General features: G+C 39.3%; 85 protein-coding genes, 7 tRNA genes and 3 pseudogenes. 68 read left to right on the top strand and 27 right to left on the bottom strand.

Annotated elements, in window-relative coordinates; genetic code table 11:
• The 7 genes from HYG93_RS11905 to HYG93_RS11875 form a co-directional block, all read left to right on the top strand.
• A partial coding sequence (locus tag HYG93_RS11905) for a phage tail protein (protein WP_178962506.1) occupies positions 1-1,877 on the top strand: 1,877 nt, incomplete at its 5' end.
• Complete coding sequence (locus HYG93_RS11900; protein ID WP_178962505.1) at positions 1,870-2,751, top strand: hypothetical protein; 882 nt, start codon at positions 1,870-1,872, stop codon at positions 2,749-2,751. The genes HYG93_RS11905 and HYG93_RS11900, both read left to right, overlap by 8 nt.
• 47 nt (positions 2,752-2,798) lie before the next feature.
• Entirely contained in the window at positions 2,799-3,185 is a 387-nt protein-coding gene (locus tag HYG93_RS11895; protein ID WP_178962504.1) for a hypothetical protein, read from the top strand.
• A gap of 97 nt (positions 3,186-3,282) precedes the next feature.
• The gene (locus tag HYG93_RS11890; RefSeq protein WP_121523713.1) at positions 3,283-3,480 is read left to right on the top strand and encodes a hypothetical protein; all 198 of its coding nucleotides are present in this window, start codon (positions 3,283-3,285) and stop codon (positions 3,478-3,480) included.
• Positions 3,481-3,556: 76 nt separating this feature from the next.
• The gene (locus HYG93_RS11885) at positions 3,557-4,144 is read left to right on the top strand and encodes an N-acetylmuramidase family protein (protein ID WP_178962503.1); all 588 of its coding nucleotides are present in this window, start codon (positions 3,557-3,559) and stop codon (positions 4,142-4,144) included.
• Positions 4,141-4,581, top strand: a complete 441-nt coding sequence (locus HYG93_RS11880; protein WP_178962502.1) for a hypothetical protein — start codon at positions 4,141-4,143, stop codon at positions 4,579-4,581. The genes HYG93_RS11885 and HYG93_RS11880 overlap by 4 nt, the downstream gene beginning before the upstream one ends.
• A gap of 1 nt (position 4,582) precedes the next feature.
• Complete coding sequence (locus HYG93_RS11875; protein WP_178962501.1) at positions 4,583-4,756, top strand: hypothetical protein; 174 nt, start codon at positions 4,583-4,585, stop codon at positions 4,754-4,756.
• A 13-nt stretch (positions 4,757-4,769) separates the two neighbouring features.
• Here HYG93_RS11875 and HYG93_RS19435 read toward each other — a convergent pair whose 3' ends face one another.
• The 3 genes from HYG93_RS19435 to HYG93_RS11865 form a co-directional block, all read right to left on the bottom strand.
• Entirely contained in the window at positions 4,770-4,904 is a 135-nt protein-coding gene (locus HYG93_RS19435; RefSeq protein WP_256733465.1) for a hypothetical protein, read from the bottom strand.
• A gap of 71 nt (positions 4,905-4,975) precedes the next feature.
• Positions 4,976-6,271, bottom strand: coding sequence for a Y-family DNA polymerase (locus HYG93_RS11870; protein ID WP_178962500.1), 1,296 nt, complete (start codon positions 6,269-6,271; stop codon positions 4,976-4,978).
• Positions 6,268-6,831, bottom strand: coding sequence for a LexA family transcriptional regulator (locus tag HYG93_RS11865; protein ID WP_178962499.1), 564 nt, complete (start codon positions 6,829-6,831; stop codon positions 6,268-6,270). Before HYG93_RS11865 ends, HYG93_RS11870 begins: the two co-directional genes overlap by 4 nt.
• Positions 6,832-7,309: 478 nt before the next feature.
• Here HYG93_RS11865 and HYG93_RS19680 point away from each other — a divergent pair.
• Together HYG93_RS19680 and HYG93_RS11860 are read left to right on the top strand one after the other, a co-directional pair.
• Positions 7,310-7,430: pseudogene (locus tag HYG93_RS19680) on the top strand (site-specific integrase); the annotation flags it as partial.
• 17 nt (positions 7,431-7,447) lie between these two features.
• The gene (locus HYG93_RS11860) at positions 7,448-8,065 is read left to right on the top strand and encodes a hypothetical protein (protein ID WP_120366473.1); all 618 of its coding nucleotides are present in this window, start codon (positions 7,448-7,450) and stop codon (positions 8,063-8,065) included.
• Positions 8,066-8,112: 47 nt separating this feature from the next.
• Here HYG93_RS11860 and HYG93_RS19430 read toward each other — a convergent pair.
• Both HYG93_RS19430 and HYG93_RS11855 read right to left on the bottom strand, forming a co-directional pair.
• A pseudogene (locus HYG93_RS19430) lies at positions 8,113-8,418 on the bottom strand (ATP-dependent helicase); the annotation flags it as partial.
• 133 nt (positions 8,419-8,551) lie between these two features.
• Entirely contained in the window at positions 8,552-8,980 is a 429-nt protein-coding gene (locus HYG93_RS11855) for an OsmC family protein (protein ID WP_106986726.1), read from the bottom strand.
• Positions 8,981-9,127: 147 nt separating this feature from the next.
• Between HYG93_RS11855 and crp the strand changes: the two genes are divergently transcribed.
• The 8 genes from crp (at position 9,128) to HYG93_RS11815 (ending at position 19,989) form a co-directional block, all read left to right on the top strand.
• The gene (gene crp / locus HYG93_RS11850; RefSeq protein ID WP_106986727.1) at positions 9,128-9,838 is read left to right on the top strand and encodes a cAMP-activated global transcriptional regulator CRP; all 711 of its coding nucleotides are present in this window, start codon (positions 9,128-9,130) and stop codon (positions 9,836-9,838) included.
• Between the two features lie 229 nt (positions 9,839-10,067).
• Positions 10,068-11,117 carry an NADP(H)-dependent aldo-keto reductase gene (locus HYG93_RS11845; protein WP_117007029.1) on the top strand — a complete coding sequence of 350 codons (1,050 nt, stop codon included), beginning with the start codon at positions 10,068-10,070 and terminating at the stop codon, positions 11,115-11,117.
• A gap of 427 nt (positions 11,118-11,544) precedes the next feature.
• Positions 11,545-14,124, top strand: a complete 2,580-nt coding sequence (gene clpB / locus HYG93_RS11840) for an ATP-dependent chaperone ClpB (protein WP_106986728.1) — start codon at positions 11,545-11,547, stop codon at positions 14,122-14,124.
• 216 nt (positions 14,125-14,340) lie between these two features.
• A complete protein-coding gene (locus HYG93_RS11835) occupies positions 14,341-15,171 on the top strand; it encodes a hypothetical protein (protein ID WP_106986729.1) in 831 nt (276 codons plus the stop codon).
• 3 nt (positions 15,172-15,174) lie between these two features.
• On the top strand, positions 15,175-16,719 hold the full coding sequence (locus HYG93_RS11830; protein WP_178962498.1) for a GH3 auxin-responsive promoter family protein: 1,545 nt from the start codon (positions 15,175-15,177) through the stop codon (positions 16,717-16,719).
• A gap of 8 nt (positions 16,720-16,727) precedes the next feature.
• On the top strand, positions 16,728-17,894 hold the full coding sequence (locus tag HYG93_RS11825) for an N-acetyltransferase (protein ID WP_106986731.1): 1,167 nt from the start codon (positions 16,728-16,730) through the stop codon (positions 17,892-17,894).
• Positions 17,895-18,037: 143 nt separating this feature from the next.
• Positions 18,038-18,430, top strand: coding sequence for a hypothetical protein (locus HYG93_RS11820; protein ID WP_106986066.1), 393 nt, complete (start codon positions 18,038-18,040; stop codon positions 18,428-18,430).
• Between the two features lie 50 nt (positions 18,431-18,480).
• The gene (locus HYG93_RS11815; protein WP_171406345.1) at positions 18,481-19,989 is read left to right on the top strand and encodes a nuclease-related domain-containing protein; all 1,509 of its coding nucleotides are present in this window, start codon (positions 18,481-18,483) and stop codon (positions 19,987-19,989) included.
• Between the two features lie 153 nt (positions 19,990-20,142).
• On the opposite strand, the gene rlmKL is transcribed toward HYG93_RS11815, so the two are convergent.
• Complete coding sequence (rlmKL, locus tag HYG93_RS11810) at positions 20,143-22,347, bottom strand: bifunctional 23S rRNA (guanine(2069)-N(7))-methyltransferase RlmK/23S rRNA (guanine(2445)-N(2))-methyltransferase RlmL (RefSeq protein WP_106986063.1); 2,205 nt, start codon at positions 22,345-22,347, stop codon at positions 20,143-20,145.
• Positions 22,348-22,595: 248 nt separating this feature from the next.
• On the opposite strand from rlmKL, the gene HYG93_RS11805 reads away from it, so the two are divergent.
• From HYG93_RS11805 to HYG93_RS11765, 9 genes are all read left to right on the top strand, one after another.
• Positions 22,596-22,964: a hypothetical protein gene (locus HYG93_RS11805; protein WP_106986062.1), complete on the top strand. Its 369-nt coding sequence runs from the start codon at positions 22,596-22,598 to the stop codon at positions 22,962-22,964.
• Between the two features lie 287 nt (positions 22,965-23,251).
• The gene (locus tag HYG93_RS11800; protein ID WP_106986061.1) at positions 23,252-24,268 is read left to right on the top strand and encodes an aspartate carbamoyltransferase catalytic subunit; all 1,017 of its coding nucleotides are present in this window, start codon (positions 23,252-23,254) and stop codon (positions 24,266-24,268) included.
• A 10-nt stretch (positions 24,269-24,278) separates the two neighbouring features.
• Positions 24,279-25,514, top strand: coding sequence for a dihydroorotase (locus HYG93_RS11795; protein ID WP_106986060.1), 1,236 nt, complete (start codon positions 24,279-24,281; stop codon positions 25,512-25,514).
• 188 nt (positions 25,515-25,702) lie between these two features.
• Entirely contained in the window at positions 25,703-27,160 is a 1,458-nt protein-coding gene (locus tag HYG93_RS11790; RefSeq protein WP_117007020.1) for an OmpA family protein, read from the top strand.
• Between the two features lie 105 nt (positions 27,161-27,265).
• Positions 27,266-28,309 carry a hypothetical protein gene (locus HYG93_RS11785; RefSeq protein WP_106986058.1) on the top strand — a complete coding sequence of 348 codons (1,044 nt, stop codon included), beginning with the start codon at positions 27,266-27,268 and terminating at the stop codon, positions 28,307-28,309.
• A 345-nt stretch (positions 28,310-28,654) separates the two neighbouring features.
• The gene (locus HYG93_RS11780; protein WP_256733462.1) at positions 28,655-29,452 is read left to right on the top strand and encodes a Rossmann-like and DUF2520 domain-containing protein; all 798 of its coding nucleotides are present in this window, start codon (positions 28,655-28,657) and stop codon (positions 29,450-29,452) included.
• 35 nt (positions 29,453-29,487) lie between these two features.
• Positions 29,488-30,159 carry a class I SAM-dependent methyltransferase gene (locus HYG93_RS11775; RefSeq protein WP_106986057.1) on the top strand — a complete coding sequence of 224 codons (672 nt, stop codon included), beginning with the start codon at positions 29,488-29,490 and terminating at the stop codon, positions 30,157-30,159.
• Positions 30,160-30,294: 135 nt separating this feature from the next.
• Positions 30,295-31,908 carry a GMC family oxidoreductase gene (locus HYG93_RS11770; RefSeq protein ID WP_117007018.1) on the top strand — a complete coding sequence of 538 codons (1,614 nt, stop codon included), beginning with the start codon at positions 30,295-30,297 and terminating at the stop codon, positions 31,906-31,908.
• 95 nt (positions 31,909-32,003) lie between these two features.
• The gene (locus HYG93_RS11765; protein ID WP_178962496.1) at positions 32,004-33,464 is read left to right on the top strand and encodes a coniferyl aldehyde dehydrogenase; all 1,461 of its coding nucleotides are present in this window, start codon (positions 32,004-32,006) and stop codon (positions 33,462-33,464) included.
• Positions 33,465-33,521: 57 nt separating this feature from the next.
• Here HYG93_RS11765 and trmB read toward each other — a convergent pair whose 3' ends face one another.
• Positions 33,522-34,238, bottom strand: a complete 717-nt coding sequence (gene trmB / locus HYG93_RS11760; RefSeq protein WP_106986054.1) for a tRNA (guanosine(46)-N7)-methyltransferase TrmB — start codon at positions 34,236-34,238, stop codon at positions 33,522-33,524.
• A gap of 284 nt (positions 34,239-34,522) precedes the next feature.
• Between trmB and HYG93_RS11755 the strand changes: the two genes are divergently transcribed.
• Positions 34,523-36,934 carry an ExeM/NucH family extracellular endonuclease gene (locus HYG93_RS11755; protein WP_228198921.1) on the top strand — a complete coding sequence of 804 codons (2,412 nt, stop codon included), beginning with the start codon at positions 34,523-34,525 and terminating at the stop codon, positions 36,932-36,934.
• Between the two features lie 102 nt (positions 36,935-37,036).
• Here HYG93_RS11755 and HYG93_RS11750 read toward each other — a convergent pair whose 3' ends face one another.
• Positions 37,037-38,980: an ATP-binding protein gene (locus tag HYG93_RS11750; RefSeq protein ID WP_120365887.1), complete on the bottom strand. Its 1,944-nt coding sequence runs from the start codon at positions 38,978-38,980 to the stop codon at positions 37,037-37,039.
• Between the two features lie 154 nt (positions 38,981-39,134).
• Positions 39,135-40,577 (bottom strand): SulP family inorganic anion transporter, encoded by a 1,443-nt coding sequence (locus HYG93_RS11745; protein ID WP_117007027.1) that lies wholly within the window; start codon positions 40,575-40,577, stop codon positions 39,135-39,137.
• A 215-nt stretch (positions 40,578-40,792) separates the two neighbouring features.
• Here HYG93_RS11745 and HYG93_RS11740 point away from each other — a divergent pair, with 215 nt between their 5' ends.
• Positions 40,793-41,404, top strand: a complete 612-nt coding sequence (locus HYG93_RS11740; protein WP_106986051.1) for a glutathione binding-like protein — start codon at positions 40,793-40,795, stop codon at positions 41,402-41,404.
• A gap of 90 nt (positions 41,405-41,494) precedes the next feature.
• On the opposite strand, the gene HYG93_RS11735 is transcribed toward HYG93_RS11740, so the two are convergent.
• From HYG93_RS11735 to HYG93_RS11705, 7 genes are all read right to left on the bottom strand, one after another.
• On the bottom strand, positions 41,495-42,139 hold the full coding sequence (locus HYG93_RS11735) for a hypothetical protein (protein WP_147396021.1): 645 nt from the start codon (positions 42,137-42,139) through the stop codon (positions 41,495-41,497).
• Between the two features lie 129 nt (positions 42,140-42,268).
• Positions 42,269-43,051 (bottom strand): thiazole synthase, encoded by a 783-nt coding sequence (locus HYG93_RS11730; protein ID WP_106986049.1) that lies wholly within the window; start codon positions 43,049-43,051, stop codon positions 42,269-42,271.
• Between the two features lie 11 nt (positions 43,052-43,062).
• Positions 43,063-43,260 carry a sulfur carrier protein ThiS gene (gene thiS / locus HYG93_RS11725; RefSeq protein WP_106986048.1) on the bottom strand — a complete coding sequence of 66 codons (198 nt, stop codon included), beginning with the start codon at positions 43,258-43,260 and terminating at the stop codon, positions 43,063-43,065.
• Between the two features lie 27 nt (positions 43,261-43,287).
• Positions 43,288-43,653 (bottom strand): DUF423 domain-containing protein, encoded by a 366-nt coding sequence (locus HYG93_RS11720; RefSeq protein WP_106986070.1) that lies wholly within the window; start codon positions 43,651-43,653, stop codon positions 43,288-43,290.
• A gap of 153 nt (positions 43,654-43,806) precedes the next feature.
• A complete protein-coding gene (locus HYG93_RS11715; RefSeq protein WP_120365889.1) occupies positions 43,807-44,319 on the bottom strand; it encodes a hypothetical protein in 513 nt (170 codons plus the stop codon).
• A 123-nt stretch (positions 44,320-44,442) separates the two neighbouring features.
• On the bottom strand, positions 44,443-45,312 hold the full coding sequence (rpoH, locus tag HYG93_RS11710; protein WP_106986046.1) for an RNA polymerase sigma factor RpoH: 870 nt from the start codon (positions 45,310-45,312) through the stop codon (positions 44,443-44,445).
• 141 nt (positions 45,313-45,453) lie between these two features.
• Positions 45,454-45,690: a sulfurtransferase TusA family protein gene (locus tag HYG93_RS11705; protein WP_106986045.1), complete on the bottom strand. Its 237-nt coding sequence runs from the start codon at positions 45,688-45,690 to the stop codon at positions 45,454-45,456.
• Between the two features lie 386 nt (positions 45,691-46,076).
• Between HYG93_RS11705 and HYG93_RS11700 the strand changes: the two genes are divergently transcribed.
• Both HYG93_RS11700 and rhlB read left to right on the top strand, forming a co-directional pair.
• Entirely contained in the window at positions 46,077-46,289 is a 213-nt protein-coding gene (locus HYG93_RS11700) for a cold-shock protein (RefSeq protein WP_005177104.1), read from the top strand.
• Positions 46,290-46,385: 96 nt separating this feature from the next.
• A complete protein-coding gene (rhlB, locus tag HYG93_RS11695) occupies positions 46,386-47,537 on the top strand; it encodes an ATP-dependent RNA helicase RhlB (RefSeq protein WP_106986069.1) in 1,152 nt (383 codons plus the stop codon).
• Between the two features lie 64 nt (positions 47,538-47,601).
• On the opposite strand, the gene HYG93_RS11690 is transcribed toward rhlB, so the two are convergent.
• Complete coding sequence (locus tag HYG93_RS11690; protein WP_120365890.1) at positions 47,602-47,991, bottom strand: hypothetical protein; 390 nt, start codon at positions 47,989-47,991, stop codon at positions 47,602-47,604.
• Positions 47,992-48,199: 208 nt separating this feature from the next.
• Here HYG93_RS11690 and HYG93_RS11685 point away from each other — a divergent pair, with 208 nt between their 5' ends.
• The 14 genes from HYG93_RS11685 to HYG93_RS11620 all read left to right on the top strand — a co-directional run bounded on the left by HYG93_RS11685 (position 48,200) and on the right by HYG93_RS11620 (position 61,464).
• Positions 48,200-48,775 (top strand): nitroreductase, encoded by a 576-nt coding sequence (locus HYG93_RS11685; RefSeq protein ID WP_106986043.1) that lies wholly within the window; start codon positions 48,200-48,202, stop codon positions 48,773-48,775.
• A gap of 32 nt (positions 48,776-48,807) precedes the next feature.
• A complete protein-coding gene (locus HYG93_RS11680; protein WP_106986042.1) occupies positions 48,808-49,881 on the top strand; it encodes an NAD(P)H-dependent glycerol-3-phosphate dehydrogenase in 1,074 nt (357 codons plus the stop codon).
• A 72-nt stretch (positions 49,882-49,953) separates the two neighbouring features.
• Positions 49,954-50,409: a phosphoglycerate mutase family protein gene (locus HYG93_RS11675; protein WP_106986041.1), complete on the top strand. Its 456-nt coding sequence runs from the start codon at positions 49,954-49,956 to the stop codon at positions 50,407-50,409.
• Between the two features lie 30 nt (positions 50,410-50,439).
• Positions 50,440-51,585 carry a type II secretion system protein GspL gene (gene gspL / locus HYG93_RS11670; RefSeq protein WP_106986040.1) on the top strand — a complete coding sequence of 382 codons (1,146 nt, stop codon included), beginning with the start codon at positions 50,440-50,442 and terminating at the stop codon, positions 51,583-51,585.
• On the top strand, positions 51,585-52,064 hold the full coding sequence (gene gspM, locus HYG93_RS11665) for a type II secretion system protein GspM (protein ID WP_106986039.1): 480 nt from the start codon (positions 51,585-51,587) through the stop codon (positions 52,062-52,064). The genes gspL and gspM overlap by 1 nt, the downstream gene beginning before the upstream one ends.
• Positions 52,065-52,153: 89 nt before the next feature.
• Positions 52,154-53,155, top strand: coding sequence for a quinone-dependent dihydroorotate dehydrogenase (locus tag HYG93_RS11660; protein WP_120365891.1), 1,002 nt, complete (start codon positions 52,154-52,156; stop codon positions 53,153-53,155).
• 4 nt (positions 53,156-53,159) lie between these two features.
• Positions 53,160-53,750: a CvpA family protein gene (locus tag HYG93_RS11655; protein WP_106986037.1), complete on the top strand. Its 591-nt coding sequence runs from the start codon at positions 53,160-53,162 to the stop codon at positions 53,748-53,750.
• 24 nt (positions 53,751-53,774) lie between these two features.
• Complete coding sequence (gene purF / locus HYG93_RS11650) at positions 53,775-55,316, top strand: amidophosphoribosyltransferase (protein ID WP_120364286.1); 1,542 nt, start codon at positions 53,775-53,777, stop codon at positions 55,314-55,316.
• A 92-nt stretch (positions 55,317-55,408) separates the two neighbouring features.
• The gene (locus HYG93_RS11645; RefSeq protein ID WP_213072352.1) at positions 55,409-57,298 is read left to right on the top strand and encodes a M48 family metalloprotease; all 1,890 of its coding nucleotides are present in this window, start codon (positions 55,409-55,411) and stop codon (positions 57,296-57,298) included.
• 175 nt (positions 57,299-57,473) lie between these two features.
• On the top strand, positions 57,474-58,139 hold the full coding sequence (locus HYG93_RS11640) for a hypothetical protein (protein ID WP_178962495.1): 666 nt from the start codon (positions 57,474-57,476) through the stop codon (positions 58,137-58,139).
• Complete coding sequence (locus tag HYG93_RS11635) at positions 58,136-59,104, top strand: D-glycerate dehydrogenase (protein ID WP_121594253.1); 969 nt, start codon at positions 58,136-58,138, stop codon at positions 59,102-59,104. The genes HYG93_RS11640 and HYG93_RS11635 overlap by 4 nt, the downstream gene beginning before the upstream one ends.
• Before the next feature lie 82 nt (positions 59,105-59,186).
• Positions 59,187-60,626: a M48 family metalloprotease gene (locus HYG93_RS11630; protein ID WP_372658931.1), complete on the top strand. Its 1,440-nt coding sequence runs from the start codon at positions 59,187-59,189 to the stop codon at positions 60,624-60,626.
• A 98-nt stretch (positions 60,627-60,724) separates the two neighbouring features.
• Positions 60,725-61,036 (top strand): GFA family protein, encoded by a 312-nt coding sequence (locus HYG93_RS11625; protein WP_256733466.1) that lies wholly within the window; start codon positions 60,725-60,727, stop codon positions 61,034-61,036.
• Positions 61,037-61,101: 65 nt separating this feature from the next.
• Positions 61,102-61,464, top strand: a complete 363-nt coding sequence (locus tag HYG93_RS11620; protein WP_178962494.1) for a hypothetical protein — start codon at positions 61,102-61,104, stop codon at positions 61,462-61,464.
• Between the two features lie 185 nt (positions 61,465-61,649).
• Here the strand turns inward: HYG93_RS11620 and HYG93_RS11615 are convergent, their stop codons facing one another.
• Both HYG93_RS11615 and rpsU read right to left on the bottom strand, forming a co-directional pair.
• Complete coding sequence (locus tag HYG93_RS11615; RefSeq protein WP_106986031.1) at positions 61,650-62,096, bottom strand: GatB/YqeY domain-containing protein; 447 nt, start codon at positions 62,094-62,096, stop codon at positions 61,650-61,652.
• Between the two features lie 39 nt (positions 62,097-62,135).
• Positions 62,136-62,351 carry a 30S ribosomal protein S21 gene (gene rpsU / locus HYG93_RS11610; RefSeq protein WP_001136722.1) on the bottom strand — a complete coding sequence of 72 codons (216 nt, stop codon included), beginning with the start codon at positions 62,349-62,351 and terminating at the stop codon, positions 62,136-62,138.
• 146 nt (positions 62,352-62,497) lie between these two features.
• Between rpsU and tsaD the strand changes: the two genes are divergently transcribed.
• The 3 genes from tsaD to HYG93_RS11595 all read left to right on the top strand — a co-directional run bounded on the left by tsaD (position 62,498) and on the right by HYG93_RS11595 (position 66,519).
• The gene (gene tsaD / locus HYG93_RS11605) at positions 62,498-63,514 is read left to right on the top strand and encodes a tRNA (adenosine(37)-N6)-threonylcarbamoyltransferase complex transferase subunit TsaD (protein WP_106986030.1); all 1,017 of its coding nucleotides are present in this window, start codon (positions 62,498-62,500) and stop codon (positions 63,512-63,514) included.
• A gap of 195 nt (positions 63,515-63,709) precedes the next feature.
• Positions 63,710-64,798, top strand: a complete 1,089-nt coding sequence (locus tag HYG93_RS11600) for a calcium:proton antiporter (RefSeq protein WP_202981938.1) — start codon at positions 63,710-63,712, stop codon at positions 64,796-64,798.
• A 197-nt stretch (positions 64,799-64,995) separates the two neighbouring features.
• Entirely contained in the window at positions 64,996-66,519 is a 1,524-nt protein-coding gene (locus HYG93_RS11595; RefSeq protein ID WP_120365892.1) for an esterase-like activity of phytase family protein, read from the top strand.
• Positions 66,520-66,706: 187 nt separating this feature from the next.
• On the opposite strand, the gene HYG93_RS11590 is transcribed toward HYG93_RS11595, so the two are convergent.
• Positions 66,707-67,579: an ATP-binding protein gene (locus tag HYG93_RS11590; RefSeq protein WP_120365893.1), complete on the bottom strand. Its 873-nt coding sequence runs from the start codon at positions 67,577-67,579 to the stop codon at positions 66,707-66,709.
• 180 nt (positions 67,580-67,759) lie between these two features.
• On the opposite strand from HYG93_RS11590, the gene HYG93_RS11585 reads away from it, so the two are divergent.
• The 12 genes from HYG93_RS11585 (at position 67,760) to HYG93_RS19425 (ending at position 73,625) form a co-directional block, all read left to right on the top strand.
• Positions 67,760-69,280 (top strand): DUF3336 domain-containing protein, encoded by a 1,521-nt coding sequence (locus tag HYG93_RS11585; RefSeq protein WP_106986026.1) that lies wholly within the window; start codon positions 67,760-67,762, stop codon positions 69,278-69,280.
• Entirely contained in the window at positions 69,243-70,082 is an 840-nt protein-coding gene (locus tag HYG93_RS11580; protein ID WP_171356320.1) for a protein kinase, read from the top strand. The genes HYG93_RS11585 and HYG93_RS11580 overlap by 38 nt, the downstream gene beginning before the upstream one ends.
• 107 nt (positions 70,083-70,189) lie before the next feature.
• Positions 70,190-70,274: transfer RNA gene (locus HYG93_RS11575), tRNA-Leu, on the top strand.
• Positions 70,275-70,310: 36 nt separating this feature from the next.
• Positions 70,311-70,384: transfer RNA gene (locus HYG93_RS11570), tRNA-Trp, on the top strand.
• Positions 70,385-70,423: 39 nt separating this feature from the next.
• Positions 70,424-70,508, top strand: a tRNA-Leu gene (locus tag HYG93_RS11565).
• 193 nt (positions 70,509-70,701) lie between these two features.
• Positions 70,702-70,786: transfer RNA gene (locus HYG93_RS11560), tRNA-Leu, on the top strand.
• A gap of 36 nt (positions 70,787-70,822) precedes the next feature.
• A tRNA-Trp gene (locus HYG93_RS11555) sits at positions 70,823-70,896 on the top strand.
• A gap of 39 nt (positions 70,897-70,935) precedes the next feature.
• Positions 70,936-71,020 (top strand) — tRNA-Leu (locus HYG93_RS11550).
• Between the two features lie 193 nt (positions 71,021-71,213).
• Positions 71,214-71,298 (top strand) — tRNA-Leu (locus HYG93_RS11545).
• 513 nt (positions 71,299-71,811) lie between these two features.
• The gene (locus HYG93_RS11540; RefSeq protein WP_106986634.1) at positions 71,812-72,738 is read left to right on the top strand and encodes a phosphotransferase family protein; all 927 of its coding nucleotides are present in this window, start codon (positions 71,812-71,814) and stop codon (positions 72,736-72,738) included.
• A gap of 111 nt (positions 72,739-72,849) precedes the next feature.
• Entirely contained in the window at positions 72,850-73,311 is a 462-nt protein-coding gene (locus HYG93_RS11535; RefSeq protein WP_120364381.1) for an NUDIX hydrolase, read from the top strand.
• A 185-nt stretch (positions 73,312-73,496) separates the two neighbouring features.
• Complete coding sequence (locus tag HYG93_RS19425) at positions 73,497-73,625, top strand: hypothetical protein (RefSeq protein ID WP_256733458.1); 129 nt, start codon at positions 73,497-73,499, stop codon at positions 73,623-73,625.
• A gap of 94 nt (positions 73,626-73,719) precedes the next feature.
• Here the strand turns inward: HYG93_RS19425 and HYG93_RS11530 are convergent, their stop codons facing one another.
• Positions 73,720-73,923 (bottom strand): hypothetical protein, encoded by a 204-nt coding sequence (locus HYG93_RS11530; RefSeq protein ID WP_106986633.1) that lies wholly within the window; start codon positions 73,921-73,923, stop codon positions 73,720-73,722.
• 493 nt (positions 73,924-74,416) lie between these two features.
• On the opposite strand from HYG93_RS11530, the gene HYG93_RS11525 reads away from it, so the two are divergent.
• Positions 74,417-74,689 (top strand): hypothetical protein, encoded by a 273-nt coding sequence (locus HYG93_RS11525; RefSeq protein WP_106986632.1) that lies wholly within the window; start codon positions 74,417-74,419, stop codon positions 74,687-74,689.
• A gap of 114 nt (positions 74,690-74,803) precedes the next feature.
• Here the strand turns inward: HYG93_RS11525 and gloB are convergent, their stop codons facing one another.
• Entirely contained in the window at positions 74,804-75,535 is a 732-nt protein-coding gene (gloB, locus tag HYG93_RS11520; protein WP_120365894.1) for a hydroxyacylglutathione hydrolase, read from the bottom strand.
• A gap of 161 nt (positions 75,536-75,696) precedes the next feature.
• Here gloB and HYG93_RS11515 point away from each other — a divergent pair, with 161 nt between their 5' ends.
• On the top strand, positions 75,697-77,664 hold the full coding sequence (locus HYG93_RS11515; protein ID WP_120365895.1) for an acyltransferase family protein: 1,968 nt from the start codon (positions 75,697-75,699) through the stop codon (positions 77,662-77,664).
• A gap of 120 nt (positions 77,665-77,784) precedes the next feature.
• On the opposite strand, the gene HYG93_RS11510 is transcribed toward HYG93_RS11515, so the two are convergent.
• Positions 77,785-78,372: a flavin reductase family protein gene (locus tag HYG93_RS11510; RefSeq protein WP_117006996.1), complete on the bottom strand. Its 588-nt coding sequence runs from the start codon at positions 78,370-78,372 to the stop codon at positions 77,785-77,787.
• A gap of 117 nt (positions 78,373-78,489) precedes the next feature.
• Between HYG93_RS11510 and HYG93_RS11505 the strand changes: the two genes are divergently transcribed.
• Positions 78,490-79,326 carry a PhzF family phenazine biosynthesis protein gene (locus HYG93_RS11505; protein WP_106986628.1) on the top strand — a complete coding sequence of 279 codons (837 nt, stop codon included), beginning with the start codon at positions 78,490-78,492 and terminating at the stop codon, positions 79,324-79,326.
• Between the two features lie 223 nt (positions 79,327-79,549).
• Positions 79,550-82,333, top strand: a complete 2,784-nt coding sequence (locus HYG93_RS11500) for a pitrilysin family protein (protein WP_218646819.1) — start codon at positions 79,550-79,552, stop codon at positions 82,331-82,333.
• A gap of 122 nt (positions 82,334-82,455) precedes the next feature.
• On the opposite strand, the gene HYG93_RS11495 is transcribed toward HYG93_RS11500, so the two are convergent.
• Positions 82,456-83,520: an amidohydrolase gene (locus tag HYG93_RS11495; RefSeq protein ID WP_106986626.1), complete on the bottom strand. Its 1,065-nt coding sequence runs from the start codon at positions 83,518-83,520 to the stop codon at positions 82,456-82,458.
• 156 nt (positions 83,521-83,676) lie between these two features.
• Complete coding sequence (locus tag HYG93_RS11490) at positions 83,677-84,072, bottom strand: DUF3144 domain-containing protein (RefSeq protein ID WP_106986625.1); 396 nt, start codon at positions 84,070-84,072, stop codon at positions 83,677-83,679.
• A 110-nt stretch (positions 84,073-84,182) separates the two neighbouring features.
• Here HYG93_RS11490 and HYG93_RS11485 point away from each other — a divergent pair, with 110 nt between their 5' ends.
• Positions 84,183-84,815 carry a hypothetical protein gene (locus tag HYG93_RS11485; protein ID WP_106986624.1) on the top strand — a complete coding sequence of 211 codons (633 nt, stop codon included), beginning with the start codon at positions 84,183-84,185 and terminating at the stop codon, positions 84,813-84,815.
• A gap of 117 nt (positions 84,816-84,932) precedes the next feature.
• Here the strand turns inward: HYG93_RS11485 and HYG93_RS11480 are convergent, their stop codons facing one another.
• Entirely contained in the window at positions 84,933-86,393 is a 1,461-nt protein-coding gene (locus HYG93_RS11480; RefSeq protein WP_178962493.1) for an inorganic triphosphatase, read from the bottom strand.
• A 314-nt stretch (positions 86,394-86,707) separates the two neighbouring features.
• Between HYG93_RS11480 and HYG93_RS11475 the strand changes: the two genes are divergently transcribed.
• The 4 genes from HYG93_RS11475 to HYG93_RS11460 all read left to right on the top strand — a co-directional run bounded on the left by HYG93_RS11475 (position 86,708) and on the right by HYG93_RS11460 (position 90,214).
• Positions 86,708-87,085, top strand: coding sequence for a DUF962 domain-containing protein (locus HYG93_RS11475; RefSeq protein ID WP_106986622.1), 378 nt, complete (start codon positions 86,708-86,710; stop codon positions 87,083-87,085).
• Between the two features lie 626 nt (positions 87,086-87,711).
• On the top strand, positions 87,712-88,332 hold the full coding sequence (thiE, locus tag HYG93_RS11470) for a thiamine phosphate synthase (RefSeq protein WP_106986621.1): 621 nt from the start codon (positions 87,712-87,714) through the stop codon (positions 88,330-88,332).
• A gap of 41 nt (positions 88,333-88,373) precedes the next feature.
• Entirely contained in the window at positions 88,374-89,672 is a 1,299-nt protein-coding gene (hemL, locus tag HYG93_RS11465) for a glutamate-1-semialdehyde 2,1-aminomutase (protein ID WP_106986620.1), read from the top strand.
• 101 nt (positions 89,673-89,773) lie between these two features.
• Entirely contained in the window at positions 89,774-90,214 is a 441-nt protein-coding gene (locus HYG93_RS11460) for a heme-binding protein (protein WP_106986619.1), read from the top strand.
• A gap of 22 nt (positions 90,215-90,236) precedes the next feature.
• Here HYG93_RS11460 and HYG93_RS11455 read toward each other — a convergent pair.
• Positions 90,237-90,346: pseudogene (locus tag HYG93_RS11455) on the bottom strand (IS5/IS1182 family transposase); the annotation flags it as partial.

The raw sequence follows: 90,346 nt of genomic DNA, 5'->3' as shown, positions 1-90,346 counted from the left end.
AAGATGGAGAAAATATTCTGTTTTGCGCAGCAGTCGATGCGGTCCCTGGTGGTTCGGCTGCGGGTATTTATTTGTATGTACGGTATGACAGTGAAGGCATTAAAGCGAAAGAGGCTGATATAAATCCAGCTCACATCATCCGCGAGTGTCTTACAAATCCGCTCTGGGGTATTGGTGTTTTAGAAGCTGACATTGATGATATGTCATTCAGAAAATCAGCGGATACGCTTTATACAGAAAAAATGGGCATGTCGATTAAATGGGATGACTCAACTTCGATTGAAGAATTTATCGAAATTATCAAAACCCACATTAATGCTGAGCTGTATTTTGATAAGTCAGATGCAAAGTGGAAGCTGTATTTAATTCGTGCTGACTACAATGTTGATGACTTAGATCATTTAAATGAAAGCCATGTGCAGAATTTGGAATTTGAACGCCGGACGCTGGCTGAATGCATCAACTCAGTCACGCTGACGTACTGGGATTGTGAGCGCTCAAAAGATTCAACTGTGACAGTTCAAGACATTGCCCGCATTGCCCAGCAAGGCGGTGTTGTGTCCAAGAGTGTTGACTACAAAGGGTTTACAAATAGTGAGCTTGCAAGCCGTATTGCTTATCGTGAACTGCAGACCTTATCTGCAAATCTAGCCAGCGTGTCTTTTGATGTCACAGAAAGTCAGGTTCAAAACTGGCATCTTGGCAAGCCATTTAAGTTATCAGATATCAGTTATGGTCTAAGTGGCGCAATTTTTCGAGTCAAAGAAATGCGCTTTGGTGACGGCATTAACAACACTGTTTCAATAGATGCTGTTGAAGATTCATTTAGCAGTCCGATGCAAGCTGTTGTTGAGTATGTACCGCCAATCAAGACAATTTATGGTGCTAAAGATGCCACCGCAATCGCATTTGAAGTGCCTTATATCGAACTTGTGGAACAATATGGTCAAGATGAAATCGACGTTAAGCTCGAAAATAATCCTGATCTAAGTTACGTCGGTATGGCTGCAATTCGGCCAAACAACTCGCATATCAATGCTGCATTATTTAGTGATGCAGGTGCCGGCTATGACGAAGTTTCAATTCTTGATTTCTGTCCATGTGCTGAACTGAAAACTGCAATTTCTTATTCAGATTCTTTTCTTCAACTTAACAATGTTCGTGAGTTTAATTTAGTCAAAGCGAGCAATCGATTTCAGATTGGATCTGAACTCATGAGCGTTGTCAGTTTTGATACTGAAGCAAAAACACTGACAGTGAAGCGCGGTGTATTCGATACAGTACCAACTCAGCATTTAGCAGGAGCGATGCTGTTTGTTTGGGATAATTATTCAGGCTTAGATAGCACAGATTATTTAAGTGGTGAAGCTGTATCACTCAAAGCTTTAACGCAGACAAATGCTGATCAGTTAAGTATTGCTGAAGCAACGGCACATGAGGTCACGTGTTCTGCGCGTGCTATCCGTCCATATCCACCAGCCCACGTCAAAATCAACGGTGAATATTATCCTGCAGAAATTGAAACTGATTTGATTCTGACGTGGGCTGACCGCAACCGCTTGCAGCAAACTGGCGGTGATCCGCTAAGTTATTTCGATGGCGGGCTTACAGCTGAGACAGGCACACTCTATCAACTTGTTCTGATTGAGCGTGATGAGAATGCAAGTGTCCTGCGGACACAAAATCTTAGCATTGGAGCTGTGAATACATTCACTTTTGCTACGTCTGCGATGCACGTAAACACGCGCACAATACAAATTATTTTGAGCTCATTGCGAGATGGTTTTGAAAGTTATCAAGCTTTTGATTATACAGTTGAATTGTCTCAATTCTTCAGTGCACCCTATGACTTAACAGTTGAGTTTAAAAATGATTAATCGTTTAGAGCTAAATTGGAAACTGGACGGCTTTGTCGATGAGCAGCGTTATTACTGCTCTGAAATAGCTATTGATCCACTTAATCCGCCACTTCCCAAGGCAATATTGGCTAGTGATGTGCGGACATATACAGATACGGCAATAGATACTGGTAAAACATATTATGTTGCAGTTGGATCTGTGAAAAATGGCGTTGAGAAAATTAGTGATGAAATAACCGTGTCCACAGGCGATGCTTATTTTAATGATGTTGATTTACTGATTGTTGCCGATACTGAAGCGAATTCATATATTGATCACTCAAATAATGCTCGCACGATCACAAAACGTGGGTCGATGTGGTTAGAAATGCATGATGGGAAAAAATGCATAAAATTCAACGGTTCAAGCTATGTCTCAGGTAACACAACAAACGGAAGCCTTATTTCTGCAATTAGTGCGCTAAGTACAGGCGATTACACAATTGAAATTATTGCAGCATATCCAGCAGCACAGACTGGTGGTGCTCGATTGTGGGAAATTGGCACTGAAGATGCAAATAGGACAGCTATATTACCAGCTGGTTCTGGCTTTGGCGGTGAATTGCTTTTAAATAACTCTGTAAAAGCAACTTACAGCAATATCTACTTTGATTCTGTGCTAAGAAACCACACTCTCATGAGAAAAGATGGCATCACTGCTTATTATGTAGACGGCATCAAAATTGCTCAAACTACTGATGCTATCAATATATCAGCAGATCGCATCACAATCGGCGCTGCGCTGGTTTTCAATGGTCCATTGTTGGGATGGATGCACGCTTTACGCATCACAAATGCAGCTCGATACAGTGAAACTGGTTTTACGCCAGACTCAGAGTTTCAAAAGTTCTAAGCACCCGAAGGTGCTTTTTTATTGCCAAAAATTTAGGGGGAAAATAAATGGAACCAGTGTCCACAAGCGGTTTCGCAGCTTTTTTAAAATTTTACGGTGTTGCAGTCGCGGTGACTTTAGCCATCTGCTTGGTTGCAACGGTTGTCATCATGATGCGCTTGCCACGCTCACCACAAGAGTGGGCCGTGGGTTTGATTTGTACCGTTGTATCCAGCCTTACTGGAGGTGCTTTCATCATCGTGAAATGGGGCCTACATGAGTGGGTAACTGATATCTGGGGAATGATTGCCTTAGGCGGTTTCTTTTTCGTATGTGGTTTACCTGGTTGGGCAGTTGTACGGTGGACTTTTAATTTTATTAACAAACAAGAAGGCAAAACGATAGTTGAAGTTGTGAAATATTTGAAAGAAGCAAAGGATGATCTTAAGAAATAATTGTTAATTATTGATAAGTAAGTCACATTTATTTCTTGTATGGTTGTTTTGTTGTCACTATAATCCGCACAATTAGATTAAATTGTGAGTCTTTTCCATGCATACAATTTTGTGGGATGAAGAAAGTGTTTTTCCAGAGAAGATTCAATCTTTTAAGAAGTTCTTAAAAAAATATCTAACATCACTGAATTGCACTGAACTTTTGCAGAACAAACCATTTAACTATGACTCAGAAAATGATGAATTTTTGAACCCAGATATCCAAGAATATTATGAGCTTTGGTCTATGGCTTAATGCTGACTAAAGCTGAATACTAAATTGTAATTTATACCGCCTTAGGGCGGTTTTTTTATGTCTAAAGGAAAGTGAAATGAGTAAAAAATTAACGGATTCGCAAATTCTATCGCAAGCTAAAGCACTTGGAGTTGAAGCTACAGCGCTTAAGGCTGTGATCGAAGTGGAATGCAAGAGCTCTGGTTTTAATGCCAACAATACACCAGTCATTTTGTTTGAACGCCATGTGATGCGACAACGTTTAATAGCTAATGGCCAATCTAAAATTGCTGATCAAATGATGATTAAGCGACCAGATCTATGCAGCAAAACTGATGGTGGTTATGGCTTATATTCAGCACAACATGGTCGTTTGAATGCTGCTGCTCAGTATCATCGTGCATCAGCTTTAGAGTCTGCTAGCTGGGGTATTGGGCAAGTGATGGGCTACCATTGGAAGTCATTAGGTTATGAATCTTTGCAGGCATTCATTAATGCCATGTATAAAGATGAAGCCTCACAATTAGATGCTATGTGCCGATACATCAAGGTGAATAGCCTGGTCAATTCATTAAAAAATAAAGACTGGAAAGCCTTTGCTCATGGATATAACGGTAGTGCTTATGCAAAGAATAGTTATGACGTGAAGTTGGCCAATGCGTATAAGAAGTGGGGTGGTCAGTGATTAAAACAACAATCCAAACATTTTTAGCCAAATTTTATGAAGCCGTCATTATCACACAGACGGCTTTTTTATTGGCCGTAGTTTTGTTTGCAGGCTTTAAGACCTGGCAGGCAGATCACTACAAAACAAAATTTGAAGGTGCAGAAGCGGGCTATCAAGTCAAACTCAGCGAAGAAAAACAGCAACACATAAATGATCTAGCAAAAATTCAAGCAGAGCAGATCAAGGCCTTGGGAGATGTTCAAAATGCAGTTAATGCAGCAGGAATCAACTTTGAAACAATGCGCATCGAATACAGCAAGTTCACAGAGCAAATTAATCGTGAATTGCAAACGGTCATTGCTGACCCTAGTTATCGCAACAATTGCTTTAACGCTAACGGGGTGCAACTCGCTAATAAAGCCAAAAACGATAGTGGTAACGCAAAGCCTCCCTGATTTGCCAGCAAATCTTGCTTCATCATGCGCTGAATCTCAAGACTTGAAAACTGGCCGTGGTGACGAAGTACTGACATTAATGGTCGATGATCGGCGTAAGCTTGTTGAATGCTATTTGAAACATGAAAGTATTGTGGAGCTGTGGAAAGAGACGCAACAAAAAGCCCTCAAGTGAGGGCTTTTTTTGTTTAGCAAACAATGATCGTGCAACGCTCAATAAACTCACCATCAGTTTTATATAGATCAATAAACTCGCCAGGCTTACCATCTGATTCATGCAAAGCAACAAGGGTTCGGGTGGATTTGATAAATATTGCGGTCATTTTCAACTCAAGAAATACGAAAAAAAATTATTGTTAAACAGCATTTGAAAACTTTCAAACCCTACACAGGTTTATTCACCAACCTTTAACATCCCATCTACAGAAAAATAGTTTTGAGTCAAACGATTACGACTCATCGACCAACCTCGATTTGGTAGTTTACATGGTCCAATAGCAAGGAACTTATCACCGAATTTCTCTTTCACATAATCTAAAGCGGACTGTAACTTTTCATCGACTTCAATAGCATCAGTATCTGCCAACAAGTCGTGAATATAAGTTGCTTTAGACTCAATGCCTGTCAATATCACACCACATTTCTTAAATTCAATTCCTTCCTTATAAATCTCATTCATTTGCTTCATTATTGCTTTAATCATTACTGCGGCTGAGTCAGTCGGTTCAGCCAAACCTATGTTTACAGACTTATTATAAAAAGGGCGATCCTTATCGAATGGATTTGATTGTGCAAATGCAATAACACATCCGCAGAGGCTTCCATCTTCACGCAGTCTTTTAACTGCAGATTGCAAATAAGCACTCATTGCTTCTTTTAAAGAATCCAAGTCAGTCACGCGTTGGCCAAACGATTTTGAGCTGATGATTTGCTTTTTGCTTGGTGGTGTTTGCTCTAGTTCAATACATGCGGTACCAGTCAGTTCTAGAACCGTTCTTTTCATGACAACAGAAAATTGTTGCTCAATATGTTGAGGGTTCGAGAGTGCTAAATCTAGAACAGATTTAATACCCATCGATTCCAATTTTTTTGTGTGCTTACGACCAACACCCCATACTTCAGACACTTCAATATCATTAAGCACATACTCTTTAATGCATGGATCCATCTCTACAAAATTGCAAATGCCGTTAAAGTGCTTGTTTTTCTTAGCTACATGGTTCGCCATTTTAGCTTCAGTTTTGGATCGTCCAATTCCTATGCAAACTGGCAGGGCAAGCCATTTCCATAAAGCATCTTTAATATTTTGAGCAATCTGATTTACATTTTGATTTGAATAAGATGTGAGATCAGCAAATGTCTCATCAATTGAATATTGCTCAACATCCTTTTCGCTGACGAAGCATTTAATTGTGTTTACGAATCTCCGGCTCATTTCAGCATACACAGCGTAATTGCTAGAAAGCACCTGGACATTATGCTGTTCAACAATATCTTTGATCTTAAATAAAGGAACGCCCATTTTTATGCCAAGGTCTTTAGCTTCTTGGGAACGTGCAACAGCACAGCCATCATTGTTACTAAGTACGATGACAGGGCGATTTCTTAGTTTAGGCTGAAATAAACGCTCACAGCTGACATAGCAGTTATTGATGTCAATGAGCGCGATAATTCGATCTTGTGAACTCATCTAAAGCTCTTGATTACTCGAGTAACAACACCCCAAATCTCTAGAGTCTGCCCTTCATTGAAGTGAATATCTGGGAAGTCAGGACTTTCTGCTTTCAACCAACGCTCATTTCCTTCAATCATTAAGCGTTTTACAGTGAAGTCGTTATCAATGCATGCAATCACAATATCTCGATGTTTCGGTTCAAGACTACGATCGACGATCAGCTCATCATTAATATCTAGGCCAATATTAAGCATGGAGAGAGAATTTACACGGACCATGAATGTTGCGTTGGCATTACGAATTAAGTGTTCGTTAAGATCGACTTTTTGATCAATATAATCTTGAGCTGGTGATGGAAAGCCAGCTTGTACACGCTCAACTGCGAGAGGAATCTCGAGGTGTGTAATAGGATCGATTTGGCGAACATCTGAAATTTCTACTTCTTTTTTAGGCTTATTGAGGTAGTCTTTTATTTCCAAAATGCGAGATGCAGGTACGCGAATAACCTTAGTTGCTTCCAGTTTTTTACGACCAGCGCCAATTCTAAAGCCACCGTGTGTTATGATTTCAGACATAGGATTTTGATAGTTGTAACAGTTATCAAGATTCTAATTATTGCTTAAATTAAATTCAAATCTATTAAATCAAGTAAAATCAATAGGAAGTCAGAATCAGTCGCGCAGTGTTTTGGTTTTAGATAAACGGTTTAATATTTTGTATGTTGAACGACAAATTTGCGTCATTTTTTTGTTAAGTGACTGTTATTAATTAAATAAGCTTGTCTTTGACATCGTAGAGGTCTCCAGTTCGAGTCTGGATATACCTACCAAGATTCAAACTATATGTTATAAGGGTTTTAAGCTAAAACAATAGCTTAAAGCCCTTTTTTTATGCCCACAAAAAAATTATAGCTTAACCGCACTTACTGCAAAATCACTATTTATGCCGATTATGTGGTTAGATTTACGTCAAGAATTTTTAGAATTTACGTCATGAAATTACCAAAGCCTCGCAAACGCGATGCAACGTTTTATATTGAAATTATGATCAATGGTTCCCGTGGAAATACTGGTAAAGGTCACTGGGCATAAAACCATAGATATATTGGTGAATACGTATTACAACCCGACGGCTATCTATGATAGCCAAAATGTTGAATAATAGTTCCCATTGAATGGGGCTTTTTTAATAATGAAGAAAATACATATTGCTATTTTGATTGTGACAGGGATTTTTTTAGTCTGTTTAGCAATTTCAATTTTGATAAAAAAATTCTTTTCTGTGGATGGGGATTATCTTTCTGCTTCAGCTACTTTGGTTGCCGCATTAGTAGCGGCTTATCTCTATAGCGATTGGCGCCACCAATACAAAGTTGAACTTTTCGAACGAACAAAAAACAAGATTCATGATTTGTTTATTAATGCAGAAGGAGTATTCAATAGATTGCATTTATTATTCGTTAATTCAGAACCTAATAAAATCGATATTAAAGAACTGGTCCAGCTACAAATAGAATATCAAGGGGCTATAGATATCTTAACTTCTGAACTTGATTTTTATGAACAATTACTTTCCAAGTATCAACCTAACGATTTTACAATAAATTGTTTGCCAACTAACGCAAAAAAAATGCTGATGACAAATACACGAAAGTTGCACCCTAAGCTTGAAAAAAATAAGGATTATGAGTGCTTTACAGAAATTCAAAAGCAGTTATCAAATAATGATATTTATGAAGAAAATTTAAAGCTTAAAGTTTTTACTAATAGTGATTTGCAAAGATTAATCATTAAACTCCTAGATAAATAAAAAGGGCATTAAGCCCTTTTTAATGTTTCCGTCTAGCGCCACACTAGTACACGGAAGCCTTTTAGCTTTGTATTTTCATCAGAAACCACTTTGCTGAATTTCCAATTGCTGCCAAGGCATTCAACGAGCCATGGCAAGTTTTCATAATTGATTGTGTACACTTGGGCTTTCTGGCGAAGTGCTTTTTCACGTTCTTTAGGCGTTCCAATAATTGCAATGACCTTAAGCTTGCACTTTTCTAAGTGCTACTATTTCTTTGCTTCATCAGGCCAAGTGCTCGCCGTAATTCGTAAAGGAGCAATTACCAAAGCAGGGCCCAGTTCAAGCACTTCGAGAATTTCTAAAGCGGTTATCGGCAGCTTAGAAATATCACAAAGGTACTGCCCACAACTCCCAATCAAATTCTTCACAAATTAGTAAATTCTCAAACATAAAAAAGCCCTAACACGAATTAGGGCCAATTTATGCAAGCTTTGGGTTTAAGTTTTAAACCGCTTCAGCTTCTAAAATTTCAAAATCATGGGTAATTTCTACGCCACCGTCCATGAGCATTTTGCTCGCAGAACAATATTTTTCAGCAGAAAGCTCAACCGCTTTCGCCACTTGCTTTTCTTTTACACCTTTACCTGTAACTACAAAGTGCAAATGAATTTTGGTAAATACAGCAGGAATTGTGTCTGCACGTTCAGCGCTTAAGTCACAACGAACAGCTGTAATATCTTGGCGTGCTTTCTTTAAAATGGTCACAATATCAAAAGAAGCGCAACCACCAAGGCCATTCAAAATCAATTCCATTGGACGCGGACCGCGATTTTCACCGCCGTATTCTGCCGAACCATCCATGATTATGCTATGACCGCTCTGAGTTTTTGCCTCAAATGCAACATTCTCTAGCCAATGAACACTTGTTTGCATTGCAAGTCCCTAAAAAAAGCTATAAATTTACGAAGTACCTGTACACTAACATAAATTGAGCTGATAAGGAATTTCATCTCTTGCGTGTGACACGTTCATTTTAGGTCTTGTGCGATCTATAAATTATCCATATTCGGAACTGTTAGCATGACTTCAAACTTTTCACAACTTAGCACAGATGCACTGTCACCTGGCCAACTACCAGACTCAGTGAAAGCATTATTAAAACGTGCATATATCAACCGTTACCCAAAACGTACAACGATCGTTGATGCAGGGTCAGAATCTAAATCTTTGTATTTAATTCTGAAGGGGTCTGTATCCATCATTCTTCGTGAAGACGATGAGCGTGAAATTGTCGTAGCATATTTAAATGCGGGTGACTTTTTTGGGGAAATGGGTCTATTCGAAACGAATGCACAACGTACTGCGGAAGTCCGTACGCGCGATGTGTGTGAAATTGCCGAAGTGACTTATGAAAACTTCCACGAACTCAGCAAGCAATATCCAGACTTGAGCTATGCTGTATTTGCACAGTTGGTCCGTCGTTTGAAAAATACGACACGTAAAGTGACTGACTTAGCATTTATTGACGTGTCAGGCCGTATCGCGCGCTGTTTGATCGATCTATCTTCGCAGCCAGAAGCGATGATTCTTCCAAATGGCCGTCAAATCCGTATTACACGTCAAGAAATTGGCCGTATTGTGGGTTGTTCGCGTGAAATGGTTGGCCGTGTTCTAAAAACGCTTGAAGAACAAGGCATGATCGAAACAGATGGTAAAGCAATTCTTATTTTTGATGCTTCATTAGAACAAAATAATGACTTCACATCTGAAGAATTTGATGACGAAGAATAAGTTCTTCTGAATTACTAAAAAAGCAAATCTTCGGATTTGCTTTTTTTATATCTGGCATTTTTAAATGTTGAAAAAGTCAACGACATCACATGTGTAGATTTCTGCAAAACTTGGATAAAAATATGATTTTTGCCAAAGGCATAATTAGAGTAGTCTTAAATTGGATTGAACAAGACCTTATTTAAAGTTCAGGCTCATTGAATTGAGTACGAACATGGAAGTAAACAATATGCAATATAAAGCACTGGGCCAATCTGGCATTCTGGTTCCTGAAATTTGTTTAGGCACAATGACCTTTGGCGAACAAAACACTCAAGCCGAAGGTTTTGCACAATTAGACTATGCCTTAGCGCATGGCATAAATTTTTGGGATACGGCTGAAATGTATCCAGTACCACCCAAGCCTGAAACGCAAGGTTCAACCGAACAAGTCATAGGCAATTGGTTGGCACAGCATGGTGGCCGAGACAAAATTATTTTAGCCAGCAAAATTGCAGGACCTTCACAGGGCGGTAGTCAAATTCGAAATGGTCAAACCCGCTTTATTGCCAGTGAAATTGAATCTGCGCTTGATGGTTCTTTAAAACGCTTACAAACAGACTATATCGATTTATACCAATTGCACTGGCCACAGCGCCCAGCCAATTTCTTTGGCACATTGGGTTATGGCAATGCAGAAGCCAATGATCCACGAGAAGTCACAGCACTTGAAGAAACCCTAGTTGCATTGAGTGACGAAGTTAAAAAAGGCCGTATCCGTCATATAGGCTTATCTAATGAAACGCCGTGGGGCACTTTAAAGTTTTTACATCTGGCAGAAAAGCTTGGCCTTGAAAAAATAGTCAGTGTACAAAATCCATATAGCTTGCTTAATCGTAGTTATGAAATTGGTATGTCTGAAATTGCTAAGTATGAGGGCGTAGGCTTATTGGCTTATTCACCCTTGGCATTTGGTTATTTAACGGGTAAATTCCGCCATGGCGCGCGTCCAGCCAATGCACGTGTGACTTTGTACTCACGCTTTAGTCGTTATAGCAACCCAGAGAGTGAATGGGCGACCGAGCAGTATGCGCAACTTGCTGAACAACATGGTCTCAGCCTGACTCAATTGGCATTGGCTTTTATTAAACAGCAGTTCTTTGTCAGCAGTACCATTATTGGCGCAACCAATTTAGATCAACTCAAAGAAAATATTGATGCCTTCACCATAGATCTGTCAGCAGAGCAATTACAAGGGATTGAAGCAATTCATCGCCAACAGCCAAACCCAGCACCTTAATTATAGGTAGATGTCTACCGCTAAAATGCCTTCCAATTGAGAAGGCATTTTAAATTTTGATTTTCATTTTTATCAATGAAGCATAAGTGAGTGCCATGTTCATTACAGTGCAATAAAAAAATGCCATAAGATTGTACTGAAATGCCAATGTCGTCTAGCGGATATAAGCGCATATTAAGCGAATACGATCTCGTCTTTTATACAGTGCGATACAGATTTTGATGTGCCAATCTAAGGTTTAGGGCTGAGCTAAGATTTTTTTAAATCCACTGCTTGAAATTATGATCAATTGTACCAATATTAATATTGAGTTATATCTAAAATATAAATTAAGTTTTTAAAAAATATAATAAAAATAATCTTGAAATACCCAATTTCACACCCATATATGTATCAAGTTAAAAATTTGTTGTGAGGAATAACAAGAATGCGTTTTGAAAAATTCACAAACCGCCTACAGCAAGCATTATCTGATGCACAATCATTGGCTGCGGGCAAAGATCATACGGCAATTGAAGGCATTCATATTTTATCGGTACTACTTGAAGAGCCGTCAAATCAAAGCCTACTTCAGCAAGCAGGTGCGAATTTAATTGAGCTTAAAGCCAAGCTACAGCAAGCGATGAAAGATGCAGCTACGCTGGCAAATCCAACAGGGGATATTAATCTAAACCCAGATGCAGTAAAGGCACTCAACCTCGCGGATAGTTTTGCCCAAAAAGCGGGTGATGAGTTTCTTTCTACGGATTGGGTGCTATTGGCCTTAGTAGAAACAGGTAAAACAAAAAGTATTTTAAATAGTGTGGGCGTAACAGCAGACAAGTTACGTACATCAATCGAACACATTCGAGGTGGCGAAGCAGTGATGAGTAATAACCACGAAGATCAACGTGATTCACTCAATAAATATACCCTAGACTTAAATGCACGCGCATTAGAAGGGAAACTCGATCCAGTTATCGGGCGTGACGAAGAAATTCGCCGTACCATTCAGGTGTTATCACGTCGTAGCAAAAATAACCCTGTGCTGATTGGTGAGCCAGGTGTGGGTAAAACCGCAATTGTTGAGGGGTTAGCGCAACGCATTGTGAATGGTGAAGTGCCTGAAAGCCTCAAAGGTAAGCGTGTATTATCTCTTGACCTTGGTGCGTTGTTAGCAGGTGCAAAATACCGTGGTGAGTTTGAAGAACGTCTTAAAGCCGTTTTGAAAGACTTAGCTAAATACGATGGTGAAATCATTTTGTTCATCGACGAATTACACACGCTGGTAGGCGCAGGCAAGGGCGATGGCGCAATGGATGCAGGCAACATGCTTAAACCTGCTCTTGCGCGCGGTGAGCTCCGTTGTGTCGGTGCAACTACCTTAGATGAATACCGTCAATTTATCGAAAAAGATGCAGCTTTAGAACGTCGTTTCCAAAAGGTGTTGGTCGATGAGCCAAGCGTAGAAGATACGATTGCCATTTTACGTGGTTTGAAAGATAAATACGCGACGCATCATGGTGTGCAAATTCTAGACTCAGCAATTATCGCTGCGGCAAAAATGTCACACCGTTATATTACAGATCGTCAATTGCCAGACAAAGCTATTGATTTGATTGATGAAGCGGCATCGCGGATTAAAATGGAAATTGACTCAAAACCTGAGCCATTGGACCGTTTAGACCGTCGTTTAATTCAGTTAAAAATGCAACTTGAGGCGGTGAAAAAAGATGCAGACTCTGTATCTAAAGTAGAAGTTGAACACCTTGAAAAGCAAATTGCTGAAGTTCAAAAAGAATATAGCGATTTAGAAGAGGTTTGGATTGCTGAAAAACGCTTAGTTGATGGGACCAATCAAGCTCAAATTGAGTTAGATAAAGCCCGTACAGCATTTGAAAAAGCACAACGTGAAGGTGATTTAGCCGAAGCAAGTCGTTTGCAATATGGTGTGATTCCAGAGCTACAAAAACGCCTGAATGAAGAGGAAGTCGCAGAAGTGAATGAGGAACCTAAACTCATTCGTACCAAAGTGACTGAAAATGAAATTGCAGAAGTCGTTAGTGCTGCTACAGGTATACCCGTGGCAAAAATGCTTCAAGGTGAACGTGAGAAGTTACTCCAAATGGAAACATTCTTGCATAACCGTGTGGTAGGTCAGGACGAAGCTGTGGTTGCTGTGTCTAATGCAGTACGACGTTCACGTGCAGGTTTATCCGATCCAAACCGTCCAAGCGGTTCATTTTTATTCCTTGGGCCAACGGGTGTAGGTAAAACTGAATTAACCAAAGCTTTGGGTAATTTCCTATTCGATAGTGACGATTCGATTATTCGAATTGATATGTCAGAATTTATGGAAAAACATTCGGTGAGTCGTCTCGTTGGTGCACCTCCGGGCTATGTTGGTTATGAAGAAGGCGGTGTGTTGACTGAAGCTGTGCGCCGTAAACCATATAGTATTGTGTTGTTTGATGAAGTTGAAAAAGCGCATCCAGATGTATTTAACATCTTATTGCAAGTCTTGGATGATGGTCGTTTGACTGACTCACAAGGGCGCTTAATCGACTTTAAAAATACGGTGATTGTCATGACTTCGAACCTAGGTTCAAGTGATGTACGAGAACTGGGCGACAATGCAAGCGATGACGAAGTCAGAGCTGTGGTGATGGCTGCAGTGAGTGAACATTTCCGTCCGGAGTTTATTAACCGTATTGATGAGTTGGTGGTGTTCCACTCACTGAAAAAAGCACAAATACGTGGTATTGCCGACATTCAATTGAATCGTTTACGTGCTCGATTAAGTGATAAAGATATGAGTTTATCCGTAGATGACAGCGCATTTGATCAATTGATTGAGGCAGGTTTTGATCCATTATATGGTGCTCGACCATTGAAACGTGCGATTCAACAACAAGTGGAAAATAGCTTGGCGCAAAAAATATTATCGGGTGAATTTGTTCCTGGTGATACGATTTTGATCCAAGGTATAGATGGTGAACTTCAATTTTCAAAAATGAAATTAAGTTAAATAAATCACACTTTTAATAATAATCATGAAACCAATCTATTTTAACTAGGTTGGTTTTTTTACATTCATCGCATTTATTGTTGAAATACGTAAAGCAGATTGCATTTCAATATTTGAACGCTCTAATATGATTCGCGGTCGTCGAGACCACATGAGCCAAAGATAAAAAACAAAAAATAAAACCTGCTGGATAGCAGATAAAAAGGAAGTTGAAAAATGATGGAATTTAAACTCTGGCGTCAGCTGAAACGCGAGCCATATAGTGAATACCGCAATTCAGATTCAATTACAGTGAAAGAGCTCAAACGAATGTATGGCATATATAAAAAATATTATGCCAATACACGCTACGAAATTTTTGAAAAGGACTTTCTCGAAAAAACTGGTGTATTTTTAATTATTGAGCCTGTTAATAAGCAAATTGTGGGCTTTTCTACAGTAACCGAGCGTGATTTTGTTGTGAATGGTAAAGCGCGACATGCCTTTTTTAGTGGTGATACCATTATTGAAAAAGAGTATTGGGGCAATCGTGCGCTGACACGTGCAATGTATCGCTATATTGTGAGCTTTAAATTACGTTATCCATTGGTACCTGTGTACTGGATTCTCATTTCCAAAGGCTTTAAAACCTATCTGCTGTTGGCCAATAACTATTACAGCTACTATCCACACTATGGTGCTAAAAATAGTCATCTTAAAGATTTTGTAGAGTCTTATTGCAAAGAATATTTTGCAGAATACTATAATGGTGAAACAGGGCTACTGAATTTTGGTGAAGATTACCAACCCCTAAAAGCCGATGTCGCACCAATTTCCAATGAGATGCGTCAAAACAACACAAAAATTGCTTTCTTTGAAGAGAAAAATCCAACATGGGTTCAAGGTACGGAATTACCATGTGTTGGGGAGTTACGCTGGAGTGACTTGTATCGCTACGTCAGTCGATTTATGACCAAAACAGTGAGCGCGAGTAAGCATGACAGTAAATTTATACCTAAGCGAATGCTACGAGTTGAAACCATGAGTTCAGATTCGAAGGTGGCATAAGTTATGGGAATGATACTTGCGGCCTCGCATCGGGTTTTGGAGCTTGCCTGTCGTAAAGCGTATTTACGTTACCGCTTACAGGCTGATCAATTAGAAAAAGTACAGCGCAAAAAGCTCAAACAGTTTCTAAAAGAAAATTATTCGCAAAATTTAAGTTATGAAGATTTTGCGAAAAAGTTTCCATTAACGCGATATACAGATTGGAAAGATAAAATTGAACAGTCGCGCCAAAGTGGAAAAAACCATTTGGCAGCCAGTAAGGTGATTCGTTTTCAGCCTACAAGTGGTTCTAGCGAGGCACTCAAGTTCATTCCTTATACGCAAAATTTTTTAAATGAACTCGATGAAGCCATAGGTCTATGGCTCACTAGTTTATATCGACAACATCCACAACTCAAAAATTCGACACATTATTGGTCGGTGTCTTGGTTGCCAGAAAGTCAGCGCCAGTTACTCGAAAACAGTAACTTAAATGATGATAGTGCATTGCTAAATGTGACAAAGCGTTTTTTAAGTAAAGTAACTCAAGCTGTGCCTGTAGAAATTGCGATGGCGGAAACAGCAGATGATGCCATGTTTGCAACGGTGACCTATTTGGTTGCTGATAAAAACTTGGGCATGATTTCGGTATGGAGTCCAACCTTTGCCTTGCAATTACTTGATATGGTACAGGAGCACCAAGAGGAAATATCTGCTGTGCTTCGAAGTGGACAATGGCAACGCAAAGGTTTAAATTTTTTACAGGCACCAAAATCATGTGAGCAAAGTTATAAGCTCAACTTGATGGATTTTTCCAACCCCAAGTGCTGGAAAAAGTTATGGTCAAAGCTTAGTTTGATTTCTAGCTGGGATACTGCGAGTGCACAGCAATGGGCATTACAACTGCAACAACGCATTGCAGATGTTGCTTTTGAAGGCAAAGGCCTATGGGCAACTGAAGGCGTGGTGACAATTCCATTTGCAGACAAATTTCCACTCAGTTATCAGTCGCATTTTTATGAGTTTTTATTACAAGATACGGTGCAAGCCATTCCTGCATGGCGCTTAAAAAAAGGCGATATTGTAAGTCCAGTGATTACGACGGGTTCTGGCCTGACCCGCTATGTGATTGACGATGAATTAGAGGTGATCGACTTTTATCATGATGTACCATGCTTCCGTTTTTTAGGGCGCAAAATGACCGTCGATTTGGTTGGTGAAAAGCTTGATCATAGTGCTGCAATCAAAGTACTGGCCGAATTTAAACAAGATGACTATTTGCCAATTAGTATTTTAGGTATTGAAAACTGTACACAAAAAAAACCGCACTACGTCATGCTCAGTGAGGGTGATCAGGCTAAAGTGCCGAGTGTGCAGGCGCTAGACCAGCTGTTAAAACAAAATTTTCATTATGAATTGGCGCGTGATTTGGGCCAATTAGATGAGCCTGAAATTAAACATGTAGCAGATGCTTGGGATTATTACAAAACCCTAGCCATGAAAAATGGCATGATTGAAGGCAATATTAAGCCTGAGCCGTTAAAGAAAATGAAAACAAAAATAATTTGAGAATACCGATGAGTATAGATGTATTAGAAGATCCAGTAGAAGAACGCTTATTTTACCGCTCGAACAATGAACCTAACTTCATGGTTCGCTCTGCAACACCAGCAGATGATCAACAGTTGATGCGTTTGATTGCTGAAACAGTTCCTAGCAATGGGATTACATTGTCTTATGAACGGGCACCAAGCTATATCAATGCAAGTCAGGCGCAGTACAATCGACCTGATATTAAACTTGTGGTTCCTGTTGATGATCCTGATTTGGTGATTGGGATGATGAACTTAGGTTGGCGTTACTGTTATATCAATGGCCAACCTGATTTAATGCGCTATGTGGCAGACCTGCGTATGCACCAAGAGTATCGAGGGGCGAAGGTCATGCGTTTATTGATGGATTATGTCTATGATGAAATCCCATTAGATACGATTTTCCAAAGTGTGGTTTTAGAAGACAATAAATTGGCATCGGGTATTTTGCATAACGAACGTAAAGGTTTTCCTTTACCCTATTATTATGATGATATTCGGACCTTTACGGTGTCACAGGCACAAAAACCAGAGCAATATCACCAGTTTCAATTTCGTGTATTAACCCGTGACCAAATTGATCATGCAAATGCATTTATGATTGAAATGAAAGAGCATTTTAATTTTCTTCCAAATTATGATTTTAATGCTTTGGCCGAAGGCCATCATCCTTATTGGAAAGGTATGCAATTAGATGATTTTTATTTGATGCGTGATCAAAACAATAAATTGGTAGGTATTTATGGTTTGTGGGATCAGAAAAGTTTTAAGCAAACTCGTGTGTTAGATTATTCACGCCCGCTTAAAATGATGAAGCCTTTTTATAATGCCTATGCAAAATTTCGTGGCGTGCTTTCTTTGCCTAAAATTAACGGCACCTTTGACTATTTAATGTTGCACAGTCCTTTATGCCATCCAGAGCATACGGACGTGTTTGCAAGCTTAGTATTTCATGCCAAAGAGCAGACTAAACGCCGTGGTAAAGAAACCTATTGTATTACTTTGGCACAAAATGACCCGCGTATTGCATGGATGAAAAATACCACATCACATATTTTAAAAGCTAAGCATTATTTACATAGCTTTAAAGCGAAACCCTATGACAAATTAGATCGTAGTCGAATCACATATTTTGATGTAGGCCGTATTTAAACGAACTTATGTAAAATTCAGTTTGAGCAAAAACTACCGTTAGGTGGTTTTTGTATTTATGCTGGATCAATGTTTTTGATTTATTTACATATAATTAATAAGAAAATAGAATTAAAAACAGGGATTAAAAAAGTGTAATTAGAATGAAAGTTGTATTAATTATGGTGTTGTATAGCCTTTTGCTGACTTGGGGTACAGGAAAGGTATTGGATGCAATGTCTCCTGCATTGGATACTTTTGGACTAATCTTTGGGTTTATTGTTATTTATTTCATTTTAAATTTTTACTATTCGCAGTTAAAACAAAACTATGATCAAAAAGTACAACAACATTATCTTAAGCTTCAAAACTTTGATTGGTACTGCCAAAAATTCCCAGACTCGCATAATGGTAAAGGTGGAAATATTTGTTGCAATCGTTGTAAGAGCCGATCGATTCAAACAGAAAGTATTTATAACGACGGATCATACTTGATGTTTAATTGTCGAAATTGTGGCAATACCTTGTTTTACACAAAACAGGGAATCACATCATGAGTATACATTGCTACTTTGGAGATTTCAGTTCGCATACGCAAGAGCTGCGAATGTTAGATTCATTTTTGAATCAATTACAACTCGATTGGGCGACCGAAAATAAATGGATATATATCATTTATAATGCCATTTGGGATGGTCAAGAAATTGACATGGTTTGTTTTACTGAACATGCGATTGTGGTTGCCGATTTCAAAAATTACACAGGCAAGTTGGGTGGCAAAGAAAATGGCCCTTGGACAATGCTTACACCCAGTGATGAAATGATAGAAGTAAAAGGAGGGAATCAACTCAATCCTTTTGTGCAAATCCGAAAAAATAAATACGTGGTCATGGAGTGGTTAAATGCACAGCAGTTTTTTAGCCAAGATAATTTAGGCTTTATTTCTGGCGCGATTTTTTTTACCGAACTTATAGAGGTTAATCTCGCGCTTTCTAATTCGGTACAGAAGTGGTTGCATGTATCGGACATTCCGCATGCTAGCGAGTTGTTCTCTCATATTCATTCTCCGCAAATCGCATTGACTGAAGTTGAAGTGTTGGCGCTGATTGAGCGTTTAAATGTGACACCACATGAGTGGAAACATCAAGCACCGCAAGAGATTCGTTACCAACCGTTTAAACACCCTGTACAGGAAGATCCACTTAACACTTTGACCTATGTCACTGCAACACACGACCTCACTCAAGAAATTGAAGCAACAAAGCCCGTGTTTGTTACTCAAGTGATTTTGCCTTTGGTGATGGCACTCGTTTTATCTTTTGTGATTAGTGGTTTATATCGTCAAGGTGCGTTTAATGGTGTACAGGACTTTATGTTGCAAGCAGTATGGCAAGCTTTTTCTAAGCCAAAAAATCACACGACAGATGTAGAGGATGCAGAGCCAGAAACGACACAATTAGTGACTCAAGCTACGCAGTCCAAATTAAAGCAGGCAAAGCTTGATCAACAAACAGTTTCAGAGAGTCCAGCATCGAATAAGGTTCAGTCTATTGAGAGTGATCAAGCAGCGCATAAGGCTTTACCAATCTCTGAATTATCCCAATTTATAAACGCAGACTCTAAGCAAAATACAATATTTGGCTTTGTACTCGGTCAGAGTCGTTATGCAGAGGTCAGTCAGCAATTAACTGAGTTAAAAAATGTGCAAGCCAATAGTTTTGAGGGAACTGTGATTGCCAGTGCTATTAACCCGAAGCAAATTTTGATCAATGGCCCAGCCATAGAATTTGAGCGCTTAAAGCAAGTACATTTCTTTTTTGATCAACAACATGTATTAAGTGCAGTACGCTTTAGTCTAAATAGTGCATTTGAAGACCAATATAAAGATACGTTTTATGCGCAAACTCAGACCTTGAAGCGGCTCAAGTTTGAAAAACTCAAAGGCGAACTTCCACACGTGGGGGACATGTATGCAACGTTCAAGCGTAAGCAAGATTATGTCCACATGGTGCAATATCACATGGGCGGTTTTCAAGTGCATGTGACATTTATGACGCCATCGGTATATCAGAAACATATTGTTGGGCAAGAGCTTCAAGCATCTGCGCTGTTTTAATTAGGTTTTAAAGAATGATGTAAAAAGCCTTTTAAAAGATGTGTTCACTCATATTTTGAATGGTATTTGCAAATCGTTTTAAGCAATTGCATTCCATTCCATAAAAAAAGAGGCCTTTATAGGCCTCTTTTTTAGATCTAAAGACGATCTAAATTACACTGGCGGATGAGTGATTTTCCATGCGCGGTGAATTTTGGTATTACGTTTGAAGTCAAGACCAATAGTTTCGTTGCTGATTTCTTTCACATCAAACATCGCTTCGATTTCTTCGTTCATCTCAAAACCACGGTAGTTATTTGAGAAGTATAAAGTACCTTCAGTGGTTAAGCGGTTCATGGCACGTTTAATCAATGAAATGTGGTCACGTTGTACGTCAAAGGTACCGTAGAATTTCTTTGAGTTTGAGAATGTTGGTGGATCAATAAAGATCAAGTCATATTGTTCATGACCTTCTTTTAACCATTCAAAACAATCGCTAGCAAAGAATTGATGTTGTTCATCTGCATGGTCAACAGTTAAACCATTGAGCACGAAGTTTTCTTTAGACCAGTTTAGGTAGGTATTTGAAAGATCGACACTTGTTGTGCTGGCAGCACCACCTAAGGCAGCATGTAAACTCGCTGTAGATGTGTAGCTATACAAGTTTAAGAAATGCTTACCGCGTGCTTCTGCAGCAATACGTAAACGCATTTGACGGTGATCAAGGAACAAACCTGTATCTAAATAGTCGGTGAGGTTAACTAAAATTTTAGCTTTACCTTCTTGAACGATAAAACGTTTCGATGCAGTACTTTGTTTTGTATACTGAGTTTTACCTTCTTGGCGTGCACGGGTCTTAATAAAGATCGCATCGCGTGGTAAACCTGTAACAGCACGAATAGATGCCAATGCCAAGTTAAAGCGTTTTTTTGCTTTTTCAGGGTCGATTGTTTTTGGTGGCGCATATTCTTGTACATGCAGGCGATCACCGTATAAATCGACAGCGACATTAAAGTCTGGTAAGTCAGCATCATAAAGGCGTAAGCAGAAGACATTTTCTTTCACAGCCCATTTTTTCAGGTTCTGCATGTTCTTTTGCAAGCGGTTGGTAAAATCTTGCGCACCTTCAATGGCTTCAAACTGTTGCGGTTGCCAAGTTGCCAAGAAAGGCTGTGCAACTGCAGTAGGTTTGATTACACCAAAGCGGATATAAATAGGTAATTTACCATTCATTAAGCGCAAAATTTGTGGCTCATCAAAAGCCAGAACATCGGCCTGTTCAACGGCAGCTGCAATAACTGCTGCATATTGATTTGGGAAATTCTTTTGCAAGAGTGCAGAAAGGCCCAAATACAATGCACGGTTAGATGCTTTGTCACCTAAACGTTCGCCGTATGGCGGGTTGGTTACGACGAATGAACGCTTACCAACAGCTTGGAAGTCTGGCCAGTCAGCCAAAGTACGTTCTTCAATTTTGATTTGATCGAGTACAGATTCAAAACCAGCAGCAATAATGTTTTGTTTGGTGGCTTTTACGGCTTCCCAATCTGCATCATAAGCATAAAACTGAGGTAATGGTTGTGCTAAAGCTTGAGCATGACGCTCAGCAGCTTCCGCTTTAATGCTCATCCAAAGTTCATGGTCATGACCGTTCCAACCATTAAAACCAAAACGACGCACTAAACCAGGCGCACGATCAGTCAAAATCATCAGTGATTCAATAATAAACGTACCAGAACCACACATTGGATCTAGGATAATTTCAGGATTACGTTCTTTTAGTTTTGCTTTTTGCAGAATAGCGGCTGCTAAGTTTTCTTTGATTGGCGCATCCGTCATATAACGACGGTAACCGCGTTTATGTAATGAGTCACCTGATAAGTCTAGGCAGTAGGTGTGTTCTTTTTTGCCCGCCAATACATAAAGTGTGATTTCAGGTTGCTTAATATCGATGCTTGGACGTTTGCCAACCGCTTCCATGAATGAGTCAACAACACCATCTTTCACACGTAAAGTTGCAAATTGGCTGTTAACTTTAATATCACGCTCAATATGTAGGCGTACAGCAAAGGTACTTTGTGGTGCAAAAATAAGCGACCAGTCAAAGTTAATTGCACCCTCATAGAGCTCTTCGGCAACATCACGCGCATCGTGAGTGAAATCAAGTTCATGTGTATGGATTGGTGTTAATACACGTGATGCAAGACGTGACCACATACAAATGCGGTAAGCATCTTCAAGTGTGCCTTTGAAAACCAAACGACCCGGGAATTGTTCAATATTTTGAACACCTAAACCTTCAATTTCCTCGCGGAGTAAGGTTTCAAGTCCATCTGCACAGGTGACCCAATATGTAGAAAGACGCGGTTTCGAATTCATGTAAATTTCCAAAAGCAAAAAAAGCAATCGACTATTTTAACGTATTTTCGACTATTTGGGCGCTTCATCTGCATAGGATCATTAAGAAATATTCAACTTTTAGCACAATCGCTGAAATTAGATATTGGTATTAATCAAGTGAGAATTTATGTGATTGGTATGTGTTTTGCTTAGTTACTGCTCGCGCCTGAGTATCTTCAGATATTCAGAGTTTTGCGCTTTTGAGATCATTTATTAAAAGGGGGAATATGATGCAACATGTCGAACAAGCCAGTAGTTCAGAAATATTTTCAGTTGCAACACTTTTATATGCACGAATGCGCCGTTTAGGTGTTCGTGTCATTGATGTGATGTATATGGTCGAGAATAAACAATATGCATATCACGTGATTAAGTTGGCTTTACAAGCACATGATACAGAACTTGATCGTTTAAGTGTTCGTTTACAGTTGATGATGGAGTTGGATGTAGAAGATGAAACACAAGTTGAATTGCCTGTCGCTGATACGCTTGTGGCTGAAATGAAAGAGGATCAAGAAGATCCATACTGCGAAGCAACAGAGGATGAGATTTATAAGGCGCAAGTTTCACACCATTATATTGGCGCTTTACGCTAGAGCATGATGCAGATATAAAGGCTGTTTTGCTCGCTGATGCGTATAATTTTAATACGTTTAGCTCTTACTTTAGAGAGTGAGGGCTAGATCGTTAAGTCGCGATCAGACAATACAGCAAAGGACTCATTATAATGATTTTGTTTAAATTATCTAATTGAATTTATACATAGGAATATAGAATTCTATTTTTTATTTCGGCTGAGCTTTGGTGCGATTGCTGAAAACTTCAACTGCCAATTTGCTAGATTCTCTGTATAATGCGTTAACTTAACGATAAGGAATCTCTCATGCACTTGGCGGCATTGCATACACCGAGCCAGATTCAACTCAACCAAGATGGTCACTTAAAACATTTCCTTACCATCGAAGGTCTTTCTAAAGAAACTCTCACAAAAATATTGGACACTGCACAGTCCTTTTTTAATGACCAAAATCAGCTTATTACCAATAATCTTCTTGAAGGCCGTACGGTAATGAACCTGTTTTTTGAAAATTCAACACGTACGCGTACCACATTTGAAGCTGCTGCAAAGCGCTTATCTGCCAATGTACTCAACATTGATATTGCACGTTCAAGTACATCAAAAGGCGAAACACTGCGTGATACGCTGTGGAATTTAGAAGCAATGGCGACGGATATTTTCGTAGTTCGTCATTCCTCTTCAGGTGCTGCTCACTTTATTGCAAAAGACGTTTGTCCAAACATTGCCATTATTAATGCAGGTGATGGTCGACATGCACATCCAACCCAAGCCATGTTGGATATGCTGACGATTCGCCGTGAAACTAAAAAGAATTTTGAAGATATTAGCATTGCCATTATTGGTGATATTAAACACTCGCGTGTTGCGCGTTCAGATGTTGCTGCACTGCAAACCTTAGGTTGTAAAGATATTCGTGTGATTGCACCAAATACACTTCTTCCTTATGGATTTGATGAATATGGCGAAGGTATTCGTCTATTTAATAATATGGAAGATGGCATTAAAGATTGTGACGTGATTATTACTTTACGCATTCAAAATGAACGTATTGATTCACCAGCACTTTCTTCACAAGCTGAATTTTACAAAATGTATGGCTTGAACAAAGAACGTCTTGCGATGGCAAAACCAGATTGTATCGTGATGCATCCTGGGCCAATGAACCGCGGTGTTGAAATTGACTCAAGTATTGCTGATGGCCCACAGTCTGTGATTTTAAATCAGGTAACGAACGGTATTGCAGTGCGTATGGCAGTTTTGGCTTTAGCAATGCAAGGTCAATTAGAAGAGAAAGGTTTGTTAGAAGCGGTTGCGGGATAAGGTAGAAGTCATGACTATTGTAAAAATTGAAAATGTACGTGTCTTAGACCCGATTCAAAATACTGACAGCGTGCAAACGGTTTATGTTGAAAATGGTCAATTGGTTGGCGCGACAGACAATGTTGCTGAAACAATAAACGGCCAAGGTAAATGGTTAATGCCAACCATGGTTGACTTATGTGCACGCTTACGTGAACCAGGTCAGCAGCAACACGGTACGCTTAAATCAGAAGGTAAAGCTGCCGTTGCAAATGGTATTTTGCATGTATTTACACCACCAGATTCAAAGCCAATTGTGCAAGACAATGGCGCCCTTATTCATGGTTTAGTTGAAAAAGCCATGTTGGATGGTGGTATTTATTTACAAGTGATTGGTGCACAAACCCAAGGTTTGAAAGGACAACAACCTGCCAATATGGCGGGCTTGAAAAAAGGTGGTTGTACCGCAGTTTCAAATGCCAATGCGCCATTTGCCAATGATGATGTGGTGATTCGTACTTTAGAATATGCAGCTGGCGTCAATATGACGGTAGTATTCTATGCTGAAGAGCACCAAATTGCGAAAGATGGCTGTGTGCATGAAGGCTTTATTGCATCTCGTCAAGGGTTGCCAATGATTCCAGCTTTAGCTGAAACAGTTGCGATTGCAAAATATCTATTAATGATTGAAGCAACAGGTGTACGTGCTCACTTTGGTTTATTGTCTTGTGGCGCGTCAGTTGAACTTATTAAAAATGCAAAAGCAAAAGGTTTACCAGTAACTTGTGATGTGGCTATGCATCAATTGCATTTAACGGATCAATTGATTGATGGCTTTAATTCATTGGCGCATGTGCGTCCGCCACTTCGTGATGAACAAGACAAAGCATTATTACGTCAAGGTGTAAAAGAAGGGGTGATTGATGCGATTTGTACGCATCATGAACCGCTTAGCAGTTCTGCCAAAATGGCGCCATTTGCTGAAACACAACCAGGCTTTACAGCATTTGATACGTTCATTCCATTTGGCGTACAACTGGTTAATGATGGTTTGCTTGAGCCACTAGAATGGGTGAAAAAAGTTACACTACAGCCTGCAATTGTTGCTCAAATGCAAACGCGTTGGGAACAAGAAGCAGGTTGGGTATTGGTTGATCCAGAGCTTGAATGGACAATTACAAAAGACAGTATTGTGTCGAACGGTAAAAATACTCCACTGATTGGCGCAACAGTAAAAGGTAAAGCACTGGTGACTTTTAAGGCTTAATTAAACGCTTTATGGTGTGCTCAGTTTGTATTTAAAAAGTCAGCTTCGGCTGGCTTTTTTTATGGTGTAAATACCACTTATCAAAGAAATACAATTATTCACAATGATTTAAATATTCAGGCATACACTTTAAAAGATTAGAAAGAAAAGAAATGAAAAAAGAACAAGGCTAAACAAGGAATATACTTATGACTGATTTATTAGAGCTGTTAAAACAACAGGTTTCAGCCATTGTATTAGATGGTGAAAGTGAGCATTTATTTGAAAAAAATAATGCATTAAACCAGTTTTATCCTATTTTACTCAGTGTTTTTAAAGCAAAGCCTGGCTTAATTGCCAGTTTGGCAGATCAGCTCAATCCATGTTTAATTGACATCTTTCAGTCTAATATTGGATTGAAAGAAAAGTTTTTGGACACTGTTTCAGGTGCTGCACCTGCACCAGAAATTGAACACACTTTAAATAAATCCATTATGCCAGTAATGGGTTTTTTACAATCTGAAGCAGGCTCATCTGACCCTGATGCGATTGTACATTTGATTGAAACCCATTTTGATGGAATCAAAAGGGCCTTACCACAGTGGGCAGCTGGAATGTTGGCCACTTTAGGTATTAATACGGCTATAGGTGAAACAGTACATCAGGCAGAAGTAAGACATGTAACAGAGCCTGTGGAAGAAAAAAAATCAGGTTCTTGGATCGCATTGATTGCCTTGGTTATTTTGGCTTTGCTGGCAGGCTTTTGGTTTAAATCTTGCTCTGAACGTAAGCAAGCGGAGACGGTTACTCCTGTACAAAGTAGCAGTAATCAACCTGCCAAATTCCAATTGAGTACCAATGCCCAAGGTGAACTATCGACTTGTCAGATTTATGTTAATAATGCCTCATATATGAATATTTTACAAAATGAGGTTAAACAAATTTTTACCCATCCAACAGGTTGTGGTGCCGAAACTGATGCGGCATACCATACGCAATTTATCGATCAGGAATCGATTCCATCGGTATTAAAATTGTTCAAAGGGGTGCCAAATGCCTCTTTAACATGGATGGGCGATCAACTCTCTATACAAACAGCAAATAATGCAGATGCAAATCGGTTGATATCACAAGTACAAGGTCTCGTGCCAAATATGAAGGTGGTTGGGCAACAACCCGTCGATATTAACAGTACAGTAGATAACAGTATTAGCAATGCACAAAAAGCCTTGGCAAGCATTAATCCAGATAAAATCCATGCTTTGGATGTAGCAACTGCATTAAATATGCAAATTATTAATTTTGCTTCAGGTTCAAGTGAAATTCCAAAAGCAAATCAATCGATTTTGGATCAGGCAGCTGCACTCATGCAACGTGCATCGCAAGTACAACTGACTATCAAAGGGTTTACAGATTCTGTTGGTAATGCTGAAGCCAACAAAGCTTTGTCTTTAAAACGTGCCGAAGCAATTAAAAATTATTTAGTTGCAAAAGGAGTCGACCCAGCACAATTGAAAGCCGAAGGTTATGGCCAAGAGCAACCAAAAGCAGACAATTCAACACCAGAAGGTCAATTCCAAAACCGTCGGATTGAATTTGAAGTGTTAAATACAGAGACGGGTAAAGTACGTGAAGTCACTAATCAAGGTGTCACTGAAGTGAAATAGTGTGTGTGAAATAAGATCGCTCTCAATGTTACGAGGGCGATCTTGTTTTTTTATGAAAATTTGCTTAAATTGGCCGCGAATAATAACAATTTTTGGTTTAAAACAATGAAATCTGTATTGATAACAGGTGTGGTGTGTAGTGGTTTGCTTCTGACTGCATGTGATCTACGCAAAAAAGACACCACAGCCACTGAAAACGCAAAGTTGCAAGATTGGAGCTGTAGTGCGCCAGCCAATGTGGAACAAATTCAAAACCATTTAAAAGAAGATTATTTATCTCAATTAGATCAACGGCTACGCCAATCGGGCTATGAGTCTGATCAGGTTTTATTAGAAAAAATCCGTAAAAATATTAAATTTGAAATTAGCCATATTGCGACGCATACAGAACAACCTGAGCAAGCAAAACAACTTGAATGTAGTAGCTTGCTGGTGGCGATCTTGCCGAAAGGCCTACAAAAGCGCGCAGAAAATGCGTATTTAGAAGAACCATGTGACGAGTGTGATGGCGAAGACACTGAATCTCCAAGTTCTTATACATTACAAGATTCAATTAAGAATGAGTGGAGTTCTTTAAAACTTCAAGACGATAAGATTAGTGGTTCAGACTTTAAATATAGCTTGGAACGCTCAGACAATGATGAAATTAGTTTGTCGGTAGAAAGTGCGAGTTTAGTGGGTTTGTCTGCTAAAATTTCAGAGTTAGCGGTAAATTTTGAGGCATATCAAAAACGTAATAAGGCCGATATTGAGGCCAACCAGCAAAGTGTAGAGGAATACAATAAAGAGAATGCTGCACAAACGGCCTTGGCGCAGAAAGCCCTCGATATTCGTCAAAAAGAAGTCGATGCAGAACAAAAAGCTGTGGTGGAACGTTTGAACAGTACATGGGATCGTTTTAGTCCAGAGCAAAAAACGGCACAACAACAAGACCAGTCTGATTGGTTCGAAAAACGTGATGTGGACTGTAAGGTAATTTCGCAAAAACGTGTATATGACTTAAAAGATAGCGAGCTTGAAACCTATCAACAGCAACATCGCTATTGGAACGATGTAATGGAAAAACAAAACCAAGCGATCCAATATAGTCAGTGTTTTGTGCAAAAAACCAAAGAGCGTACAGTATATTTGAATAACCTATTTAATTAAGCATTAGCGCTCTTTCAAAAATTAAAAAATGAACATTAATTGGTACTTAAATTATCAATGAAAGTCCCTTCTCCCTTTGGGATGAGGAATACATTCCGCAAGAGGATGAGGGGTTTTAAGTTTAAAAAACCTCTCCCTTGTGAATCAGTGCTTCTCATCTCCTCAAAGAGAGGGAATTTACATCATGAATTTTAATAGTTCAAAAAATGATTTATGAAAGAGATTTATTGAATATTCAAGCTTGAATATATAAGAAAAGTGACCACACGTTACTTTTAAAATCTGTATAAATAAAAAGGGATGAATTGAAGCATCCCTTTTTTCTTGGCATGCTTAGCTTTCAAGATGAATGAGAAGCATAAAATGCGAATTAGTTTTATTGGGGCTGGGCGGGTAGCACATCATTTTGCGCATGTATTGCAGCAACATCATCAGATTATCAATATTTATAGCCGTAGCTCTGAGGGCGCAAAGCAACTTGCGCAAGCGGTTGGCGCCGATGCCGTGGAGGACATCTCTCAATTAAACCCAAACGTAGATTTATTGATTATTGCGGTGAGCGATAGTGCAATTCGAACGGTGATTGAAGCAGTACATCCATATTTACTGCATACGCTTATTGTGCATACTTCAGGCAGTACCGACATCCAGCAGTTAAGCACTGTGCATGCTCGCTCTGGTGTGTTTTATCCGCTACAAACATTTAGCATGCAACGTGAAGTCGATTGGTTGAGTACGCCTTTGTTTGTAGAAGCTGTTGAGCCGGCAGACTTAGAGACTTTAACGATGCTGGCACAGCAATTGAGTCAGCGTGTTTATCAATACGACTCTGCACAGCGCTTGAGTCTGCATTTGGCAGCGGTGTATGCCTGTAATTTTAGCAATTATTGCTTTGACATGGCCAAGCAAGTAGTGGATGCCAAACAGGTCGATTTTAGTTTGCTATATCCCTTAATATTGGAGACCGCGCAAAAAGCCACTCAGTCAGACCCCCGAATGATGCAAACCGGCCCTGCGATGCGCGGTGATCAAAACATTATTGCCATGCATAGTGACATGTTGCTACACGCAGGACATGATGATTTAAAGGCAGTGTATACATTGATGAGTGAGCAAATTTTAAAACGTCATCATTCTATTTAAGTTGTAATGGACTAAATATCTAAAAGGAAAGCATTGTGGCAAAGGATTTTTGCAACCCGCAGGTGGTAGAGGGCTATGACCTGCATATCCGTAAATTGATTCCCGGTTATCAATTGGTTCATCAGCAGATTTTGGCAATACTGCAGGCGCATTTATCTCAAGATGCGCATGTGTTGATTGTTGGTGTTGGGACGGGCTACGAACTGGGCTATCTGCTACAAGCTTTTCCGCGATGCAGATTTACGGTTACAGAGCTTTCTCAGCCAATGCTGGACAAAGCCAAAGATTATGTGGCGTTGTGGAATAATGATAATCGGGTCAATTTTATCTTGGGTAGTCATATAGATTTTGAACATTCCCCTCAGTTTGATGCAGTTTTATCGATTTTGGTCACGCACTTTATTCCTTTTGAACACAAGCTGGAGTTTATGCAGGCTGCAAGACGCTGTATGAAAATGAATGGCATCTTTTTAACATTTGATTTAACTCAATTTTCTTTTAAGCAAGAAGCTGAAGCTTTACAGCAAATGTGTTTGATGAATGGGCTTTTAGAGAAGCAAGTGCAGGCGATGCAGAGCAGAATGCAGGATGATTTTTATGCATTAAGCACGCATGAAACTTTTAATCTATTACGTGAAGCTGGCTTTGTACAGGTGCACTCGTTTACTCAGGTTTTATCCTATCAAGGCTTTATTGCAGAGTATTAAACAGCTTGTTGAATTTTTTTATTGGTGACTTTTAAAAAAAGAGAGATTTATATAAAAACATAGATGTAGTGTTTGAGCATTCTGTGCTATTAAATAATTAGACACAAAAAATAAAAAGTCCAAAGGAAGAATAAAATGCAGCAGGAATTCGATTACATCATTATCGGCGGTGGTAGTGCGGGTTGTGTATTGGCCAGTCGTTTAAGCGAAGATCCCAATATTTCAGTATGTCTGCTAGAAGCTGGTGGCCAAGGAGATAGTTGGACGGTTAATGTACCTGCTGCATGTGTAATGAGTTTACCCACAAAAATTAATAATTGGGCTTTTGAAACTGTACCGCAAAAAGGACTTAATGGGCGCAAAGGCTACCAACCCCGAGGAAAATGCTTAGGTGGTTCTTCTGCTATTAATGCCATGATTTATATCCGCGGGCATCGCGCAGACTACGATGCATGGGCAGCGCAAGGCAATACTGGCTGGTCTTATGAAGAGGTATTGCCTTATTTCATTTGTTCCGAAAATAATGAACGCATTCAAAATGAATATCATGGCAATTCTGGCCCATTATCTGTGATTGATTTACGTACAGATAACCCAATTCATGCACGGTATATTGCGGCAGCCAAAAGTCAGGGTTATCGCATTTTAGATGATTTTAATGGTGCAGAGCAGGAAGGCTTGGGGGTATATCAAGTTACCCATATCAATGGTGAACGTTGTAGTGCTGCGCGTGCTTATTTATTTCCACATTTGCAACGCGCTAATTTGACGGTGTGGACCAAGGCCATGACGCACAAAATTATCATTGAGCATAAAACGGCTGTGGGGGTAGAAGTCGAGCATGCAGGTCAAGTTAAAACCATTAAAGCACGCAAAGAAGTCTTACTCAGTGCGGGTGCTATGCAGTCACCACAGATTCTAATGCTCTCTGGGATTGGAGATCAAACAGAGCTACAACAGCATGGCATTGAAGTGAAGCAGCATTTACCCGGCGTGGGCAAAAACTTCCATGATCACCCTGATTTTATTTTTGGTTATAGTGTACATGATACGCAAAATACCTTTGGTATTTCGATACCTGGTTCAATGTCGATGTTTAAGCAGATTCAGCGTTATCGTAAAGAACGTCGAGGCATGATTAGCTCGAACTTTGCTGAATGTGGTGGTTTCTTAAAAAGTGATCCAGCGTTAGAGATTCCTAACTTACAGTTACACTTTGTGGTCGCTTTGGTTGATGATCATGCTCGTAAGTTTCATGCCAGTCATGGTGTGTCGTGCCATGTATGTTTGTTAAATCCACGCAGTCGTGGCAGTGTGAAACTCAGTGGCAATAAAATCTCAGATCCATTATTGCTTAATCCAAATTTTTTAGGTGATGATCGAGATTTGGAAGATTTGGTTAAGGGCTTTAAATTAACTCGGCAATTGATGCAAGATCCAGTCCTAGCAGAAATGTACAAAGAAGATTTATTTACTTCAAATGTTAAAACGGATGAGGACATTCGAGAAATATTGCGTAATCGCGTAGATACGGTTTATCACCCTGTGGGCAGTTGTAAAATGGGGATTGATGAAATGGCTGTAGTGGACCCAGAGTTAAGGGTTTATGGTATACAAAATTTACGTGTGATTGATGCTTCAATTATGCCTTCAGTGGTCAATGGTAACACCAATGCACCTGTGATTATGATTGCCGAAAAGGCAGTTGATTTACTTCGCGAAGCAAATAAACGTCAACAAGTGGCTTAAAGAGATATGTTGTGGTACTGATATCACATTTGGTTTTATCGGACACTGACTATGTTAAAAAGCACAGCTAAAACAAAAAGAAAAGGATACTTGTCATGACACTAGCACACAGCTTAGATCAACATACTGAAGTGATCAATAAAGTAGAACATACATTGTTAAACGATGAAAAACTACAGGGTATTTTTGAGTTACAACAGCAGGCTTTCGCACAGCAACCTTATGCCAGTTATGAACAGCGTAAGCAACATTTACTGACACTGCAGCAGATGTTGGTCGAACATCAGGATGATATTGCACAGGCGATTAGTCGTGATTTTTCCAACCGTAGTGTAGATGAAACGCGTTTGTTTGAAATTATGACCAGTCTAAATGGCATTAAGCATAGTTTGAAGCATTTGAAACAATGGATGAAGCCCAGCAAGCGTGATATCGGTATCTTGTTTCAGCCAGCATCTGGTTATGTGATGTATCAGCCTGTTGGGGTAGTGGGAATTGTTGTACCTTGGAATTATCCGCTATTTTTAGCTTTGGGGCCTTTGGCACAGGCTTTGGCAGCAGGTAATCATGTCATGCTTAAAATGAGTGAGTACACACCTGAATTTTCAGCCTTGTTTAAGAAGCTTATTGCTGAAAAGTACCCACAAAGTCATGTCAATGTCATTACAGGTGATGCACAAATAGCACAACAATTCACGAAATTACCCTTTGATCATTTGTTATTTACTGGGGCGACAGCGATAGCACCGCATGTGCTACACGCTGCTGCAGACAATTTAACACCTGTCACTTTGGAACTTGGTGGTAAATCACCGGTGATTGTTGCTGTAGATGCAGACTTAAAAGAAAGCGCAAGACGTTTGGCATTTGGTAAAACCATGAATGCAGGTCAAACCTGTGTTGCACCTGATTATGCTTTTGTGCATGAAAGCCAACAAGAGACATTTATTCAAGCCTATTTTGAGGCTTTAAGAGGTTTTTATCCTAATAGCATTCAGCAAAATGCTGATTACACGGCTATCGTGAATGAACGCCAATTTGAACGGCTAAAACATTATTTAAGCGATGCGAAAGTGAAAGGTGCCAGCATATTTAATGATGACATCTTAAATGATGAACGCCGTATGGCGCATTCGATCGTCACAAATGTAAGCGATGATATGTTATTGATGCAAAATGAAATTTTTGGACCGATTTTGCCACTCAAAACGTATACGCATATTGATGAAGCGATTGCCTATATTAATGCGCATGAGCGACCTTTGGCATTGTATTACTTTGGCTATAACAAAATAGAGCAACAAAAAGTATTACATGCCACGCATAGTGGTGGCGTGTGTTTAAATGAAACGCTGATGACTGCTGGCATGGAAGATATGCCTTTTGGTGGGATTGGGGCATCGGGGATGGGGCATTATCATGGGCATGAGGGATTTAAAACTTTTAGTCATGCTAAATCTGTCTTTGTAAGGCCGAAGTTTAGTTTAATGAAGCTGATTTACCCGCCTTATGGTACTTGGATTCAGCAGTTTATTTATCGCATGTTTATTCGTTAAACGAACAAGTAAAAAATAAAAAAAGCGCTCTATTGAGCGCTTTTTTAAACATTTGGATTAAGAAATTTTCTTAAAGATAAAGTCATTAATTTTATGACCAGCTTCTAAACCACGACGTTCAAATTTAGTTTGTGGACGCCAATCTGGACGTGGGTAGCTGTTGCCTTTACCTGCAAGATTTTCTAAGCGTGGACGTTCTTCAAGAACTTCAATCATCCACTCTGCGTACGGTTCCCAATCTGTTGCAGCATGGAATGTACCACCTAGCTCAAGCTTTTGCTCAACCAGTGGCATACGATCATGCGATACAAAACGGCGCTTGAAGTGACGTTTCTTCTGCCATGGATCTGGGAAATAAAGCTGTACAGCATTAATGCTATTGTCTGGCATTTCACGAAGGACTTGAATTGCATCTGCATCCAAGACACGTAAGTTTTTAAGTTCTGCCATACCTGCTTCAAATACACACTGTGCAATACCCGGTACATGAACTTCAATACCGACATAGTTACGTTCAGGATTGGCTTTGGCCATAAGCACCAATGAACGACCCATACCAAAACCGATTTCGACAGTTAAAGGGCGCTCTGGGTGTTCGAAGTGTTGACGTAAGTCACCCACAGGGTATTCCAAAATTAGGTGACCATATTGTTCAAGCGCAGTACGTTGAGAGGTGTTCAGCGGTGCTGAGCGACGCATAAACGTAACAATTTCACGCTGTTCGTTTAAGTTGTCCAGCTCCACGACTTGCTGGTCTAATTGATCGTTCGACATAACTTTGGCAAATCTAAAAAATTCAGAATGCGGTATTTTAAGTCCTGAGCGAAACAAGTCAAATTTTTTAGCCGAAAATGAGCAGATTAGCGCCTGAATTTGTTGTAAGGCCGAAGCTAAATTGTCATTTAGTTTTCATGGGCGTGTCATTTCGCCTAATTAGGCTGTAGATCTTTTGAACAACTTTTCAAATATTCATGAAAATACGAACATCTAAAAATTGCCATAGCCATAATTTAAATCCAAAATTATTAACGCTGTGTATATTGCTGAGTGGCTATAACATGTCTGCACATGCAGAGATTATGTTTAGTCAATATATTGATGGGGTATCAAACCAAAAAGGTGTCGAAATATATAACCCAGACCAAAAAACAGTGGATTTGTCTAATTATAATATTTTGCAATATAGCAATGGTGCGAGCATAGCGACAAATACGTTTGCCTTGTCTGGAAGCTTAGGGCCACAGCAGAAAATTATTGTGGGTCGCTCAGAATTACAGACGGCTTTAGCATCTATCAATACACCGTTTCAGTTTTTGACCAAAGCATTGTCATTTAATGGCGATGATGCATTGGTTTTGATGAACGGAAATACGGCAGTGGATCGTTTTGGGCGCGTTGGTGAAGATCCAGGAACAGGTTGGGGAACTGCGCTCTCCAGCTATCAAAATAGTTTAACGCGTATTCAGAAGAGCAATAATATAACATCGGTAAATCCAAACGCTGTATTTGATTTAGACAGCGAATGGACAAAATGGTCAGACCGTAGCGCATATAGTCGCCATTTATTTGCCAACACCACTGTACCACCTGACTTAGAAACTTTGAGCTGTAGCGCGACGACGACCCCTATTGCCGACCTACAAACGGCACCCTTAAATCAGTCATATACCGTACGTGGTGTAATGACCGCAGATTTTAGATATAGCAATGGCTTTAACGGTTTTTATGTACAAACCGTGGACAGTAAGGCCAAAGCGGGTCAAAACAATGCCATATTTGTGTATATACCCGCAAGTAGTGCGATTCAGGGTGCAAAAGTGGGTGATGAAGTGATTTTAAAAGGCAAGCTCACCAATTATCAAAATCAATTACAGCTTCAAGATTTAAGTAGCAATATTGTGGCTTGTCAGGAAAATGTCGCTTCTTTGGTACAGCCTCTAAGTATCAATTTACCTTTTGATAGCTTAGATGCGAGTACAGGAAATGTGCCTAAACGCTATCAAGGGATGTTGGTTAAACTGCCACAGAAGTTAACGGTCAGTGAAAATTATGAATATGGTCGCTATGGTTCTGTTGTGTTAAGCACAGCACGTCAATTTATTCCAACGAATTTATATCCAGCCAAGTCGCCAGAGGCAATCGCGTTGGCAAAACAAAATAAACTATCAAAAATTGTGCTTGATGATGGCTATAATAACCAAAATAGAACACCGTGGTTACCCGCGAATTTTAGTGCAAAAAATACCCTGCGCTCAGGCAATGAAATTCAAAATGCACAGGGCATATTAGAATATCGTTATGATCAATGGCGCATTCAGCCACGTCCAGATCTTGATGTACCTGTGCTCACGACCAGCTTAAATCCACGTACAGTGCCTATAGCCAAAGAGACTAAGCAAATACGTGTTGCATCTTTTAATGTGCTGAACTATGACAATGGTTTGCAAAAGGGCTTTCCTACCGAGCGTGGCGCAACAACACAAGCCGAGTTTGATAAACAACATCAAAAAATTGTCAGTGCGATGAAGCAAATTGATGCCGATGTATTTGCTTTAATGGAAATAGCAAACAATGGCTATAGCGATAAAAGTGCAATTGCATATTTAACCAAGGCTTTAGGCGCAGATTGGAAATATGTCGTTCCAGCGAAAGATAAACTCGGAAGCGATGCAATTGCTGTGGCGGTGATTTATAACAGCAAGCGTGTAATGCCTGTTGCTGAGCCTGTTGTTTATGATGATGCGACAAATTTGAACCGTGTGACATTTTTACAAAGCTTTAAGCCTGTAGCAGGGGGCAAACTGTTTACGGTGATTCCGAACCATTTAAAGTCGAAGGGAAGTTGTCCCACAGATGCGACCTCTTTAGATGCAGATCAAGGTGATGGACAAGGGTGTTGGAATGATTTGCGAACCAAGTCCGTTGCTAAGTTGATGCAATGGGTGGCAAAAGCACAAGTGAGTTTGACGCAAAAATCTAACGTGTTGCTATTGGGTGATATGAATAGCTATGCCAAAGAAGATCCAATTTTAGCCTTTGAAAAATCAAACTATAAAATTTTGCTCAATGATGAAAAAATTGGCCAAGGCCAGTCAGCCTATAGTTATGTCTTTGGGGTGGCGAGTAATAGCGAGGGTTATGGGGGTGCAGGTAATTTAGATCACGCAATTGCGGATGAAAATTTATATCCAATGGTGAAGCGAACTTTTGCTTGGCATATTAATGCCGATGAACCTACCGCATTAGATTATAACGATGAGTTTAAATCTGAAGAACAAAAGCAATTATTCTTTAATGCTGATGCATTTCGCTCATCCGATCATGATCCTGTAATTGTGGATTTAGATTTAAATGAAGTTACACCCCCCGCAGAAGATCATAAGACCAGTGGCGGTAGCATAGGTGTATTGGGCTTGCTGAGCATGCTTGGCTTAGCCTTATATGCGCAATTGAGTCGACGTAAGTCATAAGTGGGTAATATACTGTAGCTCAATTTAGAATGGTTTTATTGATTTTAAAATAAATAAAATAACTAATGCATCGCCAATGTGAATGACATTGGTGATGTTTTTTTATGGGTCTATTTTGGGTGTTATCATATTGTTTTGCAAAGGTAAAATCGCTTGGATTTGCGTATGTCCTGGCTGAGATTCAATACTAAAAGTACCACCAATACGCTGAATACGGGTTTGCATGCTTTGTAAACCGACATGTAAGCCAAACTGATCCGCTTGCGGGGTGAAGCCACAACCATTATCAATAATACTTAAAACCAGCTGTTGTACGTCATTTTCATGTAAACGAATCGTCACTTGGGTCGCCTGACTGTGTTTCATAATATTGGTTAGAGCTTCTTCGACTAAACGGGTCAGCGTTAAGCATTGTAATGCGGTTGGTGAAGTACCCCAATGTTGAGGAAGTTCCCACGTTGAACGGATATCCAGTTCTTCAAATAATTGTACAAAACGATGTCGAATTGTGGCTGCCCAATCAATGGGTGTTGCTGGAATCTCTGCACCTAAGCTCGCACCCGAATCAATCACTTGTCTTAAATCACTGCGTAACAGTTTTAAAATCGATAAGACCTGATTTTTTTCAATTTTTTCATTTTGTTCGAGCAATACCATTGAACGGAAAATCGATCCACCTAAACCATCATGCAGATCATGCGATAAGTTAATTCGTTCTTGCAAACGTGCATTTTGTACCGCAAGTTTTTGCTGCAAACCTAAAGACTCGGTCAGTTCTTGCTTAGTTTGCTTAATATTTTGTGTGAGTGTTTGATTAAATCGTTCAATTTCACGGGCGTTTCGTGCCAAACGAAATGCCAAGACAAATCCAATCACAGCCGATGAAAATGGTGCTGTATAAGGTGAAAGTGGTTTACCTTGTAGCGTGGACATGAAAATAGCGTCATGTATGGCAATAGGTACAAAAACCACATAGGTCACGGCTAAAAAATAGGTTTCAGGCAGGCGCGATTTATAGGCGAAGTATGGATAGCTAATGCATTTAGCAATAAAAATCAGTACAGTAATACCAAAAAATACTTGGATGACTTGGGCTGCATATTCAATCGGACTAACGGTAATACACGTTGATGCAATAATAGCAAAACCGAAAAGTGCTTTTTCAATTCTAGGAAAGCTAAAGCCCGCGAAGCGCCATGCACCTAAGCAACTAATAGCAACATAAAAGCAGAAAATAATGTTCTGAATGCGCTCTAGCTGCACACTTGTTAAAAATGAAATTGGGTCTGCATATATCACCAGTGTGCTATAACTTACCCATAAAAAAGATACCATTGCAAACCAGAAAAAAGCAGATTCTTTACGGCTGATCATCCAAACCAGTAAGCAAAATAAGCCAATAACCATATTAATCATGCTATTAAAATAAGGCAGAGTTTGCTTTTCTAATAACCAAGAATTATACAGTTTGTACATTTGCGTATAGTCACCTAAAGCGACATGCCCAATACCTGATTTTTGAATTTGATTGCCTTGTACTTGTATCCAAATAATATTTTTACCCTGATGCAAATTTGCAATTGGAATATTCCATAAATGCGGTTTTACCTGATTCCGCGAGATTGGCTCTGTAGTGGCAATATCACGCCATAACAAATTGTCATTAATAAAGACTTGGCCTGTTTGAGTAATACTTTCAATGCTCAGGCTAATTGGCGTAACAACAGTTGGGTTTGGGCACTGGTAATTCCATTCAATTTTGTACCATGCATTGCCATGATAGTTGGGCCAGCGATCATGCCAACGGTCAGGAAGTTGTTGAAGCTTTTGCCAACCTTGCTGAGGGATATTTTCAGGATAGTGGGCTGAGCCTTTTGCACTATAAATATTTTGGATGTGGGCTGTGCATTCTTGTTTTAGTATTGCTTGTTCAAAATTTGCATGCGCACTTGCACTGAATCCAAATAGACCAAAACAGAGCACAAACAGGCAAAATAAAGAAACCCATGCTGTTAAATGTAAAAAAATGGGGTGCTGTTTCAGCATGAGTACAAGAATAGCCTTAGCAAGATGAATTGTTATTGTATGTAAGTGTACATTAAAGCATCAAATAAATCTGTGAAATTAAACTAAAAAATTAAAAAAGCAGAATAAATGATTCTGCTTTTTAATATCAAATTTGAGTTGCAGGGATAGATGTTTAGTTATTTACACGATCAATTAAGGTTGCACTGGCTTCATTTAAACCAATGAGTTTTACGCTTATACTTTGTTGCTCAAATTTTTCGACTACTGTGTTGAGCATATTGACTGAGGTGATATCCCAAATATGTGCATGGCTAAGGTCAATGGTCACCTGTTGCACAGCGCGATTAAAATCAAAAAATTGATAAAATTTATCGGCACTGCTAAAAAAGATTTGCCCTGAAATCGTGTAATTGCTGTGAGTATTTGTATGGTCGACACTAACTTTCACTGAACTCTCTAATTGATTAATAATAAATAAAGCTGAGAGTAAAACACCAACAAATACGCCAAGCGCCAAGTTATGTGTTGCTAAGACTACGAGTACGACTGCAAGCATCACGATGTTGAATGCAGGTGTATGCTTATTAAATTGCTTAATGGCACCCCATTGGAAAGTCGTGAAAGAAACCATCACCATAATGGCAACCAGTGCTGCCATTGGTACATAAGCTAGCCAATCTTTAAAAAACACCACAAGGCAAAGCAGGAATACGCCTGCAACCAAAGTGGAGAGGCGAGTACGTGCACCTGAGCTCACATTGATAATCGATTGGCCAATCATGGCACAACCTGCCATACCGCCCATAAAGCCACTGATAATATTGGCATAACCTTGTCCACGGCATTCCTGATGGCGATCACCTTCAGTACCAGTCACTTCATTAATGACAGTAGTGGTCATCATAGTTTCAAGCAAGCCTACGGTGGCTAAAGTGATGGCATAAGGGAAAATAATCTGTAAGGTTTCAAAATTTAATGGAATGTCTGGAATTAAAAAAATTGGTAAGGTGTCTGGGAAGTGGCCTAGGTCGCTGACGGTACGCATATCGGCACCTAAGCCTAATGCCAACAGGCTCAGCACAATAATACAAATTAGCGGAGAGGGGATTGCTTTACCAATTTTAGGGATAAAGGGAAATAAGTAAATGATGGCTAAACCTAGGGCCATAAATAAATAGCCTAAGCTATCCATTTTTGCCATTTCAGGCACTTGAGCAACAAAGATTAAAATCGCTAAAGCATTTAGGAAGCCATAGACCACCGCTTGTGAGACAAAGCGCATGAGTTTGGCCACTTGAAAATAGCCTGCAATCACTTGAATAATGCCGGTGAGAACCGTAGCTGCCAATAAGTATTGTAAGCCATGTGTTTTCACTAGGGTGATCATGAGTAAGGCCATGGCACCAGTGGCTGCTGAAATCATGGCAGGTCTACCACCAAAAAAAGCAATACTCACCGCAATACAAAATGATGCATATAGACCAACTTGTGGATCTACACCAGCAATGGCAGAAAAGGCGATTGATTCAGGGATTAAGGCTAAACCGACCACCAAGCCAGCCAATACATCGGTACGAATGTTGGAAAACCATTCATCTTTTTTAAGCTTTAGCACAGTCTTTTTCATCAAATTGAAAACCTGCGTATGTTAAATCATCTTCAATACAAAAAGCATGACGGTTTAACTTGAAAAAAATCCATTTATGCACAATATTCAAAGCATAGGTGAAATTTAGTCATTTATGCTTTTTGCAATTTACAGGTTCGATCACTTGAAAGTTTGTTAGAAGAGATTTAAAACAGTTAATAGTTAAATAACAAGGATCAAATATGAAGCTCTACTATGCGCCAGGTGCATGCTCATTGGCAGCCCATATCATTTTAAATGAAATTAATGTCGATTTTGATTTAGTACGCGTAGACCTAAAAACACATAAAACAGAAAAGGGCACCGATTACTACGACGTAAACCCAAAAGGCTATGTGCCAGCACTTGAAATTAACCCAGGCTTGATCCTTACTGAGAACGTCGCTATTTTGCCATTTTTGGCTCAGCATGATCCAAAACAAGATTTGATCCCACCTTCAGGCTTAGGCCGTGCCAAAGTACTTGAGTGGTTAGGTTACTTAAACTCAGAATTACACGATGCCTATGCTGTATTTTTTGGTGGCGCACTTGATGAAGCTGGCAAAGAAAAGGGCTATAAAGAGATTGATCGTTTATTAACATACATCGATAAAGCAATTGGTGAGTCAGATAACGATTACTTGGTTGATGATAACTTTGGCCCAGCGGATGCTTATTTATTCGTTTTAACAAACTGGTCGAATGTTATTCATCACGACTTAACGCCGTATAAAAACATTATTGCTATCCGAAATAACGTGGCAGCACGCCAATCCGTGCAAATCGCTATGCGTGATGAAGGCCTCATTCCTTAATCATGACAGCATAAAAAAGCCGCCAAATGTGGCGGCTTTTTTCATTTCTTAGATTAGAGGTGTTCAAAACTAGAAATTCGCATATAAAATTTAATATTCAAATTGGCTGTAAAAGTCAGCAAAATTGATATTGGCTAAAGTGAATTTTTGATGGCTTTTAAAATTGCTCCATTTTGTTTGGGGTTTTCGGATGTCAAACATATTGCCCCCCACAATTTCTTTACGTTTCATGGTTGAAAAGTTATAGCTCTTATTGGTTTCATCACCACTGGCTCTATGAAAGCTGTAGTAATCAAAACCAATTGATTCAAATCCATTATTTTGCCATCTAAAAGCATAATTGTGTCTTGGCCATTCCCAGCCCCCACAAGACATAAAATAACTGAACTCAATTGAAAGTACGCCTTTATTGATACTGATACCCTCTGATTCTGCAAGCGGGTCAAGTAAACACGAGTTAGGCTGTTCTGCTACAGGAAGGCTTTGGTTTTCTGCGACTAATTTATAACCTTGAGGTGTATTAAAAAATACTACGAGTTTTCGGGCATTGTTGTGGAGTGCTTCGCCATTGTCCTTTGTTAATGGAAGGTCAGTTTGTTTTTTTTCAAGTACGAGAGCAATATCACTACGTCCATCTTTATTTAAATCGCCTGAAGCGCCAGATAAAACAGACCAGCCTATTGGTGCTAGCTGGCTATATTTCTGTGGTACTTGTGCAAAAGCAAAAATAGGCAAACTACTCAATAAGATTGGAAATATGCGTGGTGTTATTTTTTTCATTATTAGCATCCAAAGTATCACCCAAAATAAAAGAGGACTATTGCAGTCCTCTTTTATAACCAAAATTTGCTTTTCAGGAAATATCTATTTGAAGAAGTAGCCTGTTTCAGGTGAGCTGGCATTGGCCATTCGTTTACGTGGCATACGACCCGCAAGGAAAGCTTCACGCCCAGCTTCAACTGCTTTACGCATTGCAGATGCCATTAACACTGGGTTTTGTGCAGCAGCAATTGCAGTATTCATGAGTACACCGTCGCAACCTAATTCCATTGCAATGGCAGCATCACTGGCTGTGCCTACACCTGCATCCACCAATACAGGCACTTTGGCATTTTCTTTAATAATTGAAAGTGTATGTGGGTTTAAGATCCCTAAACCAGAACCAATCAAGCTTCCCAAAGGCATAATGGCAACACAGCCCATACTTTCAAGTTCTTGCGCCACGATTGGGTCATCTGAGGTATAGACCATAATCTCAAAGCCATCGTCAATGAGAGTGCGCGCCGCTTTTAAAGTTTCGGTTACATTTGGATAGAGTGTCTTTTCATCACCCAAAACTTCAAGCTTCACTAAGTTGTGACCATCCAAAAGTTCACGTGCCAGCATACAGGTACGAACTGCGCTTTTGGCATCGAAGCAACCCGCCGTATTGGGTAAAATCGTATATTTCTCTGGTGGAACAACCGAAAGCAGATTTGGTTGATCTGGGTGCTGTCCAATGTTCACGCGACGAATGGCCACGGTCACAATTTCTGCGCCACTGGCTTGAATTGCTAAGTCAGTTTCATGTAGGTCCTTATATTTACCTGTACCCACTAACAGGCGTGAGTTAAAGGTACGTGAACCAATTTTAAATGTATCTTCCATGGGAGCTCCGATTAACCGCCACCGACGGCTTGAATAATCTCAATACGATCTGCATCACAAATAGGGCTTTGTGCTAATTTGCTTTTGGGAATAATCATTTCATTTTGTTCAACGGCAAAACGTTTGCCATCTAGAGCGAGTTCTTGAATCAATTCTAGAAGTGTGGTGCAAGTCGTTTGCTGTACTTCACCATTTAAGTAAATCTGCATGGCTTCATTTCCTAAGCAGTTGCTATATTATTTTGCGTATTTAAAAGCATTCCAAGCCAAAATTAGCCAGCCTAAAATCATCAGTGCGCCACCAATTGGCGTAATTGCACCCAGCATACGCGGTAAGCCCAAAGCCATGATGTAAAGTGAGCCACAAAAGAACACAATGCCGACTTGAATGAGCCAGAAACTGACTTTAATGGGGAGTTGAGGGATGACTTTGCTCAGGATTGCAAGGGCTAATAACCCTAGTGCGTGATAGAAGAAATAGTCTGTTGCGGTTTGCCACCATGCGAGTTGCTCGATTGAGGCTATTTTTTTTAAACCATGTGCGCCAAATGCGCCAAGCATGACAGCGAGGGCGAGGTTAATCGCAGAGATTCCAATCCACATGCGCAAGTTACCCTGATAAGATTTGCGCATTACCTTAGCATATTAGGCTTAGCTGGTTAAGTCGATTTAAAGAGTTTCTCTAATCCTTATTTTATAAACTATTAATTTTGAGTTTATAAAAAGGCTAAGTGCTTTGTACCTAGCCTTTTTGTATTATTTATCAGAAATTAAAACTTTGACTATAGTTTCATCATGTTCCATACCATTTTGTGTGAAAGTGAGTACAGTTTTAAGATCACTCACTTGTGACCAAGACTCTCCTAATGATTTTCCATTAATTCCTCGAAATTTAGTTCCGCCGACAGCAATAGCACTGTGCGTAATTTTCATTGGAATCCATGTGTGAGTATCTTTAAAAAAACCAATAACCTTTCCAGCTGGAATATCAGAAATACCATCCCATTCAGTGTGAAAAGTATAAAAATAATGAATCCATTCTTTTGTGTTGTAATGTTTTAAACAATATAAATCATGGGCAGATAAATGCGGTTTTTTTAGAAAATGAATTAACGCAGCTGCATCATGGCAAACGGCACCGTTATTTAATAGGTCAGATAGACTGTTAAAGGTATCTATGTTTTTCATGAGAAGGTTTGCTTGATTTATTCGAATAGCACTATTTAACCCGTCAATTAAAACAGAGTTGTTATTGTTATATACAGTCATAAGAAGCTCTTGTTAGTAATAATTAAGTTAATATTTATAATTTTCATAGATATTATAGTTAAACTTATAAATAGCAATAATAAAAAAAGCGCCGAAGCGCTTTTTCTGACGAAAGGGAATAAATTAATTCGACGACATCGCCACTTTAATTTTTTCCATCGCATTTTTTTCTAACTGACGAATACGTTCTGCAGACACATTATATTCAGCTGCCAGTTCATGCAAAGTCGATTTTTCATCATCTAACCATCGACGCTGTAAAATGTTGCGAGAACGATCATCTAACTGTTCCATTGCTTCATGAAGCGCAGATGTACTTTGTTCTTCATAGTCTTCATTTTCAATCAGACGAGCAGGGTCATAGCGGTTATCTTCTAGGTATAACGCTGGTGCAACGTGGCTTGAACCTTCATCGTCGTCATCGCCAGTGGCTTCAAAAGCAGCATCGTATGCAGTTAAACGACCTTCCATTTCTAAAACTTGTTCAGCGGTAACGTTTAAGTCTTTAGCAATAGATTGCGCTTCTTCTAGCGTCAATTTTTTAGACGATTTTTTAAGGCTACGTAAGTTAAAAAATAATTTACGCTGTGCTTTGGTTGTTGCAATTTTTACAATACGCCAGTTACGAATAACATATTCGTGAATTTCGGCTTTAATCCAGTGCACAGCAAAAGAAACTAAACGAACGCCCATATTAGGGTCGAAGCGTTTAACAGCTTTCATTAAGCCAAGGTTGCCTTCTTGGATTAAATCTCCTTGAGGTAATCCATAGCCAGCATAGCTACGAGCAATATGCACAACAAAACGTAAATGCGACATGACCAGCATTTTTGCTGCGTCTAAATCTTGGTCGTAGTAATAACGTTCCGCCAAGGCTTTTTCTTGTTCGGCTGTCAAAATTGGAATCTGGTTTACAGTACTGATATAAGCACCAAGATTCACCCCAGGCGCCGATAATGACAGGGGCATCAATTGATTGCTGCTGTCACTCATGTATTCTCCTTAAGGGTATGATGGAATTACCCAGTAATTGATTTCAATATTAATCCAATATTTCCGTAAATTATGGAAAATTGGGTATAGAAATGTAAAGTTTTATTCAAATTTGAAGCAAATTATTTTAACTGAAAATATTTAAGATTCAATTAAGTAATGAAACTCAGAATCTGAAACTTTATTCAGTTGGAAATTTAAATTGTGTATTTCGCAATAGCGACTCACATCTTGTTGGCTATGCGGGTCAGACGACTTGAGCAACAACAATTTTCCAGTTTGGCTTTTAAGGGCTTTTTTTAACATGAGCAATGGCATTGGGCAAGGTTTTCCCATCGCATCTACTATATAAGCTTCAGTGTTCTGAAAATCACTCATAAAACAGTTGTTCAATCATCAATATAATAGCAATAAAGATATTAGCAAATTGAATGCCAAAACCAAACAAAAATGCCAAATTTAGCCAAAAATCTAACTCAAAATTTGTGCAAAGTATGTGTTAAAAAATGCGCAGTTAAAATGCAAATAAGTCGAAAAAAAATCTATTATTTGAAATTTAGCCGTGTTAAGCTCGACGGCGTACTAGGAGTTATAACAACTATAAATTGTTTCAACACCTGCTATATAAATGGATATAACCGGGATTTTGTTAATAGTTTTACAGAATGATTACAAGTTTTAAAAAAATAAAGAGTTTTAAACCTTGTTTGTCTGCTGTTTGCAACACCGGGTGGTCCTTCTTATACATCTATGAGGATTAACTAATGACAGCTCGTGAACAAGGCGTAGTTAAATGGTTTAACGATACTAAAGGCTTCGGCTTTATCCAACGCAATGGCGGTGACGATGTATTCGTTCACTTCCGTGCTATTCAAGGCGAAGGTCACCGTTCACTACGTGACGGTCAACGCGTTGAATTCAGCGTTGTAAAAGGCCAAAAAGGCTTCCAAGCTGAAGAAGTTCAGCCTTTAGACTAATCGAAAGATTAATCTAAAAACGCCCCAATGTATATTGGGGCGTTTTTTGTTTATAATGCATCATATTTTGCGATTACCAAGTTAGAGCACAGCTTTATGTCATCTGGTTTTGATACCTTAAATTTACACCCTAAACTGAAACAAGCGATTGATGCTTTAGGCTTTACAAAAATGACGCCTATTCAGCAAAAGGTTTTGAAATTTACGCTGGCGGGACATGATGCCATTGGTCGCGCACAAACAGGTACGGGTAAAACTGCAGCCTTTTTGGTGAGTGTTATTAATGATTTATTAAATAACCCCATTAAAGAGCAACGTTTCCGTGGTGAGCCTCGCGCATTAATTTTAGCGCCAACGCGTGAATTGGCTTTGCAAATTGAAAGTGATGCCAAAGAATTAACTAAATTTACAGATTTACATTTAGTCACAATGCTTGGTGGTGTTGACTTTGATAAGCAACGTGCTGAATTGAATAAAAACTTTGTCGATATCATGGTGGCAACACCAGGTCGTTTAATCGATTTTGTTGAGCAAAAAGAAATTTGGCTAGATCAAATTGAATTTTTAGTGATTGATGAAGCTGATCGTTTACTTGATATGGGCTTTATTCCATCGGTAAAACGTATCGTGCGTTATTCACCACGTAAAGAACAACGTCAAACCTTGATGTTCTCAGCAACCTTTAGCTATGACGTATTAAACTTAGCACAACAGTGGTTGTTTGAGCCTGTTACAGTTGAAATCGAACCAGAAAAGAAAACCAATGCAGATGTTGAGCAACGTGTGTATATGGTTGCTAAATCAGATAAATATAAGTTGTTGCAAGAAATTTTACGTGACGAACCGATTGAGAAAGTGATGATTTTTGCCAATCGTCGTGATCAAGTGCGTAAACTTTATGATCATCTGAAAAAAGATGATTATAAAGTGGTGATGTTGTCAGGTGAAATTGCTCAAGACAAACGCTTAAAAATGTTAGATCAATTTAAAAATGGCAAGCACAATATTATGATTGCAACCGATGTTGCTGGTCGTGGTATTCATGTGGATGGCGTATCGCATGTGATTAATTTTACCTTGCCAGAACAGTCAGATGACTATGTGCATCGTATTGGTCGTACAGGTCGTGCGGGTTCACGTGGTGTAAGTATTAGCTTCTTATCTGAAGATGACGCGTTCTATTTGCCGGAAATTGAAAAAGCTATTGGTCAAAAATTACCATTAACCCGTTTGGATGGTTATTGTTAATTAATTGCATAGTTTTTAAGGCAAAAAACCGCTCTATGAGCGGTTTTTTTATGGTTGGCTTAATTTAGTTTGCTCTACAGCTAAATGTTAAAACGGTTTGGTAATCGTCATCTTTATTTAAACCAGTGTTGGTGCCCGAAATACTACCTAAAATGCCCGCAGCAGCTTGTACCATTTGCCCTGTTTTTTCATCAAGCACGCCTTTGAGTGCACCGTTGTATTCGGTTTTTTCATCTACAACTACAGGGGATGCACTTTTACCACAGGTGCTATTGGCTGCTGAAATGGCATTATTTTTAGCAATAAGTTGCGTTTTACCTACGGCAGTGACTTCGTATTGATTATTTGGTTTTTGGATGGCCAATGATTGTGTTGGGGTTGATGCACATGCACTAAGTAGTAATACAGATGCGAGAGAAGATGTAACCCATAAGTCTTGTTGATTAAATTTCATTTGAATGCCTTTCAATGAGTTTTTTATATTTGAACACAACTTTTAGGTCAATTAAGGAGCTTGCTGTATGACTTCTGCAACATTGAGCGCTCAATGTGCGTCTCAAAAGATTGGAAATATCGTGGTTTTCATTCTGTAAAGCTTCTAGAGTAAGTCATTGAGAATATGCTAATCTTGGAGCACAGTTTTTAAAGTGATATCGATGTCAATGTCAGAATCAGCGGTTGAAATAGTTCATCAAAACATTCATCAGCGTCAATCAATTGGGCACTTGGTGGAGCCTGCACCAAATGCAGCACAACTTGAGCAAGCCTTTCAAGCTGCAATGACTGCGCCAGATCATCATCGTTTAAAACCAACCCGTTTTGTGGTTATTCCTGCAACTGAGCGCGAAGCATTTGGTGACTTGTTGTCACAGGCTCTGGCAGATACAGGGCAAACTGAGGAAGCACAATTAGAGCGTGTTAAAAACCATCCTTTTCGTGCCCCATTGTTGGTACTGGCATTAACCAAATTACAAGATCACCCTAAGGTGCCACATTTTGAACAAATTTTAAGTTCAGGTGCTGCGGTGCAAAACTTTTTACTTTCTTTACAAAGTCATGGTTATTCAACCATGTGGCGTAGTGGTGCGGTGGTTGAATCTAAATTGTTTAAGCAAGCGTTGGGTTTAACATCAGCAGATTTAATTTCAGGCATTATTTATATTGGTACTGCAGTGAAGGCAATTCCACCACGTGCAGAAATTCACACTACTGAATTTGTCAGTGAATGGCATAAATAATATAGACAAAAGAAGATTAGGAAATAATAAAAATGTCAGATTTGAAATTTTCAGACTTGGTGGAACCTGTTGTCGTTAATCAAAAGACAGCTTTACGTGTGACTGTATTGGGTGGTGGTAGTTTTGGTACGGCTATGGCCAATACAGCGGTACGTAATGGTTGCGAAACCATGATTTGGATTCGTGACGAAGCAATTGCTGCTGATATTAATGCTACACATATTAATAAACGCTATTTGCCTGATTTTATGTTAGAGGCTGGATTACAAGCGACTTCTGATTTAGAAAAAGCAGTGCGTGATCGTGACATTATTTTTGTTGCAATTCCAAGCCATTCTTTTCGAAGTGTTTTAGAGCAAATTAAGCCATTTATTAGTGCGCAAGCTGTGGTGTCCTTAACGAAAGGAATTGAGGCTAAAACGTTTAGCTTTATGAGTGACATTATTCGTGAAGTCTTGCCAGAAGTGCCTTATGGAGTTTTGTCTGGGCCAAATTTAGCCAAAGAAATTGTCGCGGGTCAGCCTGCGGGTACAGTGATTGCAAGTGAATCTGAGTTAGTTCGTTATGCAGTACAGCAAGCCTTACACAGCGCGTTATTTCGTGTTTTTGCTAGTGATGATGTGCATGGTGTAGAGCTTGGCGGCGCATTAAAAAATATTTATGCAGTTGCAATGGGTATGGCGGCTGCTTATAAAGTAGGTGAAAATACGAAAAGTATGATCCTTACGCGTGCTTTAGCAGAGATGAGTCGTTTTGCAGTTAAATTAGGCGCAAACCCGCTTACTTTCTTGGGGCTTTCAGGTGTGGGTGATTTATTTGCCACTTGTAACAGCCCGCTCAGTCGTAATTATCAAGTGGGTTTTGCTTTGGGCTCAGGTAAAAGCTTAGAACAGGCAACCACAGAATTAGGGCAAACAGCGGAAGGTATTAATACCATTGTGCAAGTTAAAGCTCGTTCTGAAGAACTAGACGTTTATATGCCGATTACCAGTGCTTTATATGATGTTATTTTTGAAGGCGCACCACCTTTAAGTATTGCACTGTCATTAATGAAAAATGGTCATCGTAGCGATGTAGAGTTTGTGTTACCGCACCAACACGTTTAAATTAAGTCGCTCATGGCACATCATTTTGTCATGAGCGATAGATATAATGATGCATAAAAATAGGGAAATCGTATGCAACTGACTTTAATTCGACATGGTGAAGCAGCGCCACCTGTAATGGGGAATGATACGCAACGTCCTTTGACTGAGCGAGGGCACTTGCAAGCACAGCAAACAGCAGAAGCAGTCAGCGCATTAACCCAACCAGATGTATTTGTGGTAAGCCCATTACTACGCGCACAACAAACTTTGGCACATTTACAACGTTATTTTCCGAATGTACCTGTAGTGGTGTGTGATGCAATCAAGCCAGATGATGATGCAAAAGTCGCAGTGGAATGGCTGTCTTATTTGCCTTATGATTCGATTACTGTGGTGTGTCACATGAATGTGGTTGCACATATTGCATCTATTTTAACTACAGAATCATTTCAACCATTTGCATTGGCTGAAGCGCGAATTTATGATCAGGCTGTGATTGCGGCAGGTTTATCAACACAAAAAAAAGCAATTGTACCAAACGCATAATAAATTAATTAAAACGGCAGTAAATAATCGATGTTGTATATATGGATGCCTGAAGCCAATGGGGTTTGGCAATGGTCTAAAGGGGAGTTTTGGCAACAAGCTTCTAGCCTAGAGCAGTTAATACAAGATATTCGTGACTATCATGGCAAGGACGCGACCGTGTTTTTCCCAAGCTGTGATATTCAGCTCATCCAGCAGCAATTTTCCAAAGCACAATACAAAAAATTAGGCCCAGAGGGTGTGAAATATCTATTGGAAGAATATGTGATTCTGCCATTAGATTATATGAAGGTCTTTCATCATTTTGAAAACCCAGAACAGCTTTCTGTGATGGGTGTTGCACAAAGCACAGCTGAAACGATGCAACATGCTTTAGCATTAATTCCAGTCAAGGTGCAGGCTTTATTGCCAGATTTCTTAGTGCTACCAGAACCAGAACCAAATCAACTGATCATTGCTGATATTGCAGGGCATTTGTTGGTGCGTGAAAATAAATATGCGGGCCAATCCATTGATGATTTGTCTTTATATTTGGACTATCAAACACTTGCTGAAGATACAAAAGTCAAAGTCAGTCATTTAAATAATGCTCAATTGCAAAGTTTAAATGCAGTGGCAACACAGGATCACGTGGAGTCATTTCAATATGTGATTCCCGCATTTAAAAAGCCACAAACGCATCCTTGGAATATTTTACCTAAAGCAAAAAATCAATCTGGTGTTTCGGGTTATTGGAAAGCTTGTGCGACCGTACTTTGTGCCTTTATATTTGTGCAATTTGGTTATGATGCAATTCGTTGGTATCAAAATAAAAAAGTTGCCGATTTAACTGCAGTACAAGCTGTAGATCAGTTTAAGTCTTGGTTTGGTCAGAGCTATCCTGTTACAGAGCAAACCCTAAAAAGCCAATTTGAAGCGCAATTACGTCTTAATCAAACGGGAAATACGCAAGCATTGCAATTGTTGAGTCGTGTAGGGCCTGTGCTCATGCAGCATCAAGTGGTGGCAAATCGAGTGAGCTATGAAGCCTCTGTATTAAATATGGAACTCAAGGCCAGCTCTGCACAAGTATTGCAACAATTAACAGAGCAATTGAATCAGCAAGGCTTTAAAGTTGAATTGGGAAATATTCAGCCTAAAGATAACGGCGCTGTTGGACAGGTGAAAATACAATAATGAAAGCACTTGAAAATATGCAAAATGGCTTAGACCGTCAAATTGAACGGATTTCTGACTATTTAGAACATTTGTCTGCACGTGAACGCGTAATGGTGATTTTTACCACAATTTTTGTGCTGGTATCTGCTGTAGGGGCATCGCTGTTTTACATGCATAAAGCCGCAGAGTTTCAACAAAATCGTTTAAATGGTTTAAAAGACACGATAGTTTGGATGCAAAGTAATGCAGTCACCATGAAAGCCTCAACAGAAAATGGTTTGTCGGTTGCAGATAAAGTGCAACGTGTTGCACAGCAGCAAGGTTTGTCTGTAGCCTCTCAAGCAATCGGGGAGCAAATCAACATTGCTGTGAGCCATGAAAACTATGCAGTTTTAGCTAATTTTTTAACTCAGTTAGTTCAAATGGGCTTAAGTATTGAAAAAATGGAACTTAGTTCTGAAAGTGGGCAGATTAAATTAACAGCGGCTGTACGATAATCGGTAAAAATAAAGAACTGCTAAGCATGGTGTTTTTGTGATGCTATGCCTATAATATGCCGACTTAGCAAGCAGTGACTTTTTCAGATATGTTGTATTCTCTTGCCCGCCCTTTGTTGTTTTCACTAGCACCAGAGCGTGCACATGAGCTGACACTATCGATGTTGAAATCTTCCCATAAAATGGGCCTGATGCATCAATCTGTAGCGTCTAAACCTGTGACCTGCATGGGAATTGAATTTCCAAATCCTGTCGGTTTAGCAGCGGGTTTAGATAAAAACGGTGCGTATATTGATGCATTGGCGAGCCAAGGTTTTGGTTTTATCGAAATTGGCACCATTACACCTTTGCCTCAAGCTGGAAATCCTGAGCCACGTTTGTTCAGATTACCAAAAGCCAAAGCAATTATTAACCGTATGGGCTTTAATAACGACGGTGTAGATCAGCTAATTGAAAATGTAAAAGCCTCTAAATTTAAAGGTGTACTTGGCATTAATATTGGCAAGAATGCAGTCACTCCTGTAGAAAAAGCAGTTGATGATTATTTAATTTGCCTTGAAAAAGTTTATAACTACGCCTCATACATTACAGTCAATATTTCCTCTCCTAACACAAAAAACCTTCGAAGCCTGCAAAGTGGCGATGCTTTAACGGAGTTACTTGAAACCCTCAAGAAACGCCAATTAGAACTCGCAGACCAATATCAACATTATGTACCTTTAGTACTTAAAGTTGCACCGGACTTAACAGACGAAGATATCCAATTTATTGCTCAACAATTACTTGAAATTAAAATTGATGGTTTAATTGTGACCAATACCACGCTGTCTCGTGAAGGTGTTGAAGGTTTGCAACATGGTGATGAAGCGGGTGGCTTGTCTGGTGCGCCTGTTTTTGAAAAGAGCACAGCATGTCTTGCAGCATTTGCAAAGGTATTAAAAGGTCAAATCCCACTCATTGGTGTGGGTGGAATTTTGTCAGGCGAAGATGCTTTGGCGAAAAAAAATGCAGGCGCAACCCTTGTACAAGTTTATAGTGGCCTCATTTATACAGGACCTAAACTCGTAAAAGATTGTGTAGACGCACTTTAAGCCTATGACCACCATTGATATCTTTATTCTGATTGTCTTGCTCATTGGAGGGCTCAACGGTTTGCGTCAAGGATTAATTAAAGCCTTTGCGAACTTGGTAGGATGGATTTTTGCACTGATTGTTGCCGCAAAATATGCGTCCGTCTTAGCACCTTCGATGATCTCACTCAGTACAGATCCAGTGGTTCAGAAAATTGCGGCCTTTGCATTTATTGTATTGATCATCGTGGTTTTGACTTGGGTTGCAACTTATATACTGAATAGCGTTTTAAAGCGCCTTAAACTTGGACCGCTAAATCGTTTAGCTGGTGGTGTGTTTGGGGGCTTAAAAGGGCTGTTGGTGGTATTAATCACTATTCAGGGTGTAGGCCCGTGGGTTGAAAGCTCGCCGCATTGGAAACAATCGAAATTTATCCAGGTTTTGATGCCGTATGCACCGTGGGCAACACAATTGTCCAAGGATGCTGCAAATCAAGCCATGCATCATATTCAGTCTGAAGATGGCGCAAAGCCGGTGTCTTCAGAGCACGCCCCAGAAGCAACTCAAAAGAGTGGACGTGCTTCGGGTGAATCTACGAATAATCCTTTTTATTAATCCTAGCGGGTCTGCGAGGTTGCTATGTGTGGAGTTGTTGGTATAGCGGGTAAATCACCAGTTAACCAAATGTTGTTTGATGCATTAACGATGTTACAGCATCGTGGACAGGATGCAGCTGGGATCGTAACTTGCCATCAGGGCCGTTTATTCCTTCGTAAAGACACAGGTATGGTGCGTGATGTTTTTCACACACGTCACATGCGTGCTTTACAAGGTAACTATGGTATTGGTCATGTGCGTTACCCAACAGCAGGTTCTTCGAGCAGTGCAGAAGCACAACCGTTTTATGTAAACTCACCTTATGGGATTACATTGGCACATAACGGTAACTTGACCAATGCAGAAGAAATTCATGATGATTTGTTTAGCACAGATCTACGCCACATGAATACTGATTCTGACTCAGAAGTGCTCCTCAACGTATTTGCACATGAATTGCAAAAGCGTGCCAAACTTTCACCTTCAGCTGAAGATATTTTCCATGTTGTATCGCGCGTACATGAGCGTTGCAAAGGTGGTTATGCTGTTGTAGCAATGATTACAGGCCAAGGCCTTGTAGGCTTCCGTGATCCAAATGGTATTCGTCCATTGATTTATGGTTCACGCGAAACAGAGCAAGGTGTGGAATATATTATTGCTTCTGAATCTGTGGCAATTACAGCTTTAGGCTTCAAAGTTGAACGTGATATTGCACCAGGTGAAGCGATTTACATCACTGCTGATGGTGTAATGTCGATTAAGCAATGTGCTGCAGACCCAGAATATCGTCCTTGTATTTTTGAATATGTTTATTTTGCTCGCCCAGATGCAACAATTGATGGGATTTCGGTCTATAAAGCACGTTTGAAAATGGGTGAGAAACTTGCGCAAAAAATCTTGCGTGAATGGGGAGAAGAACACGATATTGATGTTGTGATTCCAATTCCAGATACTTCACGTACTTCAGCGCTTGAACTTGCCAATGTGCTTGGCGTGAAATTCCGCGAAGGCTTTATGAAGAACCGCTATATCGGTCGTACCTTCATTATGCCTGGTCAGCAATTGCGTAAAAAATCAGTACGTCAAAAGCTAAACCCAGTAGAGCTTGAGTTCCAAGACAAAAATGTTCTGTTGGTGGATGACTCGATTGTACGCGGTACAACGTGTAATGAAATTATTCAGATGGCGCGTGATGCGGGTGCGAAAAAAGTATTTTTTGCTTCAGCTGCACCAATGGTGAAATATCCAAACGTGTATGGTATTGATATGCCAGCAAAATCTGAACTTATTGCTTCAGAGCGTAGCGTCGAAGAAATTCGTGAAATTATCGAAGCTGACCGCTTAATTTTCCAAGATTTGGAAGATTTAAAGGCAGCAGTACGCACGACCAAAGTGCCAGAATTACAAGACTTTGATTGCTCAGTATTTGACGGTGTGTATGTTGCGGGTGGTATTAATGCCCAATACTTAGAGGCTTTAGAGAAAAAGCGTAATGACTCTGCTAAGGCTGATAAGAAAGATGCATATATCGATGTAAATATCGATGCAGCATCTGTCGATTTGACAGGTGTTCGTGAAGAATAATGGTTTGTAAAGCCTAAGAAAAAAGCGGGAATTTCCCGCTTTTTTCATTTATGATGAGCACAGAAAAGGCAATGTAATGATAGGAACTTGCATTGAGAAAAGTGGGCTATGCATTTATAAAAAATAAAAATATGTTTTGGCCAGCAACGTTTTGCTTGGTTGCTGTATTGCTGACCGTGGTGATCATTAATGCCATTGTTGGTCTTTTAATGTTTTATATCGATTATAGACAGCCCATCTATTGGCATGTGTTAAGTCCTTATCTTATTACGCTGGTAGTGACCATTATGGCGCTTTCAGTGATCTATGAGTTTTATATATTTAGAACGGGAGGCTATTCACTGGCCAAACAATTGGGTGCAAGGCGCTTAAGTTTGGTCGAGAGTGTGCCAGAAGAAAGTATAGCGCTTAAAATTACCGAGCAACTTTCGGATATTTTTCTTATTGATACTCCAGCTTTATATGTCTTGCCAAGTGAAGAGGGTGTAAATGCCTTAACGGCAGGTTTTTACCCTAAAGATACCGCCATTATTTTAACTTGGGGAGCACTGCAAAATTTAGATGAGGTTGAGCTTTATGGTTTATTAAGCCATGAATTTAATAAAATTTTGTCTGGTGAGGCGGCAGAAAATACCCGCTTAAAAATTTTGTACAGTAGTCTGACAACTTTTAGTCAGTGGGGTAGTAAATTAGCCAAACGTGGTTTTTATCGTAATGGCTATATCCATGAAAATAAATTTGAAACGCTGTTTGTTTCTTTGGGTGCCATTATTTGGTTAATTGGTAGTTTAGGTGTACTCATTACGCGTTTAATTAAGTTTATGACTTTAGGTGGTCGTACTTATAAAAATGACCAAAAAACCAAACGCTTAATTCAAAATGATGCCAATATTCAAACCTTAATGCGTATTTATGTACATCATTCGGGTTCACAAATTCATAGTGAGTATGCTGAATCTATTTCTCACATGTGTTTTGCTAATGCTTTAAGTCCACAAAACTGGATGAATATTCATCCTAGTGTAGGGCAACGAATTTTTGAATTAAACCCAGGCATTATTCATGAGTTACAGTTGGAAAACCTGAAAAAACTGAAAAATCAGCCTTTATTTAATTTGTTCCGATCTTTAGAAGAATCTATGGTGGATTTTTCAATCCCTTGGAGTTCGCCACAGCCTTTGCCTTTATTAAGGCTTTCACCAATCAGTTTTGCTATTAAAGACGCAATTAAGCCTTTAAACCCTGAAATTCGTGATAACTGGAAGCGCCCAGAACTGATAGATCGTGCTTTACAAACCTCGACAGGCTCACGTGAAGTGATGGTGGCGATTTTAATGATTCGTCAATATCGTGAATTCATACCAGCAGAAGCAGAAGTGAGTCGTGCCATTGTCGATGCTTTATTAAACTTGGATGGTCGAGTGCATATCGCGATATTCCATGAAGCTTGTAAGAATATAGGGGGGATGCCAGCCACAGTATCACGTCAATTTTTAATGAAATTGGCACGAATTATTCAAGAAGATGGTGAAATTGGATTACTCGATGCATTGTTGATTGAGCGGGTTAAATTTGAGTTAAATTTGATGCCTGTACATACACCTACGGCTTTGGAAGAGGTCAAGCCGTCCATTGTGCGTTTAATTGATGCATTATTGCACGTACAGCAAATTAATAGTGATAGCCAGCTTGAAGTTCGAGAGAAAATTTTAAAACGCATATTGAGCCAAACGGAGTTAGAGTTATATAGTGAAATTTCAGATGAGCCGATTGATTTGGCGGAAATTTTAAATGATATTTCGGGTCTGCAATTACGTGAACGCATCAGCATATTGGGGGTTGCTGAAGTTTGTTTATGGAATGACCGAATTATTACCCAAGATGAATTGGATGTTTTGGCGCTGCTCTATTGGCGTTTAGGTTTTGAGTCAGCTGATGTGGTGGAGTTGATGCAGAAGAAAAATAGTTTAATGATTATTTAAAAAATAAAAATTTAGCCATGATGTTGAATTGAATAACTTAATAGAGGGCTGAGCATCCGAATCTGATTGTTATCAAAGTGCTTGCGCAATCATTAGGCCGAATATTTTAAAAAGTTCAGCAAAGCGAGCTTATTCTCGTTAGAATATCCAACCTGAAATAGGTGATGATGAAAAGATGATAGGGCATCAGCGTGACGTACTGGCTGCATTGGGAATAGATATTTGGATTCCCAAGGCTGAAGTGTGTCAGCCACATCAGTCAACACTTTGGCGTGATCAAGCACCAGCAGAAATCATCTCGGACACGGTATCCGAAATCATTGTACCTCATTTAGTTGCACGCTCTTCAGTTGTTATATCACCTAGCCCAGCATTGCTTCCTGCTCAGCAAGAAACTGTAGTTGTCGCAGAGCCTGTCAAGCAGGCACCTGAACCAGAGATTGATGTTCGCCCGAGCTTAAAAATTGATGCTTTTGTGGTTGAGGCATTAAATATGGCACATTGTGTGGTACTCACAGATGCTGCCAATTTAACAGCAGAACAGCAATTGCTCTGGTCGAATATTCAACGTGCATTAGCTTCTGAGTTTTTAATGTTGCAATGGCCTTTTGCATGGCTTAAATTTCAAGATGGTCGTGGTGCGAGTTCGTACGTGCAAGGTTTTATCGATGGCATGCGTGAAGGCCATAAAAGCATCCTGTGCTTGGGTAAAATTCCTTATTTGGAATCTTCTGAGTGTATTGAGCTGGCATCATTACAAGAAATGTTAGATGAACCCAAATTAAAAAAGCGCTTATGGCAGTTTATGCAAAGTAAGCCCAAGGACTTAGAATCATCATGAAGCAAAAAGTTGTTGTTTTTAGTCAAATCGATCAAAGCATTCTTTATCAACTAGAACAACAATTTCAAGTGGTTCAAATATCACCCAAGCTAGGCGATGTTCAACAGCAAATTATAGAAGCAACGCGAGATGCGGATGGCATGATCGGGGCGGGAAGAATATTAAATGCCACGAATTTAAGCCAAGCGAAACAGCTAAAAGTAATTTCGAGTGTCAGCGTGGGCTATGACAATTATGACTTGGCATATTTAAATCAACAGCAAATTTGGTTGGCACATACCCCACATGTTTTAACAGAAACCACAGCAGATTTGGCTTTTACTTTATTGATGAGTGCTGCGCGTAAAGTAGCATCTTTAGATGCATGGACCAAGCAGGGTTTATGGCAACGGACGGTGTCTGAAGCGCAATTTGGTGTTGATATCTACGGGAAAACATTAGGTATTATTGGTTTAGGGCATATTGGTGAGGCAATTGCACGTCGTGGCTTTCATGGTTTTAATATGAACGTGTTGTACCATAATCGCAGTGAAAATCTGTCACGTGCGAGTGCACTCAATGCTACATACTGTGATTTAAACAACTTATTAAAACGTTCAGATTTTGTGGTGGTTGCGGTGGATTTAAATGCTGACTCGAAAGCACTGATTGGTGAAGCTGAGCTTGCGTTAATGCAATCACATGCTGTGCTGGTGAATATTGCACGGGGTTCAGTGGTGGATGAGCAAGCCTTGATTCATGCACTTAAAAATCGTCAAATATTTGCAGCAGGTTTGGATGTATATGCCAAAGAACCTTTGCAGCACTCTGAATTATTTGAGCTGGATAATGTGGTGACTTTACCGCATGTGGGGTCAGCAACGGCTGCCACCCGTAAGCGAATGGCTGATTTAGCCTATCAGAATTTGCTTGAAGCATTGGCAGGTCGACAGCCGACTTATGTTGTAAACCCGTTATACCAATAATAATTTTATAACACTTACTTAGAAAAATAGTCTATTTTCAATGTTATAGTCTTTTGCTTTCTGGGCTTTTGAGGGGTCAATTTTGAAACGTTTTTTGTTGGCGTGCGGTTTAATGACCCTTCCATGGGCAGTACAAGCACAGACTATTGAATTTAATACAGCACCTGCGATGTCTGTACCTGATATTGGTGGCGGTATTGGCTTACTCGACCAACAAAAAGAAACTGAAATTGGCGAAAAAGTTTATCGTGAAGTGAATAAGCAAATGCCAGTTATGCATAATCCTTGGCTGGAAGATCGTTTATTAAGTACTTTTACCCACTTATTGAGTCAGACTAAACTCAACCAGCCTATTGGTTTGTTGGTTATTAATGATCCGCAAATCAATGCTTTTGCAGTGCCTGGTGGGTTATTTGCAATGAATGCGGGTCTGATTAATGCAGCTAAAAATATGGATGAAGTTGCTGGTGTAATGGCACATGAGATTGCTCATGTGAGCCAGCGCCATTATAGTCGCTCGCAAGAAGCGTTTAAGGGGCAGGGCTTCTTAACTTTGGCGGGTTTGCTGGTGGGTGCATTGGTTGTGTCTAAAGCAGATAGTGATGTCGGGACGGCAGTTATGCTGGGTTCGCAGGCGGCCATTATGGATAAGCAACTCAGCTATAGCCGTAATCAGGAGCGCGAAGCTGATCGAATTGGCATGCAATATATGTATGCTGCTGGTTATAATCCGCAAAGCATGGCAGATTTTTTTGAAGTGATGAACCGCGCGTCTTCGCGGGTCAGTTTTTTACCAGATTTTTGGTTTACCCATCCTTTAACTTCTGAGCGAATGAGCGAGGCACGCCTTCGTGCAAATCAATTGCCTGCGGTTAAACCGAATTTGCTGGATGAAGAATTCGACATTATTAAGTGGTACACGCGTGTATTGTCTCATCAAGTGACAGAACAACAGTTGCAAACTGCGGTTAACCAAAATAAATTCGCGGGTCAGTTGGCAATGGCAGCTTATCAAATTCAACAAGGGGATTATAAGCTTGCACAGCAGGCCTTAGATGCAGCCAAAAAGCAGAAAAAATCGCATGTATTAATGACCTTGCTACAAACGGATGTGTATTTGGGGCGAGATAAATTAGACGATGCACAGCGGATGATTCAAAGTGCCGCCGTGATCATGCCAGAGAATCGAGCTTTAAATTATAAATATGCGGAAGTATTGATTAGACAAAATAAGATATCGGAAGCACAAGCAATTGTGATGCGGTTTTTACGTGCCAATACGCGTGATCTGAGTGGTTGGCGTTTAATGCAAAACTCTGCCAATGTGAATAATGAGGATCGATATAAAGCGGTAAATGTTTTACGTTATCGTGCAGAAGTTGAGTTTTGGTCTGGTTATGAAGAAAATGCAATTAAGTCACTCATTCATGCGCATCGCTTAGCCAAAGACAATAAATCTTTAGTGGCAACGGTCAAAGTTCGTTTAACTGAAATGCAAAAAGCAAGAATGCTTAAAATTTAACAATTAGAAGGCTAATTATAATTAAAAAAGAGGTCGATATGATCCGTGGGTAATGTTTATGTGGTGCGGTGCAGTATCAGGTTCATCGAGAAATTGAGATGAGTATTTTGTGTTTCTGTCAGGATTGTCGGCAGGCACAGGGTTCGGTATTTGCATGGAATAGCCCGATCCCAAAACAGAATTTCCAGTTGCTTCAAGGTGCAGATTTTCTCAAAGAATATTTTCATACGCACCAAAAAGCACGGGTATTTTGTATGAATTGTGCGAGTCCAATTTATTCTTATCGTTTGGATTTACCTGACATTTTGCGTTTGAGATTGGGCACAGTGACCGAGGGCTATATTCCTGCACCTATAGAGTTTGCATATACGGAAAATCAACCGCATTTCTTATGTGTTACTGCTGAATAAATGAATATCCTTTGCTTTGATGCTACAATATTTTTTTAATATTATTTTGATAAAGATTCTACTTCATGAAAAAAATTGTAGCTTTGGCCTGTGTAGTGCTTGGTAGTTTTTCTGTAGTTCAGGCTGCTAGTGTTGAGCAATATGTCATGGCGGTAGAAAAAATTAATGAGAATTATAAAAAGGATACGCGCAATTTTTTTGTGACTTTAGATTCAATGCAACGTGGATTTAGTGCAGCACAGCAAGAAAAATTTTGTGGCATTGTTGCGCAATATGCTCAGGACTTATATGCAGCTGCCGATAAAAACCGTTCAGCTTTAGATCCTAAGTATGCAAATTTGACCAAGCAAGATGTAAATCAACAGGTATTAAGCGCTAAAGAAATGCAGATGTTGAAGCAATATAATGTGCAGTGTACTTTAAATTAAATGTTGTGGTGAAGGGTTGTACTGGTTTTATTTAGGCATGTTGTATGCCATAGCTGTAAAGAATTTTTTTAGAGTTATTTTATTACAGAATATTAAAATAGACGTATTTTAATATAAATTACTTATGAACTGGCTTTTAATTAAAAGACAGTTCAACAGTAAAGAAATAGAATCAGATCGGGAAATTACGCAAGTTTTGCTTTAATTTTTGCAGAAACTTGAGAAGGATCGGCGCGTCCGGCTATGAGCGGACGCAGAGAGTTCATCACCTTACCCATATCTTTCATGCTAGTAGCTTCTTGCGCAGCTATTGTTTGCGCAATAATGGAATCAAGTTCTTCCTCAGTCATAGCTTCTGGTAGAAATTGAGATAAAACCTCAAGTTCGGCTTGTTCCTTACTAGCTAAATCTTCTCGACCAGCGCCACTAAAGGCTTTGATCGATTCTTTACGTTGTTTTATTTGCTTTTCAATGACCGCAAGAACTTGAGTATCGTCAAGCTCTTTGCGCTCATCGACTTCAATTTGCTTGATTGCTGCCTGTAGACTACGTATTACCGTTAACTTATCCATTTCTTTAGCACGCATAGTTGCTTTTAAAACTTCAGTTATTTGGTTTTTTAAAGTAGTCATTTATCTTGTCCAGGTTAGTCAATCAATCACAAATTAATCTTAGTAAAGGCGAGTCGTACGTACTGATTCACGCGCCAATTTCTTTTGGTAGCGTTTAACAGCAGCAGCTTTTTTACGTTTACGTTCTTGAGTAGGTTTTTCGTAGAATTCGCGTTTACGAACGTCAGCAAGAACACCTGCTTTTTCGCATGAACGTTTGAAACGACGGATAGCTACGTCTACTGGTTCGCCTTCTTTCAATTTAACTTGTGGCATGAAGAATCCTCATTAAGTTATGGATAAGATCTAGGCAGAATTGCCTTCGATCACAAGTGAAGGTCAGTATTTTACTCATTTACATCTCATACCACAAGTCTATAATAGGTTTCGCAATAGAATTGATACAGGTTATAGGCAGTTTAATGATCGTTTTAGGCTTAGAAACATCTTGTGATGAAACAGGACTCGCATTGTATGACAGCGAGTTGGGTTTACGCGGGCAAGTCTTATATAGCCAAATTAAACTGCATGCAGAATACGGTGGCGTGGTACCAGAGCTGGCTTCGCGTGACCATGTGCGTAAGTTAATTCCACTTTTAACGCAGTTGCTTGCAGACAGCGATATTAAAAAATCTGAAATTGATGCCATCGCATATACCCGTGGTCCGGGTTTAATGGGTGCATTAATGACAGGCGCACTATTTGGTCGTACTTTAGCCTTCGCTTTAAATAAACCTGCTATTGGTGTGCATCACATGGAAGGTCACATGTTGGCGCCATTGTTGTCAGAAACACCTCCAGAGTTTCCATTTGTAGCGTTATTGGTTTCGGGTGGTCATTCACAGCTGATGGCTGCATACGGCATTGGTCAGTATGAGTTACTCGGTGAATCCATTGATGACGCTGCAGGCGAAGCGTTTGACAAAGTCGCGAAAATGATGGGCTTGCCGTACCCAGGTGGGCCAAATATTTCTAGATTGGCAGAGCAAGGCGATCCAAATGCGTTTGCATTTCCACGTCCAATGTTGCATCAAGGTTTGGAATTTTCATTTAGTGGCTTAAAAACAGCCGTATCGGTACAAATGAAAAAATTAGGCGACGAAAACCGCGATGCAGATATTGCAGCGAGTTTCCAAGAAGCGATTGTTGATACGCTTGTGAAAAAGTCAGTTAAAGCATTAAAGCAAACAGGTTTAAAACGTTTGGTAATTGCGGGTGGTGTAAGTGCCAATAAACGCTTACGTGAACGTTTAGAAGCAGATTTAGCCAAAATTCGTGCATCGGTTTATTATGCAGAACCTGCATTGTGTACAGATAATGGCGCAATGATTGCTTTTGCGGGTTATCAGCGTTTAAAAGCTGGTCAACACGATGGTTTGTCTGTTACGACGACACCACGTTGGCCGATGACTGAGTTAACTAATCCTGCTGAACTTTAATAGACAGTTCAAATGTTCAAAAAGAGGCCAAGTGCCTCTTTTTTTGTGCTTGGAAATAACAAAATACATCTATTTATTCATATCACTTAAGGCAATATGAATAAAGCTAGTCCTTAAAATATTCAAAATAAATATAAAAATGTATGCGTGCTATATAAGCAATGCCTGCAAATAATGAAAAGTAGAGAGCAAAAAATGATAAATCAGCATAATCCTGCATGGTCATTGGCCATACCTGTTGCCAGCTTGGTTGTACTTGGCTTGTATAAGCTGGTGCCAAACTTTCCATTAATTATTTTACTATTGAGTGTTGGTTTAATTGCCAGTGTGGTCAGTGCGGTACACCATGCTGAAGTAATTGCACATAAGGTGAGTGAGCCTTTTGGTACGCTGGTTTTGGCCTTATCTGTGACTATTATCGAAGTTGCTTTGATTGTATCCATGATGTTGTCGGGTGGTGATGATGTGATGGGCTTACCCCGAGATACGATATTTGCTGCAGTCATGATCATATTAAATGCCATTATTGGCTTAAGTTTGTTGGTCGGTGGGCGTAAACACTTTGTACAAGGCTTTAATTTAGAAGGTGCGACAGCAGCATTAGGCACGATGACGGTTATTATTGTGTTTTCAATGATCTTACCAAACTTTGTAAGCAGTTCTAATGTAGTCGGTGTTTATTCTGCGCAGCAATTGATGTTTATTGCGCTCATTACTTTGGCAATGTTTGTTGCATTTACGCTGTTTCAAACCATTGGGCACCGTGAGTATTTTTTACCTGTGCAGGTTGATGAGGAGCATCCTGAACAAGTCGCAGATTTGCCAAGTATTAAAACTGTCATGGTGAGTTTGGTGGCTTTACTGGCCTCGTTGGTGGCGGTGGTGTTAAGTGCAAAAGGAATTTCTCCATCTTTAGAAGCATTTTTAGGACGTGCAGGTGCGCCGGCAGCGACTTTAGGTATTTTTATTGCGGCTATAGTACTGCTCCCTGAGTTTGGCGCGGCAATGCGTGCAGCCAAAGCCAATCGCTTACAATCAAGTTTGAATTTAGCCATAGGCTCTGCAATTGCTAGTATTGGTTTAACCATACCTGTAGTGGCTATTTTGGCCATTATTTTTGATTGGCCATTGGTATTAGGTTTAGATGCGAAGTCGACAGTTTTACTGATACTGAGTTTATTTATTGTGGCCAATACACTCAGAACAGGAAATACCACCATGTTGCCAGGCTTTGTGCATTTGGCTATTTTTGCAACCTATTTATTTTTTAGTTTCGTGCCTTAAATAGGTGTTTTGTCCGCGATAATAATTTCAGTTGAGTTGGCACACAATGACCACGCATTGTGCAAGCGAATTTATTTTTAAGGTTATTTTTGGGATGTTCGATCTTTAATATTCAAAAAAGTTTCATGAGGTTGTCATGAATTCTACATTTACCATGCTTATTCTTTGCACCTAATGTATTGAATGTAGAATAAAAAATGAAACATACAAGTTTGAGCTTAACGATATGTGGGGCACTTTTTTTAACAGCATGTGGTAGTTCTAAAGATGAAAATGTGCCAAGCACTGTTGTGCAGTCTGAGCAGACATTAACTTTTGGAAATGCTACCTGTTGGTTGGGTGGAACTGAAAAACGTAGCGGTATAGATAAAAATAATAATGCTGTACTCGATGACAATGAAGTTGAAAAAACTGAAACGATTTGTTTGAGCAAGAATGTCTTTGCCAATGGTATTCGTCTTGATTATGAAGTCATGGACAATTTAAAAGGGATAGCCGATGGGGCTAAAGCAGGCAATAATTTAGAAGTGCGACGTGGTGGTTTTGGTTCAGATATGGTGGCACATCCAAGCAACAAAAATCAGTTTTATGCTTTGACTGACCGTGGCCCAAATGCCGATTACAACCTAAATAAAGACAATGGCAAAATGTTTCCAGACCCTACTTATGTACCACGTATTGGGTTATTTGAAGTACAAGGAAATGGTAAAGTCACTAAGCTTAAAGAAATTTTGTTGAAAGACCGTAACGGGAGCAATATTTCAGGCTTACCTAATGCAAATTTTGGTTCAACCAAAGAAGCTGCTTACGATATTTATGGCAAATTATTGGCCAAACAAAGCGATGAATATGGCTTAGACCCTGAAGGCTTAGTCGCACTCAAAGATGGTACTTTTTGGGTCAGTGATGAATATGGCCCACATATTATTCACTATAGTTCGGAAGGGGTTGAACTCGATCGAATTAACGCCTTTGAGCAAGATAGTCGACGTGCGGGAGGGTATTTGTTGCCTGCAGAGTTTGCGAATCGTCGACCAAACCGTGGCATGGAAGGGCTAACAATCACCCCAGATGGTAAAACCTTGGTTGGAATTATGCAGTCAACGATGGATAACCCAACTTCTGCCGTCAATAAATCAGATCTGACACGTATTGTGACCATTGATTTGGCCACAAAGAAAGTGAAACAGTATCTGTATAAACTAGAAGGTAGGGCATTGGCGTATTCCAACTCTGCCATTACAGCCTTAAGTAATACCTCATTCTTGGTTTTAGAACGAGATGGTGATTTTTATAAAGATAATACGCAGGCTTTTAAACGGGTATATAAAATCGATTTACGCAGTGCAACTGAATTAGAAAGTGTTACTGAAACAGCTCAATTCAAACAGGATGCAAAACTTGGGTTGAGTATTGATGGTTTGACCCTTGAGCAATATGTATTGGCCAAAGGTTGGGATGGATTAAAAGGTTTAGGAATATTGCCAGCCAGTAAAACACTGGTGCTCGATATGATTGAGAAAGTGAAATTTCCACATGATAAAATGGAAGGCTTATGGTTGATTGATCAGCAACGCTTAGGTTTAATCAATGATGATGATTTTTCACTGTGGGTGACAAATGGCGTATTGGAGCAAAAATATTTAGATAAAAATAAAAATGTGATTGATGGCAATACCTTGTACATCATTGACGGTTTAGACCTAAAGCCTGTCCCATAAGTAGTTTGAGTAAGGCGATGGCTTTTTAATAAAAGCTGAGTGCTTTAAAGATGTTTTTCGTATTGCTCAAGTGTATGTACCTTTAAATATGTTTTAACAGCTATTTTACTGTCGTTATAACTGAAGAATAAAATAAAGCCATCAAAGATTGATGGCTTTATGCTTTAGATTTGCTTTGGCGGTGTAATTAAAGGGCTTTGAGTTGCTGAGAGCCAATCCAATGTTTCGAAAATTGATAAGCTGAACGTCCAGAGCGTTGCCCACGACTTTGGCACCACCGTAAAGATTCAGCACGTGCCAGCTCTGTCATTGGCATATTGGCTTTTGCTAAGTAATGTTCCACAATTTCTAAATAGAGATTTTGATCCATTGGGTAAAATGACAACCACATGCCAAAACGGTCAGACAACGAAATTTTCTCTTCTACGGCTTCTTGTGGATGTAATTCATGATGCTGAGGGACATCTGCTTTCATAACAGGTGTATTTTCATGCATAAATTCAGGCAATAAATGACGGCGATTACTGGTGGCATAAATAATAAAATTGTTTGAGCCAGATTGAAGCGAACCATCTAACACACTTTTTAAGCTGCGGTAATTTTCATCTTCAGCGTTAAACGCCAAATCATCACAATACACAATAAATTTTTCAGGACGGCCTGCGATAATTTTTTGAATTTCGGGTAGTTCAGATAAATCATCACGTTCAATTTCAATTAAACGTAAACCGTCAGCTTCATAGGCGGTTAAAAGTGCACGAACAATAGAGGATTTTCCTGTACCACGTGAGCCTGTGAGCAAAACATCATTGGCAGGGAGACCGTTTAAAAACTGTAAGGTATTTTGAATGACTTTTTCTTTTTGACGCTCAATGCCTTTTAAATCGTCTAAATAGATTTTTTTCGCTTGCTGAATAGGCTTGAGCTGGTGGTTTTGCCATTTGTAGGCAGCTGTCGAAAAATCGGGTACTTGTTGCAGCTCGGGTAAGCTTTGTTGTAGTTGCAAAAGAACTGTAGAGAGGGAAGCGAGGATATTGTCAGGTAAATCAAGAGTTGCCATGAATATTCAACTAGTTAATAAGCGATGAATAGAAGTCGGTATAGTTTAACAATGTATAGGAATTCGACAATAAATGCCAAACAAAGCAAAGCTTTGACCATTGAAATCATGTGAAAAGTTTGTAACAGTGAGCTATAGGTCAACCTATAGTTAGAATAATTCAAGTAATGAGGGTGCGATATGCTGTTTAAAGACTTTACCAGTGAGATTAATCCGCATCAGGCATACCGTATTAAGAAGTTAAAACGTCAGCTAGAAACAGCTGAAAGCTATGAAGCATGGAAAAGTATAGCGCTCAAAATAGATGAAGAATCGGGCGCCCAAGAATGGAAGTTAGACAATTGCTCACCGTACTTTGATGCAGAAATTATTACACATCGTTTGGCGATGTTAAGACGTTATCGTCAGCAAAAACGTACGCAAGATTTGATGTATATTTTGCGTGAAGGCTTAAGTTATGACATAGCCAATATTGCGCATCCTTTATTATTTACTGTGGCTTATGTTGGCACCAAAAAAATTATTGAAGACTATATTGAAGAAGTGAGCCAAGGTTTAGCGTTTATTGCCTCTGAGTCTTGTAGTTGTTTAAGCAATGCGGAAAAATTAGCTTTCTTTAAGCATTGCCAAGTTGCTTATGGTCAACCTGCCATGATGTTTTCAGGTGGGGCAACATTAGGTTTATTTCACACAGGCGTATGTAAGGCACTCATGGCGCAAGATTTGATGCCAAAAGTGTTGTCTGGTTCGAGTGCTGGCGCAATTATGACGGCCATGCTGGGTGTGTCAAAACCAGCTGAATTTACTGAAATTCTGAAAGGGCAAAATTTTTATAGCGAAGCTTTTCACTTTCGCAAAATTTCAGACTTGCTGAAGGGCAATGGAGGCTTGGCTGATGTGAAATATCTCAAGAATTTCTTAATTGAAAACTTGGGAAATTTAACCTTTGCTGAAGCCAAAGAACGTTCAGGCTTAGACATTAATATTGCTGTGGCGCCCTATGATGCTTCGCAAGATGCACGGATTATGAATGCCTATACCTCACCTGATCTTTTGGTGTGGAGTGCAGTGTTGGCTTCTTGTGCTGTGCCTGTGCTGTTTCCACCTGTACGTTTAACCAGTAAGCGTTACGATGGTGAATATACGCCGTATATGGCCTCTACACGGTGGGTGGATGGCAGTGTGCGCAGTGATTTTCCACAAGAGAAAATGGCGCGCCTATATAATATTAACTACAGTATTGCCAGTCAGGTTAATCCACATATTGTGCCGTTTATGCAGGATGATATTGCACGCTTTCGTAAAGATATTATTAGCTGGCCAGAACGGATTGTACGCCGTCAAGGGAAGGTGATTGCAAAAGGGGTAATGGACTTTGCCCGTGAACGTGTAGATAAAGTACCGCCTGTACGACGTTTGCTTGATCATGGTTATGGGGTAGTCGATCAGCGCTATTATGGCGATGTTAATATTGTGGGGAAATACAGCTTGCGTCACTATAGCTACATGCTACAAAACCCACGTCCATATTTATTTAAAACCTTACAACAAGAAGGTGAACGGGCGACATGGCCTAAAATTTCCTTAATTGAAACACATGCAAGGGTAGGTAAAACCATTCAGCATTGCTTGGAGCTTTTAAATTATCAACATGCCGTCACAGATGCGACCAAATCTACAGATCTTGAAAAGATTCAATAGCCTTGCGCTGGAGCAATATCATTTTGAATCTAAAGCGAAGCCACGTAGCCAGTCTTATGGACGGCATGTGTATCGCTTAAATACACAAGATATTGCTCATGATGATGTCTTTTGGTTAAAGGCACAGCAAAAAACAGGAGCTACATTTGCCTTACAAGGCTTTGAACAAGAATTAAACTGTTATCGCTCTTTGCAAGAACAGCAAGCTGATTTTATTTTGCCTGTACAGATTTTATCGAATATTACCATTCCGAAGACAGATTTATATTTTGATACTGCACTGATTTTGCCAGAAGCCAGTGCATTTTTTGAGGTAGAGCCTCATTTATTGCATCCAGAGCAAGTGAAACATCATTTGTGGCAGGCTATTAGTGTAATGGAACAGTTGAATCAATGTGGTTGGATTCATGGTGATTTAAAATCTACGCATTTTATGCAGTATCAACAGCGTGTGTGTTTAATTGATCTTGAGCAGGCACAGCCTTTACAGCAACAAAGCCATACACTCAATGCCACGCCACGCTATATGGCACCCGAATTATTTCATGCAGAAGCGAAAAGTATTCAAACTGATCTATATGCATTGGGCATTATTTTTTATGAATGGCTAACAGGTCAACGGTTAGTGGCAACAGACTATGAAGATTGGGCTTATTTACACTGCCAACGATTAAAAATTGATTTACCTGTGAATTTTTTAAGATATTTACCACTGCTTGAAGCTATGTTGGCGAAGCATAAGTCGCAAAGAATGCATGATTTTTCACAATTAAAAAGGTGTTTAATGACTGAGATTGCATAATAAAAACACATCTTACTATTTTTTGTTTTTTATTTAAGCAAATGAGCGAGTTTTTTATAAAAAGCGCTTGTCATGCACAGATGATCGCTATAGTATACAAACCCATTGGGGACGTGGCGAAATTGGTAGACGCACTGGATTTAGGTTCCAGCGCCGCAAGGTGTGAGAGTTCGAGTCTCTCCGTCCCCACCACTTAATTGATTAATGATAGATTAGTCATTAGGTTACAGAGGATTGGTGTAATGGTAGCATGACGGTCTCCAAAACCGTTCGTCAAGGTTCGAATCCTTGATCCTCTGCCAAGTTTTAAAAAAGTCTAACTGCGAGTTAGCACCCTTGATGGGGACGTGGCGAAATTGGTAGACGCACTGGATTTAGGTTCCAGCGCCGCAAGGTGTGAGAGTTCGAGTCTCTCCGTCCCCACCATCAAATTTAAGAGCAAGGCATAGACCTTGCTTTTTTATTGCCTGAAATTTGGGGTTTGAGATAAAAGATTTTCGGTTGGGTAGGGTAGAAAAAATAAAATGAGTTAATTGCTGTTTTTATGACAAAAAAGCGATTGATTGATTAGAAAATGGCTTGTCATCAACGGTCTATCTCTATAATATACCCAGCCATTGGGGACGTGGCGAAATTGGTAGACGCACTGGATTTAGGTTCCAGCGCCGCAAGGTGTGAGAGTTCGAGTCTCTCCGTCCCCACCACTTAATTGATTAATGATAGATTAGTCATTAGGTTACAGAGGATTGGTGTAATGGTAGCATGACGGTCTCCAAAACCGTTCGTCAAGGTTCGAATCCTTGATCCTCTGCCAAGTTTTAAAAAAGTCTAACTGCGAGTTAGCACCCTTGATGGGGACGTGGCGAAATTGGTAGACGCACTGGATTTAGGTTCCAGCGCCGCAAGGTGTGAGAGTTCGAGTCTCTCCGTCCCCACCATCAAATTTAAGAGCAAGGCATAGACCTTGCTTTTTTATTGCCTGAAATTTGGGGTTTGAGATAAAAGATTTTCGGTTGGGTAGGGTAGAAAAAATAAAATGAGTTAATTGCTGTTTTTATGACAAAAAAGCGATTGATTGATTAGAAAATGGCTTGTCATCAACGGTCTATCTCTATAATATACCCAGCCATTGGGGACGTGGCGAAATTGGTAGACGCACTGGATTTAGGTTCCAGCGCCGCAAGGTGTGAGAGTTCGAGTCTCTCCGTCCCCACCAAGATACAGAAGGCAAGATGAGATAATCATCTTGCCTTTTTTAATGCCGATTTTTTGTAGTTGTGCATTTTAAAAGCTGAGATATGTATTGAGTTGAGTATAAATATTTATAAAAAAGCTTTGATGTTAAATCAGGCTATATTTGAAAGTGTTTACGGACTTAACAAACTTCGGCAATAGAAAAATATCTATGATTAGCCAAATAGCAACGAATACGATTGCAGGTGAAAAGGCTAAACATGAATAAGAAAGAATAATAAATAGAATACCGCTTATATTTTTTAAGTAAAAAACAGCTTTTAACTACATTTATATCCGTTGATTATTTTATTTAAATCGTTTAATTGAGAATTATTATCAATATTTCGTTTTTTAACGAATTAAAGTTTACAACCTAGGTATGAGTCTAAGCTTTTTAATTTCGCATAACAGCTATTATGTTTAATAAAGAAGTAAAATAGGTATAACTTCTACTATGTCATGACCATTTTATTAATAATAGAAATTGAGTAGCATGAAAAATTTATATGAATTAAAGAATAAAATTCAAGAAAAGACATTAAATTTGGTTACGCAGAGAAATGGATCTTCCGTGTATCAAGGGCAATTTTTTCAAGAAAAAGTTTTTATCAAAATAGCAAAAAACCGAGAGGCCAACGATCGTTACTGTGAAATTTTAGAAGCTCTCAAAAATTTCGCATTAACGCCAAAGGTATTAAATAAATTTGAATGGGATGGTTCTTCTGTCCTTGTCATGAGTGCTATAGAGGGAACTCAATTCGATCAAATATTTAAGAATTGTACGCGGGACCAGAAAATATATTTTTTTAAAGCCGCGGGCAGATCTTTAGGGGAGCTTCATCGGGAAATTCCAGAGACTTTCTTATTTAATATGAGATTCTGGCAAGATAGAGATGGCTTATCAACACAGCGGATATTATGGAGTCAACAGTTAGAATTAATGATCTCTAAATGGATGTCACGCGTGAATCCATTATCATTAGATTATCATGAGTTTAGCTATCAATTAAATGAGTTACTCAAATACAGTAAAGCCTTATCCGAACCTTCACAGCTTACTTTATTACACTGTGACTATATTGGCCGAAATATCCTAGTAGACAGTAAAAATCAGATCTCGGGTGTTATAGACTTTGATGCTGCTCGTATTGGGGATGCTGTCTATGATTTAGCGAAGATTGTATGGGTAGAAATAGATTTCTCTGATCTTGAATTACGGAATGCTTTTTTAGATGGCTGGGGATGTACGTATAAGCAGAGAGTGCCTAAAGTGAATTTTCTATTCTATGTGGGCATACAATGCCTTGCGGCGATTGCTTGGACAGATAGAAATCCGTCCTCTGATGGGACTAATACTATTTTTCGCGCTTCCGCAATTCGGACGCTGAGCGTTGTGTTAAAGGAGCTAGCAGCACTTTGACTGAATTTACACGGTCATTTCGTATAATCGCCATTACTTTAAATGGGAATAAAATTTAATTTAAGAACTGTATATAATTTATGAATTAATATTTATAAAGAATTTAATTTAATGCGCGTTAGAAAATCTTCAAGATTATTAATAATAAATGAAAATTTAGAAGTTTTACTTTTTCAATTTTTTCATGAAAATGATGCTTTAGCTGGGCAGAAATACTGGGCTACTGTTGGTGGGGGAGTTGAAAATGGAGAAACTTTTGAGCAAGCTGCTTGTAGAGAATTATATGAAGAAACAGGTATAGTTCGAGATGATGTAGGAATATGTGTTGATACACGAAATTTTGAAATGCTATTACCTAGTTCTGAAATAGTAATTTCTAATGAAAGATTTTTTGTGATTTTCGTTAAAGATGATGAGATTAAGACTAATAACTGGAGTGATCACGAAAAAAAAGTTATTAGTAAAAGTAATTGGTGGAAATTAGAAGACTTAAGAGAAACCAGTGAAACTGTTTTTCCAAATGATATTCCAAATATTCTTTTTAGAAGTTTTCCACAAATATTCAAAAATTAAGATTTTCTAAAATTAACATAATACACGTTATACGCAATTCTTGAATTTTATTAATAGGTATCAGTATCTTAGTTAAATTTGTTTCTGTAAACAGCTTACGGGAAAGGATTTTTTATGATGATTCATGGATGGCACCTGTTTTTTGATCTACGTTCCATAGTTTTATTTCAGCCTAAGGCAGAAAAATGTCTAAGTATTTATTTTTAAGCTTAGGTTTAGATTTAAGCTTGTTTGATTTAGCATCTAATGAAAAGGGTAACATATACCATGTACGCCTGCTAAATAGAAAAAAGCTTGGAATAATCCAAGCTTAATAAAGAATAAAAAAAATTGGGCTGATCAAACTTTCCTTATTTGATTGAGCTGTTGATGCAACTTAAAAATGGTTGAGCGAGCTTTAAGTGTGATTTAGGCCTTAAGATGATCCTCAAATTCTTCACCTAATTGCATTGCTAAAGCATTTCCTGCAAGTTCATAAGTCACTAAACCATATTCTTTTTTGAAACTGAAAGTAAAACCACGACCATCGGCCAAGTTACGTACGTTGTAGCCGAGTTTTTCTAACCATAGACGGAAGGCGATTAGATTTTTTGCTTTAACCACTTTTTTCACAAGCGAACTCCATATTCATCTTAAAAATATTAATAGGGACATCCAAATCATTTTTAAAGGTCTGTTGACTTAGTTTTATATAAAATATTTTATTTTGAATATTTTTTCATCGAATAATGTGTTTTTGGCATTAGAGGAATTAAACAAATCCTTCATATTTTTAGATATTTTAATCATGTAACTAAATATATTAAGTTTAACTAAAAAGTTTAAGTGCGCAGAATTTCTATGGTCTAGTGTGCTGTCTTGGGTCTGCAAACATAAATGTAATTATGAATCCTTTGTAGCGTAGAAGAGTCTAACTTAGCAGGATAAATGCGCCTTACTAATTGCTTGGAACGGATATGTCAATTTAGGTGGAACCAAGTAGGCCAGTATAGTTGTATAGGCAATGATACTTTATTCAGCATTGAGCCATACAAAACTGTATGGATTGAGTGGGAAGCCATTATACTTCACTACTATTTAGATCCATGTGTATATGAGAGCAGAAATGAGTACAGCCACAATTGAAAGTCAGGTAAAAGCACAGATTGAAGCGATGCAACAGCAAGGCCTTCAAGCTGTAGCGGTTATGTTAGGACATGAAGATTGGCTGGTATTTTCAACTGAATCAACTGTTGCTTATACGCCATTTGGCAGTGCACGTCGTTACCAGCCTGCATTAAGCGGTTTATTGTTAGTACGTGTAGATGAAATGCATGCCATGCGCGTAGTGACACAAGCAGACTTAGACTTGTACACACAAAACAATCAGATTTTATAAGTACTTACCAAGCACAGCGTGCTCTGAATTTTTTTCAAATTACGCTGTGTCGATGGGCTTGACCCAACTGAAGTAAAGTTAAAGCTGGTGAAGATGATTGCTCACAATCATTATTTAAAAGTTATCTTTTAATTCCCTTAAACGCTGAAATTCTTCAATACTCTCTGCTCTTAAAAATGGATTAGTTTCTAACTCTATGTCAATACGGCTAGGCAGTGTGCATTCACCAAGCATCCGTTTACGTTTTACATCTTCGGCACGCTGCTGAATGGCCATATTGTTTGGCTCGACATGCAAAGCAAATTGCGCATTTGAAAGGGTATATTCATGTGTGCAATAGACTTCTGTTCGGGGTGGTAGGGCGGCCAAACGTGATAATGAGTGAAACATTTGCTGATGTGTGCCTTCAAAAACGCGACCACACCCCATGGCAAATAGCGTGTCGCCACAAAATACCGCATCAAGTGCATCGATAAAATAGACAATATGACCTAAGGTATGCCCTGGAACAGCAATAATTTCAATCTTCAAATCATGAAATTCAATAACTTGTTCGTGCATGAGCGCATTAGAAATAAATGGAATTTTGGACAATTCTTCGCGTGGGCCAAATACTGGAATCGAACGCGTTGCAACCAGTTCAGGTACACCGCCAATATGGTCTTTATGCCAATGCGTTAACCAAATTTGTGCCAATTTAAGTTGGTGTAATTGACAGTATTCTTCAACCAAATGAGCTTCTGTTGGGTCTATAGCCACAACTTCTGCGCTGTCTTGATGCTCAAGCAACCATATATAGTTTTGTAATTGATTTTTAACGTCGATACAGTGAATTTTATAAGTCATTTATCGGGTCGAAGAATAAAAGAGATGCTTTAACATAGCATGTTTTTAGCAACGACTTATGTGCGGATTTGCGCTAAAAATACATAATTTTTTTGCAATACACATTGAATGTAGAAGCGATAGTTCTAAAATAGCGAGTCATTTATAACCAGTAAAATTACATGAGTATTTCCTACCGTGAAGACATTGACGGACTACGCGCATTAGCCGTGAGTTTAGTGATTTTTAATCATATTGGTCTGTCTTTATTTTCGGGGGGATATATTGGGGTTGATGTCTTTTTTGTGATTTCTGGGTATTTAATTACGGCTATTTTGATTAAAGATAGTCTACAGCATCAGTTTAGTATCAGCAGTTTTTATAAAAAACGTATTATACGTTTAGCACCAGCCTTGCACAGTATGTTGCTGGTGGTGACGTTGATCAGTTGTATGCTGATGTTACCGCATGAACTGGAAAAATATTTTAAAAGTCTGAACTACGCCATCTTCTTTATGGCCAATGTGTTCATGCGTGAAGAAGTGGGGGATTATTTTAGTCTGAACACCGATCAAATTCCGCTTTTACACTTATGGTCCTTAGGCGTAGAAGAGCAGTTTTATATTTTTTGGCCTTTGTGTTTATTGTTTTTACTCAAACGTGTTCCTATAAAATGGATGTCAGGACTTGTCCTGAGTCTGATTGTATTACTGATTATAAATGCTGAAATGGCAATGCAACAGAATATCGCCAAAGCCTATTTTGCGATGCCAGTTCGAGCATTTGAGCTGTTGGTTGGCGCATTGGTTTGTTTTTTACCCAAACATGTATTGCAAGATAAATGGGCAAGCTATTTAGTTTGGTTAGGTTTGATCACCATTTTAGTGTCGGCAGTTTGCATGGGGCATAGCACCCATTTTCCTGGTTTAATGGCCCTTATTCCATGCATGGCAACAGCACTGATTATTTATGTAGGCGGACAGACAGCGCATGCAAATCCTTTGCTAGTACATAAATGGAGTACATGGATCGGCAAAATTTCTTATCCGATGTATTTATGGCATTGGCCACTCATCGTATTTTTAAATATTTATTTATTAAGTTTAAATGCACTCAATCAAGTGCTGATTGTATTGAGTACCGTGCTGTTGGCCTATGCGAGCTATCGTTGGATTGAGTTGCCTTGTCGCCGTTTTAGTCGGGCATCCAGTACAAAAGTTATCCTGATTGGCTTTTTAATTCCAGCTCTAACCATTACCGCAAGTGCTCATTTGGTTGAGATAGAAAATGGCTTTCCAAACCGATTTGAAGCCAGTGTTCAACAACATTCGGATGGCTTGATTAGCTATGCGCATGAGATCCGTGGTATATGCCACAATGGCCTAGCACCAAATCAATTGGCTCCTACACAAAAGTGTATATTGGGTGTAGATAAGCCACAGATTGATTTTATGTTGATTGGCGATTCACATGCTAATCATTTTACAGGCATGTTAGATGTATGGGCTAAAGATGCGGGCTTACGAGGTTATGATGCAACACAGGACACCACAATCTTTTTGCCTCACGTGGATTTATATATTCCAACTAAAGCTGGATTCACTCTAGACACGAAATTTAGAGCACGTAATGATGCACTCATTGATTATTTGCAGACACATCACTTTAATCAAATTGTTTTAGCCGGCTATTTTGAAAATTACTTACGTACCTATCGACTGAATAATTTGCCACAAGCCAGCTCAGCGCAACTGATGTTTAATAGTTTGAATGAAGCGATGCCTATTTTATTCAAATCGGCCAATGAGGTGATGATTATTTTGGATACACCGACGCTTACAGGGCGAATGCATGCAAATTGCCCTGTGCGTGCAGAAGCTTTGGGTCGTCATGTAAGCTGTGATTTTGCTTTGCAACAGGATCCTGCAATGCAGCAATTTGCTCAGATATTGCAACAGTTACAACAGCGCTACCCACAGCTCAAAGTGATTGATCCAAAAGTGGCACTATGTAAAAGCGGTCATTGTTCGGCTTCGATTCAGGGCGTTGCGTTATACCGTGATCAAGACAACAACCATTTAAACTACCGTGGCTCAGAAGCATTGGGTCGGGCGTATTTACAACAACACCCGAATCCTTTGGGGCGCTAAATTTTAAACTTAAAAGATTATGGTTGAGCTTTCGCGTTGATTCCAACGTGAAAGCATTGCATATGAACAAATCACTAGCATAGATATGCGCTGTATTTGTAGAAGTGTTGCGAAACTATGTTATTCAACTGACACGGCTTGACCAATGGTGTAAAAATGACCGCCAGCGACATGATGTAAGCTTTTCCAATCATCTGAAGCTTGATCAAATAACCAATGGCCATCCCTAAAAATGCGTTCATCTGCATAGGCATGAATCACTTCACCTATAAACAAATCATGTTGTTGCTGATGGTGCGGTTCATGGATGAGTTTGCATAATAACCATGCCGAGCAACCGTCAACAGCGGGCAGGGTTGAATGTGGAAAATGAAATAAATTGACGCCACATTGGCGTAGTTTTTCAGGCGCATCGTGTTGGCTCATCATACCCAGCGCATAAACCATTTTAAGCTGTTTTAAATTGGGAACTTGCAACACAAAGTGGCCAGAATTTTCAATGATGCTTCGGGTCATGGTGCTTTTATCGAGCACTACACTAACTTTGGCAGGCTTAAACTCGACTGGACAGGCCCAGGCCGCTGTCATGACTCCTGTATGCGTTTGATCTTGCGCAGAAACCAAAACTGTTGGGCCGTGATTGAGTAAGCGATAGGCCTTTTCTAAAGGGACAGGGAGTAAATGTGGGTGTAAATTAAGCTCATTCATAATTTATAGAAATAGATGACGAAAATTTAGCGGGTTGTTACATAACATATAGCATATTAGGCAATATGAATGCATAAAAGCTCATAAAATACAGACAGTTTATTTGGAATTTAAACCATGAAAATGTATCAAGTGGACGCGTTTACAGATGCGTTATTTAAAGGAAATCCAGCTGCGGTATTGGTATTGGATGAATGGCTCGGCGATGAGCTTATGCAAAATATTGCATTGGAAAATAACTTATCTGAAACGGCATTTGTTAAGTCGATAGATGCAGAAAACTTTGAAATTCGGTGGTTTACACCCACAACAGAAGTTGATTTTTGTGGCCATGCAACTTTAGCCAGTAGTTTTGTCTTGTTTAAAGACTATACATCAGCCAAAAAGATTTATTTTCACGTTAAAAATTTGGGTATTTTTATTGTGGAACAAGAAGCAGATGGCAAAATTAAAATGAATTTTCCACAGCGCAAAGCCAGTCTGGTGACTGAATACCCAGATGAATTACGCCAAGCGCTCACTAAGCCTTTTAAAAATGTGTATTTAAATGCCCAAGCTTATATTGTGGAGTATGAAAGTGTACAAGATGTGCTCGATGAACAGCCCAACTTAGAATTGCTTAAAACCTTAGGGAAGATACGCACGGCGATTACGGCATCTGAATTACAATCGCCAACTGATGTTGCGATTACCTCATTGGGTGAACAATATGACTGCGTATCACGTTATTTTGCTCCAGCCAATGGCATTAATGAAGACCCTGTGACGGGTTCAATTCATACTGCAATTGCGCCTCTGTGGGCAGAGAAACTGTTGAAAAATTCGTTACTTGCATATCAAGCTTCTGCACGTGGTGGGGCATTATATTGCACCTTGTTGGACAATGATCGGATTGAAATTGCGGGTTATGCAAAGTTATATATGCAAGCTGAGATTAATGTAGATCAAGTTTAATTGTTATATACATTTTAGTGTGGGTCTTTTAAGTGCTGTATTTATTTCTGAATGGTTGATATGTGTCCAAACTAATGATGCTACTGCATACAAACAGGAAGATAAGTGCTTAAAAGACAAAATAATTTAATAAATAACATAAAATTCACTATAAAATGAGAATCATTCTCTTATAATTGCAACATAGAATAATTGAATGTTACATGAAGGTTTATAAATAAATATGCGTTTAAAACAACTCACGCTGTCGCTTTTTTTGTTGGCTTCAACTAGCGCAGTGCTCGCACAACCTGTTTTAATCAAAACAGACAATAACATTCAAGAATATACATTAGACAACGGTTTTCGAATTATTCTTGCCCCGAATGATAAAGAAAATAAAGTATTTATGAATACCATTTACCGTACGGGCTCATTGAATGATCCGCAAGGTAAAGGTGGTTTGGCGCATCTATTAGAACATTTGGCATTTAAGGGTACGCAAAATATTAAAGGTGAAGAGTTTCATCGCCGTTTAGATCAGTACACTCTAGGTACCAATGCCAGTACAGATTACTATTCAACAAAATATACCAATATAATTCGTCCTGAGCAGAGCGTACTCAATGAAGTTATTCATTTAGAAGCTGAGCGCATGGATAAGCTGGTCTTACAAGAAAAATATGTCCCTTCAGAAATTGCCATTGTGAAGCGTGAACGTGAAATTCGTCTAGATCAGCCTTTTTCTGTGCTGATGGATCAAATTTTTAAATCAGCTTATGGCAATCAATATTTAGGACGCTTGCCGATTGGTGATTTAAACGAACTGCAATCGATCAAGATGCAAGAGTTAAATTCATTTTATCGTACTTGGTATGCGCCTAATAACGCGGTGATGGTGCTGTCTGGTAAATTTGATGCACAAGCAGTATTGAAGCAAATTGATGCACAATTTAGCCCAATTGCATCTCGAGCTGTACCTGCACAACCTAAAGTGCCAACCATTCGTGGTAAAGATATTAAACAACGTGAATTTAGCGTACAAAAGGGTAGTGATTTAGCCAAATTCAATATTTATTTGAATGGCGCGGATGATGCGATTACAACAGCTTTATCTGTATCTCCTGTGCTTTATTCATTACAACCTAGTGGCCATTTGTATAAAGATGTTGTAGAAACTGGAATTGCGAACGCCGTACAGTCAAGTACATGGTTAGACCGAGATTTTAACTTGGTGTTCATGGGTGCAGTGTATGCGCCAAACCAAAATGCACAACAGGTTCAAACCACTTTAAATAAAGGGGTTGAACAGACTCAAGCATTTAATGATGCTGAGCTAAATCGGGTAAAAGCGATGACGCGTAATCAGGCCGATTCCATTAAAAATAATGCATCGGCAATAGGTACACGTATTAGTGATTATTATGTGGCTTATGATGGTAATTGGGCTAAATATTTTAAAGATTTAGACGATTTGCAAAAAATGACCGTCGACGAAGTCAATCGTACCTATAAGGCATTTTTAGTGCCTGAAAATCGTATTGTAGGTAATATTTTACCAACGCCTGAAGATCAGAAAAAAGCACAAACACAAAAAGTGGCAGAGCATGCTCAAACCTTAGATGCAACTATAGCTAAGGAAGAGCCTTTAAAAGATGTTGCTTCCTATCAGGCTGAGGTAAAACAATATGTTGAACAATCGAAAGGTTATTTGACTTCGAAAGAACAACAAATCCAACGTGGCAAACTCAAAAATGGCATTCAATACGCACTGTTCCCAACACAGACACGTGATGATAAGACCTATGCCACGATTGCCTTGGACTTTGGTACAGCGCAATCTCTGATGAATAAAGGTGAGGTATTAGACCTGACTGCATACTTGCTATTTAGAGCATCAGCTGAGCGAAGCCTGCAAGACATCACGGATAAAATTATTGAAAGTGGTGGTGGTGCTTCAGTGAGTGCAAGTTCGAATGGACTAAGCTTGCAACTTTCGGCCAAAAAAGAAAAATTTGACGAATTTTTTAAATACTTTATGGCGGTGGTGAAAGCGCCAACATTTGAACAAAGCCAGTTTGATTTAATTAAATCACAAAGTATTTCAAGTTTAGATCGTCCATATACAGAGCCAGATACTGTGGCAGGTATGACCTTGTCACGAATGTTAGAAAAGTATCAACCGGGTGATTTACGCTATCACTTTGAACCTGATTTGGTTAAAAAGCAGTATGAGTCAGCCACTCGCGAGCAGGTAATGCAACTGTATCAACAGTTCTTTAAAACACAGCGCGTTAATATTGCAGTCACTGGTGATTTTGATGCTAAAAATATGCAAAAATTGCTGAAAAAAGAATTCTCGCAATGGTCAACCAAAGAACCTTTTGAGCGTTTGGAGTCGGACTATACTGCATTAAATGCAACAAAAGTTCATGTGCTTTCGGAGCAACGTGAATTTGGTAGTTATCAGGCAGTATTGACTTTTCCAGTAGGTTCATATCATGTAGATATGCCAGCATTACAAGTCTTCCGTCATATTTTAGGCGATTCGCAGTTGTCGTCTCGTTTAGCGCAAGAGCTACGTGAAAAGAATGCATTGGTATATGGCTTTAACAGCTCTTTAAACTTCAGTAGTTGGAAAGACTCAGGTGCTTTGGGCATTGGGGCAAACTATACTGCGGGCAAGTCGGCACAAGTGTCTCAAGCAGTACATAAAGTATTGAATGAAATGCTGTCAAAAGGTGTGACCGAACAAGAAGTTGAAGCGGCCAAAGCCAGTATGCTGAAAAAGCGTGTCACTGCTTTAGAAGATGAGCGCCGTATTCATTCAATGCTTATTCCACAGATGGAACATGGTCGTACTTTGGCTGAACGTGAAGAGCGTGATCAGGCGATTGCAAAATTAACCAAAGCAGATATTGATGCAGTGATTCAAAAATATATTCATTTAGATGGCTTGGTCGAGGTAATGGCAGACCAATATGGTAAAACCATTAATCAACCACCTTCAGCGTTGAAGAAAGATTAATTTTCTAAAAAGTAACAATAAAAAAGCGCCTCAGGGCACTTTTTTATTACTACTGCTAATGTGCTTTATGTGTGATTGGGAGTCTGAATGACTACAGCACAAACTAAACTTCAATTATGGTTTTACAGGCGATAGAACTGTTTGGCATTATCACGAAATATGAGGCTTAAAGCCTCTGGATGTGATACGGCTATAGCATCGCTAAAAGCATCAATAATATTGACCAAACTGGTACTGACGCTATCCATTGGGAAGTTTGAGGCAAACATGATCCGATAAGGGCCAAAGCATTGTAAAACATGACTAATTAAAGGATAAGCCAAATCAAATACTTCAGTTTTGCTGGCCAGTCGTTTTTCTTTATGAAATTGATGACCCAAAATTGGCATAAATAGCCCAGACATTTTGGTGTAAACATTGGGCAAACTTGCTAATTCAGCCATGTCTTCTTGCCAATGGAACAGAATATTTTCACGCGCTGTTTTGGTTAATCCCGTATGTGAACCCACAGAGCCAAAAAGGCCTGCTGGTGTACCAAAGTGATCGAGTACAATAGATGTTTCTGGAAAGCTTTTGGCCAATTGGACAATGTCAGGTAGTTGGCTGGAATATGCCCATGCATCAAAGCTTAAATTCATTGAAGCTAAGGCTTCAAAACCCTTCATAAATTTTGTATTGGTATATAAATGCGGATCATCTGTCCATGCATGAATTTTAGGGTCTTCATGGTAGGCCGCCATTTTACGAATACCACGAAATAGCGGTGATGCTGCTTGGTGTAGTTTTAAAATTTTTTTAAAGTTAGCATCATGTGGATCTGCAGTACCTACAATGCCAGCCAAGGTCAAATGCTGGGCTTGAAAATCCAATGCTGAAACAAATTCCGTTTCAGCCACCACCGCTTTGCCTTTTTGATGATGCCAATTGGCTTCAACATGCACAACTTTATCTACATCATAGTGGCCAAGATCAGCTTTATAGTTTTTGGGTAAATAAGGTGCTGTCACGTGTTGAGTTAGGCCAACAGTTTCAATCAGGTCATCGGGTTGTACAAGACGGATCATTTTGTCGAGTAAATAGGGATGCTTACCCAAAAGCTTAACAGCCATTTTGGCTGCATGGGGCGTGTGATACGGGTCCCATTGATGAATGTGGGCATCAATTATTGAAAAACCGAGCTGATGCATGACTGTCCTTTGTTTGCAGCAATCTATTTTTAATATAAAAGGTCTGGGCCGATAAAACAGCAAAACATCATAAAAAAGTGACAAATGGGTGTTTTTACAGCTTTGAGGCGGTGACAAAAACAATAAAGCTCCCAAGGGGGAGCTTTATTCGATCACTTAGTGATTATGATCGTGGTTATGCTTATTGGCATGGAATTCTTCGTTATGGCGGAAGCGTAGGTAGTTTTCAAACTGGTCGCAATATTCGTCGTAGTTGTCTTCAAGCATCATTTGGAATTGCTGTAATACATAAGACATCACTTGCTCTTTGGCATCACGCATTTCATTGCCATCTTTGAAGTTGTTGGCAGCCACCCACGTATTAAAACGCGCTGTACCAAACAGCATAGCAGCACTAATTTGGCCACGTTTTTCAGCAGGTTTTTCTTCACTGCCTTTTTCTACACGGCTAAATTCATTTGCGAGTTTAATAAATTCATCTGCACGTTCAAAGAATGCCGCATTTAACGCTTCTTCTTCGGTTACATCGGTTGCATCAATCTTTTGAACCATGAATTTTTCCTGACATCTAAAATCTTAAAGCTTAATTATAGGCAAAGCCTTGCAGAAACTAAACCTTTGACTTAATCTAAAAATAGCCTAAGCAATAAAATGGATGCTTTATGCAAGATGCCATAGCGGTACAAAGTCTAAAAAGTGATATTGCCTTATTACGTCAAAACATTTGGCCACCTGCAAATTTAGCCAATGTAGAAGGCTTGCCAATTTATTATGGAACTCAGGCAGAGGTGGATGAATACTATCAACAATGGACAGGTCTCATTGAAAGAGCACAAGACCTGTTTCAACCTTTTATGGAGGATGAGTTGATTGATGCCATTCATTTACCCAGTCATTTAAATCTACCGCTGTTTTATTTTCATGTAGATCGTATACGAATTAATAAAACCAGAGCCAAAGAATCTAAAAGCTTTCGTGGTATTGCGAGTTTGATTGAAAAATGTGGCCAATATGAGGCAGAGCAGGTCTTGGCTATGCGTCGTTGGTTAGACAGTGATGATACGGCAGTACTGGTTGCGCATCGCGAATTTATTGATTTAAGAACGTATGTTTTTCAGCATGGGCAAAGTGATTACACACGAACACGTTTCTATGTGAATGGTATTGTGTTGAGTGTAGAGCCTGATTTTAAGTTGGTGGATGCACGCGATAAACCCCGTAAGCAGCGTAGTGATAGTTATGCAGATGCATTGGCAGATAACAACACATGGAAGGTATTTGGGAAAAATCGTTAAGCAGATCAATGCAGTTTCAATACGCCGTATCTAGCGGACTACATGACAATCCATTTAGTGCATAAAAAAGCAGACATCAGTCTGCTTTTTATTAAAGGGCAAAGTTATTTTGCTCAATTATTTAATCAATTTACGACTTACTAAAAATTGTTCAGTCGCTTCCAGTAGGCGCTGTGCGTACACTTCTTGTTTCGCCGTTAACCAGCCGAGTACAAACCAATCACTGGCTTCTAGCTCAGTTTGTTGAATGTATTGAGCAGATGTAGATAAAACCTGATATTCATGGGCTGCTAATTGTGCATCATTAAGTGCTTTACCATACTTCTGTAGATTTTTTACATCGTAAATAGAGGTTAAAATTGGGAAGCTAAATTTGAGCTCTTGAATATGTCGAGCCAGCACATCTAAGCTTTCAAAATCAGTGATGTCGGCAAGGTTTAAACTGTCTTGTAGTAACTTGTATTGCTGTTGCAATGTGTTGTGTGCAAACCATTTTAAGTCATGGCTTTGTACATGCTGGGTTTCATTGAGGCTGAACATCATCAGTTCTAAATAATGATGCACATTGAGGGTCGATTTAACCAAATTTCCGAGTTTTTCTTTGGCATATAATATGTCTTTGGCCAAATTCTCTGCAGTCGTTGGATTTTGTAAAAAAGCACCCAGCGTATCGCGCATGTGTTCGAAGTGTTGTAATTGGTCAAACTGTTGCTTAAAAGCCTCTAATTGATAGCCCCATTTGTCAGAAACATCTGGGTTCCAATCTTTAAATAAGCTAATGGTTAATTGTAAATGTTTGAGGGCAGTGCGAGCTTCTTGCATGTGCTCAGGGGTGGCAACAGATGCAGAAATGGCCGCAATATTCGGCAGTAAATGTTGCATTTGCTGTGCAACTAAAGTCTTTAAATTTTGGCTTGCAGGTTCTTTTTTACTTAGTACAAAGTCTTTGGCAACGACCGCAGGGCTAACCACTTGCGAGGCAACCAATAAATTTCCAATTTCAGCTTTACTGCGAACATCTAGCCAAAGTTGATATTTTTTAACCCATTCAAAGCAAAATGCCAGTAAAGACTGAATTGAACCCTGTTTTAACTCAAACTCGACTTCATGCACAATTTCTTCTGCATGTTGAGTACGAATACAGCCCACATCTAGACTAACTTCAATTTCAGCATCTTCGTATTGAATCACACGGCATGTACGCAGAATATCAGTTTCAAACTGTAGTTGTAGTTGATCAACTTGATCGCCTAGCGCATTTTTTAGTACCTGTAAGGCATCGGTATATTGCTGATAAACAGACAAGTCAAGCTCAGGTGCATTTTCGTGTATACCTAAATCAAGATTATGTTCAAAGCGCTCAATATGGGTTTTGCCAGCTGCTTTAAGCGTTTGTATCCAACGATCTCCTTCTAAGCGTTGGCGAATCGCTGCGTGTTGTTGTGCCATTAATTTATCGGCAGTATCAAAATATTTGGCTTTAAGTTGAATCTGTTCTGATTTTTTTGGGTCGATTGCTTTAAGTAATGCTGTGCGTCGTGCTTCTGGAATCTGAAATTTTAATTCAACTTCAACCATGATTATGTCCTAAATAAAAACAACCGATTTGGAAAGGGCTGTTTACAATGTCAGATTGCCTAAAAAAGCACCTGAAATTGAATGTGTTTTCAATTTTTCAGGCTCGATTGTAACTAAAAATCAGTGCAAAGTAAGACTTGATCTTTTTGTTTGATCACGAAATCACTTCGTATTTGTTTTGAATTTGTATGGTCAAAACTTCATGTCCTGTATCAAAACTAAAGGCAATATTTCAGAGTGAAAGCCGAGCATGAAATGGCTTTTCATTGATTGAAATTTAAGCTAAGGTGGAAGAAAACAATCAGGACGTTGCAATGAATGCGCAGGTACAACCCAAGTTTGAGCAAGAGCCCGAATTTCAATTACCCATTCGAAAATATTCAGATTTTTATCGTTTTTATTTGACTGAGCATCGTAATATTACCAGTCGTCGTTTACATGCCACTGGCAGTACAATAGGACTGTATTTTTTCTCCAAAGCGATTCTTAAAAGACGTCCAAAGTATGTACTTTATGGGCTGGTTTCTGGTTATGCATGTGCATGGGTAGGGCATTTTGTATTTGAGCGCAACAAGCCTGCCAGTTTCAAGCAACCTATGTACAGCTTTATTTCGGATTGGCGCATGCTAAGCGATATTATTCGAGGTAATTTAAGCTTGATCGATCGTCGCCATGACCGTATTGAAAGCTAAAATGACACAAGTGAAGAAAGTTATTTGAGCTTGTGTTGTCAAATTTGGTGAGGAATAAATATAAATTAGATAAAAAGCTCTAATAAAAGGTAACAATACCCAAATGCGTTATACACATAATGCATTTTTACTGTTATTCTTCTACTAATTGCCAGTCATTAAAGATATGACAAGTTTTCCAAGCCTAGAGTGACCTTCTCTAGGCTTTTTTTATGCACAAAAATATTTTAACAAAAGATAAAATATAACCGAATTGATTAACTAGATTTGGACTATAAAACTGCAGTATGAGATGAAAATAGGTTGGATCTATAAGTGTTTCAACGCTCCCCAAAACGTTTTTTGGTGAAACACTTATAGATCCAATTTGCGCTGTATGTTTCTCTTTTAAAGTGTACTGATTTTTTTATATTATTGCTGTTGTTGTGTAAGCTATTAAAGCGTGAATATTGGCATGGCGCTATCCCTATAATTGGGTATTTTTTGTACCTAAAAGCACTTGTTTGTAAAAAACAGATCTTTTTTTTAATTTCTCAGTCAATCTTGCTGTGCACAAGCAAATATCTATGCGCTTAGAGCCGTAGTTCAGCCTATAATACTGCTAAGTTTTGATAAGTGATTGTATTATGCGCGGTTTATATTTAATTACCAATGATGACCCGATTGAGCTACTTTTAGCTAAGCTTGAAGGCGCAATGGCAACGTATGAAGTGGCTGTTTTGCAATATCGCCGTAAGCATGTTGCAAAAGAGAATCAGGACTATGAAATTGGTTATATGAAGCATTTATGCGAACAGTACAAAGTGCCTTTTGTCATTAATGATGACTTAGATGCAGCTGTACAGTACGGCGTAGGTGTGCATTTAGGACAAGATGATGGTTCTATTCAAGAAGCAGTAGAACGTTTGCCTAAAGGTGTGTTGATTGGACGCAGTTGTAATAACTCTTTAGAACTGGCTGAACAAGCGATTGCGGATGGCGCAAACTATGTTGCTTTTGGCGCTATTTTTGCGACTGAAACCAAGCCTGAAGCAGGTAACATTGGTTTAGAAACTTTAAAACAAGCCAAAGCTAAATTGAACGTGCCAATTTGCGCAATTGGCGGTTTAACTGTAGAGAATTCCGCTGAAGTCATTGAAGCGGGTGCAGATCTTTGTGCTGTGATCAGTGATGTGTTAGGCCGTTCAATGTCGGTGGTTGGACAGCGTGTATATGACTGGTCTGAACTTTTTGCTGAAAAAGCTTAAGTATTGAATCGCATTTTAAATTTTTTGAGTTGAGTATTTTCATGACTTTATCTGCTAAGCAAGAACAATTATTTAAACAAGCCAGCAAGCATATACCTGGTGGCGTAAATTCTCCTGTACGCGCATTCAATGGTGTAGGCGGTACACCGGTATTTATCGAAAAAGCACAAGGCGCATATTTGTATGACGTCGACGGTAAGCGCTATGTCGACTATGTCGGTTCTTGGGGGCCAATGATTTTAGGCCATGCACAGCCAGACATTATTAAAGCTGTGCAAGAAGCTGCAGTTGATGGTTTGAGTTTTGGTGCGCCAACAGTGCATGAAACCACTTTGGCTGATATTATTTGCGAAATTATGCCGTCAATTGAATTGGTTCGTATGACCAACTCAGGGACTGAAGCAACCATGACAGCAATTCGTCTTGCACGTGGCTATACGGGTCGTGACAAGATTGTAAAATTTGAAGGCTGTTACCATGGCCATTCAGATTCGCTTTTAGTGAAAGCGGGTTCTGGCCTACTGACTAAAGGTGAGGGCGAGGCGACTTCTGCAGGTGTACCAGCTGATTTTGCCAAACACACTTTAACACTGCCGTACAACGATATTGCTATGCTGAAAGAATGCTTTGCAAAATTCGGTTCAGAAATTGCAGGTGTGATTGTTGAGCCAGTTGCAGGCAACATGAATTTAGTGAAACCAATTGACGGTTTCTTACAGGCGATCCGTGATGTATGTGACGAGCACGGTTCTGTGTTTATCATTGATGAAGTGATGACAGGTTTCCGTGTCGGTCTTGGCGGTGCGCAAGCGCATTATGGCGTAACGCCTGACTTAACCACTTTAGGCAAGATTATTGGCGCTGGCCTGCCAGTTGGTGCATTTGGCGGTAAACGTGAAGTGATGGAATGCATTGCGCCACTAGGCAAGGTGTATCAAGCAGGCACATTATCAGGCAACCCACTTGCAATGCGTGCAGGTATTGAGATGTTTAAGCATCTTCGTGCAGAAGGTTTCTATGAAACATTAACTGAAAAATTGGCAGGCTTACTTGCTGGTTTACAAGCTGCTGCAGACGAAGCAGGCATTCCGTTCTTTACGCAGCAAGTGGGCGGCATGTTTGGTATTTACTTTACAGATCAAACTGAAATCACTGGTTTTGATTCAATTTTGAAATGTGATGTAGATGCTTTCCGTACATTCTTCCACGGCATGTTACAGCGCGGTGTAAACTTAGCGCCTTCAGCTTTTGAAGCAGGCTTCTTCTCAAGCGCGCATAGTGATGAAGATATTGCATTTACCATTGAAATGGCAAAAGAAGTTTTTGCTGAAATGAAGTAATTTTCATTTAAATAGGTAAATTCTGCTTTAGAATAAAGCCCGCAGCCTGCTGTGGGCTTTTTTGTTGTTATAAGTTCAGCCTTTTAAGAAAAGGATTTTAAATGAAAACCAAGCACTATTTAACTTTGGCGGATGCAGAATTTTTACTAAATACAGCGCATGCTTATGCTGCCGAACAAGGTTTCAATGTCAGTATTGCGGTAACGGATGAAACCGGCAATTTGCTCGCGATGAAACGTATGGATGGTGCATCGCCCATGACAGCAAATTTATGTTTAGAAAAAGCAAAATGTTCTGCGATTAGTCGACGTCCTTCAAAGTTATTTGAAGACATTATTAAGGGTGGTCAAATGGGTTTTCTGACCATGGATACCTTTTCTGGCATGTTGGAAGGTGGTGAACCGATTTTGTATGAAGGGCAGTTGGTGGGTGCAATGGGCGTGTCTGGCCTGAAGTCTTTTCAGGATGCAGAAATTGTACAGCAGGCGATTGAGAAGTTTTTCGCTCAGGTCGGCTTTGTTGCACAAAGATGTAAAAATTAAGATTACCCATATCTACTCAAATTTAAGGCATAACTTGGGTATGTGGTTGACCTAACTCGGTAAATTTATTTAACACTGCTACACGTGCATGGATCTCATTGGTTTGGCTATTAAAGTTCCTTGCACTGAGTT

Origin of the sequence: Acinetobacter sp. SwsAc6, from assembly GCF_013391565.1 — a bacterium.
Taxonomy (GTDB): Bacteria; Pseudomonadota; Gammaproteobacteria; order Pseudomonadales; family Moraxellaceae; genus Acinetobacter; species Acinetobacter cumulans.
The sequence above is the reverse complement of the archived record's forward strand: the minus strand, read 5'-3'. Positions and strand labels throughout refer to the sequence as shown.

Bases quoted from the DNA above. Each gene is read 5' to 3' on its own strand.
- HYG93_RS11795 (WP_106986060.1), top strand. From the start codon at position 24,279: ATGACTATTGTAAAAATTGAAAATGTACGTGTCTTAGACCCGATTCAA.
- HYG93_RS11525 (WP_106986632.1), top strand. From the start codon at position 74,417: ATGAGTACAGCCACAATTGAAAGTCAGGTAAAAGCACAGATTGAAGCG.
- HYG93_RS11765 (WP_178962496.1), top strand. From the start codon at position 32,004: ATGACACTAGCACACAGCTTAGATCAACATACTGAAGTGATCAATAAA.
- HYG93_RS11460 (WP_106986619.1), top strand. From the start codon at position 89,774: ATGAAAACCAAGCACTATTTAACTTTGGCGGATGCAGAATTTTTACTA.
- HYG93_RS11540 (WP_106986634.1), top strand. From the start codon at position 71,812: ATGAAAAATTTATATGAATTAAAGAATAAAATTCAAGAAAAGACATTA.
- HYG93_RS11715 (WP_120365889.1), bottom strand. From the start codon at position 44,319: ATGACTGTATATAACAATAACAACTCTGTTTTAATTGACGGGTTAAAT.
- HYG93_RS19435 (WP_256733465.1), bottom strand. From the start codon at position 4,904: ATGACCGCAATATTTATCAAATCCACCCGAACCCTTGTTGCTTTGCAT.
- HYG93_RS11490 (WP_106986625.1), bottom strand. From the start codon at position 84,072: ATGGTTCAAAAGATTGATGCAACCGATGTAACCGAAGAAGAAGCGTTA.
- HYG93_RS11580 (WP_171356320.1), top strand. From the start codon at position 69,243: ATGCGACCAAATCTACAGATCTTGAAAAGATTCAATAGCCTTGCGCTG.
- HYG93_RS11690 (WP_120365890.1), bottom strand. From the start codon at position 47,991: ATGAAATTTAATCAACAAGACTTATGGGTTACATCTTCTCTCGCATCT.
- HYG93_RS11685 (WP_106986043.1), top strand. From the start codon at position 48,200: ATGTCAGAATCAGCGGTTGAAATAGTTCATCAAAACATTCATCAGCGT.
- HYG93_RS11590 (WP_120365893.1), bottom strand. From the start codon at position 67,579: ATGGCAACTCTTGATTTACCTGACAATATCCTCGCTTCCCTCTCTACA.
- HYG93_RS11620 (WP_178962494.1), top strand. From the start codon at position 61,102: ATGAAAAAAATTGTAGCTTTGGCCTGTGTAGTGCTTGGTAGTTTTTCT.
- tsaD (WP_106986030.1), top strand. From the start codon at position 62,498: ATGATCGTTTTAGGCTTAGAAACATCTTGTGATGAAACAGGACTCGCA.
- HYG93_RS11770 (WP_117007018.1), top strand. From the start codon at position 30,295: ATGCAGCAGGAATTCGATTACATCATTATCGGCGGTGGTAGTGCGGGT.
- HYG93_RS11805 (WP_106986062.1), top strand. From the start codon at position 22,596: ATGATGCAACATGTCGAACAAGCCAGTAGTTCAGAAATATTTTCAGTT.
- gspL (WP_106986040.1), top strand. From the start codon at position 50,440: ATGTTGTATATATGGATGCCTGAAGCCAATGGGGTTTGGCAATGGTCT.
- HYG93_RS11835 (WP_106986729.1), top strand. From the start codon at position 14,341: ATGATGGAATTTAAACTCTGGCGTCAGCTGAAACGCGAGCCATATAGT.
- HYG93_RS11830 (WP_178962498.1), top strand. From the start codon at position 15,175: ATGGGAATGATACTTGCGGCCTCGCATCGGGTTTTGGAGCTTGCCTGT.
- HYG93_RS11675 (WP_106986041.1), top strand. From the start codon at position 49,954: ATGCAACTGACTTTAATTCGACATGGTGAAGCAGCGCCACCTGTAATG.
- HYG93_RS11640 (WP_178962495.1), top strand. From the start codon at position 57,474: ATGATAGGGCATCAGCGTGACGTACTGGCTGCATTGGGAATAGATATT.
- thiE (WP_106986621.1), top strand. From the start codon at position 87,712: ATGCGCGGTTTATATTTAATTACCAATGATGACCCGATTGAGCTACTT.
- HYG93_RS11535 (WP_120364381.1), top strand. From the start codon at position 72,850: ATGCGCGTTAGAAAATCTTCAAGATTATTAATAATAAATGAAAATTTA.
- rpoH (WP_106986046.1), bottom strand. From the start codon at position 45,312: ATGAGTGACAGCAGCAATCAATTGATGCCCCTGTCATTATCGGCGCCT.
- HYG93_RS11635 (WP_121594253.1), top strand. From the start codon at position 58,136: ATGAAGCAAAAAGTTGTTGTTTTTAGTCAAATCGATCAAAGCATTCTT.
- HYG93_RS11705 (WP_106986045.1), bottom strand. From the start codon at position 45,690: ATGAGTGATTTTCAGAACACTGAAGCTTATATAGTAGATGCGATGGGA.
- HYG93_RS11870 (WP_178962500.1), bottom strand. From the start codon at position 6,271: ATGAGTTCACAAGATCGAATTATCGCGCTCATTGACATCAATAACTGC.
- hemL (WP_106986620.1), top strand. From the start codon at position 88,374: ATGACTTTATCTGCTAAGCAAGAACAATTATTTAAACAAGCCAGCAAG.
- purF (WP_120364286.1), top strand. From the start codon at position 53,775: ATGTGTGGAGTTGTTGGTATAGCGGGTAAATCACCAGTTAACCAAATG.
- HYG93_RS11510 (WP_117006996.1), bottom strand. From the start codon at position 78,372: ATGAATGAGCTTAATTTACACCCACATTTACTCCCTGTCCCTTTAGAA.
- HYG93_RS11790 (WP_117007020.1), top strand. From the start codon at position 25,703: ATGACTGATTTATTAGAGCTGTTAAAACAACAGGTTTCAGCCATTGTA.
- HYG93_RS11625 (WP_256733466.1), top strand. From the start codon at position 60,725: ATGAGTATTTTGTGTTTCTGTCAGGATTGTCGGCAGGCACAGGGTTCG.
- HYG93_RS11495 (WP_106986626.1), bottom strand. From the start codon at position 83,520: ATGCATCAGCTCGGTTTTTCAATAATTGATGCCCACATTCATCAATGG.
- HYG93_RS11700 (WP_005177104.1), top strand. From the start codon at position 46,077: ATGACAGCTCGTGAACAAGGCGTAGTTAAATGGTTTAACGATACTAAA.
- HYG93_RS11485 (WP_106986624.1), top strand. From the start codon at position 84,183: ATGCAAGATGCCATAGCGGTACAAAGTCTAAAAAGTGATATTGCCTTA.
- trmB (WP_106986054.1), bottom strand. From the start codon at position 34,238: ATGTCGAACGATCAATTAGACCAGCAAGTCGTGGAGCTGGACAACTTA.
- gloB (WP_120365894.1), bottom strand. From the start codon at position 75,535: ATGACTTATAAAATTCACTGTATCGACGTTAAAAATCAATTACAAAAC.
- crp (WP_106986727.1), top strand. From the start codon at position 9,128: ATGACTTCAAACTTTTCACAACTTAGCACAGATGCACTGTCACCTGGC.
- HYG93_RS11750 (WP_120365887.1), bottom strand. From the start codon at position 38,980: ATGCTGAAACAGCACCCCATTTTTTTACATTTAACAGCATGGGTTTCT.
- clpB (WP_106986728.1), top strand. From the start codon at position 11,545: ATGCGTTTTGAAAAATTCACAAACCGCCTACAGCAAGCATTATCTGAT.
- HYG93_RS11660 (WP_120365891.1), top strand. From the start codon at position 52,154: ATGTTGTATTCTCTTGCCCGCCCTTTGTTGTTTTCACTAGCACCAGAG.
- HYG93_RS11800 (WP_106986061.1), top strand. From the start codon at position 23,252: ATGCACTTGGCGGCATTGCATACACCGAGCCAGATTCAACTCAACCAA.
- thiS (WP_106986048.1), bottom strand. From the start codon at position 43,260: ATGCAGATTTACTTAAATGGTGAAGTACAGCAAACGACTTGCACCACA.
- HYG93_RS11475 (WP_106986622.1), top strand. From the start codon at position 86,708: ATGAATGCGCAGGTACAACCCAAGTTTGAGCAAGAGCCCGAATTTCAA.
- HYG93_RS11890 (WP_121523713.1), top strand. From the start codon at position 3,283: ATGCATACAATTTTGTGGGATGAAGAAAGTGTTTTTCCAGAGAAGATT.
- HYG93_RS11895 (WP_178962504.1), top strand. From the start codon at position 2,799: ATGGAACCAGTGTCCACAAGCGGTTTCGCAGCTTTTTTAAAATTTTAC.
- HYG93_RS11865 (WP_178962499.1), bottom strand. From the start codon at position 6,831: ATGTCTGAAATCATAACACACGGTGGCTTTAGAATTGGCGCTGGTCGT.
- rpsU (WP_001136722.1), bottom strand. From the start codon at position 62,351: ATGCCACAAGTTAAATTGAAAGAAGGCGAACCAGTAGACGTAGCTATC.
- rlmKL (WP_106986063.1), bottom strand. From the start codon at position 22,347: ATGAATTCGAAACCGCGTCTTTCTACATATTGGGTCACCTGTGCAGAT.
- HYG93_RS11730 (WP_106986049.1), bottom strand. From the start codon at position 43,051: ATGGAAGATACATTTAAAATTGGTTCACGTACCTTTAACTCACGCCTG.
- rhlB (WP_106986069.1), top strand. From the start codon at position 46,386: ATGTCATCTGGTTTTGATACCTTAAATTTACACCCTAAACTGAAACAA.
- HYG93_RS11860 (WP_120366473.1), top strand. From the start codon at position 7,448: ATGAAGAAAATACATATTGCTATTTTGATTGTGACAGGGATTTTTTTA.
- HYG93_RS11615 (WP_106986031.1), bottom strand. From the start codon at position 62,096: ATGACTACTTTAAAAAACCAAATAACTGAAGTTTTAAAAGCAACTATG.
- HYG93_RS11720 (WP_106986070.1), bottom strand. From the start codon at position 43,653: ATGTGGATTGGAATCTCTGCGATTAACCTCGCCCTCGCTGTCATGCTT.
- HYG93_RS11595 (WP_120365892.1), top strand. From the start codon at position 64,996: ATGAAACATACAAGTTTGAGCTTAACGATATGTGGGGCACTTTTTTTA.
- HYG93_RS11500 (WP_218646819.1), top strand. From the start codon at position 79,550: ATGCGTTTAAAACAACTCACGCTGTCGCTTTTTTTGTTGGCTTCAACT.
- HYG93_RS11785 (WP_106986058.1), top strand. From the start codon at position 27,266: ATGAAATCTGTATTGATAACAGGTGTGGTGTGTAGTGGTTTGCTTCTG.
- HYG93_RS11780 (WP_256733462.1), top strand. From the start codon at position 28,655: ATGAATGAGAAGCATAAAATGCGAATTAGTTTTATTGGGGCTGGGCGG.
- HYG93_RS11845 (WP_117007029.1), top strand. From the start codon at position 10,068: ATGCAATATAAAGCACTGGGCCAATCTGGCATTCTGGTTCCTGAAATT.
- HYG93_RS11815 (WP_171406345.1), top strand. From the start codon at position 18,481: ATGTTAGATTCATTTTTGAATCAATTACAACTCGATTGGGCGACCGAA.
- HYG93_RS11825 (WP_106986731.1), top strand. From the start codon at position 16,728: ATGAGTATAGATGTATTAGAAGATCCAGTAGAAGAACGCTTATTTTAC.
- gspM (WP_106986039.1), top strand. From the start codon at position 51,585: ATGAAAGCACTTGAAAATATGCAAAATGGCTTAGACCGTCAAATTGAA.
- HYG93_RS11505 (WP_106986628.1), top strand. From the start codon at position 78,490: ATGAAAATGTATCAAGTGGACGCGTTTACAGATGCGTTATTTAAAGGA.
- HYG93_RS19425 (WP_256733458.1), top strand. From the start codon at position 73,497: ATGTCTAAGTATTTATTTTTAAGCTTAGGTTTAGATTTAAGCTTGTTT.
- HYG93_RS11900 (WP_178962505.1), top strand. From the start codon at position 1,870: ATGATTAATCGTTTAGAGCTAAATTGGAAACTGGACGGCTTTGTCGAT.
- HYG93_RS11655 (WP_106986037.1), top strand. From the start codon at position 53,160: ATGACCACCATTGATATCTTTATTCTGATTGTCTTGCTCATTGGAGGG.
- HYG93_RS11600 (WP_202981938.1), top strand. From the start codon at position 63,710: ATGATAAATCAGCATAATCCTGCATGGTCATTGGCCATACCTGTTGCC.
- HYG93_RS11820 (WP_106986066.1), top strand. From the start codon at position 18,038: ATGAAAGTTGTATTAATTATGGTGTTGTATAGCCTTTTGCTGACTTGG.
- HYG93_RS11515 (WP_120365895.1), top strand. From the start codon at position 75,697: ATGAGTATTTCCTACCGTGAAGACATTGACGGACTACGCGCATTAGCC.
- HYG93_RS11885 (WP_178962503.1), top strand. From the start codon at position 3,557: ATGAGTAAAAAATTAACGGATTCGCAAATTCTATCGCAAGCTAAAGCA.
- HYG93_RS11480 (WP_178962493.1), bottom strand. From the start codon at position 86,393: ATGGTTGAAGTTGAATTAAAATTTCAGATTCCAGAAGCACGACGCACA.
- HYG93_RS11585 (WP_106986026.1), top strand. From the start codon at position 67,760: ATGCTGTTTAAAGACTTTACCAGTGAGATTAATCCGCATCAGGCATAC.
- HYG93_RS11680 (WP_106986042.1), top strand. From the start codon at position 48,808: ATGTCAGATTTGAAATTTTCAGACTTGGTGGAACCTGTTGTCGTTAAT.
- HYG93_RS11740 (WP_106986051.1), top strand. From the start codon at position 40,793: ATGAAGCTCTACTATGCGCCAGGTGCATGCTCATTGGCAGCCCATATC.
- HYG93_RS11855 (WP_106986726.1), bottom strand. From the start codon at position 8,980: ATGCAAACAAGTGTTCATTGGCTAGAGAATGTTGCATTTGAGGCAAAA.
- HYG93_RS11755 (WP_228198921.1), top strand. From the start codon at position 34,523: ATGTCTGCACATGCAGAGATTATGTTTAGTCAATATATTGATGGGGTA.